We start from the raw sequence: 85213 nt of genomic DNA, 5'->3' as shown, positions 1-85213 counted from the left end.
GAACTCGCGCAGCACCGCCTCTATGTAGTAGCGCTGCCCGGCCTGGAGCATGATCATTCCCGACTGCTGGGTGGGGGTGCTGGTGTAGACGCCGGCTGGCACGGCCGCCCGCAGGAAGGCGATGCGGCGCTTGTTGGCCGGGTTGTCGTCGGTGCTCAGCTGGAGCTCTGCCCGGTCGTCGGCGGACAGGTGGAAGCGGTACATGCCCGTCATCGGCACGCAGAGGTAGCCCCGCACGCGGGCGAAGTAGTTCTCGGCCACATCGGTTGGCGCGGAGAAGGAGGTCAGCGTGCTGGTGCTGGTGGGTGCCAGGTGGGTGGGGATCTGCTCCACCTCCACGCGCCGGTCAGACACATTCGCCCAGTACTCATAGGTGATGGAACCGGAGCCAGGACAAGCCACTTGTGGTGGAGTGTATGGAATGAGGCTGGTGCTAGGGATGGTCTCCATCACGCCGTCAGGCCTGCTCCAGGCGACGGTTAGGTGATCCCTGAACTGGAACTCGCGCAGCACCGCCTCTATGTAGTAGCGCTGCCCGGCCTGGAGCATGATCATTCCCGACTGCTGGGTGGGGGTGCTGGTGTAGACGCCGGCTGGCACGGCCGCCCGCAGGAAGGCGATGCGGCGCTTGTTGGCCGGGTTGTCGTCGGTGCTCAGCTGGAGCTCTGCCCGGTCGTCGGCGGACAGGTGGAAGCGGTACATGCCCGTCATCGGCACGCAGAGGTAGCCCCGCACGCGGGCGAAGTAGTTCTCGGCCACATCGGTTGGCGCGGAGAAGGAGGTCAGCGTGCTGGTGCTGGTGGGTGCCAGGTGGGTGGGGATCTGCTCCACCTCCACGCGCCGGTCAGACACGTTCGCCCAGAACTCATAGGTGATGCCGCCGGTATTTGAGCAAGCAACGGGAGTGTCACTACCTCTTACCATAAATCTTTGGATGACTGGACTGGCTGCCGCATATTCCCCATTACCTGCTTGCATTGCTTGCACAACAACTCCTCCCTCCATTCCGGTTAGCGTTATTGTATTGCCGCTGATGGATGCTGGGCCAGAAAGAATAGTAAAGGTTACTGGTAAACCCGAGTTTGCGGTGGCACTTATTGTAAAAGGCGCATCCCCTACATTCTTGTTCGCGATAGGATCAAAATGAATAGTCTGAATCTTCTTGTTGACCCATGTTATGGAGGCATTAGCAGTAACTGTACCTGATGAAGCCATAATATTATCTGTGCCCGAATTATTTCCGGTGTAACAGAATTGCGCCTGCCCACTAGTATTAGTAGTGGCAAAACCTGTTTGAGCATTAGCACCAGTTATGGCAAAATCTACTCTAACACCAGCTACAGGGTCTCCATTCTGATCGGTTGCGGTAGCCACCATACAATGTTCTGTACCCACAGTGGCGGTAGAGCCTCCTTGTAAGTTGATGGTAATGGTTCTTACCGTAGCAACTGGTGCTAAAGACTGTCCTCCAGGATAGCCATAAGAATCATAAGAGTCAAAACCATACACAAAAGCACCAAATGGTAAGCCACCGCCAGTTAGATTATGAGTACCTGCACTAATGGTTAATTGTGCTCCAGAGAAACCACTGCTTCCAATGGCAGTAAAACTAGAAGCTGGAATAACTGTCCCGTTGTGTTGGATAGAACCAACGGCCGAAGTGGGGGCTACTACGTTAATGAAGTTTGCACTAAAACCAGTTGCTGGAGTTGCAACCGTGTAACTACCCAAAAATTGCTCATAAGGCGGTATAAGCATCATAAACGGATCTGAAGTTACATTGTCAAAGCTTGAACCGTTAGAGTATTGTGCTACCAGTACTGGTTCATTAGCCAAGATGACAGCTGGGCCATCAATTATAAGCTCATGTAATTGTCCTCTATTTATGTTTGCGATTACTGAACCATTCACTGTTACCTGGGTATTATTTACAGAAGCAAGAATTCTAAATGTATCACCGTTGCGCCTAGTGGCTAAAGGTACGGTTACGAACTGTTTACCCCATGCAGTGACTGGCGGCAATTGTTCTACTACATAGTCGCAGGCAAAATAACCAGGTGGAATGTTTGCGCAATTGTGACTTCCAAATACCGCAATGGGATTTGTAGAGCTAATAATCGTACCACTTAAATCATTTGATCCTGAATTGTTTCTGAGAAGATAAGTTTGTCCTTGATTTAAGGTAATCCTATACGGGACTCCAGCCGTTCGAGTCCCTGTAGTAACAGAGGGAGTGATGGTAACCATAGTGCCATTTACAGTTCCAACAATTCCTAATTGGGTGCCGCTACCTTGGTAACCTAAATTAATGTATTCGGTGCCAAGTATATCTGTTGGTAATGCTAAAAGAGCATCAGTTGTGAACTGTATTCTATTTAATCCATATACAGTAATCTCTTGCTGTGCTGTTATATGTATACCTTTATTTTCTATCACATTAGATGTAGCCAATTGTGCATCTGAAGGCAAAACAACAGACGTAATAACACCTGGTGTTACCGAAAAGTTAGTGGAAAAGTTTAGTCCTGGGATGGATACCATCCCAGTTGTAGCCATGTCTCCGGTTATAAATAGAGTGAGTGTGCTTTCTCCTTCATAATTCGCAGGAAAAGTAATCCAAAAGTCACGCCCTTTACTATCTGGGGCGGGAGTTTGGGCATTAGTGGAGATAGAAACTCCTAAAAGCAATATAATTAGGCTTAGCAACCTCAGCCATAAGAATAGTTTTGTAAAATGTTTCATAGTGCTTCTTAAGATTAATGTTTAACATAAATTTAAATGTGTTGATTAAGCTGGATTGAATAATTAAGGAGTAGTGACGTGAATGTCTTTTATTTTGAATTCAGTAATATCAGCTATATAAGTAGGTATAGCTTCATGAGAAAAAGTTATGCACTCTTTTATCCTAACGGCACTGCAATCAGATTGAGATGTTTCTCCCGGAGGTAGCGTGAGTTGCTTGGTTCCTTTATGGCTGTCTTTTTCTTCAGGTACTTGTTTCGTGTAAAAAGCTTCTTTCCATGTTACTGAAACTTTTTTGCTGTTTGTATTATTGAATTTCAAAAACACTACGCTTTGCTTCTCGCAGGTATTAATCTGATAGTAAATCTTTACGCCTTTTACTTCTGAGTGAAAAACCCATTTAGTAGCACTTGGATCTATATTTGCTTTATTAGGATTAAAAGCAAATGCTGATACGAATAGAATAAGAATCAATAAAATGGGTGAGAGACATAGAATGAAGTAATTAATGCGAGATGTGGCTTTTGCTTTATTCATCTTATTTTATTTGGTAATGGTTTTAGATGTTTGCAACAAATTGATAAAATAATCTACTGTGATGTGTAGATTGTGACGGGGTTCATGATAATTGCTTGCCTTAACTATGTTGTTAATTGTCTTTAATAATGTAATATCATTCTTGTAGTAAATGTCGTAAAAGCTTTGTTGTTTAAACTAAATTTTATGATAGTGATGTGTTCTAAGTGCCTAAGTAACGCTGCCTAAAACACTGATAACTTTAGCGTTTATAATTTAGGATATGTATGCTGATTTAAATAAAACTAGTGTCAAGACTTTTAATAGTAGTATATAAGCAATAGTTTATCTAAAATTGTGAATTGATGGCTTTGAGGAAATAAAGGGTTACCTAGCTAAGATCCACGGTATTTATTTTTAATTCTAAGAATAAATACCGTGAAAATCATGTTAGCTGTGACTTACCGAAAGACTATCATGTAAATGGCAACTCAACATTATTTTATGCTTAGTTGCTTGTATGCTCCCCTAAACATCACCTATGAAAATAGAAAGTTGATTAATAATGATTAACCAATATGGTGAAGCTTTTGAAAGATAGACTCATAGGTTTTAATAGAGATCTTAATTTGATGTGCCAGAACGTTTGTTTCCTAATCAAAGGAGCACGAGGGGTATGCTAAAGCATTTGCATGCATTCGAAAAAACAAGTGAATTTAAACTTGTCTATACCATTCTCTGTAGTTAACAACTTTTGGGGGGTAGTGCTGTCAGGTAGGGCAAATGTATAATTTCGTTTAATTATTGCAATAATTATTTATATTTTATTTATGGTATCTTGGTGTTTTCGGTAAAAATACCTATAAGTAGGTAAGAGAAGCAGGCTGATAGCACCTGAAGTTAAGCTTTTTGAAGGAGCACACTTGATGAGGTTATATATGTGGCTCCTCAAAATGATCTGCATTCTGTAGTCTTGATGCTTTATTGAAAAGAAAACAAATCTAGCTTCAATACTAAGCACTGGAGCTGTAGTCTATTCTCAGAGAATGAAATGCACTTTGGAGGATAAGGCTAATCGATCGCAACAATTAAGGACTGCAAACGCCTCTCAATACGATTACAGGGTAATTCCTTATCCTCACTGTTGGTGCACCTAATGAATGCTAACGTTCAATTACAGCCCTCTGCCTCTTCGGATTAAAAAGTCAATCTTAATCTTACACATTGCTATTAGCTTTGGAGTAAGTTGCTTCTTGAACTTACGTAGGGAATATCTATGATAATGATCTTTTAGTTGATTATCATAGATATTGCTTAATCCATATCTATGATGGGGCTTATGCTCACATGTTCAGGGAAGAGATATTCTTTGCCCTTGCTTGTTCCATAGGCTAAAGGATGGCAAACTTAGCTGTGCTTCTCTGGTTTTCGTTCTTATTGGTTTGCTAAGACACAACTATTGTGTTGGTTCTTATTCTAAGAGCTTGTTTAAATTTCAGGTTTGCTGGCGAAAATTGTCAGGAAAAGGCGAACACAGGTTCTTTTTATGGCCGTTTGTAGCGCAAAGATGAAATTTAAACATGCTCTAAAACTGTAATGGCAACAAAAAAGCCGACCTCGTCGAGATCGGCTTTTTCAATACTAAAACTATGGAGTAACTTATTCCAGTTGGTATTAAGTAGGAGGGCAAATTAGACTATCTATTTTGTCATCCTACAAGGATCTTGTGGGCGAACTGGAAATGCTGTAAATAAACGCCATTTCCGTTTGCTACTGAGATCCTTCCAATATGACAAGAAGATAGTGTTATTTTTGTCCAGTCACTTAGCTTCTTTTTTCTTTGATACGGGCGGCTTTACCAGAAAGGCCTCTCAGGTAGAACAGACGGGCTCTTCTTACTTTACCTCTGCGGATAACCTCGATTTTGTCAATGTTTGGAGAAAGAAGCGGGAAAATACGCTCAGTTCCGATTTGGTTAGACACTTTTCTTACAGTGAAAGTCTCGCTGGCACCGGAGTTTCTGCGTTGCAATACCACGCCTTGGAATTGCTGGATACGCTCTTTGTTACCTTCACGGATTTTCACGTGAATATTCACTGTGTCGCCAGCAGCAAAAGTAGGAATTGAGGCACGTTTCTCTGTGTATTCCTGCTCTACTAATTTAATTAAATCGCTCATGACTATAATATAGTGTCTTTTTATCTGCAAAATTCGGAGTGCAAATATAGACGTTATTTTTTGAATTGTAAGTTAAAACTTCTAAATTTTTTCCTCGCGCAACAAATCGGGGCGTAGTTGCTGGGTACGCTGTACGGCTTGCTCAAAGCGCCACTCTTCTACCTTGGGCGTGTTGCCCGAGAGGAGGATGTCTGGCACGGTATGTCCTTCAAAATCAGCGGGACGCGAGTACACGGGCGGTGCCAACAGGTTGTCCTGGAACGAGTCTGAGAGCGCACTGCTCTCGTCATTCAACACGCCCGGAATCAACCTTATGAGCGAGTCTGCCAAGACCGCCGCCGCCAGTTCACCGCCCGACAATACGTAGTCCCCAATGCTGATCTCGTGGGTCACAAACATATCGCGCACGCGCTGATCCACACCTTTGTAGTGGCCACACAGAAGGATGATGTTCTGCAGCATGGACAACCGGTTGGCCATGGGCTGGTTCAGCGTCTGGCCGTCTGGGGTCATGTAAATCACGGCATCATAGCTGCGGGTTGCTTGCAGTTCCCGTATGCATTTGGCAATGGGTTCTACCATGAGCACCATGCCGGCGCCGCCGCCAAAGGCGTAGTCGTCAATCTGGCCGTGCTTGTTGATGGCGTATTTCCGGAGGTCGTGCAGGTGTACTTCTACCAGGCCTTTGTCCTGCGCCCGCTTTAAGATGGAATGGTCAAAAGGGCCGGTGAGCAGGTGGGGCTGGCAGGTGATGATGTCAAACCGTGTCATCGTCCTCGTCCTCCTCGCCGTTCAGGGGCGGTTCCTCTAACTGGCGGTTAGAGGGTTGGGTGTAGACTTCCAGCAGGCCCTCTGGCAGGTTCACGTAGAGTTTGCGCTCGTCTTTGTTCGTGCGTAGAATGATCTCGTCCTGCACCGGAATCAGTACTTCGTGGCCCTGGTAGTCCATGGCCAGCAGATCCTGGTTAGGCAAGTCAAAGAAAGTCTGCACTGTGCCCAATTCGCCAAGTTGTTCATCTACTACCAGGTAGCCAATCACCTCATGGAAGTAGAACTGGTCTTCTTCCAACTCTGGAAGTTGGTTGAGCGGCAAGTAAATGGCAGTGCCTTTGAGTTTCTCGGCATCGGCTACGGTTTTCACGTCCTCAAACTTGAGGATGCTGCGGCCTTTGTCCTGGGGGTTGAGGTCATCAATGAAAAAAGGAACCAGCTTCCCGTTGATTAACAGGAAAACTGATTCCAATTCATCGTACTCTTCCGGAAAGTCCACGTCAAAAAACGCGACTACCTGGCCTTTGGTGCCATGCGTCTTCATTATGTACCCCAGCTGGAAGCAGGCGTCTAACGTCATGGCTTGTGAAATTAAGCTTGAGCTTCTTCAGCAGTGTCAGCAGCCGGAGCATCAGCAGCACCTTCAGTAGCATCACCTTCCGCAGCAGGAGCTTCTTCAGCAACTGGCTCTGGCGTGTTTTTCTTCCGGATAGCCTCTGCGCGAGCAGTGTTTACCTTGGCTTCAGCCTCTAAAGCAGCTTGTCTCTGAGCAGCTTTGTCGCTTCCTAGTTTCTCTACTTTACCAGTTATTTTGGCTTCTTTGGCAGCTTTCCACTCAGCGTAGCGGGCATCTGCCTGCTCTTGCGTCACGGCGCCTTTCAATACACCAATCTGTAAGTGTTTTCTGAACATGACACCGGTGTAAGAAAGCATGGCTTTCACGGTGTCTGTTGGCTGTGCACCTTTCAATACCCACGCCAACGCTTTGTCTTCGTTGAAGTTGATAGTGGCAGGGTTGGTTAATGGGTTGTACGTGCCCAGTTTCTCAATGAAACGACCATCACGTGGTGAACGAGCATCTGCTACTACAATGTCATACATCGCAGCTTTTTTGCGGCCTCTGCGGGCCAGTCTGATTTTAACAGCCATAGTTGAATTTGTTAAAGCGCCGGATCCCGTCCGGCATTGGGGCGCAAAGATACGTGAATAATATTGAATGTGCTAATGGTTTGACGATGAGATTATTTGTGAAAACCTTTTTTGGGTTATTTTAAGGAAAACAGGCGGAAAACGCAGGTGCCAGAAACGGTCATTACCTGGTGCTTTAAGACGTTAATCACTATGAGTTGCCAAAACAGATGAATGGCAGGCTGATGCGCTTTTCTTCCGTCCTGTCGGGGGCAGGCCGGGGAAGCGGTTTGCAGATGCACGGCACACGTATTGTTCTTAAGATAGGAGAATGGGGGTGATTATACTTGAACCGTCCAGAAAGCCGCATGTGTTTTCAGGCTGATTTATGGAAAACAGGTTAAAAATGAGTTTAGAGCCTGTTAGAATTTGAGGTTTGCAGAAGAAGATGACCAGAGAAAGGTTCTGCGGAAGCGTTTTTTGAGTAGCGTAGCAGCGCTATGGTTACAAGAAAAAGATTGCCCGCAGGTTCTTTTTATGGTCGTTTGCAGCGCAAAAATAAATGGCAGTCGTGTAGCATGTATGCTACCGCAAATGTAGAGACGCCATACGTTGCGTCTTGGCTCTATGGAACGCTCGTGCACGCCAGACGCAAGGTATGGCATCTCTACCAAAAGAGATTTCTTAACCATCATGCCTTCTACACCACTGCCTGAATGTTTAAACATGCTCTTAGGCTGATGGAAGAGAGGTTAAGGAAAGGGCACCAGGTTATGCGGGCCCCGGCCAAACAAATCTCCCGCTATAAAAAACCTTTTGGCGGCGGCAGGTGGGAGGCTGTCAAACAAGGAGAATCCATACTGCCGCCGCACCCATGCCGGATCATAGCCCTGCAGCCGGAGTAAAGCAGGAAAGATATGCGCGTGGCCGTAACCCTGTTTCCTTCTTGCCCATGGCTTTAGCCCCGTGACCTGCCCAGGATCCCATACCCACAGCGGCACGGCGGCTTCCTGCAGCGAAGTCTCTTGCACCGAGGCATGAGTCAGGCTGATGCCAGACTGCGACAGATTTTGCCCGTGGTCTGAGGTGTAGAGGATAACGGTGCTGTCTGGGGGCATAATGGTAGCCATTAGGCGGTGCCAGAACTGGTCTACCGTCCAGCGGATAGCGTTGTGGTACGTGTTCAGGGTGCGCTGCGGGTCTTTGTAAATGCTACGAGGCGGGAGTACCGGTTTGAAAAACGCCGAGTCTGCCGGGTAGGTGCGGGCAAAAGGCCAATGGGCGCCCGCTTTCACCACATAGGCAAATACTTTTTCTTTCTTCTTGGACAACTCAGCCAGAAGTTCAGCCACCAGCATGTCGCGGTCATGGTAGGGAACTTGTGGATGAGAAACCGCCGGGCGCACCACATGATCAATGTACTTCAGGTCTTCGGGGCTCATGAAGTTCTGCAGCACGTTTCCGCCTAGTTGCGCGTCTATGTAATACGTGGTGTAACCCGCCCTCTGGGCGAACTGGAAGATATTGGTTCGGGAGAAGGTGCTGTACGCACTGTCTGGGATTTCAGAAGGGCGGGTGCCGCTCATTAAGGCAATATTGGAGCCCGCGCTCTGGTTGGTCATGGAACTGGCTATCCCGAAGTCCAGCAACTCATTCCGTGCCGAATATAGAAAAGGTGTGGTTTGGAGGCGGGGCTGGTGCAGGGTAAGCTCGGTGGCGGTGATGCTTTCATCCACAATCAGGAACAGGTGCTGCACCCCCTTGGTTACCGGAGGTACGGGTACCGGCAACCGGGTGGGCTGGGGCAATTTATCAGTGACGGTGGCCAGCACCGTGAGGGGTACCCGGTACAGCGCCGGGAAGTCATCTACAATACCCGCGGTTCTTTTGATTAGGCCAAACACTGCCATGGCAGCCAAGGGCATCACGCAGGCAGTCATGGCGGCTACGCGCCAGGCGGTTCTTTTCCTTACCCAGATAATGCCCATGATGGTTAAAACAGCCGAAAGAAAAGCCATACCTGCTTGCCATGCATAATTCTGCAAGGCAGTCTGGGCCAGTGCTAAATTGTTCCAGGATAAAACCGCGTCTGAGTACATGAAGTTGTAGCCCGTGATAAACCGGAACGTAAGGCTGATGAGCAGACAGGGCAGGAGCAACGCCAGCGTTAGCCGTGAAATGGCCTTGCTTTGGTTGAAGAGCAATAGGAACAGGCCTGCCAGGGAGAAGGTGAACACCAGCAGGTAGAGCAGCAGATTTGCCAGGCTGTCCTGAAACAGGAGAAAGGTAGTGATAAAATAAAACCGGCCGGGCCGCATCTCCACCGTCAGGACAAACAGGGCCAGCGCACAAAATAGAAGAAAAGGTGTGGGCCTTAAAAAGCGTTGCCTCATGTATTTCCTGTAACTTGCTTTCTCATCTAGAGACCGAAGGTAATGGAACTCGTTCAATCTGCCAATCTGGAAGACAAAGCATCTGGCCGGATAAAGCAGATAGATGTCATGCGCGGCTTCGCCCTACTGGGCATCGGCTTGGAGAATCTTTTTTCCATGCACACGACCAATGTTCTTTTTGCCGAGTACAGCGCCCGGTACCCGCACGGGGTAAATCACTTTTTGCTTCTGGGGTTGATGGTTTTAGTGAGAGGTAAGTTCTACCCCATCTTTTCCTTCGTGTTTGGGGCATCGGCGGCTTTGGGATTGCCTAGCCAGGGGCAACGTTTCTTTCTCCGCAGACTAGGAGGGTTGTTTCTTCTAGGTGCTTTGCAGGTTCTGTTTATTTGGGAAGGCGATGTGCTGATCCAATACGCATGCATGGGCGGCCTTTTGTTGCTGCTTCGGAACCGGAGCCCCAAACTTTTGCTGCTACTTGGGGCTGGATTGCTGCTTTTCAGCTTTGTAGGAAAGTTGTGGGGAGCACCAGGAGAACCAATTCCAGTGCAAAACGTGGCGACTCTTAAGTCAGGGAGCTTTTTAGAACTGATGGCCTTCCGGGTACAGGAGTATCTGCAAAGCATCTTTACCTGGCAGGCGCTGCTTTTCTATGCCCGCATATTTGCCTTTATGTTGCTGGGCTTCGCTTTTGTCAGAAGCAGAAAGTTGCCGTTGTTGGCCTCGCCGGTGCGGCTTAGGAAATGTTTCCTGGGTCACTTGGGGCTTGTGCTCGTACTAGTGGCGGTGGCACAGATAGCGGGTTGGCGCGGAGAGTCAGGAGATGGGTTTTGGTTGAAAGAGGTGAGCTTGGGAGTGTATTTCTATGCGGCAGTCGTTTGCCTGGCTTCTTTGCCGTTGCTGCTGTGGGCAATGCCGCTGTTCCAACGTGTCCTTTCCCCGTTGCAAGTGCTGGGAAGATTAACCCTAACGCATTACCTGGTACAGAACCTGCTGTTCAGCCTTCTGTTTTATGGTTACGGGCTGGGCTTGTTTCTGGAACTGGAGCCGTGGCAATGTGTTCTGCTCTATGGGGCTGTGATCAGCGTGCAACTGTATTTCTCATCCTGGCTCTTGAGACGGTACAAACTAGGCCCTGTGGAGTATTCTCTAAGATGGATAGCCGGTAAAAAGCAGAGAGGCGCCTCCTGAGTTGGAAGCCGCCTCTCTGCTTTTTGTATGACAAGCTGCTGCTTAAGCGCGGGCTTTCTTCAGCTTGATGATCCCTATTTTATCCAACGTCCAGATAACCGGGTAGGTGGGGTCCACTTCCCACCATTTCACCCCGAAGTTCACGCGGTTAGGCAGTTTATGGTGATTGTTCTGGAACAGCTCGCCGCCGGTCAGGAAGTCAAAGAAAAGGGAATTCCTGGACTTGTCATGGTTGTCAAAGTTCTGGTAGCCGTATTTGTGTCCGCTCCAGTTCACAATGGCTCCGTGCAGCGGGCCCATCAAAAAGTGTAGCGGCAACAGCAGGTACATCCACCAGTGCGTGGCGAAGTTGATATAAAATACCACGTAGAATGTACCCCAAACCAAACGGGAAACCCAATGGTCGCCAATGCTTTCTACCAGCCGCCAAACCGGGTAATTGCCTTCAAAACGCATTTCGGGCTCCACACGGTTTTTGAGTACGTCATTGTAGATGTTCTTGGTCTTCCACATCATGGTGAAAGCGTTACTGGAGAAATGCGGAGAATGCGGGTCCCGGGGGGTGTCTGAGAAGGCGTGGTGCATACGGTGCAGAATGGCGTAGGCACGAGGCGACAAGAAAGACGAGCCCTGGCTGACGTAGGTGAAGAGGAAAAAGAACTTCTCCCAGAACGCATTCATGGTGAACATTTTGTGAGCGGCGTAGCGGTGCAGGTAAAACGTCTGCACAAACAGCGACAGGTACCAATGGGCTACAAAAAAGAGGATGATGATCATACGGGATGAATGCAAGTAATACTTTAAGCCAAACATATAGCAGGCACAATCAAAACAGTGCTGCCGTAAATAAGTTCACAAAGCTACAACGCAAGTAGCAAACGCTGCAAAGCCAGACCTGTAAAATGAAGAAAACTGATGAGAATCATTTTTATACTTGGCCCGGCAAGGCGGTATTAAGTTCTGAGTCTGGAGTTCTGAGTCCAGGGTCAAGAGGGGGTGCAAGGCGTTTAGTGGCTGTTTTTCTGAAAACAGCCGCTAAACAGGAAAACTATCCTTCGGCCACGCCGCCGTTTTGCTTTGAACAGAAGGGATGACAGGGAGAACCGTAGAGACAAAGCATGCCTTGGCTCTACCACGCATTGCTTTCGTTCCCCAACCTTAAAGAGATTGACAGAACCAGGCAACACAAAATCAAGGCTGAAAGGGTTGCCAGGCCGAAATGCGTGGGGGAGGGGCCTGAACGGTAACCCAGGTTTTAAGAACGGGGTGCTCAAACCCCAGCTCCCGCGCGTGCAGACAAATGCTTTTGTTGGGCATAGGCTCAGGAGCGCCATATCTAAGGTCTCCCAGGATGGGGCATTTAAGCGAGGCCAACTGTACCCTTATCTGGTGCGGTCTGCCAGTGACCGGTCTTACCTCAACCAGCGATTTCCCCCCGATGCTTTTTAACAAAGAATAGCTGAGTTCGGCGCGTTGGCTGCCGGGCTTTTCTGTGGTGAGGGCTTTGGTGGTGTTGCGTTCGGAGTCTTTGATAAGCCAATGCACCAGGGTTCCGCTTTCAGGCTGGGGAGTCCGTTGCGTGATGGCCCAATAGACTTTCTGCGTTTTGCGGGTTTTGAACTGCTCGTTCAGGCGGCTTAGGGCTTTGGAGGTCTTCGCCAGCAAGACCACGCCGCTCACCGGCCGGTCCAGCCGGTGTACCACGCCCATGAAAACGTTGCCCGGCTTCTGGTGCTTCTGTTTGATGTATTCTTTGGCCAGCTCAGAAAGCGGCACATCGCCCGTCTCATCGCCCTGCACCAACACCCCGCTCGGCTTGTTTACCACCAGAATATGGTTGTCTTCAAAGAGAACGTCAAGGTTTGGCATTGGGCTTATGGGGGTTAGTTGTCCGTTTCTAGTTGTCAGTTTCAATGTTGAAGTTTGCGTTTAGCGGTTCTTTTTCAGAAATAGGCCCCTAAACGGGTGTGCGTTCTGTGCTTTGGGGGTGAGGAGGCTATTAGTTAGTCTACGTCACAGCCCCAGCTCTTCTCAGCAGGAGCTTCTAACAACTGACAACTAACAACTAATACGCTTCTTCTTCGCTGGGGAAATTGAGGGATTTTACGTCCTGGATGTAGTTGCTGACGGCACCGGTGATAATCTCATGGAGTTCGGCGTAGCGGCGCAGGAAGCGGGGCTTGAACTCTTTGGTGATGCCCAGCAGGTCATGGATCACCAGCACCTGGCCGTCTACGTGCGGGCCGGCCCCAATCCCGATGATGGGGATCTCCAACTCATCGGCCACCCGTTTGGCTAGGGTAGACGGAATTTTCTCCAGCACAATGGCAAAGCAACCCAGTTCCTGCAGAAGGCGGGCATCAGAGAGAAGTTTCTCGGCCTCGGCTTCCTCTTTGGCGCGGACAGAGTAGGTGCCAAATTTATAGATAGATTGCGGCGTAAGGCCCAGATGACCCATGACCGGCACGCCGGCGCTCAGGATGCGGGTGACAGATTCCTTGATTTCCTCACCGCCTTCCAACTTCACGCCGTGGGCGCCAGATTCTTTCATAATCCGGATGGCGGAGCGCAGGGCTTCTGAGGAGTTTCCCTGGTAAGAGCCAAAAGGTAAGTCTACCACCACAAACGCGCGCTTTACGCCCCGCACTACCGAGGAAGCGTGATAGATCATCTGATCCAGGGTGATGGGCAGGGTAGTCTCATGCCCGGCCATCACGTTAGAGGCAGAATCCCCTACCAGTAGCACGTCTGTGCCGGCGGCATCCAGTAAGGTAGCCATGGAGAAATCATAGGCGGTGAGCATAGAGATTTTCTCGCCCCTCACTTTCATGCTTTGCAGCTGGTGGGTGGTCACAATTTTTACCTCGCGTTTCTGAACCGACATAATAGAATGGTGTATAGGTCTGGGGCAAAGGTAAGGAGCGGGAAATTAGGAAGCAGGAATTATAGCCTAGAATTTCTTGGCCCCAAACGCCTCTTTCTACTACGGCTAACAAGCGGTAGCCTCGTTTCTGGGCTATTTTCGCGAAAACAGCCCAGAAACAGAACGGCCATCTTTGGGCAGATGGCCGTTCTGATGTTAGCTTAATAAGGCCGTCCGGTGGCGCTGCCGCTGCGCCGGATGCGCAGGTCTTGCAGCAGGGCAGACTTGGCGTTGATGTTGATGGAATAACGCTGCAATACCCCAAACGGAACCCAGTCTATAGACATCTGCCAGCAGTGCAGATCACGGGTAATCCCGAGGTTGGTGTAGCTCAGAATCCGGTTCTTCAGGTCATAACTGGTGGTGTAGTTGACGGCCCATTTATCGGTAAGCGTCACCGAGCCATTGATTCCCGCCGAGGTAGCGTTGTTGATCAGCCGGTCGGTGAGGGCATCTCGGGTGAAGTTGGAGGTCAAGTCCACGGAGAGCGTCCAGGGGATGTTGAATTCCACGTAATCGGCGGCCGTGACGGTACGCTGGAGAGCGGGTAGATTGGTAGTGGGGGCAGCGCCAGATTCGGCTTGCTGCTTGCGGGCCTGCGGGTTGAACTCAAAACCGGTGTTAAAGTTCAGGTTCATCAGGCGTGCCAGCCTGAAGCCGCCTTCTTCTATCAGGTAGGCGTTTCTTCTGGTGCCGTTTACATACTGGTAAGGGTCAAAGCTTCCGGACAGGGTCACGCCCACGTTGTTAAACAGTCTGGTAGACAAGTTGACGTTGATGTTGGAGAGTTTGAAAGAGTCGGCGGCCATGTTGTAGGAGCCCGAGAAGTTGAAGGCGTCAATCAAGCTTACTTTCTTGAAAACACCCGCGCTATCGGTTTTTACTTTCATCTCTACGTTGTTGCTCACCGAGAAAGAGAGGGCGCTGCTTAAACCCGGGCCGGGCACGTTCCCTTCCAAGCCTTGGAACCTAGAAAGCAACTGGGTGTTTCCTAAGCTGTCACGCTGTACGCGCTGGTAAAAACCATATTCGGGCCGACCAAAGTCCGGACGCCAGCTGTAGGAGACGTTGGGGGTGATGGTGTGGCGGATGGCCTCAATCTTCTTGCCTTTGATCTGGGCAATGCCGTACAGGTTGGTGGAAAAGGAAACGCCCCCTTGGTACTGATAGGCGCGGTGCAGCCCTTTGAGCGTGTCTACCGCCAGTAAGTTTGACCCCGGAATGTTGCGGTACGTGTACTTCTTGGTAAACCAGCTCTCACTGTAGCTCACGCCCGGCGTCAGTTTGAAGTGCTTGAAAAGGCTGACCGTTCCCAGCGTGATGGGAATGTCATGGTTGATGCTGGTGCGGGCGTTCCTGAAAATCTGGGACAGGTTAGAACCATTGATGGCGATTATGGTGTCGCGGCCCAGGGCTCTGGAAAAGGGAAAGCCCAGGCCTGATCCGGCCGAGATATTATTGGTCACATATTGCCGCGCGTTCAGGTTATAGCCAATCCTGATGCCTTCAATCCAGCGGCCGGTGAGCGTGCCGCCAAACCACTCAATAGGGCTTTGGCTGGAAACCCCAAAGCTGAAGTCTGGCAAGGTAAAGCTCATTTGCTGCACCGGCACCATTTCTCCGGCTTCGTTGCGCTGGTTTCTGGTGGTCTGGCTCTGGGAGATGGTCACCCCGTAGTTGATAGGAGAGTTAGGGCTGCTTTTGCGGTAAGAAACCGTAGAGTTGAAAGCCGGCGACAACGCGTTCTGGGGGCTGGTGGAGTTGCGTTGGTTGTAAAACTGGCTACCGGCGTTCACGCTGGCCGAGAATTGCCCCTGGCCGGGGCGGGTAACGGGTTGGTGGCTCCAACTCACCCAAATGTCGCGGGAGTCGGTGCCGTAGTTGTACACCGCATCTGTGGTAAGGCCAGCCCCAATGGTTTCGCTGGCTTTAATGTAGGTATGGCTTAAAGAGAAGTTCCCGTTGAATTTGTACCGTTTGGTATAGGTAGACTGCACCCGGGCACCGTAACCTCCCAAAGAGAAGATATCGCCGGTGATGCGCATGTCCATGTACTCGTTCATGGCCCAGTAGAAACCGCCCTCGCGCAGGTAGAAGCCCTGCTGGTTAGACTCGCCAAACGTGGGAATAATGACCCCAGAACCTCTTTTACGCGGCGAAGGGAAAAACCCGAAAGGCAGCCCAATGGGCGTGGGCACATCGGCAAACACCAAGTGGAAGGGCCCGGCAATCACCCGGTCATTGGGAATCACCTTCATTTTGGTGGCTTTGATGTAAAAGTGCGGGTGCTCCAGGTCACAGGTGGTGTAGCGGGCGTGGCGGCCGTAAATACTGCCCAGGGAGTCACGTTTGATGGTCTCGGCGTGAATGTAGCCTTCGCCCTGCGTGGTGACGGCCCCCATGACGCGGCCTTTCTTGGTTTTGTAGTTGTAAGACATCCGCTCGGCCTGGTAGGTTTCGGCACCGTTCTTAAACAAAGGCTTGTTCTGCAGCACCCCGGCCGTATCTAAAATACCTTCGGCGTCAATGATATTGGTTTTCCAGTTGATTTGGATGTAGGCGGCGTCCAGGGCTACCTCGCCGTAGTCAATGTGGGCCTCGCCGTACAGGTGCATGATCTGGCTTACGGCGTCATACCTGATGGAATCTTTGGCCTTATAATTGATGGTGGTCTCAATATCACCGCGGGCCCTGGCGTTAGTAGTATCTGACGGAGCAACGGCAAGGGAATCTGGGCGGGGAGCAGAGTTGGCGCGGGCTGGGCGAACTTGCGCGTTTCCCTCCATCGCAGAAAAAAAGGCAATGCCTTGAAAAAGGGCAATTGCCAAAAACAGGAGGGATCTCTTCTGATTCAAGTAAATTTGTTGTTATTTTGTTAACTAGGACAAAGTTATTAACAATAGCTTTTAACTAACGCATCTTGTGAAAAATATTGTCTCGCTTACCGTTTTTGCTTTTTTACTCTTAAGTTCCTTCACCACCTTTGAGCGGAAGGAGGTGAAGATTAGAACAGTGGTCATTGATGCTGGCCACGGCGGAAAAGACACCGGCTGTAACGGCGCTTCTGCCCGGGAAAAGGATGTGGCCTTGAAAGTTGCCCTTAAGGTGGGGGATCTCATACAGGAAAACATACCAGATGTGAAAGTCATTTACACCCGCAAAGATGACCGCTTTGTAGAGTTGATTGACCGGGCCGGTATTGCCAACAAAAACCACGCAGACCTGTTTATCTCCATCCACTGCAACGCTGGCCCCAGCACCGCCTACGGCACAGAGACCTATACCATGGGGCAGCATAAGTCTAGCGGCAACCTGGCCGTGGCCAAGCGGGAGAACTCTGTTGTCTTGCAAGAGGAGAACTACGAGAAAAAGTACAATGGCTTTAACCCTAACTCCCCACAGAGCCACATTCTTTTCAGTTTATACCAGAGCGCTTACTTAGACAACAGCCTTCGGTTTGCCCAAAAGGTAGAGAAAGAATTCAAGACGAAGGTGGGCCGCTCCAGCCGCGGGGTGAAACAGGCGGGCTTTCTGGTGCTTTGGAAATCGGCCATGCCCAGCACGTTGATAGAGATTGGTTTCCTGACCAACCCCCAGGAAGAGAAGTTCCTCAACGATAAAACCAACCAAACGTATATGGCATCAGGTATCTACCGGGCTTTCAAAGAATACAAGCAAGAGCTTGAAGCCATGAACTAAAAATCTTACCCCTGTGAAATTTTCCAAAGAACTCAAAGTAGCGTTGCTGGGCATTGTGTCTTTGGCAGCACTCTACGTGGGCTTTCTATTCCTGAAAGGAAGTAATGTTTTCTCTACTACCAAAACCTACCATGTTATTTATGACTCAGTAGAAGGCCTGGCGGTCTCCAATCCTGTTATCATCAATGGCTTTAGAGTGGGGTTGGTGAAAAAAATGGTGCTAGACCAGAAGAAAGGCAACAAGATACTGGTCACGCTGGACATTGAGAAAGACATTGAAGTAGGGGACTCAACCGTAGCCATGCTGGTGAGCGCAGACTTCCTGGGCGGCAAGGCCATTGAACTGTACATGGGCCGCAATAACAAACGCTTTGAAGGCGGCGAATTCTTGATCCCGTTCGTTCGTAAAAGCATCACCGATGTGTTTACCCAGAAGGCGATGCCCGTGCTGGGAACCGTTGACTCTACCCTGCAGCGTTTGAACCAGTTTCTGGACAAAGACGCCAAAAACAGTATTCAGGCAATTCTACTCAACGCGCAGGTAACCTCAGAAACCGTGCGGGCCGTTACCCTGGCCAACCAGGGAAACATCAGCGAGATTACCGGCAACCTGGCCCAACTGACGGCCGCTTTACGCGGTACCGAGGCCAAGTTCAGCCGTTTGGCCAGCAACCTGAACAACATCACAGATACCATAGATGTGAATTCCATGAACAGCGCCATCAGAGGCCTGGATAGCACCATCGCGCAGGCGCAACTGACCATGAGCAAGCTGAACGAGAATACCGGCAGCCTGGGTAGACTGATGAACGATGACTCTTTGTACCGCAACCTCAACGGTTCCACCGAGAGCCTGAACGCGCTGCTCATGGACTTGAAAGCCAACCCTAAACGCTATGTGCATTTCTCCCTGCTGCAGATTGGCGGCGGCGGAAAGGCAGACAAAGCCTCTAAAGAGAAGGACGCCGCTAAACCCAACAATGCGGCTAACGCAGGAACTGCCAGTGCTTTAGATAAAAAGTAACCATTGCTTAAACCGCAGAAAAGCGTTTTGGGGCCGTTTTGCAGAAAGCGGGGCCAAAACGCTTTTTTGTTGGGTTCCGTAAAGGAGATGTAAATACCTAACAGGTGTTAGCCTTTTCTGGATTTTGCTATATTTGTACACCCCACTTGGGGCAATAACCCCTATAATCACCCGCTTCACAGATCTATGGATATAGAATTCAACAAGAACGAAGACAGCCTGAAACAGCTTTGCTTCCAGCTAAGATCCAGGCATAACAAAGTAGCCCTGGGCGGCGGCGAGAAAGCCATTGCCAAACAGCATGAGAAAGGCAAACTCACCGCCCGCGAACGCATCAAGTACCTGCTGGACGAGGATTCTGAGTTTCTGGAGATTGGCACCTTTGCCGGCGAAGGCATGTACCAGGAGTACGGCGGTTGCCCGGGTGGTGGTGTAGTGGCTGGCATTGGGTACGTGAAAGGACGGCAGTGCATGGTAGTGGCCAATGACGCCACCGTAAAGGCCGGGGCCTGGTTTCCCATCACGGCCAAGAAGAACCTGCGGGCGCAGGAAATTGCCCTGGAGAACCGTTTGCCGGTGATTTATCTGGTAGACAGCGCGGGCGTTTTCCTGCCCATGCAAGATGAGATTTTCCCCGACAAAGAGCACTTCGGGCGCATGTTCCGCAACAACGCCATCATGAGTTCTGAGGGCATTGTGCAGATCTCGGCCATTATGGGTTCCTGCGTGGCGGGGGGCGCGTACCTGCCCATCATGAGCGACGAGGCCATGATTGTGGAAGGCACCGGTTCCATCTTTCTGGCGGGCTCTTACCTGGTGAAAGCCGCCATTGGCGAGGCCATTGACAATGAAACCTTGGGCGGTGCGTCTACCCATTCTGAGATTTCCGGCGTGACGGATTACAAGTTCGAGACCGATCAGGAATGCCTGGAGCACATCCGGAACATTTTCGATAAAATGGGCGATAATCCCAAGGCGGGTTTCAATCGCGCGCCCTCGGCAGAGCCGAAATTAGACCCGAAGGAAATCTACGGTCTGCTGCCCCAAGACCGCGTGAAGCCCTATGACATGATGGAGATCATTCATAGGCTGGTAGATAATTCTGAGTTTGAGCCTTACAAAGACCTGTACGGGCAGAGCCTCATCTGCGGGCTGGCGCGCATTGATGGTTGGGCCGTGGGCATTGTGGCCAACCAACGCAAGATTGTGAAAAGCAAGAAAGGCGAGATGCAGATGGGCGGCGTGATCTACTCAGACTCTGCAGACAAAGCCGCCCGGTTCATCATGAACTGCAACCAGAAGAAAATCCCATTGGTGTTTCTGCAGGACGTAAGTGGGTTCATGGTGGGCAGCAAGGCTGAGCACGGCGGCATTATTAAAGACGGCGCCAAGTTGGTGAATGCCATGAGTAATTCTGTGGTGCCAAAGTTCACCGTCTTGATTGGCAACAGCTACGGCGCGGGCAATTACGCCATGTGCGGAAAGGCGTATGACCCACGGTTAATTTACGCCTGGCCCACGGCGCAACTGGCGGTAATGTCTGGGGCCTCGGCGGCCAAAACGTTGTTGCAGATTCAGGTCGCTTCCTTAAAAGCGAAAGGCGAGGAGATTACCCCAGAGGCCGAAAAAGAACTGCTGGACAAGATCACGGCCCGTTATAGCGAGCAACTCAGCCCCTACTACGCCGCCGCCCGCCTGTGGGTAGACGGCATTATAGATCCGCTGGAAACCCGCAAAGTCATTTCCATGGGCATTGAGGCCGCCAACCACGCACCCATCACCAAACCCTTCAACGTGGGCGTAATTCAAACTTGATTAGGAATTAGGAATTAGTTTTCACCTGCCCGCCTGAGCACAAAAAAGCAGGGGAGCGTTTCCGGGTTGTTTTTTGGAAAAGCCCCCAGAAACGCTTTTGCCCCGGTTCTCGTTCTTTGAAGGAGGAATCACAAAAGTGTAAGATGCATCGTTTCCTGAAGAGATTCGGCAGATTCCATTCTTAATTCCTAATTTTAAATTCTTAATTGAAAAAGGTTTGACCAATAAAGAAATAAAAGCGCTGATCTCGCTCCTGGACGACCAAGATCCGGAAGTGGTGGCGCACGTACACCAAAAGATTGTAGAGCTGGGCGATACCATCACGCCGTTTCTGGAGGAGGCCTGGGAAGAAAGCCTGGATCCTGAGCACCAGAAAAAGTTAGAGGACTTAATCCATGACCTGCAGTACGCCTCGCTGGAGAGCCGGCTGAAAACCTGGAAAGACGAAGGCGCCACCGATCTGCTGCGCGGCATGTGGCTGGTGAGCACCTACCAATACCCAGACGTCACGCTGGAGCAGTTAAAGCAAACCATTGCCGAACTCTTCTACGAAGCCTGGGTGAACGTGCGGCCCGAGATGCACCCTTTTGACCAGGTGAAAGCCCTCAACCACGTGCTTTTCAAGCTGCACAAGTTTTCGGCCAACACCAAGAACTTCCACGCGCCCGCCAACTCCATGATCAACCAGGTGCTGGAAAGCAAGCGCGGCAATCCGTTAACGCTCTGCGTGATCTACCTGGTTTTGGCGCAGAAACTGGGGCTGCCGGTGTATGGCGTAAACCTGCCCAACCTGTTCATCCTCACCTTTAAGAGTGAAGTGATTCCGCCGTTCTACATCAATGTGTACAACCGCGGCCTCATTCTCACCAAAGCCGATATTGACAATTACCTGCAGCAACTGGGGCTTAGTCCGGTAGAGATTTTCTATGAGCCCTGCGCGCCCATTGACATCGTACGGCGGGCCCTCCGGAACCTGTCGCTCTCCTACGAGAAACTGAACGACCCCGAGAAAGCCACCGAAATTGAGAAACTGATTGACGTGTTAGGCGATGAAACCACTCCCAAAGCCAACCAGGCAGAGGAAGAAGGCCTGGATGAAGGCGATTTTGAGGAGGGCTATGGCGAAGAGGACGAGGACGACCTGTAGCGTTTACGGGCTGTTTTCAGGAAACTGAGCCAGAAACAGAAACATATTTGATGGGAGGCCACTCTGCAATGAGTGGCTTCTTTGCGTGAATGCCTTTCGGTTTTCAGCCTGTTTTTGGGAAAATAGCCTTAGAGCTTGTTTAAAATTTGTCTTTCATGCTGCAAACGGCCATAGCAAGAACCTGCGTTCGCGCTTTTATCGCCTTCGTAGCGCTGCTACGAGGCTCCAAAACCACTTCCGCAGAACCTTACTCTTGCCGTTTTCGCTTACGAAGACCAAAATTTAAACAAGCTCTTAAAACAAGTTTCCACGGCAACGGTATATCCTTACCTTTAAGGCTCATACACAGCAATATGATACAGAAGAGTACCCGCTTAGACAATGTTTTCTATGAAATACGCGGCCCCATCTTTGAAAAAGCGGTAGATCTGGAAAAGCAGGGGTACCGGGTAACCCGCCTGAACATTGGCAATCCGGCCCCCTTCGGGTTTGAAGCCCCCGACGAGCTTGTGCATGACGTGATGGTGAACCTGCGCAACGGCCAGGGCTACACCGATTCTAAAGGACTGTTCGCCGCCCGCAAAGCCATCATGCACTACAGCCAAAGCAAAGGTCTCCAAGGCGTGCATGAAGACGACATAATCATTGGCAACGGAGTGAGCGAGCTTATCATGCTCAGCATGCAGGCGCTCCTGAACAGTGACGACGAAATTCTGATTCCTGCCCCAGATTATCCGCTCTGGACGGCCGCCGTGAACCTGTCTGGGGGCAAAGCCGTGCATTACCTCTGCGACGAAGCCTCCAACTGGTACCCAGACCTAGCCGACATGGAACGCAAAATCACGTCGCGCACCAAAGGCTTGGTCATCATCAACCCCAACAACCCCACCGGGGCCGTGTACCCCGCCCAGGTCTTACAGCAGATTGTGCAACTGGCCGAGCGGCACAAACTCATTGTGTTTTCAGACGAAATCTATGACAAGATCCTGTATGACGGCGTAGAACATTTTTCCACCGCTTCCTTTGCCGAGGATGTCCTCTGCCTCACGTTTAGCGGGCTCTCCAAAAACTACCTGGCCGCCGGTTTCAGGGCCGGTTGGATGGTCGCTTCGGGGAACAAAGCCATTGCCACTTCTTACCTGGAAGGCCTGAACGCCTTGGCCAGCATGCGGCTCTGCAGCAATGTGCCGTCGCAGTTCGCCATCCAGACCGCGTTGGGCGGCTACCAGAACATGACAGACCTAGTCTTACCTACCGGCAGGTTGCACAAGCAGCGCGAGGTATGTTATGAGAAACTCACCTCTATACCGGGCATTACCTGCGTGAAGCCGATGGGGGCTTTCTATATGTTTCCCAGAATAGACACCCAAAAGTTCAACATCCAATCAGACGAGAAACTGGTGCTGGATCTATTGATTGACCAACACGTATTGCTGGTGCAGGGAACCGGTTTCAACTGGCCGCAGCCAGACCATTTCAGGGTGGTGTACCTGCCCATGGTAGAGGAATTGGGCATCACCCTAGACAAACTGGCGCTGTTTCTGAAAGACTATGACGGTTCGGCTATTCTATAACCCCGCCTGCTCTGTAGTTCGTTTTAGCCCTGCTTTTTACTAATTGGATGAAAACCGGCTATTCCGCCTTCGCTCCTGAATTAATGCTCTTATTGATTGGTGCGCTCTGGAAGGAGATGGTGGAACGCCAGAACCCACCCCTACCCCTCCGAGGAGGGAATAAGCTTTTGCAGGAGATAGGAATGCGTGGTTGAGACAAGGCATGCCTGGTCTCAACGGTTCTCATCACCGCTTCCGTTTCTTTCCCCATTTCCAGTCTTCCCCGAGCGCGCCTCGCTTTTGGCCCTAGACAAACCTCCGCTAAGAGAGAAAGACTTCTCAGGCCGAAAGGGCAGTGCGAGAGGGGAAGACGGGGCCTCGCGGCCGTGAGCGCATATCGCCAAAGATGAAACAACACAGCACTTGCACCCACGAAACGAACGGACAAGCCAAGGGAACAGCATATTCCGTGCACCCACCAATCCCTCCTAAGAAGCCAATTCCAGGCAGAAGCCAAAGTGCAGAAAGGAACCAATAGAGATATAAGTTATCCACGCTGTTGGTTTTGTAAACCAAAGCCAGTATATTCTTGTGCAGGTATGATAATTCATAGATGGGAAACACGTTTACCAACACTATTGTCAGCAGACTTCTAGGGAGTATCTTGTTAGTTGGATCAATTCAACTGGTGCAAGGGCAAACTCCGCGCGCCCTTGCTTCAAACCCGGAAACGAGTAAACGGGCTCCTGTCCTGCGACAGCCAGCCCGTGGATTATCTGTCTCTACGGTGCGGGTGCAGGCAAAAGATGCAACCGCTTTCCGAAACTGGCTCAGGCTGGAAGTACCGGAAACAGCTACCGGTACTGGAAACACTCTTCTTCTCTCTAACCTATCTTCCCAAAAGTATGGGCTTTTAGCCCAGTGGCCGTTTGTAACCTTTATAGACGTGGGCGGCAGAGTTCCGCAGGAAGAGGCGCACTTACAGAACGCCGACCTCACGGTAAACAAGGTAGAGGCGGTGCACCTGCGGTACCCGGATTTACACGGGAAGAACCTGGCGGTGTCTGTAAAAGAGAACCCGTTTGATGTAACCGACATTGATTTCAAAGGGCGGGTAGGCGCGTCTTCCCAACCTGTAAAGACAGCTACTCCGCACGCTACCAGTATGGCAACCTTAGTGGCCGGCGGCGGAAATTCATCGCCCAACGGGCGCGGCGTGGCCTGGCAAAGCCAACTCATTACCTCAGATTTTTCCCGTTTGTTACCAGATGAAACTTCTTTGCTGAAGTCCCAGAAAGTCTCGGTGCAGAACCATGCGTATGGGGTAGGAGTAGAGAATTATTACGGTTTGGAAAGCCAGGCTTATGATGCTCAGGTTTTGGACTACCCCGAGCTGCTGCACGTGTTCTCTTCCGGCAATTCGGGAACCCAAACATCCGCTCTAGGTTCTTACGCAGGCATTTCCGGCTTCGCTAACCTCACGGGGCAGTTCAAAGTTTCTAAAAATACGCTCAGCGTTGGGGCCGTAGATACGTCTGGCTTGGTCAGCCCCATGAGTTCCCGGGGGCCCACGTTTGACGGCAGAATCAAACCGGAAGTAGTGGCGTATGGTGAATCCGGTTCCTCTGAGGCCTCGGCGGTGGTGTCTGGGGTGGCGCTGCTTTTGCAGCAGGTGTACCAAGGGCAGCACAATGGCACGCTGCCCTCGGCGGCGTTGGTGAAAGCTGCTCTCATTAACAGTGCCGATGAGAAAGGACGGCCGGAAGTAGACTATGAAGCCGGTTTCGGGAATGTAGATGCGCTGGGGGCAGTGCAGTCATTGGCAGAGAGAAGGTACTTTACCGGAAGCCTCGCCCAAGGCGAAGTGCAGACGTTTCCCATTTCGGTGCCAGTTGGTGCTGCTAAAGTAAAAGTCACGCTGGCCTGGCATGATGTCGCTGCGGAACCCACCAACCCAATAGCATTGGTTAATGACCTGGATTTGTCGCTAGTGAAATCTGCTAACTTGCAGCAATGGTTGCCCTGGGGGCTGAGTGCCTATCCGCATAGAGACTCTTTGTCTCTCCCGGCCCGCCGGAAGGTAGACCGGGTAAATAATGTGGAGCAAGTGAGCCTTGCGCTGCCATCTGCTGGCGACTACCAGATACAGGTTGCGGGGTACAAACTAGCTTCCGCCACTCAGGCTTTCAGTGTAGTATATGAGTTTGAAGAACCGTTCACGTGGGGGTATCCTACCAAAGCGAGTATCTTGAAAAGTGGTCAGGTGAATAGATTGCGCTGGCAGGTTTCTCCGGTTACTAGTACCACAACTGCCCGCCTGGAGTACCGGTGGGCCGGACAGGAGTGGCAACTGCTCAACCAAAACGTGGCACTGCAGGCCCAGAGAGCAGATTGGTTTGCGCCTGACTCTGCAGGAAAGGCGCAGGTGAGATTGGTGACTTCTACCGGTGAGGTGCTGGTGTCTGAGGAGTTCTATGTAAGCCCCGTCCTGTCTTTGCAGGTGGGGTACCACTGCGGAGAAGAAGTGCTGCTGCTCTGGCCCCAGGCAAAAGGCGTGACAGAATATGAGGTTTTCAGGTTAGGGGAAAAGTATCTGGAACCCGTTGCCAGGGTACAGGATACGCTCCTGGTGTTGTCCAAAAGCCAGAACCCGGCCCTCCATTATGCGGTTGCTCCCGTAATAGCCGGGCAGGCGGGCCTCAGAAGCTTCACCGTGAATTATACCGAACAAGACGTGCAGTGTTACATCAGGCAGTTTCTGGCCCGCCAGCAGGTGACAGATTCTGTGCTGCTGGATGTGGAACTGAGCACCCTCTATGGTTTAACCAGTATTGCGTTGGAGAAGCGCGAGAAAGGCTCTTTCCAATTGGTGCAAGCGCTTTGGCCTCAAGCCCAGACCAGTTTTACCGTGGCAGATATAACCCCAACGCCGGGCAGAAATGAGTATAGGTTGAAATTAGAGGCTGAAAATGGAGCAGTATATTACAGTGAAATAGAAGCGGTGTTCTACACTCCGCAAGACTTTGTTCAGGTATTTCCTAATCCAGCTATAGCAGGGGAAGATGTGCAGATTGTTGCGCTGGAAGATAAATTAACGCGCATTCAGATACTGGATCATACCGGTAGGCTTGTGAGGGAAATACAGCAGGACGGTGCTTTAAAATCAATCACAACAGCCGGACTAAAAGCCGGGGTGTATTTTCTGAAACTGTTGGATGATTCTGGATATAAATTCTGTAGGGTAGTGCTATTGTAGCATTCTTTTAAATTTAATTACACAGAAATAGCCGCTGTGAAAACAGCGGCTATTTCTGTGTAATTAAACCCTGCTGGGGAAATTAATAAAGGTATCTAAGCGCCGTGCGGTCGTTTGAGTTAAACGGACGGTTTTGGCCGGTGCCAACGCAAGCCAACATCCAGGAAGTGGCATCGGCGGTAGTTGGCGTACCCGGGATGTGAACGGCGCCTACGGTGCTGGCTCCTTCATTGGTATACGCACCGCCGCAGCTATAGCTTCTGTCCATGTAGTCTGTATGGCGGAAACCAATGCAGTGGCCAATCTCGTGCGCCAGAATAGTCGCCAAGTAGTTGGTGCCCGGGTTAGAGCCTAAGTAGGTAGAGTTGACCAGCACTTTATTGTACGGGTTTCCGCCAGACGGGAAGCCCGCCGAAGCCAAATACGTAGCATTGGTAGGCGATTTGGACAATAAGATGTTATAACCAGAGGAAACCCGTTGGAATTTAATCAACAGGCCTTCGGCGTTATAACGGCGTATTGCCTCATCCAAGGCAGTGACGTAGGCAGTAGGCAGGGTAGAGGAAATGGCTACTTTGATGGTGCGGCCTGTGCCAACGCTAACCAGGTTGTTGGTGCGGTACTGCTCTGTTTCACCTACCCGCAGGAACTTCTGATCGTGCTGGCTGTTCAGTTGTTCGTCGGTCAGGAAGATGTCTCCCTCTACCAGGTAACCACCGTCTACCACCTGCACATCTGTGGTGCCGAAGCCCATTTCATAGATATGCTGTAATGTGTCTTTTGAAATGGCGGCTTTTTCCACCACTTCTTCTTCGTTCACTGAACACGCGGTGCCGCCTAATAATAAAGCGCACACAAAGAGTTTGATGCTGTACTTCTTTTTCATACTGCTTATTGGGGGTTAGTTAATGAATGGGGCTATTCTATGTATAAAAAATAATTGGTGCAAGCAACTTAGCTGTAAATTGTAAAATAAATTTATTTAAAAAGTGTCTTAATAAAGTTCTGAAAAAGGTTTTGTGTTTAAGTAATAAGTTATATAAAACAATTAATTATTTTGCAATTAAATGTATGGACACTAATCACTTGGTGCTGCCTGTTTGATGTTTTTTATTCATGTATATAAAAGGTTTAAATCAGGCTTTGCTCTGGGGTAACATAGCTAAATGCAGAGGGATTTAAGGATTGTTCAACACAGAGACGGAATTACTTTATACTCCATTATCCTCCTGGAAAGATCTTGTGGGGGAACAGGAAAGTAAAACAAACTATTTTGTCTGCAGGCTTATTTGTGAAGCTGTTTAGAGTTTTCATTAACCGGCATTTAAAACAATTCCGTTGGGGCAAGCATCCGTTTAACCTCTTGTTTTGAGCTACTTTTATAAAAACAGGCCAAAAACAAGAGGTTTAGCTGTACACTGCCGCATGCAGATGCTTGTACCGTCGTTTTCAGGCTAGTTTTATAAGAACAGGCCAGAAACTCTAAACAGCTTCTGTTGGTAAATGACAGCAGTACTTGTTTGGGTGTGTTAGTAAAAGAGGTTCTTGGGAAGTAAAAGAGGTTCCTAGATACCTGTTGAAATATGAAGGCGGAACAAGTGCGAGTTGGTTTCAAAGCAACTGCTGAAAGCACTGGTTCTGCTTAAAACCTGAAAGGCTGCCAATGGCAGCCTTTCAGGGGGAAGGAAAAGTGTATCCAGAGAAGAGACCTTCTCATTGGCGGGTGCCCTAGTTAGGCACGTACTGTAAGAAACTCAGGTTCTCTTCGCGCAGCATATCATTGGCCATCTCCAGCAGGTCATTGGCCTGTACTTTCCTGATTTGCCCGAAGATGTCGTTCAAACCTTCTATGGTGTTCATGTCCAGAATGCTTTTGCCCATCATCATCATAAAGCCCATGTTGCTTTCTTCGGCCATGGCCAATTGGCCCATCAGTTGCTCTTTGGCCGTGTGCAGTTGCACCGAGCCCATCGGTTTTTCGCGCAGCAGTTTCAGCTCTTTCAGCACCAGGCCAATAGTCCGTTTCAGTTGCTTTTTCTCCGTTCCGAAGTAAATCCCGAACAAGCCGGTGTCTATGTAGGTAGCGTAGTTCGCGTCAATGGTGTACACCAAACCGTGCTTCTCGCGCACCGCCAGATTCAGCCTTGAGTTCATGCCGGGGCCGCCCAGAATGTTCACCAGCATAAAGAACGTGAGGCGGCGCGGGTCTGAGAGCGGGTAGGCAGGGCAACCAATCACGCAGTGCGCCTGCTGAATGGCTTTCTCCACCACCAACGTTTGCGGCTGGTAGGTGCTGAAAAGGAGCCGCTCACGGGGCTGGGTCTTGCTTTGCAGGTGGCCCAGGTATTTCTCGGCCAGCTTCACCACGCGCTCAAGGGGCCAGTTGCTCACTGAACAGAACACCAACTTATCTGTGCTGAGGTTGCGGTCAATAAAGGCCTGGAAGTTCTCGCGGGTGAAACCGCTCACGCTTTCGCGGGTACCCAGAATGTTGTAGCCCAGCGGGTGGTTCTGGAACACCACGGCGTCAAACTCATCAATGATGGCATCTTCGGGCGTGTCCAGGTACATGGCCATTTCCTCCAGAATCACGCCGCGCTCTTTCTCAATCTCTTTGGCGGGAAAGGTGGAGTTGAAGGTGATATCAGTGAGCAGTTCAAACGCTTTCTCAAAGTGGTTTTCCAGCACCGAGGCGTAAAAGCTGATTTTCTCTTTGGTGGTGTAGGCGTTCAGTTCGCCGCCCACGCTCTCCAGCCGGTTGAGGATGTGGAAGGACTTGCGTTTCTGGGTTCCTTTGAAGGCCATGTGCTCCCAGAAATGGGCCAGGCCTTGCTCGTGGGGCAGTTCGTCGCGCGAGCCGATGTCCATCATAAAGCCGCAGTGCGCGATTTTAGTGTGGGGAACCTGCTTGTGCAGCACTCTTATGCCGTTGGAAAGGGTATGGATATGGTAATCAGGTAATTTTATCAATTTCTGGTGTGCGTTTACAAGTAGAACACTTTTGCGCCGCAAGGCGTGCATTAAAAGTAGATGCAGTCTGCAAAGGTACGGAGGATTGGCGTGAAAAGGTGAAATTTTGAGGTTCCGCGTCCGCAATTTTACCTGCTGGTGCTTCTTCCGGTTTCTCTGCTGTTTTTTGAAAACAAGGCTAAAACGGAAACGCGGTTTCTGGGCAGAATATGGACGAAGGCAGGTGCCGCCCAGCTTTAGGAAAGTAAGTTCTTTTGCCGCATAGGGTAATCCTTGCTTTTAGATGTCTTTTCCAAAAAGACCCCAAAAATGACCAAGACAGATACGCCAGCCTTTTGCCTAAGCAGTGTTTCTCCCGCCGCGTATGCAGAGATCGCAGCCGTATGGGAAGCCTCTGGGCGGGCCACGCACCACTTCATCACCGAAGCCGAGCTCCAGTTCTACCGTCCTTTGCTTCAGCAGGAATACCTGTGGCTCATGGAGTTGACCTGCGCCCGAGATGCCCAAGGAAAGGTGCTAGGCTTTTCCGGCACAGCCGATGGGAAGTTAGAGATGCTGTTCCTGCACCCATCTGCCCGCGGCAGAGGCATAGGCAAAAGTTTGCTGCAACACGCCATCCGGCACCAACGGGTCGCCAAAGTAGACGTCAACGAAGAAAACGAAATGGCCCTGGGTTTTTACCAGCACCTCGGCTTTAAAGTAATCAGCCATTCGCCCTTAGATAGCATGGGAATGCCGCATCCTATCCTGCACCTGGGGTTAGCCAAAGATTGATCCGGCCGCTACTGCTTTTTAGACTAGGCTGTTTTTAGGCTGTTTTTGTAAAAACAGGCAGAAAACCCTACATAGCTTCTCTGGTAATATTATTGTAGCAACACCTGCTCATACACCTGGTGCAAAGCCGGAATAGTAACCTGTGGGCGGAAGGTTTGGGCGTGGTCTAAGCCTTGTTTCACCATCTGTTTCTGGAGGTCTGGGCTGCTTAACACTTCCAGAATAGCCTGGGCCAGGGCATCGGCGTGGGCAGGGGAGACGTAGCGGGTTGCCGGGCCGCCGGCCTCAGAGAAGCAGGAGCCGGTAGACGTGATCACGGGAACGCCGCTGTTCAAGGCTTCCACAATAGGTATCCCGAAGCCCTCAAAAATGGACGGGTACACAAACAGGGTGGCTAACTGATAGATGATGGGCAGTTCCTGAAACGGGATGTACGGCAGAAACAACACCTTTTTCTCCAGCGAATGCTGCTGGATAAAGGCCTGCATCTCTTTATAATACTCGGTTTTGCGGCCAATGAAGACCAGGGGAATAGGCGTTCCGGCGGCATGCCAGCCTTTTAGTAAGTGCAACTGGTTTTTACGGCGCTCCAGCGTGCCCACGCACAGGATAAACTGTTCGGGTAACCCATGCTTCTGCCGAACGGCGTTTTGGGCCTCTTTTCCGGAAATCTGCTGGAAAACAGGGTCACAGTCCTGGTACACCACCTGCACTTTCTCCCGCCCTACGCCGAAGAATTCCTCCAGGTCTTGCGCGGTCTGTTCACTGATGGCAATGATCTGGTGGGCGGCGTCACAGGCATCTTTGAATTTCTTGCGGTAGATGTAGCGATCAATGGTAGGGTACAGTTCCGGAAAGCGCAGGAAAATGAGGTCATGGATGGTGACTACCAGTTTGGTTCGGCTCCGGTCAAGTCCATAGGGCAGTTCATTGCTGAGCCCGTGGTACACCTGTACCCCGTGTCTGGGCAAAGCCGCCCGTAACCCGAAGGTTCGCCACAAAGAGGAAAACCGCTTGCCAATGCCACTGGGCTGTATGGTTTGCGTGGCGGCCACCGATGGGAAAAAAGCCTTAAACAAGTCATTCTGGCGGGGCGTGAACAAGGCATACTGATCCTGGGGGAAATGGGTCATCATGCCCGAGATGACAAAGCGGCTGTAATTGCCTAGGCCCGAGGTATTGGTGAAAGCGCGCTTGGCGTCGTATCCTATCTTCATATCAAGACCGCAATATTAACATTCTCCCGGCACAAGTGTAAGGCGCAGAGAGCGCATGCCCTGAAAAGTATACGCTAAGTTCTTAGAAAGGCATCTGTAGAAGGGAAAAGCACGAAGACAGAGGTGCTATAAAGTTTTAAATAAAGATAAGCTGAGTGTGTCTTTTGGCCTCATGCGGCATCTTTTCACTTCGAGGCTGTTTAGAGTTTATCCTTTTCTCCTGGCGCAAGCGTTCGCACGCATTCCTGATCTGCAATGCGTGCGGACATAAGCGGAGGATATACGTTAAAATAGATTTTGAGAGGAACGCTGGACAGGTTCTTCGTGAACCAGGATTCCTGCAAGGAGGCACTGCTCACCCCAAACCAAATCAATCTTTGAGGGTGAGCTGAATGCTTGAAAAGTAAGTTCTGAGATACTTGAGAAGGGCGGAAATAAATACCAGCACCCCAATCATCTCCAGTGATTCCTCCAGCGTCACGCAAGCCATGTAAGCAAGACTATGCCTGCCATGCTCCACGTGTTCCAGAAAATATCCACCCGGCATCTCCATGCCCACAGAGCCCATGAAAAAGATGCCGCCGGCGGCAAGAAACCTGATGAGAAAGGGGCGGGGCAGGTGCAGTAGGAACCTGTAATAAAGAAGGCCAAGAAAAAGTACGAAGGCGGTGCCCGGCACTATCCAGGCAAACCTGAAAACACCAGAAAACGCATACATGGCTCGCAGCGGATCTATTAGCCTCTCATGAAGGCTCACCGCTTCATCTACTGAAAGCACAAAGAATACGGCTGCCAGCAAAAGCCAATGCAGGGCATATGGGTCTTTCCTACTTCTTTTAAGCGTTGAAATAGCCAACAGAAGCAAAGAGGACACCAGCAGGATGAAAGAGTTGTAATAAGAAGGAAGATTGCTCTCGGTATCAAAATAGAGCATGGTATTGTCATGGAGGTCGCTGCCGGTTTGGTAGCCGTATATTACAATTATATTGAGGGACAATAATGCAAAGAATGCCAATAATAGAGCTATAATAAGCTTAGAAGTTTGTACAAATCCTATATTGCCATACCTGTTCTTGTGGAGGTGGGAGGCCTCGTGAGTTATTCTTCTCAAAGAAAACAAGCGGCGTTTTTCTGTTAAGTTGTTCACTTTCATGTGTTTGTGAATTGGCCAAATGTGGACTTGACTTAACATTAAGGTAACATACAAGGTTGTGAATACAAATTATATCTTGTATGTTATAAAAACTTGTTTGAATTGTGCTAATTTCTAAGCTCTTTACTGGTGAACAATCTGCTATTGACTATAGCTGGTATTCTGTTCTGTGGGCCAGGTGTTTCAAGAGTGATATTCTTTCGTCAGATGGATAGAAACTCCGTTTGTGTCTCTTCAACAGGTGCATCAAAATAGCCACCAATTTGAATCTAGTTAGCTCGTGGTTCAGGCCTTTCCCTATGCAACACACAGCATATCTCGCCCGTCATGAACTTGCCATTGGAACAGGTTCGCTCACCTGTTTTTTGCCTTGTTTTCCCAAACGGCATTGAAAACAGAGAAGGCGCCCCTGAAACAGAGGCGCCTCGCAGAGGAGGGTATTCTTGGTGATTATCTGATGAAACGGAGCGTCTGAGTGAAAACCAAAAAAACACCCCACATTCAGCAGGGGGGATGGAGTCTGTGAAATAAACTAAACCTTTAGTTTTTAAACTAAGTATTTAGTTGTAAGTTTAACGAACCATCCAATCACCCCGCTATGAAAGAGTTAACCAAGGCAGAAGAACAGGTCATGCAGATTCTCTGGAATTTGCGGCAGGGCTTCGTGAAAGACATTCTGGATCAGTTGCCAGAACCGAAGCCCGCCTACAACACCGTGTCCACCATCGTGCGCATTCTGGAGAAGAAAGGCTTTGTGGGCTATAAAGCCTACGGCAAGACCCATGAATATTACCCGCTCATCGCCCGCGACGATTACCGCCATTTTTACCTGAAGAACTTTGTGAGCGGCTACTTTGGGGGCTCGTTTAAACGGCTGGTTTCCTTTTTCGCGAAGGAAGAGAACATGGATCTGCAGGAGTTGGAGGAAATGCTGAAACACGTGAAAGAAGACCTTAACAAAGAGGAAGATGAATGAGGCGCTGTGGCAGTACCTGTTGGAGTCGGGCGCGGGCCTGTTGTTACTCTATCTCTTCTATGCACTGGTGTTAAAGCGGGAGACCTGTTTCCAGTTCAACCGGTTCTACCTCATCACGGCGCTCTTTTTGTCCTTTATGGTGCCATTGTCGCAACTGCCGGGTATCAGTCTTTGGCCACCAGAACCGGTGGAAGCAGAGGCCGTCTTTGAGATAACCGAGGCCATGGTCACCTATGAGGCCGTGGCGGCTCCTGTGGAAGAATCCTTCAACTACTGGAATCTCCTGTATGTAGCCTACGGTATGGGAGCGGTGTTTTTCGCGGGAAGGTTTCTGGGGCAGTTGATGCAGCTGCGGAGGTTTGCCAGGCAAGAAAGGGTCTCTTTTTTTCTGCCCAACCGGGCACCCGTCATCCTCACCAATGGGCAATTCCCCACTTTTTCGTTCTGGCGCTACGTCTTCTTTGATAACAGCCAATCGCTTACCCCAGAAGAAACCGAACGCATTCTCCAGCACGAGCAGGTACACATAGACCAGCGGCATACCCTGGATGTGCTATTGGTATCACTGGCCGGCATCATCTTCTGGTTCAATCCCTTGCTGGTACTCTACAAGAAAGCGCTGGAGCAGACGCACGAGTTCATTGCCGATGCGCAGGTGGCCAAAGTCTCCGGCTCTAACGCTTATTCTTCCCTGTTGGTGAAGCAGGTGTTCAAGAACGCAGATTTTCCTTTAGGCAGTTACTTCTTTCTCCATACATCACTCACTTTAACCAGAATCAAGATGATGAAAAAACTACATCAGTCCCCCAAACTCAGCAGAATGCTGCTGGTAGTACCCGCATGGGCGCTGTTCCTGACGGCCGTAGCCGCCATGCGCCCCGTCCAGGCACCAGAAGAAAAAGTGAGTGACGTGAGCACCGCAAAGCCTGAGAATGGCCCGGCCCAGTTCCCCGGCGGCCGTGAAGCACTGAATACCTATGTAAAGAATAATTTCATTCTGCCGCAAGTGGCCTTTCAGAAAAGAAAGAACCCCAACGATTTCGTGAGTGTAAGGGCGAACATTGAGGTAGAGGTGCAGGAAGACGGCACCGCCGTGTTCCGGAGAACGGTAGATTTGGACGTACAACCCAATGATGCCGCCGTGGTGACTGCCGTGACCCAGCAGTTTGCCGCGTTGGTGCGCCAAATGCCCAAATGGACGGCTGCCCAGAAAGACGGAAAAGCCATTGCGTCAAAAGAAATGATCTCGGTTTCCAGCGTGAGCGGAAATTTCCTGACCCATAACGCGTATTTAGAGGGACGGCAGCAGAAAACGTCTGTCTCTTCCGAAGCCGTGGCCCCTCAAAGTACCCAGACCAAGCCCGCTGAGTTTCCGGGCGGAAGCAATACCATGTACCATTTCTTCAACAGCCGATTTGTCGTACCCCAAGCGGTTTTTGAAGCCAGAGGCACTTCTGACAGCACCATCAAGTTCTTGCGATACATCAAAGCCGAACTTTCCATTGCCACTAACGGCAGCGTGGAACAAGCAAAAGTGATTGAAATTGCCACCAGGCCTTTCCAAACCCAGCAAGTGAGCGCAGCCGTAGAGAAAGAGTTTCTGCGGTTGGTGCGGCAGATGCCCAGATGGACACCAGCCTATGAAAACGGCAAACCCGTTGCCTCAACGGAGAAGATCGTATTTGCCGCTATCACCAAAATCGCCGGAAAAGAAACCTTTGAGCAGGCCAAGAAAGCCCAGGAGAAAAGGGCCGAGGTTCCTCTAACGCCGCAGAAGAACACAACGCCAGACGGAAGCCCAGTTTTTATCGCCGTTGAGCAGATGCCAGAATTCCCGGGCGGAACGGCAGCGATGATGAAATATCTGAAAGAAAACACTGTCTATCCTGAAGATGCCAAACAAGCCAAGGTAGCCGGCACCATGGTCGCTTCATTTGTCATCAACAGCGAAGGGAAGGTGACAGACGTGCAGGTGCTGAAGAAACTGCATCCCAGCCTAGACCACGCGTTTGCGAAGTCACTAGAAAGCATGCCTGCCTGGAAACCGGGCACGCAGAACGGGAAGGCGGTAGCGGTAAAATATACCATCCCCTATAGAGTAGTGGGCGAAGCGGTGGCGAACGGTACCAATGAGCCAAACCATAACCAGGAAGAAAAAATCTACATAGCCGTACAGGAAATGCCGGTTTTTCCGGGTGGGCAGGCAGGTATGTTGCAATATCTGAAGCAAGCGGTAGTCTATCCGGCCAACGCGAAAGCTGCCAAGGCGGAAGGAACTGCAACAGTATCCTTTGTGGTAAACAAAGAAGGAAATGTGACGAAAGCAGAATTGCTTCATGGCATTCACCCAAGCCTAGACCAATCCTTGCTGAAGGCCGTACAGAACATGCCCACTTGGAAGCCCGGAATGCAGAACGGGAAAACAGTGCGCGTGAAATACACCTTGCCCTTTAAGTTTGTGCTGCCCAAGGAGGCAAAATAGAGGCCGTTATTAGGCCGAAAAGCCTGAAGAGCCCGGAACCCGTTTCCGGGCTCTTTTTATGAAAGCAGCTCAGAAACAGCAGTAAACTTTACTGCCAGACCAACTCCAGCACGTTGGAACCTACCTGCAACGTAGTATGAGTTTCGCCGGGCAGGCGTTTCACCACAATTTTCTTGTTACGGCTGGAGAGTTTCTGTTGGGTAATGACCTTCGTTTTTGATTCTTTCCGGAAAAGCATAATGCCGCCGTTCTCGGCAATAGCAGACCCAGATTCTGGCCTGAAGGTAAAACGGGAGCCGGAAACCGGAATAGGAACATTGGCAGAACTAGTGTCAGAGATTCCCTGCGCCAACTCCAGGGCCTTTCCAGCGTTGGGCACGCCGTAGCCCACGTAATTATTCCCGAAGGGATACAAATGACTGCTTTTCTTCAGAATGTCTGTCAACTGCTGTGGTGTAAGCGTGGGGTTGGTTTCCAGCAGGCAGGCGGCTAGTCCGGCAATAACGGGCGCGGAGAAAGAAGTGCCAGAAGAGGCGAAACACACCACATCGGGTTTCAGGTACGGTAAGAACGAAGGGCCAATGCTGCTGTAGCCTTGTTTCGTCCAGGTGGCATAGTCGGTGGCACCCACGGTGAGTACGCCGGCGGCATCGGCGGGGGTGTTCACAATCTGCCACTTTTTGTTTCGGCCGTCGTTTCCGGCGGCTATCACCAGCAGCATGCCTTTCTGTTCCACGGCCAGTTGTACCGCCCGGGCAATGAAACTGGTGCCGTCCATCTGCTCTGGTCTGTAATTCTCTGCGGGGTTGTCAAAGCCGGTACCGTAGCCTAGAGACGAGTTTACCAAGCGTACGCCTAAACTGTCCATCCATTCCAGCGCCCGTACAAAGTTTTCTTCTTCTACCCGGGCCTCGCGGTTCCCGTGGTCGGTGCGGGCCAGGTAGAAGTCGGCGCCGGAGGCGAAACCGCTGAGCACCCGTTCTTTGGGGTCGGCACCGGCCAGGCAAAGGAGTACTTCGGTGCCGTGCGTGTCCAGCATGCTTTCGCGCTGGTCAAAGGTTTGGCTGAGCGCCGGGTTCACGAAATCGCGGTACGCTTTTACCTGTCCTTTGGCAAAAAGAGGCTGTAAACCAGCTTTCTTAGGAGCATCATAAAAACCTGCGTCAATCACGCCCACTTTCACACCCCGTCCCGTGAGGCCCGCCGCTAAGATAGCCTCGGCCTTGAGTTGGGCCATGGCTTTGCTGACGAACTGAGGGTCAAATGGAACCGCGGTGTGGCTGGGAAGAAAGTAACCGGTAATGGGGCGCAACTCCTGAATGAAGGAACTTTGCCTCAGCCTTTCGGCCTGCGTGGGGGTAGCCGAGACCACGGCCGCGTTCAACCACTTGGAAACGGAAGTCACTGTGAAGCCCTTCGCCCTAAGACTGTCCAGATAGGCTGGGGGCACGGGCTGGTCAGAGATTTGGGCGAGGGGAAGGTGCAGGAGGCGGCGTTGCTGCCGGGCGGCTTCGCTTACCAAATGACCAGTGATAACGGCGGGTTTGTCTTTGAAGAGAACCCAGTAGCGTTGCTGCGCCCGCGCCTCCAGAGAAAAGAAACCTCCTGTAAAGAAGGCCCAGAAAAAAAACAGGATAGTGCAAACCCGCACGTTCAAAAGATTAATTGAAGGCTATTTGCCTGCAAATTACGGTTTAAAGTCATACATTTAAGCTTCAAAAACATGGTTTCGGGGCTCTTTTCAGAAAAACGGGCCAGAAACACCCATAGCCAGTAGCGCACCAACCTACTACTACAAAACGTACCGCCATGAAATACGAATCTATCGGGAAAGACCTTTACATCCATAACCGCCAGAAGTTCACGCCTTACCTCAAACCGCAGTCGCTGGCCATTTTCCACTCCAATGACGTGATGCCCACCAACGCCGACGGCACCATGCCGTTCCGGCAGAACAACGACCTGCTGTGGCTGAGCGGTATTGACCAGGAAGAAAGTATCCTTATCCTTTTCCCCGATGCCCGTGAGGAACGCCTGAAGGAAATCCTGTTCGTGCGCGAAACCAATGACCACATCCTTACCTGGGAAGGGTACAAGCTCACCAAAGAACAGGCCCGCGAGGTGTCTGGCATTGAGACCATCTTCTGGACGCATGAGTTTGACAGCATCCTGGGCTCGCTCATGCCGTACGCCGAGAACGTGTACCTCAACTCAAACGAGCACCTGCGCGCGGTGGTGGAAGTGGAAACCCGTGATGCCCGCTTCATCAAGAAGATGAAGGAGAAATACCCGCTCCACAACTATTGCCGCAGCACCCAGCACCTGCATTACCTGCGTTCCCTCAAGCATCCGCGCGAAATTGAGTTGATGCGCACCGCCTGCCACATCACCGAGAAAGCCTTCCGCCGGATTCTCAAATTCGTGAAACCCGGCGTGATGGAATACGAGATTGAGGCCGAGATCAGCCATGAGTTCCTGCGCAACCGCTCCCGTGGGCCGGCCTACGGTTCTATCATCGCCTCGGGCGCCAATGCCTGCATCCTGCACTACGTAGACAACTTCAGGGAATGCCAGGACGGCGACGTGCTGCTCATGGACTTCGGGGCGGAGTACGCCAACTATGCGGCCGACCTTTCCCGCTCTATTCCGGTCAACGGCAAATTCACTTCGCGGCAAGCCGATGTCTATAATGCCGTGTTGCACGTGATGAACACCGCCAAACAAATGCTGGTGCCCGGCAACACGCTGGATCAATACCACAAGTTTGTAGGCAAGGTGATGGAGAACGAACTCATCAAACTGGGCTTACTCACCGAGGCCGACGTGAACAACCAGAACCCCGCCGCGCCGCTCTATAAAAAGTACTTCCCGCACGGCACCTCGCACTTCCTGGGTCTGGATGTGCACGATGTAGGCGACAAATACCGTCCGTTTGAGGAAGGCATGGTGTTCACCTGCGAGCCCGGCATCTACATTAGGGAAGAAGGCTTGGGCATCAGGCTGGAGAATGATTTCCTTATTACCCACAACGGCCCGGTAGACCTCATGGAGAACATTCCGCTGCAACTGGAAGACATTGAGCGCGAAATGCGCGGTTAATCAAAAGGAAATAAACAACCCTGTTTAGCGGCTGTTTTCCCAAAAACAGCCGCTAAACAGAACATGCTTTTACCAAGGGCCCCTGGCCGATTTAGAGTTTCAGAGTGAACGTGAATACTATTAAGCAAGTAGCAAAAGCAGGCCGCGTCCTTACTTGGGTGGGGGTTTTAAGCGGTCTTCTGGTCGTTTTCAATGCGTCTGGCCAAGAGAAACGCGTGCCTCTCTTAGAAGAGACGGAAGACCCTCACACGCGTAGGTTGGATTTAACCGAGGTTATTAAAATGGCCCGGGAACAGTCGCCCAGTTACCAGCAGGCACTCACCCAACTGGAAAACCGTACCTGGCAGTACCAGAACTACAAAAGCAACTATCTGCCGCAGCTAACCCTGCACGCCACGCTGCCGGACTATACCAAGAGCATCAACCCCATTGTGCAGCCTAACGGTAGCATTGAGTTCAGGAAACAGCACATTTCCACTTCGTACACAGAATTGGCCTTGAGCCAGAACATAGGCTTAACCGGCGGGGTGATTTCCATCAACTCCAACCTGAAACGGATTGATGATTTCCTGCTGCCAAGTCACCTGAATGGCCATTCCTATTCTTCCACGCCGGCGGTTATCACGCTAAACCAGCCGCTTTTCAGGCACAACAGCCTTAAATGGGATCGTAAAACCGAGCCGCTCCGGTTTGAGGAGGCCAAACGCAATTTCTGGGAGGAGATGGAGCGCATTGCCATCAGAACCTCTGACCTGTATTTCACCCAGTTGCAGAGCCAGATCAGTTTTGACATTGCCCAGAAGAACGTTGCCAACAATGACACGCTGTTCAAGATTGCCCAGACCCGCTTCTACAATGCCAAAATCAGCGTGAATGAGTTGCTGCAGCTGGAGCTGAGTTTGCTTAATTCCCGCCAAAGCCTGGAGCAAGCCAAACTGGACATTGAAACCAGTACCATCCGCCTGAAATCATATTTGGGGATTACCGATGACCGTCCCATCCGGTTGGCCACCCCAGACGCCATTCCGCAGTTTGAGGTAGATGAAACGTTTGCCCTGAAACAGGCGCATGAAAACCGTTCCCGCATGTTAGGGCTCAAACGGGAGGAAATTGAGGCCGAACGAGGGCTGGATTGGGCCGAGAAAGACACCGGGTTGAACGCGAATCTGTTTCTTCAGTATGGTCTGGTGCAGCAATCCACCGATTTGACCGAGTCTTACCAAGACCCTTCTGAGCAGCAGCGGGTAAGCATTGGCTTAAGTGTGCCCATCATGGACTGGGGCAGAACCAAGTCACGGGTAGGAACCGCCCGGGCTAACTTGAAATATGTCAAAGGCAACCTGGAGCAGCAACGGGCCAGTTTTGACCAAGACGTGTACTTGCAGGTGAAACGCTTCAAAATGCTGCGGGAACAGATGAAACTGGCGCAACAGGCCAACGGTCTGGCAGAACGCCGTTTCCTGGGAGCCAAAGACCGTTACCTGAACGGAAAGATTGGTTTTCTGGATCTGAACCAAGCCTCTACGGAGCGGGACTCGGCGCGCCGAAGCTACGTGAGCTCTCTGCGCAATTTCTGGGACTCTTACTACAACATCAGGTTACAGACCTTGTATGATTTTGAGACAAACCAGCCCCTGATCATGCCGTTGCCGTTTTAGGGGAAACTTTGCTTGGGGTGACCAGGCGTTTTACCGGTATTTCTGGAAAATAGGCCCTAAACAGAGGAGCCCGCTAATCATGTCAGCGGGCTCCTCTGTTTAGGGCCTATGTCTCTGGTATTTATCTGGCGTACACCTCCCTAAGCCACTTACGGGCAGATTCCAGGTCGTTGAAGGATCTGGCTTCAAAGGCTTTGAGTTCACTTAGGAAAATAGACGCCGATGATTCGCCGAAACTTTCTGGGTTGGCCAGCATCGCGAAGCGTTTCAAGCCAGCCTTGGCCGCGCTGGGAGCCCACTCGTTCACCACCCAATCCATGGAATGGCCCCAAGAGCCTATAATGAGCCGCGTATCGTTCAGGACACAGTTATAGCCTGCATCGGCCAGGGCCTGGGTGTATGCTCTGGCTCCGGTTTTCACATTCTCTTCCGTTAAATACCCCATCCAGTTTACATAGATCAACCTGTTTTGGGAATCCTCTTTGATGGTGAGGTAGACTCTTCCGAAAGGGTTAACAAGTTCTTTGGTCATTGTATGATACAGGTTGCTTCTGACTATACTATCTCAAATATACCTATTTTGATTCTAAGAATGTTGCTCAAGTGACTACGGAAAAATGATGAATGAGTAAATTTTTAAGGTTAACAGATTGATCAAAAGCGTATTGTGTGGCGAGGGAGATGCGCTAAAAAATGATGTCCGGAAGTAAAACTCCCGGACACTCGCTTCTCTTTTAGCATATTTTTAGGAAAACAGGCCAGAAACGCCACCTATTTCCTTTGGTTCTCTTTGGGTGGGTGGCTAACTAATCACCCTTTGCTAGCCAGCAAATACAAGACCGCCATTCTGATGGCCACGCCGTTCTCTACCTGATCCAGGATAATGGAGTGGTGCGAATCGGCGGCGTCTGAGGTGAGTTCCACGCCGCGGTTAATGGGGCCGGGGTGCATCAAGACAATCTCCTTGTCCAGTTCGTCCAGCATCTTTTTGTTGATGCCGAAGTACAGGGCGTATTCGCGCAGCGAGGGGAAAAGCTTACCGGTTTGGCGCTCCAACTGAATGCGCAGCACGTTGGCTACATCGCACCATTGTAGGGCCTCGCGCACGTTCCAGAAGATCTTTACCCCTAAGTCACCAATGTGTTTGGGCAACAGCGTGGGCGGGCCGCAAACGGCTACTTCGGCGCCTTGCATCTGCAACGCGAAAATGTTGGAAAGCGCCACGCGCGAGTGGGTAATATCGCCAATGATGGCAATCTTCTTACCGGCCACTTCGCCCAGTCTCTGCCGGATGGAGAAAGAATCTAATAAGGCTTGGGTAGGATGCTCGTGCGTACCGTCGCCGGCGTTGACAATGTTGGCTTGAATTTTACGGGACAGGAAGTGCGGTGCGCCGGGGCTGCTGTGGCGCATCACAATCATGTCTACTTTCATAGACAGAATGTTGTTCACGGTGTCCAGGAGGGTTTCGCCTTTCTTGACGGAGCTGCCCGAGGCCGAGAAGTTGATCACATCCGCCGACAGGCGTTTTTCTGCCAACTCAAAGGAAAGACGCGTACGGGTGGAGTTCTCAAAAAAGACGTTGGCAATGGTGACATCGCGCAGGGACGGCACTTTCTTGATGGGCCGGTTCAGAACCTCCTTAAACTGGTCAGCGGTTTCAAAGATCAACTGGATGTCCTGTGGGGTAATCTCTTTGATTCCCAACAGGTGCCGGACGCTAAGCTGTTGCATGGGGTTCTTCTTGGTCTGGGGTAGGAGTGAGGAGCCAGATGACATCCTCGGGAGAATCTTGGCCTTGCCAGGTCACTTCCACGCGCTGGGAGTGCAGCGAGTCTACGCGCTGGCCGGTATAGGTAGCCTCAATAGGTAAATCGCGGGTGTACTCACGGTCAATGAGCACCAGCAGTTCTACCTGGGCCGGTCTTCCGTAGGAAATCATGGCGTCAATGGCGGCCCGCACGGAGCGGCCGGTGTAGAGTACATCATCCACCAGAATCACGCGCTTGCCCTCTAACGTGAAATCTACTTTGGTAGCGTTAGGCGCCAGGGGAGTGGCGCGGCGGCGGAAGTCATCGCGGTGGAAGGTGATGTCCAGATAGCCCGTCTGGACGGTGATGCCCATGATTTCTTGAAGGGTTTGCTGCAGGCGGTCGGCCGCGTAAATGCCGCGGGGCTGCAGACCCAGAATAACAGAATCAGAAAAATCACGGTGCGTCTCTATGAGCTGGTGCGCCAGGCGCCGGATCATGATCTGAAACAGTGCGTGCGGAACAATGAGGCGTTTGTGCATGGCCGGGTTTTGGGCAAAGATAAAGACTTACGGTCAGCCGTGGGTAAAAGAACCTGTTTTTTCTTAAGGAAGACGGGAAGTCTCAAAGCTGAGCTGTGGATGGGAAAGCGGGATGACTTTACATCTGGAGGAGTTTGGGAGCTTGGAATAAGAGGGGGCTAATACCGCCATTGGTTCATTTCTGCGCGTTGGCCTCTGCCTAGGATTGGCTTCTTTGGGGAGGGGTTTGTGCATGCCTTCCGGTGTTCCCATGGCTTGGCTGCTTTTGCGTGGGCTACTAGGTGCACGCCTTTTGCTGTTCCCTTGGCTTGTGCGCTTACTGCGTGGGTGCAAGTGCAGTATTGTTTCATCTTTGGCGGTATGCGCTCACGGCCGCGAGGCCCCGTCTTCCCCTCTCGCGCTGCCCTTTCGGCCTGAAAAGATATTCGCTCTTAGTTTTGCCTATCTATGGCCAAAAGCGAGGCGCGCTCGGGGAAGACTAGAACTGGGAAAGTAAGTAAGGGCAGCGGTGATGATAACCCGTAGAGACTAGAAACTGCCTTGTCTCTCACGCATTCCTTTCTTCTTGAAAGGCGCATTCCTATCTTCTGTAAAATGGAATTCCCCTCTTGGGAGGGGTAAGGGTGGGTTTTGGCGCTCCACTATCTCCTGCAACGGCGCACCAAACATGCAATTTGGTGTAAGTACCACCACATTCTAGGGTATATTCCCGTAAGATAAGGTTATGGCTAAATTCATCAACCTTAAAGTTTTCCCGGACTTCTTCAAGTCAGCTTCGGCTGGGGGCATACTCCTCATCATTTCCTTGGTTATTTCTTTGCTGATCGCCAATTCACCCTGGGGCGAGCCCTTTGAGAACTTCCTGAATATGGAGTTGGGGTATGAATCTGCCCAGCTTCACCTGAGGTACCCTTTACTGCTGTGGGTCAATGACGGCCTGATGGCTATTTTCTTTCTACTGGTGGGGCTAGAGATTAAGCGCGAGATGCTGGAAGGGGAACTGTCTTCCTTCAGGCAGGCTGCTTTGCCGTTGTTTGCCGCCATAGGAGGAATGGTAGTGCCAGCGGGGATCTATGCCCTCGTGAACTCCGGTACTGATACGGCCAGCGGCTGGGGTATTCCCATGGCGACAGACATAGCGTTTGCCATTGGGCTCTTGTCTCTGCTAGGCAGCCGGGTGCCGGTGGGGCTAAAGATATTTCTAACGGCGTTGGCGATTGTGGATGATCTGGGAGCCATTGTGGTGATTGCCATCTTCTATTCTGCGGGGTTGCAGGTGACCTACCTGCTTTATGCGGGAGGCATCTTCCTGCTGTTGCTGCTGTTCAACCGGCTAGGGGTAAAGTCATTGGTTTTCTATCTGGTGCCGGGGCTGTTCATTTGGTACTTTATCCATCACTCGGGGGTGCATGCCACTGTAGCAGGTGTTCTAACGGCCCTCACCATTCCTACCACGCCAGACGCCAAAGAATCTCCTCTGGAAAACCTGGAGCATTCCCTCACCAAACCCGTCAACTTCCTGATTATGCCTATTTTCGCCTTAGTCAACACAAACATCCGGTTTGAGGCAGGCATGCTGGAAGGCCTGCAAAGTCCTTTAGGCATAGGCATCATCTTAGGGCTCTGTCTGGGCAAACCTGTAGGAATCTTTGTATCAAGCTGGATCGCCGTTAAGCTAAAGGTGAGTACCCTGCCTGCCGGCGTAAATTGGCCAATGGTATTAGGGATGGGTTTGTTAGCGGGCATAGGCTTTACCATGTCCATTTTCATCGCACTGCTTTCCTTCACAGAGCCTCAATACCAGACAGGGGCCAAGTTCTCTATCTTAGTGGCTTCCGTGCTATCAGGTGTTTTAGGGTATTTCATGCTGCGGAGTGTTTCCAGAAAGAAGACCTTAGCTCTATAATGGAACGTTTCAGTTTGGGCCCTCTTTTCAAGAAAAACGCCATTTACGTCTTTGTGGTGTTCACCAACCCCTCACCAAAGAAATCCTACAGGAAACGCCGGGCTAGATTTTAAAAAGAGATGGGTAGGGGCAACCCCTTGAGGTTGCCCTCTGTGCGTTTTTGTTCTCGTGCATGTAGGGGCAACCTCAAGGGGTTGCCCCTACAGAGAGACCTAATTAAAAGAGGAGCCCCGTTGGTGCATTTTAGAGCTGTTTTATGAAAACAGGCAGGAAACCTGTGAGGTCTTACTCAAACGCCATGTTCTGGAGGTAGAAGACCGTGCGGGTATCACCATGGGCGGGTTTGATGCGCTGGAAACCGAAGGCGATGAAATTACCGCCGTACCAATGCACAATTCCCTCATTGTTGCTGGAGACCATTTTCTCTGATTCTTCCTGCAGGCGCACTTCTACTTTCTCTTCATTGGAGAGGGCAACCTTTGGTTTCAGGGTCTTGTGCCAGATGTATTCCTCATCGGGGTAGACCAGGGCAATGTTACCGTTGGGGGTGACCCCTACCTCTACCGTGGGGCCTAATCTTGGGTAAGTCTCGTTCTTTAACCGGTAGGCATTGTCCCAGAGGAGATTTCCTTCTTTATCAAACACACAGACAATGGCATGGGTAAACCGGTAGCCGTCAAAGTTGCTTCTGGGTTGCCGCAGGTCTGGGTACCGGCCGGTCACATGAACGTATTGGTTGAAGCTGTTGCTGCGGTACTGCGGATAATAAATCTCGCCCACCAGGGCATAGCCCAGCGGGTGCGGAATAACCGGGTGCAGGAACATGCGGTACCGTAACACCAGCGGTTTTCCCTTCGCTTCCTGCCGGGCGAATTTCTCCTTCATGCGCCGTTGAGCCCGCGGGCCGAGGTACTCAAAGAAGTAATCCAGCTTACTGAAATCGTAATACTTTAGGTTGCTAAACAGGTCGCTGGCGAACAAACCTTTGGAGAACACCGAGGTACGGTAGCCGTAGGTGCCCAGCAGTACTTTGCTTAAGGTGTCGCCGGGGGTGAGGCGGCCCGCCTGCAGGGTGTTGTCGTTGCGGTCATCCATCTCAGGCTGGATGAAGTACGTGCCAATCACGTCGCCCTTGGTGTTGATGCGTTTGGTCTGCACCCGGGAGCGCCAGCCGTTCGACTCGGCCACCACAAACTCTACGGCATGGGTAAGGGTATCTACCCTAAACTCGCCCAGGTCTTCCTCCATCCCGAACACCGCCGGCAGAAGCTTTATCTCTTCCTGGCTGGGGTTCAGGTGCAGCATGTTCAGGTTATCGCGGTCTAGCCCGTTTAAGAAGACCTGACCGTCTAAGGCGGCCATTTCATTGATGGTGATGTAGGACGAAGGCAGTGTGTGTTCACTAAGCGAGGCAGCCCCCGTGGCAGGGTTTACCCGGTAAAGCACTAACTTCTTGTTGTTGAGCGTGGAAAACAGGAGGTACACCATGTTCCGCTCAGCGGCCACATGCAGCAAAGAATGGTTGTTTTTATGCTCGTGCTTGGTTTGCCAGATCTGTTTTAGCTCCCGGTTGTACTTGGTGAGCACAAAATCGTTCTGGCCAAACCAACTGCTGCGTTTGGTAGAGACTACCAGTATGCTGCTGTCTGGAAGGGCGTGTACCGTATGCTCGTCCTCAAAAGAATCACTTTCCAGCTCTACCCGGTAGGTTTGGGCAGGCGGGGCCGGTTTTTCTTTGTCTTTCTCTTTTTTCTGACGGGCCTGGGCAGAGAAAACCACGCTCCAGCAGAGCAGGAGGAGCAGAGATCGCCAGTAGGTGCTTCCAGTGCAAAGTAACATAAGGTGTTTTTAAGAAATTACAGGTAATCTGGTAAAAACGCCAACGCTCTGCGGGTGATTTTCTTGCCTCTCTATTGGCCCATATGCAGCAGAATATCAAACTCTTCGGGCGTTAACGGCATTACCGACAACCGTGACTGGCGCAGCAGCGCGATGTTCTGGAGCCGCTCCTCTTTTTTGATCTGATCCAGGGTCACTGGTTTGGCCAACGCTTGCTCAGGCACCAGGGTTACCGCTACCCATTGCGCCTCCTGGGTGGTGGGGTCTTGGAACGCCTCGCGGCTTACTTTGGCCACCCCTACAATAGACTTTTCAGACACGCTGTGGTAGTATAAGACCAAATCATTAACCTGCATTTTCTGGAGGTTGTTGCGGGCCTGGAAATTCCGGACTCCGTCCCAGGTAGTTTGTGTATCGCGTTGCAGGTCAGACCAGGCGTATTTTTCAGGTTCCGTTTTAACGAGCCAGTAGTTCATAGGTAAGCTAAAAACAAGGGCTGCCCCTCTCAGGAAAGCACTTGCCGTTCATTTAAGGTAAAAGGTATCTATTCTTGGTTTCTAATCCGGCGAATCTTGATTACTTCGGCAGAAACGGAGACAATCTCCAGTTCTTCCGGTTCATGTTTCGGGTTTTCAAAGGTAATGCGCAGCCGGTTCTTGCCCTGGGCCTCCCACTTGCCGGGTTGTTCTTCCAGGCCATCAGTGGGGGCTATGCCGTACCGTATGAACGTGCCGTCTTCCTGAAGCATAAACCCGGTGCGCCCCCGCGAAGGCGGAAAATCAAAGGTGTTGGGCCGGTACGTTTTCACGTCTACCGTGTCTTCTTCATACGAATTAAGCCAGGTTTTCCCGTATACCCAGGCCGGTAAATCGGGGTTGGTTCCGCATTGGGCAGCCATTAAAATTACGGCCAACAGACTCAGCAAAAAGAAATGTTTCATACGCTAGAAGGTTCGTCCGGCAAGCTGCCCAAGCCAATCCTGCCACAATATAAAAAATAGTCCTGAGTTCTGAGTCCAGAGTTCTGAGTTGGGTGAAGTTTACCTGAAATGAATACCGCCTTCAGCCATCAAGAGCTTACTTCGTTTTGAAGCCGTTTTCCGGAAAACAGGCCAAAATCGGCTTTGCCGAAAACAATCATACATGCCATTCCCAACTCAGGACTCAAGACTCAAGACTCAGAACTCAGAACTCTTTTTCCCTATCTTTGTTCAAACCCCTTTCACAACCTGCCCCGTGGAGAACAAAGAACTCATCCGTATGTTCCGGCTCACGGCTTCCCTGATGGAGCTGCACGACGAGAACCCGTTTAAGATAAAATCATACACCAACGCCGTTATGGTGCTGGAGCGCCTGGAATCGCCCATCCACCAGATGAGCCAGGCCCAACTGGAAAAGCTGGACGGCATTGGCAAAGGCATGGCGGGCAAGATTATGGAGGCCATCCAGACCGGCAGCCACGCCGATTTAGCCCGTTTGCTGGAAACCACCCCCGAAGGCGTGGTGCAGATGCTCAGCATCAAAGGCATCGGCCCGAAGAAGATACGCACCATCTGGAAAGACCTGGGCGTGGAAACCTCTGAGGGACTGCGCCAGGCCTGCGAACGGAACGAACTGTCCAAACTAAAGGGCTTCGGGGCGAAAACCCAGGAAACCATTCTACAGGCGCTGCAATATTCAGAGGCCAGCAAAGGCAAACTGCTCTGGGCCGAGGCCGAACCCCTGGCCCTGGATTTACTCTCTTTTCTGAAAAACAGGCCAGAAACCGTCTCTGCTGAAGTGGTAGGCGACCTGCGCCGGAATCTGGAAACCATAGACACGCTCCACTACCTGATCAGCCTGCAAGACGACAGCACCTGGCCTGGCTTTCTGCAGGAACTCCCCGGAATCTCCCCGCTGGATGCCGTTTCTGGCCCGTTTGTGTGGCGGGGCTTGCTTTCTGATTCAGGGCTGAAGCTGGAAGTACGCCTGGTGCCCGAACGCCGCTTCGCGAACCAAACCCTGCTGTACTCGGCGAACCCTGCCTGGCTGACCCAACCCGTGAACGAGGCCGGCAATACGCTCATGGCCGAGGCCTACGGTGAACCCGCCGCTACGGAAGAAGAGATTTTCCAGCGCGTGCAGTTGCCGTACATTGCGCCCGAGTTACGGGAAAGTGCCCGCGTTTTGCAAATGGCCCGCGAAAACCAACTGCCCGCCCTGCTCCAAGACAGTGACCTGAAAGGCATTCTGCACAACCACAGCACCTACTCAGACGGCGCGCATACGTTAGAGCAAATGGCCGTGCACTGCCAGCAACTGGGTTTTGAATACCTGGGCATGTGCGACCACTCCAAATCGGCGTTCTACGCGAACGGCTTGCAGGAGTTCAGGGTGAAGGAGCAGCAAAAAGAAATTGACCGCCTGAACCAGGAACTGGGCCCGTTCCGCATCTTCAAAGGCATTGAATCTGATATCTTGGCCGATGGTTCGCTGGACTACGACAACGACGTGCTCGCCTCCTTTGACTTTATTGTGGCCTCCATCCACAGCAACCTGAAAATGGACATTGTAAAGGCGACTGATAGGTTGGTGAACGCCATCCAGAACCCCTACACCACCATGCTGGGGCACCCCACCGGCCGCTTGCTTCTGCGCCGTGAAGGCTACCCTATTGACCACAAAACCGTCATTGACGCCTGCGCCGCCAACCAGGTGATTATAGAAATAAACGCCAACCCGTGGCGCTTAGACCTGGACTGGCGCTGGGTAGAATACGCCCTCAGCCAAAACGTGCTCCTCAGCATCAACCCAGACGCCCACAGCATGCGCGGCTACGATGACATGCGCTACGGCGTACTCGTGGGCCGCAAAGGCGGCTTAACGGCAGAGATGACCTTCAACGCGAAAAGCAGAGATGAAGTGGCGGCGTATTTTGAGGAGCGGAAGAAGGCGAAGGAGATTTAGACTAAGGTTCTTGAAGCTATTGGCTTTTTACCTTAGCTAACTTTCTTATGATCTTGCAAATAAACATAGCTGTATATGAATTTTGATTTTGCTGAACGGGTGAATCCTGCCCTGCAGAAACATGCTTACACCAAGGCGATTGCTATTGCAGAAAGTGGTCTGAAAGAAACTCCGTTCTCAAATTTTCATTCAGTACTGGGGCAATCTCTAGTTCATCAAGCCGGCAGTCTAATGAATTGGGTGGACAAATTCTATGAAACGGTATCAAAGGAAATAGCCCTTGGTGCTCTTTACTTTGAGATGAATGAATTTGACATCAACACAGACGTTTGGTACATAGATGGATTTGCCTATACCCAGGACGGGGGATTGGATATTGAAGATATGGAATGGCTTAGTGACGTAAGCGAAGAGACTATGACTTCAGAAGAGTTCGTGTTAACAAGCTATGAAAAGTTGCAGGAAGTATTTGAAGCTGAAGAACTGGATACTCAAGAACTAGAAAGTGCTAGAGACTGGTGTGAGCAGATAATTATCGTAAGGTTCATGGAGTTGATGCGCACAGTCCACCTTAGAGCAAAAGAGAAAGACCTTGCTTGGGCTAAATTGCCCTTGTACTACACCATCCACTCCTATGATTTTGTAGTTAAATCTGAAGTGTAATGTCTAAACCTGTGAGGTCTTCAAGACCTCACAGGTTTCTGGCCCGTTTCCGCAAAACAGCCCTAAAACGCACCAGCGGTTCCCCTTTTGGGAGAGAGGAGTGGAGGTGAAATCCGGGCTTTCTGCGGGAGGTCAGTCAAGTAAGCAACTCCTTCTCGTTTGTCATCCTGGAAAGATCTTGTGCGCGAACTAGGGAGGCTTCGCCTAAATGCCCCTACTGTTGACCCACAAGATTTTTCAGGAAGACAAATTCAAGGGAGCCTGTTTTACTTCTGTTTTCTGAAAAACAGGGCGTAAACAGCAATGAAGTTTATTCATCCCGTCTCTTTTCTGCGCCCTGAACCGTTGCCTTTGAACCAGTTTGGGTTTTGCTACCGGTTGCCCCGCCCGTCCCGTTTTTCAAGGCCGTGCCGCCTTTTACATACGTGAACTCCAGTAGACTGCCACGGTACTGACCATTTTTGGGGTCTTCGCCCGAAGGGCCCGAAGTAACGGAGGAACTGTCCACTACCGCATACAGCTTTTTGCCATCCGGAGAAATAGCCAGGTCACGGTAGCGGGTTTTGGATTTGAAGAAGTAGGAGAGGGTGTCGCCGGTAGTGCCGGTGCCGGAAGCGTTCAGTTTTACCCGTACCACCTTTCCGGTTTTGAGCATGGGAATCAATAACGAGTTCTGCCAACCGGGAATAGCCGAGGAGGTATACACGGCAATGCTGCTGGGCGCGTCAGAAGGCCACTCCGGCGAGGCTTTTTCATCGCTGCGCGATTGCGTCATGATGTTCCGGAGGAAGGCGTTTGAGTGGGGGTATAGACTGAGAATAGGGTCTAGGTACAGTTCTTTCCCTATGGCTGCCGCATTGGCGTTTTCACTTTTGATGGTAGGGTAGGTGGTGTGCCATTCCCCGGGCAGTTGGGTGTGGCTGCTGACGCCCGCCGCCAGCCCGTTGTAGTTGTTGTCATTGTAGCCAATCACCAGGGGGTGGCCGTAGTTCTTGCCTCTTTCAATGAGGTTGATCTCATCGTCAGAAAATGGCCCGTGCTCGCTGGTGTAGATTCTTCCGGCGCCCCCCACTTGGGCGTACGCCAGGCCTTGGGCATTGCGGTGCCCTAAACTCCAAACCGCGTTCTGCTTCTGCGCGCTGGTGAACGGGTTGTCATGGGGAATCCAGCGGTCATAGGGGCCTTTGTCAGTATCTGGTTCCAGGTTGAACCGGAGGACTTTGCCCTCATAGCTGCTGGTGCGTTGAGCGTGGTTGGGCCGCCCCACATTCTTGAACTGCCCCGCGCCCATGTCGCCCACGGTGTAGAACAGGTAGGGTTTGCCTTGTACCGGTGCCACCAGCAAGCGGCCAGAATTGTGGTCGCTGCTGCCGGGTATGCTGTCGCAGAGCACCAGGGGGTTGGTGAGTTTCTGCGCTTTCGGCTCATAGGTATACCGCACTACCCGCATGGTGTAGAAACAGCCCCCGTGATTAGGGTCACAGCCATCGCCGTTTTTGCCTGCCCCGGCAAAATCATAAACGTAGGCCAGGTACACGTACGGTTTGCCGGAAAGAAGCCGCGGGTGGAGGGCCAGGCCCATCAGTCCGCCCTGGGGCCAGGGTTTGCCGCCGTCTACTGAGTCTGGAACCTTGTCATAGCGTGGGAATTTCCGGGCGTTGTTAAGATCAAGAACTACCGTTTGCGACCCGTTCGCGGGGTTTATCCTGCTAACGCGGTACCCTTTGGCTTCCGTCACCCAAAGATGGTTGTCTGGCCCGTAGGTCACTTCCCACGGATCGCTGAGTTTGTCTTTCACCACCCGCACCGTGAAGGTTTCGCCTTTGGGGCCGGTTAGGTTCTGAGCCGAGGTGGAAAAGCAGGAAATAAGCAGAAGAATGCAAAGAAAAAGGAAGCGGCGTAGCATGAGGGGAAACGGTTAAACCAACATGGATTTCCTCCCTTTAAACCGGTGCCGGGGCTAATAGGTTGTTGTAAATGGCTTTGTAAGAAGTATTTCAGTATTTATCCTCTATGCCGAAATTGTTCTGGGGTGACGCCCACCTGCTTTTTGAAAAACCGCCCGAAATAGGAGTTGTCCTCAAAGCCCAGCGCCTGCGCAACCTGCGCAATATTAAGATGAGGCGAGTGGGTGAGCAGCCGTTTGGCCTCCAACACCAATCGCTCCTGCAGAAGGTAGGTGGTGGTTTTGCCCAGGTTGAGTTTGCAGAGTTCGTTCAGGTACTTGGGCGAAAGGTGCAAGGCATTGGCGTAGAAACTGGTGGGTTGGTGCTCCAGGTAATGCTTTTCCACCAGCGTCTCCAATTGGTACAACTGAAAAGGCCAACTGTTTTCTTCCGGCGCAACGGGTGCCGTGGGGTAAAGCCGGGCCAGCTGAATCAGGAGCAACTCCAGATAAGCACGCAAGGCATTGGTTTGAAAGGAAGCTGGGTGGGCGTACTCCTGTTGCAGCTGGTGCAGGAGCTGCTCCACGGGCAATAAGGCATCTGCCGGGGCATATAGCACGGGCGGGTGCTGCCAGGTCTGGAAGTAAGGAAACTGCCGTAAAGTATCTGTCTCGCGGCCGCCGCGGTAAAACTCAGGGGAGAAAAACAAGAGGGTTCCTTCCGTGCCGGGAGAAAGATCCCAGGCGTGCACCTGCCCCGGGGTGAGGAAAAAGACACTGCCGGGCTTGACCGCATACTGGGTGAAATCTATGGTGTGCGTGCCCTGGCCGTTTCTTACAGACAGCAGTAAGTAGAAATCATGCTTGTGCGGGGCCTGTACAAACGCATGCCTCTGCCGGTGCGCCTGCAAATCTGCGACGTGGATGCCGCGGGTGAGGCCTCTGGCAGGGGTGAAATCAGGTATTCTGTAGACAGGAAGCTTTTGGGGCATAGGGCAGGCGGCAAGTAGCCTTGCTGATTCTGCCCCAATTTGCGAAAAATAGCCCTGAAACGAACAGGTTTTAATGCCCCCTGGCCTGCGGGTGCGTGGCCGCCTCTGGATTATAGCTGATGAAGATGTTGATCCAGATGGCGCGGGAAAGTTTAAAGATGGCCGGCAGGAACAGCACCAAAGACAGCAGCAAGGCCCCAACAAACATCCAGAGGGTAATCTCTTCAGAGAACATCATCATCAGGCCCACAATAGCCAGCGTTGGGCCGGTGGTAAGTCCGTAACTCACGAACATGGCACCGTAGTAATAGCCTGGCTCCGGTTCGTACATCTGGTGGCACACGGGGCAGTGCTCCAGCATCTGGGACATTTTCCGGTACCCCAGCAAACTGTTGTTCGCAAACAAGTCGCCCTCGTGGCAGCGTGGGCATTTCAGTTTACAAATGCTGTATAGTTTAGAGCCTTTTCCTAGCATCGCTTTCTTTGTTTTCTCCTTACAAAGGTACGTGCGCAGGAATTTTATGGATAGGACAGAAGGCGGATGTTCCGGTGATTTTTGCCGGGGTTGCGCAAAGTGGAGTGTTTTAAGCCTGTTTTCTGAAAAGTAGACCTGAACATGAAAAGATAAAATTGCTGAGGCCCAAACTGTCTTTGTTGTGCGGAGAGTTAGCGGCAGCGCTCTCCGCACTTAGTGGATCGCCAATCTCCTGATTGGCGAAACGGGTAAGCTGATTCCTTTCTACTCCCAGACTCAGAACTCTGGACTCTCCCTGAGAGGTTTGTCAGGTTGGTGCTTGCTGTTCAACCTAACCAAGCGCGGCGAGTTCATGAAGCTGGTGTCCAGCAACGCAGGCCAGAACAACGCCAACACCTCGCATGACCGTACGTTTTACTATGAAGTGTTCCCCAGCAATCAGTTGAAGCTGGGCTTGTGGCTGGAGAGCGAACGCATGCTGCACCCGGTGATCAATGAGGTGGGTGTGAAGACGCAGAACGAAGTGGTGAAGGAAGAGAAACGCATGCGGATGGACAACCAACCGTACGGCCAGTTCACGGGTGAAATGTTTAAGCGGTTGTTTACCAAGCACCCGTACACCTGGCAGCCCATTGGGTCTATGGCAGATCTGGATGCCGCTACCTTGGCTGAGTTTCAGGCTTTCTTCAAGAAATACTACGTGCCAAACAACGCCGTGCTTTCCATTGCCGGTGACATTGACATCGCGCAAACCAAAGAACTGGTGAACGCTTATCTGGAAGCCATGACTATGTCTATGGACGGAAACCCCGTAATGAAAACCAGATTCAACGGAACGGCCGGTTACCAGGAGCAAATGAGCCAGAAGAAAGCCATGACGCCAGAGGAAATCAAAGAGAAAAACGCTGTTACCAACTTATTTGAGCAATTAGATTACGTCAAAAATCCCGTGTTCAAAGCCGAGGTGAAAGGCGTGGAAAAAGTAAATGGTTCAGATGCCTATAAACTGGTGATCACCTACCCAACCGGTAAAACCAAAACCGAGTTTTATGACGTGGCCAGCAAGCTCCTGGTGAAAACCGAGGAAGCCACCACCGCCAACAACATGACCATCAGCAATACCGTTGAATTTGCTGACTACAAAAGAGTTGGAGCCATTCTGTTCCCGCACACGCAAACCCTAACCGTATCTGCCGGCGGACAGCAGCAGGTAATGGAAATGAAAGCCCAATCTGTAAAAGTAAACGAAGGCGTAACCACCGCTGATTTCAACTAATACCCCTGGTGTATGATAGGTGCGCCTTAGAAGGAAATGGTGGAGCGCCAGAACCCACCCCAGCCCCTCCCAGGAGGGGAATACGCCTTTGCAGGGGGATAGGGGGCATTACAATCAATAACCGCGCCATAGAAAAAGGGTTTTGCTCCTTTCCCAGTTCCAGTCTTCCCCGAGCGCGCCTCGCTTTTGGCCCTGAATGGACAGCTACTAAGAGCAAAGGACTTCTCAGGCCGAAAGGGCAGTGCGAGAGGGGAAGACGGGGCCCCGCGGCCGTGAGCGCATACCGCCAGAGATGAAACAACACAGCACTTGCACCCACGGAACAAACGGCCAAGCCAAGGGAACAGCAAACTGCATTCACAAACTAATATCCACGCACTAAACGGCCAAGCCAAGGGAACAGCAAAAGGCGTGCACCTACCAATCCCTCTACAAAAGCCAATTCCAGGCAGAGGCCGAAGCGCAGAAAGGAACCCATAGAGGCATGAGGAATACGACTGATCCTATGAAAAAGGGAGCAGGCCTCAATGGTCTGCTCCCTTTCTGTTTTGAAGCCATATTCTGAAAATCAGCCCAGAAACGCACCATCCTTTACTGCTGCACAATGAACTTGCGCACTATTTTCCCCTGTGAGGTTCTTAGGTGCAGAAAGTAAAGTCCATCTGGCAGCCCAAGTACGTCAAAGACCCATCCGTCCTTTGATTTGGTAGGAACAGGCAACATTACGGGCGTCCCAATGGAAGTAAACACTCGGGTTTCCCGCAGTTGTAGAAAAGCAGGAACTTTCAACGTCAAAGTAGAAGCGGCCGGGTTAGGGTAAGTAGTAACCTGCTGTTGCCATTCCTCAGAAACTCCGGTAACCACAGGAGGGTTTTCCTGCGCAAAGAAAAGCATGTCCCTGACCACCGTACCAATGAGACGGCCATTGCGCCATTCTTCTACCAGTATGGCCACATTGTAGGTTCCTTGCATACTGGGCGTGTTCCAGGTGAACAGACCAGTGTTTCTGTTCAGGGCCAAACCAGCAGGCCCGGCAGGATCTGGGGCACCCAGGAAATTCTCCAGTCCATTAATGCCTGGGGTGGTCACCCCCATCGGATTTCCGCAGGCAGTAACGCCGCTGGAGGTTTTTGGGAGCAGTAACTTGAAAGAAAGGCTATCTCCGTCTGCGTCAATAGCCCCGGAATTATGCCTGAAAAGATGGTTTCGGGCGGGAACGTCTGTAGGGGCCTGCTGGAAAACCGGGGAGCGGTTGGTGCCCAGAAGCGGGTCAACAGTGATAGTACTCTGCAGAAAGAAGGTGGGCTTTATGGAAGTAGCAATGTTCACCACGCCGCCCTGGGTGCTCTCTCCTATGTACGTAGCGGTGTATGACCCTGGGCCGGCGTAGGTGTGCTCAAACCTATAGATATTCACAAACGTGTTGGCTTGGCCATTTGCAACAAGCACCCTGGATTCCCTGGCCACTTGCTGGCTCGTGCAATCCCCGAAGTGGAGCGTGGCTTCCAAATCTTCAGCGTACGCAGGGGCCGCGCTGTACGTAACCAAAGTGAAAAAGTACTTCAGCGGATTGCGCGCAGCCGTGGTGTCGCTCTTGTAGTAAATATTGCCGGCTCTTATATGGGAGGCTTGCGTGGAGTAGGCAATGAGGAAAAACAAGAGAAGAGGCAGAAATAAGATCTTTGCCGTTTTAACTAGTAGGGGTAGTTTCATACAGAGATATTTTGACTGAAAGGCCTGGGAAGTAGTACTGACTTCAAAGTAAGTAGCGAGACAGATTAAGCTATTTTTTTGTCCTCCTGGAAGGATCTCGGTAGCGAACTAGAAAAGCTGTAAATGAACACCATTGCCGTTCGCTACCGAGATCCTTCCAGGAGGACAAGTAGACAAGAAGAGATAGTTATTTCTGTCCAATTACTTACGTTTAAATTAGAGATAAGTATTTAAAAAACAAGTTATTAAATGAGGTTCTGTGCCAATGCCGGTGGTTCCCGGCGAGTCTGGAGACTCGCTTTATCCCATGTCACGAGACGGGAGTCTCGCGCCAGTAGGTTCTAAACCTGTGAGGTCTCCAAGACCTCACAGGTTTTTGCGTTTCCAGCCTGTTGTCCGCAATACTGCCTGCGCCAAAGACCTCGTAGTGTGCGCAGCTTCTACGAGTGTCTCTGCCAATGCCATTTATAGCCCGTTTTCCGCAAACCAGCCCCAAAACGCCTCAGCGGGGTTCCCTTCTCCTGCGGAAGATCCGTAATTAAATTTAGAACCTATTTAGGGTTTGTCATAGTTTCTGTCGATTCACACGCATGGATGATCCGCAATACGTGCAACTTAGACGGATGCTTTGCGCCAAAGAACCTGCTAAGTAATTGGACAGAAATGACTAGCTCTTCTCCTTGTCCTTCCACAAGATCCTTTCAGGAGGACAGCGTAGATATTTTAATTTATCCTGCTACTTAAAACCGGTGAAGTAGTTATAACTCCATACATGGCCTTTTCCCTAAAAAGGGAAAAGCAAATTACCCGGTGCAGACTGAAAACAGCCGAAATATTTTATCTTGCCCTCTGTTTTGAGCCTGTTTTCCAGAAAACAGGCTCAAAACAGAAAATCGCCTTTCTATGCTTGTCTTCTTCGTTCTGCTGTACCTGGCGCTCAATGTGTTGGTAGGCTTGTGGGCCGCCCGGCGCGTGCACAACACGGCAGATTTCATGCTGGCCGGTAGAGCGTTGCCCTTGCCCATGGCTACGGCCGTGGTGTTTGCCACCTGGTTCGGGTCTGAGACCATTTTAGGGGCCTCCGCCGAAGTAGCCGAGGACGGGCTGATGGGCATGGTGGAAGATCCCTTGGGCGCGGCGCTGTGCCTGGTATTGGTGGGGCTGTTCTTCGCCAAAAAACTGTACCGCATGAACCTGCTCACCTTCGGCGATTTCTACCGCGTGAAGTTTGGGCGCACCACCGAGGTCATCGCCTCGTTCTGCCTTGTGGTATCCTACTTCGGGTGGGTGGCCGCGCAGATGGTGGCCTTGGGCATTTCGTTTAACCTGCTGCTGGGCACCACGCTGGTACAAGGCACTTTGCTCGGGAGTTTTCTGGTGGTGCTGTACACCTACTTTGGCGGCATGTGGAGCGTGAGCGTCACCGATTACCTGCAAACCATCATGATCATTCTGGGCTTACTCATTGTCACCTGGTGGGTCATGCGCGAAAAGCCAATGGCCGAAGTAACCGCCACACTTCCCCCTGACTTTTACCGAATCACCCCAAAAACAGGCACCTCTCTTACCGGCTGGCTCAACTACCTGGCCCTTTGGATGACCATCGGCTTGGGTTCCATTCCGCAGCAGGATGTGTTTCAGCGCGTGATGTCTTCCAAATCCGAAAAAGTAGCGGTGAGGGCCTCGTTGCTGGCGGCACTGCTGTATGTGACCGTGGCGCTGCTGCCCCTGATGCTAGCCGTTTACGCCAAAGCCCTGCACCCTGAGCTGGCCGCCAAAGATGCCCAAATGTTGGTGCCCAGCCTGATATTGGGTTCCAGCCCGATGGTCATCAAAGTGTTGTTCTTCGGCGCATTGATCTCCGCTATCATCAGTACCGCCAGCGGGGCAATTCTGGCCCCGGCCTCCATTCTCAGCGAAAACCTGCTGCGTCCGTTTTTCAAGGACATCACCGATAAAAACCTGCTGGCCTTGTCCAGGGGAAGCGTGGTGGTGGTGGCGGTGATTTCCCTCGGTTTTGCCTTGTCCCGCAACAACATCCATGAACTGGTGAGTGAATCCTCGGCGCTGAGTCTGGTAAGTCTGTTGGTGCCCTTGGTGGCAGGCATCTATTTCAGGAAAACATCGGCGGTAGCCGCTATTCTGTCTATGGTGCTGGGCATGGGCACGTGGCTTTTCTGCCGGATATCAGGCACCGAAGTGGAGCCGCTGTGGTATGGTTTGGCGGGAAGCACAATCGGCTACCTGCTCGGGTCTCTGTGGCCCAAAGAAGGGAAAGAGGTGCAGCGCAGGAGGGAAGAGCAATGCCCTATGCTGTTTTAGGGCCGTTTTAGCAAAAACAGCCCCCAAACAGCTAGCTGACAAAGCTGGCTATCTTAAAAGTAAACCTGCGCCATCGTTGTAAGAATGCTGCTCAAAAGACCTCGTAGCGTCCGGAGGCCCTGCGAGCGTCTGTGCCAGTAGCTCGCCAATCAGGAGATTGGCTGCCCCATGGTGCGTAGAGCGCTGCCGCTACCTCTACGCACCACAAAGGTTATAATCCAGGAAATAAAAGACCTCACAGGTTTTGAAAACCTGTGAGGTCTACGCGTTTAGCGGCTGTTTTTAGAAAAACAGGCCCAAAACGCAAAAGCGGAACTCCCCCCTCCGTGGGAGAGGGGCTGGGGGTGAGGTCTCCTACGCCAGCAATTCCGCAATCGCTTTGTCCACCTTCTCAAACTGGAAGCCACGCAGCACCTCGTCCATCAACCCTTTAATCTCCGCTGTGCACAAATTGCCAATGCTGCCTTCATGCGTGTGGTGCACTTCCTCAGGGCGTTCAAAGGCACCTTTCTCAATGGCGAGGCCCACGTTTTTGTAGGCATCCCGGAACGGCACGCCGCTGAGTACCTGGTTGTTCACCACTTCCACGCTGAAGAGGTACTGGTATTTCTCGTCTTTGAGGATATCTTGGTTCAGCTTGAGGTGCGGCAGCATGAAGGTCATCATCTCCAGGCAATTCCGGATTTCCGCAAAGGCGGGGAAGAAGCTTTCCTTGAGCAACTGCAGCTCGCGGTGGTAGCCCGAGGGCAGGTTGCCCAACAGCATCTGAATCTCGGTAGGCAGCGCTTGTAGGCGGTTGCACTTGCCGCGCATGATTTCAAACACATCGGGGTTTTTCTTGTGCGGCATGATGCTGGAACCGGTGGTCAGCTCGTCGGGCAGGGTCACGAAGGCGAAATTCTGGCTCATGTACAGGCACACGTCCATGGCCATGCGGCCCAGGGTGCTCGCAATGGAAGCCAAACCCATGCTCACGCTGCGCTCGGTTTTGCCCCGGCCCATTTGCGCGTACACCACGTTGTAGTTCAGCGCCTCGAAGCCCAGCAGATCTGTGGTCATCTGGCGGTTGAGGGGGAAGGAACTGCCGTACCCGGCCGCCGAGCCCAACGGATTCTTGTTGCTGATTTTGTAGGCCGCTTGCAAGATTTGCAGGTCATCCACCAGACTCTCGGCGTACGCGCCAAACCACAACCCGAACGACGAGGGCATGGCCACCTGCAAGTGCGTGTAACCGGGCAGCAGGATGTCTTTGTTCTTTTCGCTGAGTTCCTGTAAGGTATTGAACAGCGTGTGCACGGCCTCTACCGTCTCGCGGATATGGTGGCGGATGAACAGTTTCAAATCCACCAGCACCTGGTCGTTACGGGAGCGGCCGCTGTGGATTTTCTTGCCCGCCTCGCCCAGACGGCGCGTCAAAAGCAGTTCCACCATGGAGTGGATGTCTTCCACGCCCGGCTCCATGGCAAATTCGCCGCGGGCAATGGTCTGGTAAATGGCCTTGAGTTCGCGCTGCACGGCGGCCAGGTCTTCCGGCTCCATCAGCCCGATGCTCTCCAGCATGCGCGTGTGCGCCAGGGAGCCCAGCACGTCAAAAGGGGCCAACTGTAAGTCTAGTTGGGCGTCTTTGCCCACAGTGAACTTTTCTACGTTCTGCGCCACGGAGGTTTCTTTCTGCCAGAGTTTCATGCTAAGCGGTAATAACGGGTGTCAATAATTGGATGTAAAGGGCAATGCCTTCCTCTAATTCCGAAAGATAGATAAATTCATCGGCGGTGTGCGACCGTGCCGAGTCGCCGGGGCCAATCTTCACCGACGGAATGTTCAGCAGCGCCTGGTCTGAAGTAGTAGGAGAGCCGTACAGGTTCCTGCCCAACCTGATGCCCGACTGCACAATAGGGTAGTTTCGATCTATGGACGAGGGGCGCAAACGCGTAGACCGTGGTGTCACCTCACTTTTCACGTGCGCTCTTATGATGCGCAACACTTCCTCGGGGGGATAGGCATCGGTCAGGCGCACGTCTACGGTGAATTTGCAGTGGTCGGGAACCACGTTGTGCTGCGAGCCTGCCTGAATTACGGTCACGCTCATCTTTACCGGCCCTAAGAAGCTGCTTTCCCTCGGGAACCGATAGGTGCGGAACCATTCCATATCTGGCAAGGCTTCGTAAATGGCGTTGATGCCTTCCTCGCGGGCGGCGTGTCCGCCCTGGCCGTGGGCTACGCAATCCAGCACCATCAGGCCTTTCTCAGCCACGGCCAAGTGCATCTGGGTGGGCTCGCCTACGATAGCGAATTCTACTGCGCCTAGCTGGGGATAAATTAGCTCAATGCCGTTTTTACCGGAGATTTCTTCCTCGGCGGTAGCCGCCAACACAACATTGTATTTTAAATCCTGCCGGTCATAGAAGTGCAGGAACGTAGCAATCAAAGATACCAGACAACCGCCCGCGTCATTGCTGCCCAGCCCATGGAGTTTACCGTCCTGCACCATTGGCGTGAACGGGTCAAACGTCCAACTGGGGTGCGGCTTCACGGTATCATGGTGCGAGTTCAGCAGCACCGTAGGCAAAGTTGGGTTGTAGTGCTGGCTGAACGCCCAGACGTTGTTTTCCTGTCGGTGAGTCTCCACGCCCCGCGCCTGCAAAAACTGCGCAATCGCCTCCGCCGTTCCCGCCTCCTCTCGGCTGTAGGATTGGATGGAGATGAGCTGCCGCAGCAGGCTGAGGGCATCCTGGTATAAGGTGTTGTTCATGGTGTGAAGAACCTCACCCCCTAGCCCCCTCTCCCACGGAGAGGGGGAACTCCGCTGATGCGTTTTGGGGCTGTTTTTTGGAAATGAGGCTAAAAACGTATTTGTTAAAACTTCCCTCTTCCTGAATCTCCCCTATCCACGGGAGAGGGGCCGGGGGTGAGGTCTCTACTTTTCGTCGGTATACAATTTCTCGGCTTTACCTGCCGAAGTCTTGATGCCTTTGATCATGGCAGAGCTGAAGCCGTTGTGTTCCATTTCGTTGAGGCCGGCAATGGTGCAGCCTTTGGGCGAGGTCACTTTGTCAATCTCGTTTTCTGGATGGCTTCCGAAGTGCAGCAGGAGGGAAGCAGCACCTTTGGCTGTCTGCGCCGCCATGCGCAACGCATCGCTGGCGTGAAAACCAATCTCTGTGCCGCCCTGCGCCGCTGCGCGGATAGAACGAAGAAAGAAAGCAATTCCGCAGGCCACCAACGCAGTAGCAGAAGACATCAGTTCTTCCTCGATTTCCACGGTTTCGCCTACGGCCGAGAAGATTTCCTTCACCAGTTCCATGTTCTGCGGAGAGGCGTTCTTGCTGGCAATACAGGTCATGGACTCCTGAATGGCGATGGCGGTATTGGGCATAGCGCGCACCACTTCCACCACCTTGCCAATGCGCGTGATAATGTCGGTGACGGCCACGCCGGTCACGATGGAGATGAACAGGTGGCGGCTGGGGTCGATGCTCTCCGAGATGGTATCCAGTACGCTGTCCAACTGTTGCGGCAGAATGCTGAGCACAATGATATCGGCCTCGGCCACGGCCAGGGCGTTGTTGCCGGAGGCGCAGTAGCCTTGGGCCACCATGGGTTCCAGCAGTTTGGTGTTGCGGCGGGTGAGGGTAATGTCCTCGGCGCGGTATTTCCCGGAGGCCACCATGCCCTTCGCCAGCGCGATGCCCATGTTGCCGCCGCCCAGAATGGCTATTTTCTTGTACTGTTCACTCATGGTTTTGCTCTTTTAAAGCCGATGTACCGGCTGGTATTCAAGTGTTTTCCCTTGCAAGAAAACTATTTTGTTCATTTCGTAAACCGTTTTGGCTTGTTTTCTGAAAATCAGGCCAAAAACAGTTACGGAACGGAGACACGTGCAGGAGCTACGCACACTACGAGGTCTTTTGAAAAGCGTTTGCTGCGTAGTTGGAGGCCAAACCTGTGCGGTTTCCAAAACCGCACAGGTTTTTGCGTTTTTAGCCTATTTCCTGAAAAACAGTTCAAAAACGCATCTGCGGGTTCCTCCTCTCCGTGGGAGAGGGGGCTAGGGGGTGAGGTGTCTTACCGCGTTATCCTGGTGCCCGCCTTTCCGCCTGCGGCGATGTCCTTAATCTCAGCCGCATCACCAATCATCACGGCTTTCACGCCCTGCTCCAAGGCCGCAAACGCATTATCCAACTTCGGCAGCATGCCCGCAAAAATGGCTCTTTTCTCTTTCAGCTCAGCGTAATAGTTGGGTTGCAGGTGGTGAATCACACTGGTTTCGTCCTCTACATCCAGCAGCACGCCTTTCTTCTCAAAGCAGTAAATCAAGTTCACTTCAAACTGACCGCTAAGCGCTACGGCCAGGGTAGAGGCGATGGTATCGGCGTTGGTGTTGAGCAGGCTGCCCTGCCCGTCATGCGTGAGCGCCGCGAAAACAGGGGTAAGGCCCTGTTCTGCCAAAGAGGCTAAAAACGTGACGTTCACTTGCCTGGGGCTTTCCACATCACCTACAAAGCCGTAGTCAATGTCTTTCACCGGGCGTTTATGGGCAGGAATCACATTGGCATCGGCCCCGGTGAGACCCAGGGAATTGCAGCCTCTGGCCTGTAGTTGCGCCACCAGGTTCTTGTTCAGCAAGCCGCCGTACACCATGGTGACCACCCGCAACGTATCTGCGTCTGTAATGCGGCGGCCGTTCACCATATTAGGTTCAATGCCTAACTGCTTGCTCAGCTCAGAAGCGATTTTACCGCCGCCGTGCACCAGTATTTTGGGGCCTTGAATGGCTGCGAAGTCTGTTAGGAACTGCTCCAACTGGGTTGGGCTGTCCAGGACATTTCCCCCTATTTTGATGACGTTTATTTTAGAAGACACTAGACGTTAGATTTTAACTTTCCCTCACGTTTGCTCTTTCGGATTTCCAATCCGGAAGTTTTTCTGTCGGGGATTTCTAATCCCCTTTCTGGTAAATCTTGCGCGTGGTTCACGGCGGATTGATAAATCTGCGACAGAGTAGTTCGGGATTGGTAAATCCCGAACAGCGGGCGGTTTATTTATCTTTGTCCTCCTGAAAGGAACTTGTGGGCAAACTAGGAAAGCTTTGTGCAAGCGTCACTACCGTTCGCCACCAAGATCTTTGCAAGATGGCAATAAAGGAATTACTGAATGCTTTCCAGCAACCGCTTCAGCACCGCCTGCGCCGCGAATTCCCGGTTGGCGGCTTCGTTTATTACTAAGGAGTTCGGCCCGTCCAGGATTTCATCGCTGAGTTCCACGTTCCGGCGAACGGGCAGGCAGTGCATGACTTTGGCGTTGTTGGTGTGGGCCAAGTGCTGGTTGGTGAGCATCCAGCTGGCGTCTTGGGTGAGTACCTGTCCGTAGGGCTGGTAAGTAGACCAGTTTTTGACGTAGATGAAGTCTGCCCCCTCTAAAGCTTCTTGCTGGTGGTGGCTGATGGTGGCTCCGTTGGTGAACTGCGGGTCTAGTTCGTAGCCTTCTGGGTGCGTAATCACGAAGTCCACGTCAGCGGCGCACATCCACTCGGCGAAGGAGTTGGGCACGGCCTGCGGCAGGGCTTTCACGTGCGGTGCCCACGTCAAGACCACTTTCGGCCGACGGCCTTTGGGGGCATGCTCGGTGATGGTGATTAAGTCGGCAAGACTCTGTAACGGGTGGCGGGTGGCGGATTCCAGGCTCACGAAGGGCACATTGGCGTACTGGATGAACTTCTTCAGTATCTCCTCTGAGTAGTCTTCCTCTACGTTCTGCAGTTTAGGGAAAGAGCGCATGCCCAGCACATCGCAGTACTGGCCCATGACGGCGGCGGCGTCTTTGATGTGCTCTACGGTGGTGCCGTTCATGATGGCGCCGTCCTGCGTTTCCAGTGCCCAGCCTTCCTGTCCCATGTTCATCACCATCACGTTCATGCCCAGACTCTGGGCCGCTTTCTGCGTGCTGAGGCGGGTACGTAGGCTAGGATTCAGGAAAATAAGGCCCAGGGTTTTGCGTTTGCCCAAGGTCTCATAGGCGTATGGGTTCTGCTTCAGGGCAAGGGCTTCCTGCACCAGGGCGTTGAGATCTTCTACGTCGTGAACGGAGGTGAATTGCTTCATTTTTTATGGGGTTTGACCTCAGCCTAAATCCCTCTCCCACGGAGAGGGACTTCCGGCTTCTGGCCTGAATTAACTGTTTCTGTTTTTGGCCTGTTTTTCCAAAAACAAATCAAAAATTCATTTTATTGCTCCCCTCTCCGTGGGAGAGGGGTTGGGGGTGAGGTGTCTATTTTACCATCGCCTCAAACGCCTCTAAGAATCTATCCAACTCAGCCTGCGTTACATTCAAAGCTGGCAGAATACGGATGGTGTTTTTGTTGGACGCTGAGCCGGTAAAGATGCGGTACTCGTCCAGCAGGGCTTTGCGGAGCGGGGCGCAAGGGTTTTCCAGCTCAATGCCCACCATCAGGCCCTGTCCACGGACTTCGCGCACGCCTGGCAAAGCTTTGGCTTTTCCCATGAGGTAGTTGCCCAGTGTGGCGGCGTTCTCTACCAGGTTCTCCTGCTCCATCACTTCCAGCACGGCTAAAGCCGCAGCGCAGGCCAGGTAATTGCCCCCGAAAGTGGTGCCTAGCATACCATGTTTGGCCGGGATTTCAGGTGAAATCAATACGCCTCCTACCGGGAAACCATTGCCCATGCCTTTGGCGATGGTAATTAAATCTGGTCTGATGCCCGCGTGCTGGTGCGCGAAGAATTTTCCGGAGCGGCCGTAGCCCGACTGCACTTCGTCCAGAATCAGTAACGCGCCGTGTTTCCTGGCTAGTTTTTCCAAATCCTGCAAAAACTGGGCCTCTGGAATCACTACCCCGCCTACGCCTTGGATTCCTTCAATGATAATGGCCGCCACTTCATTTGTAGCAAGCGCTTCTTCCACGGCAGCGGAATCATTGAACGGCAGGAACAGGATATTATCGGTCTCGTTTACCGGGGCTACAATGCTAGGGTCATCTGTTGCCGCTACGGCAGCAGACGTCCGTCCGTGGAAAGACTTGCGGAACGAAATTACTTTCTTGCGACCGGTATGGAAGGAGGCCAGCTTAAGGGCGTTCTCGTTGGCCTCGGCCCCGGAGTTCACCAAAAAGAATTGGTAGTCCTCATAACCGCTGAGCTTGCCCAACTTATCGGCCAGTTCCTGCTGCTGCGGAATTTTGACAGAGTTAGAGTAAAAGCCCATGTTGTTCAGCTGCTCGGTTAAGCGCTGCACATAGTGCGGGTGGCTGTGGCCGATGGAAATCACGGCATGGCCGCCGTACAAATCCAGGTACTCAATGCCGTTCTCGTCCCAAAGCGTGGAGCCAAGGGCTTTGACCGGTGTTATATCAAAGAGAGGATAAACGTCGAAGAGATTCATTTTATAGACGTAAGATTCAAGACGTAAGACTTTTTTGTTTTCGGCCTTTTTTCAGAAAAATAGGCCGAAAACGGCTATGGATTAACCTCATCCCCAGCCCCTCTCCCACGGAGAGGGGAGTTCTGGAGGAGATAAGGATTATAAATTTCTACCACTTACTTATACAAGCAACGGTTTATGCTAGCCGTTTATCTAAAGCCTGTGAGGTTTTGAAAACCTCACAGGTTTCCGCGTTTAGAGCCCGTTTTCCGCAAAACAGCCCCAAAACGCATTGGCGGAGTTCCCCCTCTCCGTGGGAGAGGGGCTAGGGGGTGAGGTCTCCTAAAACCCGATGGCTTTCAACTGCAAACCCGCTCTTTCCTCCAGCCCGAACAGCAGGTTCATGTTCTGCACCGCTTGGCCGCTGGCACCTTTCAGCAGGTTGTCAATCAGGCTGGTAATGACCAATTGGTCATCATGCTTCTCTATATATAAGAGGCACTTGTTGGTGTTCACTACCTGTTTCAGGTCTGGGTTCTTAGACGTGATAAGGGTATACGGGTGCCCCTCGTAGAACTGCCTGTACAATTGCTGCGCTTCTTCCAGGCTAAGGTCTGAGCGCAGGTAGGTAGTGCACAGAATGCCCCGGCTGAAGTTACCCCGGTACGGCACAAACCGGATGGCCGTATCTGCCTCTTTTTGCAGGGTTTGCAGGCTTTCCGTTATCTCTAGCAGGTGCTGGTGCCCGAATACCTTGTAGCTGGAGACGTTGTTGTTGCGCCAGCTGAAGTGTGAGGTCTCCGCTAATTTCTGACCGGCACCGGTAGAACCTGTAATGCCGCTTACGTGTACTTCAAGCGGCAAAGAACCATTCTGGGCCAGCGGGAGCAAGGCCAACTGAATAGCCGTCGCAAAGCAACCTGGGTTCGCCACGTTGCTAGCGGTTTTGATTTCCTCACGGTTCAGTTCTGGGAGACCGTACACAAATGGACGGTTGCCAAAAGAAGACTTCGCCGCCAGGCGGAAATCCTGGCTCAGGTCTATAATCTTTACCTCTTCGGGAATAGGATTGGCGTCTAAGAACTTCTTGGCATCGCCGTGGCCTACGCAGAGGAACAGAACGTCTACCTCCATGCTTAGCTCGTTGGTGAACACCAAATCGGTATCACCCAGCAGGTCTGTATGCGTGTCGGTCACTGGCTTGCCGGCCTGGCTGTTGCTGTGCACAAAAGCTATCTGTGCCTGCGGGTGGTGCACCAGCAGCCGAAGCAGTTCGCCACCGGTGTAGCCTGCGCCGCCTATGATGCCCACTTTTATAAGGTTACGCTGCGCCATCTTCGCCGTTGATGAAGCGGTACATCATGGTCTGGTTCCCGAAGATCTTGGAGAAACCTTTCACGTCTTCGCCCGTCCAGGCTTTGTTCATCTCGCCGTACGACCCGAATTTAGAAGACATGAGGTCATGGGCAGACTCTATGCCTTCCACCTGGAAGCGGTACGGGGCCAACAGCACGTGTACTTTTCCGGTTACGGTTTTCTGCGTGTCGGTGAGGAAGGTCTCAATGTTGCGCATGGTGGGGTCTAAGAACTGGCCTTCGTGCAGCCAGTTGCCGTACCAGGTGGCCAGGCTGTCTTTCCAGTACAGCTGCCATTTGGTGAGCGTGTGCTTCTCCAACGCGTGGTGCGCTTTGATGATGACCATCGGCGCCGCCGCCTCAAAGCCTACTCTGCCTTTAATCCCAATGATGGTGTCGCCCACGTGAATGTCACGGCCAATGGCGAAAGCCCCGGCAATTTCCTGCAGCTTCTGGATGACGTGCACCGGGTTCTCGAACATCTCGTCATTCAAGCCCACCGGTTCGCCGTTCCTGAAGTGCAACGTGATGCGCTCTGGTGTTTCTTTGGTCAGTTGCGTGGGGTAGGCAGATTCTGGCAATGCCTGGTATGAAGTCAAGGTCTCCTTACCACCTACCGATGTCCCCCAGATGCCTTTGTTGATAGAGTACTGTGCCTTCTGGAAGTCCATCTCCACGCCCCGCTCTTTCAGGTAGGCAATCTCCTCCTCGCGCGACAGTTTCAGGTCACGGATGGGGGTAATCACCTGCACGTTGGGCACCAGAATGTTGAACACCATGTCAAAACGAACCTGGTCGTTACCAGCACCCGTGCTACCATGCGCTACCGCTTCGGCACCAATTTCCTGGGCGTATTTGGCAATAGCTACCGCCTGAGAGATACGCTCGGCGCTCACGGAAAGTGGGTAGGTGTTGTTTTTGAGCACGTTCCCGAAAATCAGGTATTTCAGGCAAGATTGGTAGTAGTTGTCGGTTTCGTCTAAGGTTACGTGGTGGGCCACACCCAGATTCTCGGCCCTTCGGGCTATTTCTGCCAACTCTTCTTCAGAGAAGCCGCCGGTATTCACAATGGCCGAATAGATGTCATAACCTTGTTCCAGCAGGTACTTCACACAGAAAGATGTGTCTAAGCCGCCACTGAACGCGAGAACTACTTTTTTCATTTTATTGAGTGATTGAATGGTTGAATGAATTTTTAATGAGTGATTGAGAGGTTGAATGAAGGAGAGAGTTCATGATTTTCTATTCTCTCCTTCATTCAATCTCTCAATCACTCATTTCCCTCCTTCGGAGGGACGTACAGCATGGCCGTGCACAGGCAGTTGGTGCGGTTCTTGGCCGTGAGAATGTCAAAGTTCACGCAGCTGCGGCAGCCTTTCCAGAACTCCTCATCGTTGGTGAGTTCTGAATAGGTGACAGGGCGGTAACCCAGGTCTGAGTTAATCTTCATAACCGCCAGTGCCGTCGTCAGCCCGAATATCTTGGCTTCCGGGTACTTGGTGCGCGACAACTCGAAGACTTTCTGCTTGATGCGCTTGGCCAGACCGCTTTTACGAAGGTGCGGCGACACAATGAGGCCGGAGTTGGCCACGTACTCGCCGTGTCCCCAGGTCTCAATGTAGCAGAACCCAGACCAGTTGCCCTCGGCATCAAAGGCAATGACAGCTTTGCCTTCCCGCATCTTCTGGGCCACGTATTCTGGGGAGCGCTTCGCGATACCGGTGCCGCGCGCCTTGGCCGAGGCTTCCATCTCATCACAGATCTGCTGGGCAAAAGGGGTGTGCTCTTCCGTAGCCACCACTACAGTAAAAGCATGATTTGAAGTTTCCATGGAAACAGGTGCAATAGGCTGCAACTCTACAGCCGAAGCGTATGTACGCATCGCTATATGTTTGAAAAAATGAATAAAGAAAAAAGGAGAACTGTTACCAACGTAAGGATTGGTATACAGGGATGCATCCGGTTTAGTTGCCAGGGACAACCTGAGCCGGTGGCCTAGCGCCTCGGTCGGGTGAGGTAAATGGGTTCACAAAAAACTGTTCTGGGCAGAACAGAAAAAAGCGCACTCCCTATAATGGAGCGTTTTACCGTTGCAATGACAACTGATAAAAGCGACTTTTTATTCATTGACTTAGTGGGGTATTGAAATAGTAGTGAGGCTTCTACTTGAAGTCTCTGTGCAAATGTTTCGTATAAAAAATGAAATAAGCAATGTTTTGGTTCAAATTTTATTTAATTAATACTGGATGTGAAAGGGGCTTGGACGTAAACGCAGATAAAAAAAAGCTATCTCTTTTGAGATAGCTTTTTTTTATCTGCGTTTACTGAAATTATGGTCTAGGGCCAATATAAGTGTACGTTTCAGTCCACGTAGTTCTAGGAACCATAGCAGCAGTTTGTGTCATTGTATAAGTTACTTCCATTGTTAGTGGTGTACCATCTGCAGCAAACGTGAATTTGTTGACACCAGTAGGTTCTATCATACCTGCTCTCATGGTTCCTGTGGCAACTGGTTGACCAGCAGCATTGGTTACACTTGCTACTGGATCCACTAAATCAGTAGTGTTTGAGTCATCAAAGTGGAAAACAGCAGTAAAAGTGCCGTAAACGCTTAGCCCAGCGCCAGTATCAAAGATGTGCCCAACATTTTCCTGATCATAATCATAGTACGAATTGCTGTTAAGGTCTTGGGTAACTAATGCAATTGTTTTAGGGTAGTAACCTTTAAACGCAGCGTTAGTTCTGTCGATCATTGTACCTTCGACCTCATAAAGGCCATCATAGCGGTTTTTTGCTCCAACTGAAAACACAGCTGTATTGAAGTTACCACTAACAATACCAGTACTCGCATTAGTTATGGTTAATGGTAGTGCAAAGTTCTTGGTAAGATCAAACTGATTAGTTTTCAGTTTTACGATATAAGTTGCCCTGCGTTCTCCTTTAGGGATTGTCACTGTTGTGGAGGGTAGAGTATATACCGATGCGGGCAGCAATTCATAGTGCGTACCTTCACTTTCATTGTACTCTTCTAAAACACTCTCATTAGCTATTCCAATAGTAACGGTAATGTCTTCAGGTGCAACATCAGCTCCAGAGTAACCTACCACAATAGGAAAGTCAACTTCAGGTACAATTTCAAATGAATTAATAAACAATGGATATGGTGCTGTGGCAGGTGATGCCACATTGCCTGCACTATAGAACTCAATTACATTCTCAACAGCTTCCGGATCAAAAAAAGGATCCTCGTCAAGACAAGAAGTAAGCCCAGTTACACCCAGGAATACTAAACAGAGATTAAATATCTTTTTCATTTTTTTGATTTTAACTGAATTATTCTGCATCCCAGAAAATACGGGTAGTAAACTGGTTGATCCCTGAAGGAGCATTATTAGGATTAAGCGAGTACTCTGAGTTAGGATATAAAATCCGAGTAGGAAGCCTATCCGCTCGTGGTGAAGTTGAACCAACGGAGGCAAAAGTAGAGGTAGCACCAGTTCCAGAAATTGATGGGTATCCAGTTCTTCTGAATTCATTCCAAGCCTCATGTCCATGGATGAAATTCAAGGCTATGTACTTTTGCGTAATAATGGCCTCTACTCGTTTGGCTTGCGTATCTGCTAAATCAAAGTTTACCAAGTGACTTGTTGGGTTGGCTGCAATGTAAGCGGCTGCATCTGCAGTAGGGTTTCCAGTTACAACTCCGTTTACATCTTTGTAGAGATACCGGAAAGAAGCAGTAATACCAGACTCAAATGTTGCTTTCGCATTTCCAACAAGGAATCCTCTTGTAATTGCTTCAGCTTGTAAAAAGTAGCTCTCAGCAGCAAGCATAAGAGGCTGACCCATAGTGCGACCTTTGAAAATGCCAGTTGTATTCTCTGCATCCAATCCTTCCCCTTCTCCTGTATACCAAGCAATACTACCAGTAGGTGCCGTGGGGGCACTATCATCATTGATACCTAATTGGTTAACAGGGGTACTAGGGAAGTTCCTATAAATAGCTTCACCTCTTCCTTCGTCAAGTAGTTTAGTTCCATTATAGAAACTGAAAATAAAGCGGCTAGGAATCCTTGAGCGGCCGGCAGCGGCATTAGCACCAGCAGCAGTAGAATGATAGGTGTTCCACTGAGGGTTCTGCTTACCGGCAGATGCAGTATATCCAGGATTTACAATTGCATCATCCGTCAAGAAAGGGGTAGAAGCAGTAAAAGTAGAGAATCCAGTAGTTACCCACGCCGGAACTGTTGAACCAGGTCTCATTGATGCTCTAACTAACAATCTTAATTTAATAGTGTTAGCAAACCTTTCCCATTCGTCCATGTCACCTCCAAACATTACATCACTGCTTGCGCCAACTGAGTTCGCATTAGGAGAGTTGTTTATCAGCATCACAGCCGAGTCTAACTTCACGATCAGATCCTGATAAATAGCTTCACCAGTATCATAGGTTGGAGTTAAGCTTGCTGCTCCCTGCAATGCACGGGTATAAGGAACATTACCATACGTATCCACCAGCATTTGAAAGTTATAAGCTTTCATGATCTTGGCAATAGCATTATAATAGGCTAGTTCCCCGGAGCCTTTGGATGCATCTTCTACGTATTGATAATCTGTTAAATTATCATAAGTATTAGCCCAAAGGTTTGTATAATCAGCAGTAGTGTATCCATAGGTGAACTCAGTATCCCATCCGCCAAAACCGCCTGCGTTTACAATATAACCAGTTATAAAGGAGCCATAGTCATTGTAAGAAACAACGTTGGCCGCCGTTACTGTTAGGGCATTTGGCAGAACCTGTTGTGGTGAAGAGGACGTGGCCTCATTAGGATTCTCATTTATATCAAGAAGACTATCGCATGACACAGCCGCAAGAGCCATGACACCAAATAAAAAACGTCTATATATTTTTCTCATTTTCATTTAATTAAAAATTGACAGAAAGAGTAGCTCCATAATATCTGGTTGGTGGAGTTTGTCCTAGAGTGGTGATACCAATTGCGTTTGTATCAGTGAAGTTATAGTCTGGATCTGTCCACTGGTTTGACTCTGGTAACCATAAGAACAAATTACGCCCTTGTAAACTAATGGTAGCTCCTTTGATAACTTTAGTTCTTTCTAAGAAAGCCGCAGGAATTTCGTACGCAAGTGAAACCTCACGTAATCTCCAGTACTCTGCACTGGTGACATAGGTGCTGGCGGTATTCATAATCAATCCATTGGCCCAAAAATCAGAACTACCACCTGCAACTGTAATGTTGTTGTTAGGTATAAATGAACCAGGATTTTCAGGATCTTCAAAAGATGAGTTCGGAATCACGAACCGGTCTCTGTTGAAAGCGGCGCTTCTGGCAGATGCACCAGAGAAGTCAAAGGTTGAACCACCACTATGAAACCTGTTGTACCCACCTCTGTATTCAAACAAAGATGTAAATCTGAAGTTCTTTAAGAATCTAACTTCAAAATCAAGACCTAATCTGTGCTTAGGCTCAGTATTTCCCAATACTACTGGTTCTGCCGCTACAGTTGGTAAACCAGTGATACGATCTACTATAATACGGCCTTGTGGATCACGTTCAAAGTCAGTTCCAATCAATACTGGGAACAGGCTGCCAGCTTCAGCGTACACTTGTGCGTTACCTCCGGTTGATAAAGCCAATCTTGGTAAATCTGCTGAGATAGACTCTACTTTGTTTTCATTGTAAGTGTAGTTAGCTCCTACTGTTACTGTAAGGTTCTCAGTTTGGTAAGGGGTTACACGCAGTACTGACTCAATACCTTTGTTAGTTACTTCTCCAGTATTTGTTAAGAAGGAAGAGAAACCAGTCGCAGACGAGACTCCCGCAGGCACTGTTTGATTAGTTGTACTCGTATTATAATAAGTAAATCGGGCTTCAATCATCTCTTTCAAGAGAGTAGCATCAAATCCAAACTCATAAGCTTCTGTGATTTCTGGTTTTAAGCCAGGGGCTACAATTCTGTTGCCTACCGAGTAACCAGAGGTGGTTCCAAAAGGGAAACCCGCTGTGGGCGCAAAAGTTGGCAGTAAAGAATAAGCACCAAAGGGGTTGCCAGAAGTTAAGTTAACCTGTCCTACTTTTGACCAACCGCCACGGAACTTCAGGTTATTTACGTACTGGTTGTCTTGCAATGCAGGAATTGCTTCAGAAGCTGTAAAAGCTACATCTACCGCCGGGTAAAAGAATGAACGATTGTCTTCATCTAGAACAGAAGTCCAGTCATTACGTCCGGTAAGGTGCAGAAATAGATAATCTCTGAAACCGAAGGTTACGTCTCCAAAAACACCAATCAAACGGGCTAAATAATTGCCTTCACTGGCACCAGGTTCTCCAACACGATTACTTACGTTATATAAATCAGGATTTACCAAACCTGTTGCTGAAACCCCAATACTAGTATAACGGTTCTGGCGGATACTATTCCCTAAGATCAACTTTACATTGAAGTCTTCATTGAAATCTTTGTAGAAACCAGCCAATACATCTGAAGTAAGCTGCGTGTTAGAGAAATTGTTGTCGCTAACAGCACCAGCTATGTTGGTTTTACTTGGAGAGATATCAAGAGTGTAATCTGAATAATTAAAGATTCCTGTATAGTTCTTGTTTGTATAGTTTCTGTTTGAGATACCTACACGATAAGTCAAGTCAAACCAATCAACCGGAGCGAATTTAACTTCAACATTACCGATCAAGTAATTATTTCGGCTTTCTTGACGATTATTTTCAATGTGGAAATAGGGGTTAGGATAATACTCGTTGAAGTAACCATTAGGGTTTGCGAACGGGTTATCTCTCCAATTTTTGTAATTCAGTAAGGGGACATGTGCAGGTGTGTTCAATAAATATTCGTAAACTGCCGCAGTACCTGATGTAATATCATAAGCATTCTCCGTGTAATTAGTATTGAAAGAAAATTTCAATTTCTGAGTTACATCAAAAGTTCCGTTTACCCGCAGTGCAATTCTGTTGTATTCGTCATCAGGTGTAGTACCTTGTGAATTGAAACGTTGAGCAGACATGTAGAAACTAGAGTTTTCACGTCCTGCTGAAAGTGAAATATCTGTTTGATTTTGAACACCAGTTTCCCAAAAGTCAAATTTGTCATCTCTTGCAGAGTAAGGCACCGTTTGGATTTCTCCATTTGCTAAAGGTTTGCCAAGTTGGACAATAGAACCATCAAATCTTGGGCCGTACTGTTGGTTTTCATAAGGTACATAAGAGGGAATGCCTGGAGCATACCCAGAACCAAACCCAGTTTGTAGCTCTGGGTAAAAACTAACTTGCTCCAAGGTTGTAGTGTGAGCTAATCTTATTGAGGTAACTCCTTTTTTCCCTTTCTTTGTAGTAATTACCAATGCTCCGTTAGAAGCATCTGAGCCATACAAAGCTGCACCAGAAGCACCATTCAGTACAGATATGGACTCAATGTCTTCAGGGTTTAGGTTACCCAGTATTTCACTAGGAACAATAACATTGTCTAATACAACTAGTGCCTGGTTGTTTCCAAGTAGTGAACGGTTACCTCTTAGTACTACACGTACATTTGGGTTTACCCCACTCCCTACCGCATTGATCTGCAACCCGGCCACTTTGCCAGTAAGGCCAGAAGCAATGTTTGGAGATCTACCTTGCGTTAATTCTTGACTAGTTACTTGAGTAGTACTGTAACCTTGCTCTTTTACCTGGCGCTCAATACCACCTGCACCTACTACCACTACTTCTCCCAACGTCCGGGCATCAGTTGCGAGACGAACGTTGATTGTGCTTTGATTTCCAATGACTATTTCTTGGTTGCCATACCCAATGAAGGAAAACACCAGTGTTCCGCCAGTACCTGGCACAGAGATACTATAGCCTCCATTTACATCTGTTGGAGAAGCAGTTGTAGATCCTTTGAGTTGTACGGTCACCCCAGGCATACCTTCTCCTGTGGCGGCATCAGTCACTCTTCCCGTGATAGTCCTTGTTTGCGCCATGGCTTCATTCAGAAGCACAGACAGCAAGAAAAGACTCAATAGTAAGACTTTCTTCATGTTGGTTGTGGTTTGGTTTGTGATGGTTTGGATTGTTAATGAAAAGTTAATTATAGATTATTTTTACCTATAAAAAAAATCGGAGGGGATGTAGGTGCTAACTTTCCCATATCTATTCTTAGTATTTTCTTAAAACAGAGCACTTGAGGTGCCCTTCGTGCGTCATTCTTCAATCCTCATCCTTACAATTGCAGGTTAGTTGTAGGGTACCGCGGAGGCAAAAAAATAATGGATGGTGATTACGTGTTGTAGCTAGTATGATCACAAAGGCTGGAAAGAGGTAAAGAACCGCTGATTATAAGTTCTTCTCATAAGAGATAAACTTATAATCAACGGTGTTGGCTTTCTTGAAAACAAGGCTGGGTCTTTTATTCCTTTGATAGTCTTGACTCCTTATCAAATAAAGTTGATGGTGGTTAAGTGTTTTGTGTAAGCAACTTATTGTGGGTGTTCTGGGCTGCTTTCAGGTGACCTATAAAATGTATAGCGTAACAAATTAACCGGTTGCAAAAGGTGAAGTTTTATAAGCAGAGAACTCACACGTCTCAGTTTACATTGGGCTGCCTATCCTTAGAACAGTGTAGATGTGAAAGCTTGTTTTTCCGTGCGTAAGCCTAAGAGGTAGAAGGTTTTATGAAGTTGCCTGAATGGTTTGGTGTTCAGTTTACCAAGCCAATTTGTAGCAAAGGATGGTTTCTCCTTTCTGTTTCAGTTAGATTTCATGGGCGGTAATGCCCTTTAAACGGTTAAATTCAGTTAAAGTTACAGTTAAATAGAAGCAGAATCTCAGAGAAATTAGCTAAAGAGGAATAGAAGGGATGATAGAAGCAGATGAGGGAAAGTGTTCTGGTATAATTTGTTGTAAAACGTATATGAGAAAGATTGTTCCAGGTTAGAGTAGTCTCCCTTTTCTGCATATACAAAGGCTCCTATCCGTCTCCGGCTAAAAGGATAGACTTTCTACCTTTAACCAGCAACAGATAGGAGTCTTTGCAGAAGGTATGTGTTAGTACGTATTACCGCACATCAAACTGCAGCCGTAGCAGGTTGGCATAAATACCTGCGGGGTTATGGGCTAACTCGTCATGCGAGCCTTGCTCTACAATCTGGCCTTTGTCTATGACCAGAATCTTATCCACTTTTCTGATGGTAGCCAGCCGGTGGGCAATGATGATGGTGGTGCGGTTCTTCATCAACTCGTCCATGGCTTCCTGCACCAGCATCTCAGACTCAGAGTCCAGGGAGCTGGTGGCTTCATCCAGAATCAGGATGGCCGGGTCTTTGAGAATGGCGCGGGCAATGGCAATGCGCTGGCGTTGGCCTCCCGAAAGCTTGATGCCGCGTTCGCCTACCACCGTGCCAAAGGCCTCGGGGAAAGATTGAATGAACTGCAGGGCGTTGGCTTTCTGGGCCGCCAGGTGCACTTCTTCATCGGTGGCGTCTGGTTTGCCGTAGGCGATGTTTTCCCTGATAGTGCCCCCGAAGAGCAGCACTTCCTGCGGTACAATGCCCAGGTTTCCGCGCAGATCATGCAAGTGGAGATGATTGATGTTCTGGCCGTCTACGTAGATCGCACCCTGGTCAATTCTGTAGAACTTCATGAGCAACTGCGCAATCGTCGATTTTCCGGCCCCGCTGGAACCTACCAGGGCAATCTTCTCACCGGCTTTGATGTCAAAATGGATGTTCTGCAACACTGGCAAATCGGGGCGGGTAGGGTAGGAGAAACCCACGTGCTCATAGCGCACATTTCCGTTGAAGCGCACCGGGGCAGAACCCGGATGCCCCAAATCGGTTTGTTCTACGGGTTGGTCTAAAATCTCCAGAATGCGGTCAGAGGCCCCAACAGATACCTGAATCTTGGCGTACAAATCGCCTAATCCGGCCACCGAAGCCCCAATGAAGGTGGTGTATAAGATAAAGGAGGTGAGGTCGCCAAGAGTGAGTTCCCCGGACTGCATCAGAGTGGCCCCGTACCAAATCACCAGAATGATGCCGCCAAACAGCCCGATGATGACAAACGAGATAAAAGCGCCTCTGTAGAAAGAGGTGGTAATGGCCGTCTTCACCGACCGGCTCAGCGCTTGTTTGTAGCGGTTAATCTCAAACAGCTCGTTCGTGAACGCCTTCACTACCTGAATGGCCTGCAAGGTTTCCTCCACAATCACGTTGGTCACCGCCAGTTCGTCCTGGGTTTTGCGCGACAGCTTTTTGAGCCGTTTCCCGAAAACCATGGCTAAAACGACCAGTACCGGAAACGTGGCCAGCATAAACAGCGAAAGCTTCACCGAGATGAACATGATAAACCCGATGCCCACCAGCAAGGTAGTCACCTGGCGGAACAACTCGGCCAACGTGATAGAGAAACCGTCTTGGATGTAGCTCACGTCTGAGGTGATGCGGCTGGTGATTTCGCCCACGCGGCGCTGCTCAAAAAAGGTAAGTGGCAGCCCCATGAACTGGGTGTACAGGCTGCTCCTGACATCGGCAATCGCCCTTTCACTAACCTGTGCAAAGAAATACACCCTGAAGAAAGAGAAAATACCCTGCAACGCAATCACGGCAAATAGCAGAAGCGCAATGCGGTTAATGTTTTGGCCAATAGCTGTAGGTTTACCTACGGCCGCGTCCAGCAACATGCCTGTCACGGCCGGGAAAGCCATGAACGTTAGGCTGGAGAACAGCAGAAAGCCCAGGCCTATGTAGAACTTGGTTTTGTAGGGAAGAAGAAATCTGAATATCTGAAGACCGCGGCGCAGACTTTCTTTGTTCAGCCTGGGTTTGCCTTCGGTGTCAAGTTCGGCTGCCGCTCCCAGCCCGAATCCTCGTTTTGCCATGTACTGCTTACTGTTAGGTATAGGTTGGGCCACCGGTAAGCAGCCCCAAAAAGCTTTCTACGAAGGGCTTCGCCGTTTTAGGCCCGGTTTCAGAAAAATAGGGCTAAAACCGGAACAAACCCGTCTATTCAGAGAAAGCAACCCGCAAAGGTAGGTATTCTGCCTGACTTCCTAAACGGATAAGTGAGCATCCTCGGTTTTCCGGCCAGCCACCAGCCAGAGCCCCAGAAACATGAGCAGCCCGTTCAGTAGCAGCACCTCAAACCCAAACTGATAGCCCCAGAACCACTCCTGGGAGTTAGCGCTGATGACATACGTGAGCACCGGCGACAGCACCCCAATCAGCGGTACCGCCCTGTCTCTCACCGTTTTTTTGGTCAGTAACCCAAAGCTGTACAAACCCAGCAGCGGGCCATACGTGTAGCCCACCAGCGTGAAGAGCGTAGCAATAATGCTTTCATCATTGTACAGCCTGAACAACAGGATCACCACCATCAGCAGCGCAGAAAAACCCAGGTGCACCCAATTCTTGTAGCGGATGCGTTCGGCCTCTGGCCGATGCCCGAAGTCCAGAAAATCGACGCAGAAAGCGGTGGTAAGCGAGGTGAGCGCCGAGTCGGCGGAGGCGTAGGTGATGGCCGTGATGCCCAGGATAAACGCCAGGCCCGCTATGGCCGGAAAATGGTGCAAGGCCAGCTCGGGAAACACATCATCGCCTTTGGCGGGAAGCAGAATGCCTTTCTGGCTGGCGTAAATATACAGCAGCGCACCCAAACACAGGAACAGCAGGTTCACCACCAACAGGATGACCGTAAACCAGAACATGTTTTTCTGGGCCTCGGGCAGGTTGCGGCAGCTCAGGTTTTTCTGCATCATGTCCTGGTCTAGCCCGGTCATGGCAATGGTGATGAAGGTACCGGCCAACAGTTGCTTCAGCAGGAAGTTAGGCGCTTTGGCGTCCCACTCCCAGATTTGCGCATAGCGGCTCTGGCTAATGGTGTCCACCATGCCCGTAAACGAGAGATTCAGTTCCTCAGAGACCACCCAAATGCAGATGCCTAGGCACAAGAGCATGGCCAGCGTCTGGATGGTATCCGTCCAGATAATGGTTTTCATACCGCCCCTGAACGTGTACACCCAAATGAAAGCAATGGTGATGCCCACCGTGCCCGCAAACGGAATGCCCAACGGCCCGAACACCGCCAACTGCAACACGCCCGCCACCAGGTAGAGCCGCAAGGCCGCGCTCATGGTGCGGGAAAGCAGGAAAAAAGCGCTTCCGGTTTTGTAAGACCAGAACCCGAACCGCTGCTCCAGGTACGTGTAAATGGAAACCAGCCGCAAACGGTAATACAGCGGCAACAGCACCAGCCCAATCACCAGATAGCCCAGCGCGTAGCCCAGCACCATCTGCAGATACGTGAACCCCGTCTTCTCCACCATGCCCGGAATAGACACAAACGTAATGCCCGAAAGCGTGGTGCCAATCATGCCAAACGCCACCACGTACCACGGCGAATCTCTATTGGCCAGGAAAAAGGCCGTGGTAGATTCGCCCTTTTTGCTCGTGACCAGGGAAACCGCCAACAGCAGGCAAAAATAGCCGGCAATGATGCCGAGGATTAAAAGAGGAGACACTATGGAAATTAAGAATTAGGAATTAAGAACTGGTGCATCAGGTGAAAACTGCTTCTGCAAAAGTACACCGATTAAGCTGTTTTGGGCGTAGTTTTGGAAAAACAGCCTGAAAACAGGGTTTTGGAGGCGGACTACAGGCTATAAAAAAGGTAGTCCTAGAAAAGAAGGAATCCCCTCGCTCGCCTCTGGCGAGCGAGGGGATTGTTTTGCTAGCCGTTCCTTTTCCGGAACCGCCCAGAAAAGAAAGCCCCTTCGTTTTTAGCCTGTTTTTGTAAAACGGAGCTAAAAACGAAGGGGCTAAAAAAGAGAGATTCTGTTAATAGCTTTCCGTCACATCCACAAACTCAGTTTTCTTTCTGGAGACGGAGTACAAGCCCATAAAGGTCAGGAAGCCGTTCAGGATCAAGACCTCAAACCCGAACTCGTACCCCCAGAACCAATCCACGGAGTTGAGGCTGATGATGTAGGTAAGGATAGGGGCCAGCACGCAGATCAACGGAACCACGTTGTCGCGCACGGGGCGGTTGGTGAACACCCCGAAGGAGTAAAGCCCCAGCAACGGCCCGTAGGTGTAGCCCGCCACCTTGAACACCGCCTGCACCACACTTTCATCGTTCACAATCTTGAAGATGATGATGACAACAGCCATGATCACCGAGAAGCCCAGGTGCACCCAGTTCTTCAGCCGGATGCGCTCCGTTTCGGGACGGTTTTTGAAATCGAGGAAGTCTACGCAGAAGGAAGTAGTCAACGCGGTCAACGCCGAGTCTGCGGAGGCGTAGGTGATGGCCGTGATGCCCAAAATGAAGACAATGGCCATGAAGGCCGAGAAGTAGTTGAGGGCCAGGAACGGGAACACATCGTCGCCTTTCGTTGGCAGGGTAACGCCTTTGGCCTCGGCATAGAGGTATAAGAGAGCTCCCAGACTCAGGAACAGGATGTTCACAAACAGGATGATGACCGTGAACGAGAACATGTTCTTTTGCGCCTCTTTCAGGTTTTTGCAGCTCAGGTTCTTCTGCATCATGTCTTGGTCTAGCCCCACCATCACAATGGCGATGAAAAACCCGGAGAAGAACTGCTTGAAGAAATAGCGTGGGTCTTTCACGTCCCAGAAAAACACCTGCGAGAACCTGCTTTCGCTGATGGTGTTCACCATGCCGTTAAAGGAAAGGTTCAGGTCCTGCGAGATGGTGATGATGGAAATGCCCACGCAGATGAGCATGGCCAACGTCTGGAAGGTATCTGTCCAGATAATGGTTTTCATGCCGCCCCTGAACGTGTACACCCAGATCAACCCGATGGTGATGACCACCGTCACCTCAAATGGCACGCCCAGGTTGTCGAACACGGCCAATTGCAGCACGCCCGTTACCAGGTAGAGCCGCAGAGCCGCCCCCAGCGTTCTGGAAAGCAGGAAGAAACCCGCGCCGGTTTTATAAGACCAATAGCCAAACCGCTGCTCCAGGTACGTGTAGATGGACACCAGATTAAGCCGGTAATACAAGGGCATGAGCACCAAGGCCACCACAAAGTAGCCCAGCATGTTGCCCAGAATGAGCTGCAGGTAAGAGAACTGCGCGTTTTCCACCATGCCCGGCACTGAGATAAACGTTACCCCAGACAGGGAAGTCCCAATCATCCCGAAGGCCACCACGTACCAGGGCGAGGATCGGTTGGCCAGAAAGAAGCTGTCCGTAGACTCGCCTTTTTTACTGGTTAGAAACGAAATAAGAATCAGGATGCAGAAATAGGCTACAATTATACCCAGAATGAGCGTTGATGACATGAGCGGAAGCGTAGGGTTTTGAGGGTTCTCGGTTTAGGTGCTGGGCAAATATAACCAAAAATCAATATGGGGTATTTGAAAGAATAGAAAGAAAAGGAAGCACCGCGTCTAAAAAAGAAGCCTTTCCAACACCAATTGGAAAGGCTTCTTTATGAAAATAGGAGGAAGCATGAGAATGGGAGTAAGCGGGCCGGTTGGCTAGAATCCCCACGGAGAGTTGAAGCCCGCACCCGGGTAGCCACCGTAGTAGTTGGAGTTCGCACCGTTGCTGTACCGCACGCCACCTGACACCGTAACGTTAGGGGCCACCTGGTACTGGGCCTGAAACTGGAAGCCCTGGCTTGGAAGGCGCCCGTAGGTGAAAGGATTGTTGTTCCAACGGTTGGTGGCCGATGGGTTCAGGTCTTTCCAGACGCTGCCGCTGAGTAAAAGCTTCTCGCTCATGGCATAAGAGCCGCCCACGTGCAACAGGTACTGGCGGTCTGGAACCCCGGTCATTACCGTAGAGGTTCCTTCGCCGGTAGAGGTTCTGAAGGTAGGGCCTCCCCAGGTCTGCAGCATGGTCAAACTGCTGAACACGTGTACCCGCGGCGTTAACCGGTACTGCACCCGTGGCTCTACATAAGAAAACGACCCGAAATTACTGAAGGCCGCGCCCGCGTTCAGCCCGTAGCTCACCCGTGGAACAAACGGCGCCGAGGCTTTCAGCGAATCCAGGGGCGTAGGAGTTTCCGTTAATTCCTGCGCCTGACCCGGTAGCAGGCCTGCCACCCACACCAGTAAAACCAGGAAACTGCGTATAATAAGTTTGTTTGACATCTTGTATATGGAGAAAATATCGCTGAAAAGAGGATGTGCCCTGGCTCTTCAGCTACCCTACTAAGATAAAGGTTATTAATGAGGTAACGCAATTCCTTCCCCCAATAGTTTATGAATATCCGTTTTAGGCCTTGTTTTCCGAAAAGAAGGCCTAAAACGGGTGGATGCTCAACAGTAGATAGTAATAAGCAGTACGTGAAAAGATGCGTCTTTGCTGATTCTAATTCCAGTTCTTCATTATTCCCAAGGATCATTTTAACTTCAAGCAACATTATCACTCCTCTTTGTCATCCTGGAAGGATCTTGTGGGTAAACTAGAAAGACGTTGGCTTTAGCGACATTAGAGCTTGTTTACATTTGAGGTTTGCAGGCGAAAACGGCCAGAGAAAGGTTCTGCGGAAGCGTTTTTGGAGCTGCGTAGCAGCGCTACGGGGCGAGAAAAAGGCGAACGCAGGTTCTTTTTATGGCCGTTTGTAGCGCAAAGATGAAATTTAAACAAGCTCTTACAGTTTGCTAACAAGATCCTTCCAGGATGACAAAGAATGAGGCTCCCAGACGGGAACTTGTTACTACTTGCTTTTCTTGCCCAACCAGGCTTCTCGCCGGGCTTTTGCGTCTTTGGGTACGGTCTGGTTTGCTTTCTCCAGTGGCACCAGTTCTAACTTGGGGTCTTGGGCTAAGGTAAGCGGAACCGTTTTCTTTGTGCCCTGTTGCATTACCTCCAGTTGCACCTGGTCGCCGGGTTTGTGTTGGGTTAAGAGGCTGTCCAGCGTTTTTTGGCTGGACAGTTTCTGTCCGTTCAAGGTTAGCAGCACATCGTCACGATCCAGGCCTGCTTTGTAGAGCGGGCTGTTGGAGAAGGTGCCCTGGGCAATGGTGGCTTGGTCGTTCTGGAACCTAAGGCCTTCCCAACCCAGCACCGCCTCCTTGGACGTTTGTAAAGCCAAACCCATTTGCCGGGCCAGGGCCTCATACGGCATGGTCTCTTTCCCGTAAATGTGCCGTTTAAAGAAATCCTGGGCAAAACCAAGGTCTTTGGTCAAGTCGGCCAGGGCTTTTTCCAGGTCGGGCAGGGTGTAGGGTTTCTCGGGTTTGCCGTGGCGCTGCCAGAGCAGACGCATGTAGTCATCTAAGGTCAGGTTCTTGAACTTGGTGCGCAAGGTGAAGTCCAGGCCAAGGCCAATGGCGTTGCCGTAGGTGTAGTAAGAAATGTAGGTGTTGGTGCGGTTAGTGGGGTCTACGGAGCGCGAGGCATCTACAAACGGGGCCTGCTGGCTCATCTCCACCGGCGAGAAATAGGCTTTCCCCGGTGAAACCGCCACTGCCATAATGGGATAACCCGCATTCTGGAGGTAATCGGCTGGGGTGGTGACACCGGCCCGGGCCAACAGCAAAGTACCGTAGTAGCTGGTGAACCCTTCGGCCAGCCACAGCTCCCCGCTCATGTTGGCATCCGCGAAATTGAAAGGCTCCAGGCTCTTTGGGCGGATGCGCTCCACGTTCCAGGCATGGAAAAACTCGTGCGACAACGTGCTCAGGTTAGGGTTCATGCCGGTTTCCAGCGAACGCGAACTGGTGATGACGGTAGAGTTGCGGTGCTCCATGCCATCGCCGGGCGTGCCGGGCAGGTAACAGGCAATGAACGTGTATTCGCCGTAGTCAAACGCCGGAAGCTCGCCAAACACCGCCTGCGCTTCGGCCACAATCCGTTTCGCTCTCTGGGTGTACTCGTCCAGTTGCTGCTCAGTGCCCTTGTGGTGCAGGCCTATTCTTATCTTCTGGGTACGTCCTTTTTCCTGCACCGTCCATTCGCGCCACTGGAGGTTCGCCAGCTCGGTGGGGCTGTCCATGAGGTACTGGAAGTCTGGGGCCGAAAAGGTGAGTGGAGCGGTTTCGCGCTTCAGTTGGGTGGCGGCCGTCCAGTTCTGTCCGGCCGGAGGCGTAAACGTGACCTGTACGGGTGCTTTCTCCAGGCCGTTGGCGTACATAAAGGTAGCCGGGGCGTTTAAGTGGGCGTGGCTGAGGTTGACGCCGGCGTAGGTGCCATCTGGGTGGTCAGCGAACAAAGTGTATTTCACCGTCACCGTTCCGTCATGACCCGAGACGTTCCACTGGTGCAGATTGGGCCGGTTCACGGCCAGGGTGCGGCCCTGTCCGTCGGTGACCTGCACGTTGTACACGTTTTTGGCGAATTCATGCAAAGCGTACCGGCCGGGGGAGGAGCGCGCCATTCTGACTTCCAGCACCGGGGTGGTCACGCCCTTGAACATAGCGGTGATGGAGGCCTCATGGTGTACGGCGTTTTCAAAGGTGACTTGGTAGGTGACGCTCTGTTGCGCCATGGCCGGTGTAGCGAGTGCCAACGCCGCCAGGGCGA

Annotated in this window: 59 protein-coding genes and 2 pseudogenes (1 of these 61 running past the window's edge); 17 read left to right on the top strand and 44 right to left on the bottom strand. The window is 51.0% G+C overall.

Features of this window, described 5'->3' with window-relative positions; translation table 11 throughout:
- The 8 genes and pseudogenes from HHO50_RS21180 to HHO50_RS02555 all read right to left on the bottom strand — a co-directional run.
- A partial coding sequence (locus tag HHO50_RS21180; protein WP_255478556.1) for a PA14 domain-containing protein occupies positions 1 to 1215 on the bottom strand: 1215 nt, incomplete at its 3' end.
- A gap of 6 nt (positions 1216 to 1221) precedes the next feature.
- Positions 1222 to 2541: pseudogene (locus HHO50_RS21475) on the bottom strand (Ig-like domain-containing protein); the annotation flags it as partial.
- Positions 2542 to 2805: 264 nt separating this feature from the next.
- Complete coding sequence (locus tag HHO50_RS02580) at positions 2806 to 3279, bottom strand: hypothetical protein (RefSeq protein WP_181304439.1); 474 nt, start codon at positions 3277 to 3279, stop codon at positions 2806 to 2808.
- Positions 3280 to 5082: 1803 nt separating this feature from the next.
- Entirely contained in the window at positions 5083 to 5436 is a 354-nt protein-coding gene (gene rplS / locus HHO50_RS02575; protein ID WP_181304438.1) for a 50S ribosomal protein L19, read from the bottom strand.
- An 81-nt stretch (positions 5437 to 5517) separates the two neighbouring features.
- On the bottom strand, positions 5518 to 6207 hold the full coding sequence (trmD, locus tag HHO50_RS02570) for a tRNA (guanosine(37)-N1)-methyltransferase TrmD (protein WP_181304437.1): 690 nt from the start codon (positions 6205 to 6207) through the stop codon (positions 5518 to 5520).
- Positions 6194 to 6787 (bottom strand): ribosome maturation factor RimM, encoded by a 594-nt coding sequence (gene rimM / locus HHO50_RS02565; protein ID WP_181304436.1) that lies wholly within the window; start codon positions 6785 to 6787, stop codon positions 6194 to 6196. Before rimM ends, trmD begins: the two co-directional genes overlap by 14 nt.
- A gap of 11 nt (positions 6788 to 6798) precedes the next feature.
- Positions 6799 to 7356: a 30S ribosomal protein S16 gene (locus tag HHO50_RS02560; RefSeq protein WP_181304435.1), complete on the bottom strand. Its 558-nt coding sequence runs from the start codon at positions 7354 to 7356 to the stop codon at positions 6799 to 6801.
- 731 nt (positions 7357 to 8087) lie between these two features.
- On the bottom strand, positions 8088 to 9728 hold the full coding sequence (locus HHO50_RS02555) for a sulfatase-like hydrolase/transferase (protein ID WP_181304434.1): 1641 nt from the start codon (positions 9726 to 9728) through the stop codon (positions 8088 to 8090).
- 42 nt (positions 9729 to 9770) lie between these two features.
- Here HHO50_RS02555 and HHO50_RS02550 point away from each other — a divergent pair, with 42 nt between their 5' ends.
- Complete coding sequence (locus tag HHO50_RS02550; RefSeq protein ID WP_181304433.1) at positions 9771 to 10916, top strand: DUF418 domain-containing protein; 1146 nt, start codon at positions 9771 to 9773, stop codon at positions 10914 to 10916.
- 42 nt (positions 10917 to 10958) lie between these two features.
- Here the strand turns inward: HHO50_RS02550 and HHO50_RS02545 are convergent, their stop codons facing one another.
- The 4 genes from HHO50_RS02545 to HHO50_RS02530 all read right to left on the bottom strand — a co-directional run bounded on the left by HHO50_RS02545 (position 10959) and on the right by HHO50_RS02530 (position 16625).
- Positions 10959 to 11693, bottom strand: a complete 735-nt coding sequence (locus HHO50_RS02545) for an acyl-CoA desaturase (RefSeq protein WP_181304432.1) — start codon at positions 11691 to 11693, stop codon at positions 10959 to 10961.
- A gap of 414 nt (positions 11694 to 12107) precedes the next feature.
- The gene (locus HHO50_RS02540; RefSeq protein ID WP_181304431.1) at positions 12108 to 12785 is read right to left on the bottom strand and encodes an RluA family pseudouridine synthase; all 678 of its coding nucleotides are present in this window, start codon (positions 12783 to 12785) and stop codon (positions 12108 to 12110) included.
- A 196-nt stretch (positions 12786 to 12981) separates the two neighbouring features.
- On the bottom strand, positions 12982 to 13800 hold the full coding sequence (gene panB / locus HHO50_RS02535; protein ID WP_181304430.1) for a 3-methyl-2-oxobutanoate hydroxymethyltransferase: 819 nt from the start codon (positions 13798 to 13800) through the stop codon (positions 12982 to 12984).
- Positions 13801 to 14000: 200 nt separating this feature from the next.
- The gene (locus tag HHO50_RS02530) at positions 14001 to 16625 is read right to left on the bottom strand and encodes a putative LPS assembly protein LptD (RefSeq protein WP_181304429.1); all 2625 of its coding nucleotides are present in this window, start codon (positions 16623 to 16625) and stop codon (positions 14001 to 14003) included.
- Between the two features lie 136 nt (positions 16626 to 16761).
- Here HHO50_RS02530 and HHO50_RS02525 point away from each other — a divergent pair, with 136 nt between their 5' ends.
- The 6 genes from HHO50_RS02525 (at position 16762) to HHO50_RS02500 (ending at position 26333) form a co-directional block, all read left to right on the top strand.
- On the top strand, positions 16762 to 17538 hold the full coding sequence (locus HHO50_RS02525; protein WP_181304428.1) for an N-acetylmuramoyl-L-alanine amidase: 777 nt from the start codon (positions 16762 to 16764) through the stop codon (positions 17536 to 17538).
- 13 nt (positions 17539 to 17551) lie between these two features.
- On the top strand, positions 17552 to 18562 hold the full coding sequence (locus HHO50_RS02520) for an MlaD family protein (RefSeq protein ID WP_181304427.1): 1011 nt from the start codon (positions 17552 to 17554) through the stop codon (positions 18560 to 18562).
- Positions 18563 to 18748: 186 nt separating this feature from the next.
- Positions 18749 to 20377: an acyl-CoA carboxylase subunit beta gene (locus HHO50_RS02515; protein ID WP_181304426.1), complete on the top strand. Its 1629-nt coding sequence runs from the start codon at positions 18749 to 18751 to the stop codon at positions 20375 to 20377.
- A gap of 217 nt (positions 20378 to 20594) precedes the next feature.
- Positions 20595 to 21524, top strand: a complete 930-nt coding sequence (locus HHO50_RS02510) for a transglutaminase-like domain-containing protein (protein WP_181304425.1) — start codon at positions 20595 to 20597, stop codon at positions 21522 to 21524.
- Positions 21525 to 21877: 353 nt separating this feature from the next.
- A complete protein-coding gene (locus tag HHO50_RS02505; RefSeq protein ID WP_181304424.1) occupies positions 21878 to 23098 on the top strand; it encodes a pyridoxal phosphate-dependent aminotransferase in 1221 nt (406 codons plus the stop codon).
- 643 nt (positions 23099 to 23741) lie between these two features.
- Positions 23742 to 26333, top strand: a complete 2592-nt coding sequence (locus HHO50_RS02500; protein WP_181304423.1) for a S8 family serine peptidase — start codon at positions 23742 to 23744, stop codon at positions 26331 to 26333.
- Between the two features lie 82 nt (positions 26334 to 26415).
- Here the strand turns inward: HHO50_RS02500 and HHO50_RS02495 are convergent, their stop codons facing one another.
- Positions 26416 to 27219, bottom strand: a complete 804-nt coding sequence (locus HHO50_RS02495; RefSeq protein WP_181304422.1) for a M57 family metalloprotease — start codon at positions 27217 to 27219, stop codon at positions 26416 to 26418.
- Between the two features lie 842 nt (positions 27220 to 28061).
- Entirely contained in the window at positions 28062 to 29303 is a 1242-nt protein-coding gene (locus HHO50_RS02490; protein WP_255478555.1) for a pitrilysin family protein, read from the bottom strand.
- A 309-nt stretch (positions 29304 to 29612) separates the two neighbouring features.
- Here HHO50_RS02490 and HHO50_RS02485 point away from each other — a divergent pair, with 309 nt between their 5' ends.
- On the top strand, positions 29613 to 30077 hold the full coding sequence (locus HHO50_RS02485) for a GNAT family N-acetyltransferase (protein ID WP_181304420.1): 465 nt from the start codon (positions 29613 to 29615) through the stop codon (positions 30075 to 30077).
- 89 nt (positions 30078 to 30166) lie between these two features.
- Here HHO50_RS02485 and HHO50_RS02480 read toward each other — a convergent pair whose 3' ends face one another.
- Positions 30167 to 31294: a glycosyltransferase family 1 protein gene (locus HHO50_RS02480; protein WP_181304419.1), complete on the bottom strand. Its 1128-nt coding sequence runs from the start codon at positions 31292 to 31294 to the stop codon at positions 30167 to 30169.
- Positions 31295 to 31664: 370 nt separating this feature from the next.
- Positions 31665 to 32447 (bottom strand): hypothetical protein, encoded by a 783-nt coding sequence (locus tag HHO50_RS02475; RefSeq protein WP_181304418.1) that lies wholly within the window; start codon positions 32445 to 32447, stop codon positions 31665 to 31667.
- Between the two features lie 598 nt (positions 32448 to 33045).
- Between HHO50_RS02475 and HHO50_RS02470 the strand changes: the two genes are divergently transcribed.
- Positions 33046 to 33423: a BlaI/MecI/CopY family transcriptional regulator gene (locus HHO50_RS02470; protein WP_181304417.1), complete on the top strand. Its 378-nt coding sequence runs from the start codon at positions 33046 to 33048 to the stop codon at positions 33421 to 33423.
- Positions 33416 to 35905: a M56 family metallopeptidase gene (locus tag HHO50_RS02465; protein WP_181304416.1), complete on the top strand. Its 2490-nt coding sequence runs from the start codon at positions 33416 to 33418 to the stop codon at positions 35903 to 35905. Before HHO50_RS02470 ends, HHO50_RS02465 begins: the two co-directional genes overlap by 8 nt.
- A gap of 88 nt (positions 35906 to 35993) precedes the next feature.
- Here HHO50_RS02465 and HHO50_RS02460 read toward each other — a convergent pair whose 3' ends face one another.
- Positions 35994 to 37556, bottom strand: coding sequence for a S8 family serine peptidase (locus HHO50_RS02460; RefSeq protein WP_181304415.1), 1563 nt, complete (start codon positions 37554 to 37556; stop codon positions 35994 to 35996).
- Between the two features lie 158 nt (positions 37557 to 37714).
- Here HHO50_RS02460 and HHO50_RS02455 point away from each other — a divergent pair, with 158 nt between their 5' ends.
- Positions 37715 to 39004, top strand: a complete 1290-nt coding sequence (locus tag HHO50_RS02455) for an aminopeptidase P family protein (protein WP_181304414.1) — start codon at positions 37715 to 37717, stop codon at positions 39002 to 39004.
- 215 nt (positions 39005 to 39219) lie between these two features.
- Entirely contained in the window at positions 39220 to 40662 is a 1443-nt protein-coding gene (locus tag HHO50_RS02450) for a TolC family protein (protein WP_181304413.1), read from the top strand.
- A gap of 121 nt (positions 40663 to 40783) precedes the next feature.
- On the opposite strand, the gene HHO50_RS02445 is transcribed toward HHO50_RS02450, so the two are convergent.
- From HHO50_RS02445 to pyrR, 3 genes are all read right to left on the bottom strand, one after another.
- Positions 40784 to 41194, bottom strand: a complete 411-nt coding sequence (locus tag HHO50_RS02445) for an STAS/SEC14 domain-containing protein (protein ID WP_181304412.1) — start codon at positions 41192 to 41194, stop codon at positions 40784 to 40786.
- A 278-nt stretch (positions 41195 to 41472) separates the two neighbouring features.
- Positions 41473 to 42396, bottom strand: coding sequence for an aspartate carbamoyltransferase catalytic subunit (locus HHO50_RS02440; protein WP_181304411.1), 924 nt, complete (start codon positions 42394 to 42396; stop codon positions 41473 to 41475).
- Positions 42383 to 42955: a bifunctional pyr operon transcriptional regulator/uracil phosphoribosyltransferase PyrR gene (gene pyrR, locus HHO50_RS02435; protein ID WP_181304410.1), complete on the bottom strand. Its 573-nt coding sequence runs from the start codon at positions 42953 to 42955 to the stop codon at positions 42383 to 42385. Before pyrR ends, HHO50_RS02440 begins: the two co-directional genes overlap by 14 nt.
- Positions 42956 to 43679: 724 nt before the next feature.
- Here pyrR and nhaA point away from each other — a divergent pair.
- On the top strand, positions 43680 to 44861 hold the full coding sequence (gene nhaA / locus HHO50_RS02430) for a Na+/H+ antiporter NhaA (RefSeq protein ID WP_181304409.1): 1182 nt from the start codon (positions 43680 to 43682) through the stop codon (positions 44859 to 44861).
- Positions 44862 to 45146: 285 nt separating this feature from the next.
- Here nhaA and HHO50_RS02425 read toward each other — a convergent pair whose 3' ends face one another.
- The 3 genes from HHO50_RS02425 to HHO50_RS02415 all read right to left on the bottom strand — a co-directional run bounded on the left by HHO50_RS02425 (position 45147) and on the right by HHO50_RS02415 (position 47640).
- Entirely contained in the window at positions 45147 to 46700 is a 1554-nt protein-coding gene (locus HHO50_RS02425) for a hypothetical protein (RefSeq protein ID WP_181304408.1), read from the bottom strand.
- A gap of 71 nt (positions 46701 to 46771) precedes the next feature.
- Positions 46772 to 47176 (bottom strand): EVE domain-containing protein, encoded by a 405-nt coding sequence (locus tag HHO50_RS02420; RefSeq protein WP_181304407.1) that lies wholly within the window; start codon positions 47174 to 47176, stop codon positions 46772 to 46774.
- Between the two features lie 68 nt (positions 47177 to 47244).
- The gene (locus tag HHO50_RS02415) at positions 47245 to 47640 is read right to left on the bottom strand and encodes a hypothetical protein (protein ID WP_255478554.1); all 396 of its coding nucleotides are present in this window, start codon (positions 47638 to 47640) and stop codon (positions 47245 to 47247) included.
- Positions 47641 to 47935: 295 nt separating this feature from the next.
- Between HHO50_RS02415 and HHO50_RS02410 the strand changes: the two genes are divergently transcribed.
- Both HHO50_RS02410 and HHO50_RS02405 read left to right on the top strand, forming a co-directional pair.
- Positions 47936 to 49645: a helix-hairpin-helix domain-containing protein gene (locus HHO50_RS02410; RefSeq protein WP_181304406.1), complete on the top strand. Its 1710-nt coding sequence runs from the start codon at positions 47936 to 47938 to the stop codon at positions 49643 to 49645.
- A 75-nt stretch (positions 49646 to 49720) separates the two neighbouring features.
- Complete coding sequence (locus HHO50_RS02405; RefSeq protein ID WP_181304405.1) at positions 49721 to 50308, top strand: hypothetical protein; 588 nt, start codon at positions 49721 to 49723, stop codon at positions 50306 to 50308.
- Between the two features lie 310 nt (positions 50309 to 50618).
- Here HHO50_RS02405 and HHO50_RS02400 read toward each other — a convergent pair whose 3' ends face one another.
- The 3 genes from HHO50_RS02400 to HHO50_RS02390 form a co-directional block, all read right to left on the bottom strand.
- On the bottom strand, positions 50619 to 52214 hold the full coding sequence (locus HHO50_RS02400) for a PQQ-dependent sugar dehydrogenase (protein WP_181304404.1): 1596 nt from the start codon (positions 52212 to 52214) through the stop codon (positions 50619 to 50621).
- A 98-nt stretch (positions 52215 to 52312) separates the two neighbouring features.
- Positions 52313 to 53185, bottom strand: a complete 873-nt coding sequence (locus HHO50_RS02395; RefSeq protein WP_181304403.1) for a helix-turn-helix domain-containing protein — start codon at positions 53183 to 53185, stop codon at positions 52313 to 52315.
- Between the two features lie 70 nt (positions 53186 to 53255).
- Entirely contained in the window at positions 53256 to 53660 is a 405-nt protein-coding gene (locus tag HHO50_RS02390) for a DUF983 domain-containing protein (protein ID WP_181304402.1), read from the bottom strand.
- Between the two features lie 304 nt (positions 53661 to 53964).
- Between HHO50_RS02390 and HHO50_RS02385 the strand changes: the two genes are divergently transcribed.
- The gene (locus HHO50_RS02385; protein ID WP_370457515.1) at positions 53965 to 54936 is read left to right on the top strand and encodes an insulinase family protein; all 972 of its coding nucleotides are present in this window, start codon (positions 53965 to 53967) and stop codon (positions 54934 to 54936) included.
- 591 nt (positions 54937 to 55527) lie between these two features.
- On the opposite strand, the gene HHO50_RS02380 is transcribed toward HHO50_RS02385, so the two are convergent.
- A complete protein-coding gene (locus HHO50_RS02380) occupies positions 55528 to 56649 on the bottom strand; it encodes a T9SS type A sorting domain-containing protein (RefSeq protein WP_181304401.1) in 1122 nt (373 codons plus the stop codon).
- 903 nt (positions 56650 to 57552) lie between these two features.
- On the opposite strand from HHO50_RS02380, the gene HHO50_RS02375 reads away from it, so the two are divergent.
- A complete protein-coding gene (locus HHO50_RS02375) occupies positions 57553 to 58971 on the top strand; it encodes a sodium:solute symporter family protein (RefSeq protein WP_181304400.1) in 1419 nt (472 codons plus the stop codon).
- 354 nt (positions 58972 to 59325) lie between these two features.
- Here the strand turns inward: HHO50_RS02375 and argH are convergent, their stop codons facing one another.
- The 17 genes and pseudogenes from argH to HHO50_RS02290 form a co-directional block, all read right to left on the bottom strand.
- Complete coding sequence (gene argH / locus HHO50_RS02370) at positions 59326 to 60657, bottom strand: argininosuccinate lyase (RefSeq protein ID WP_181304399.1); 1332 nt, start codon at positions 60655 to 60657, stop codon at positions 59326 to 59328.
- A 1-nt stretch (position 60658) separates the two neighbouring features.
- Complete coding sequence (locus HHO50_RS02365) at positions 60659 to 61723, bottom strand: M20 family metallo-hydrolase (RefSeq protein WP_181304398.1); 1065 nt, start codon at positions 61721 to 61723, stop codon at positions 60659 to 60661.
- Positions 61724 to 61888: 165 nt separating this feature from the next.
- Entirely contained in the window at positions 61889 to 62710 is an 822-nt protein-coding gene (gene proC, locus HHO50_RS02360) for a pyrroline-5-carboxylate reductase (protein WP_181304397.1), read from the bottom strand.
- Positions 62711 to 63036: 326 nt separating this feature from the next.
- The gene (argB, locus tag HHO50_RS02355) at positions 63037 to 63834 is read right to left on the bottom strand and encodes an acetylglutamate kinase (protein WP_370457514.1); all 798 of its coding nucleotides are present in this window, start codon (positions 63832 to 63834) and stop codon (positions 63037 to 63039) included.
- Positions 63835 to 64118: 284 nt separating this feature from the next.
- The gene (locus tag HHO50_RS02350; protein ID WP_181304396.1) at positions 64119 to 65072 is read right to left on the bottom strand and encodes an N-acetylornithine carbamoyltransferase; all 954 of its coding nucleotides are present in this window, start codon (positions 65070 to 65072) and stop codon (positions 64119 to 64121) included.
- Positions 65073 to 65238: 166 nt separating this feature from the next.
- A complete protein-coding gene (locus HHO50_RS02345) occupies positions 65239 to 66366 on the bottom strand; it encodes an aspartate aminotransferase family protein (protein WP_181304395.1) in 1128 nt (375 codons plus the stop codon).
- A gap of 321 nt (positions 66367 to 66687) precedes the next feature.
- Positions 66688 to 67680: an N-acetyl-gamma-glutamyl-phosphate reductase gene (gene argC / locus HHO50_RS02340; protein WP_181304394.1), complete on the bottom strand. Its 993-nt coding sequence runs from the start codon at positions 67678 to 67680 to the stop codon at positions 66688 to 66690.
- Entirely contained in the window at positions 67667 to 68863 is a 1197-nt protein-coding gene (gene argG / locus HHO50_RS02335; RefSeq protein ID WP_181304393.1) for an argininosuccinate synthase, read from the bottom strand. Before argG ends, argC begins: the two co-directional genes overlap by 14 nt.
- Positions 68864 to 68982: 119 nt before the next feature.
- Positions 68983 to 69531: pseudogene (locus tag HHO50_RS02330) on the bottom strand (GNAT family N-acetyltransferase); the annotation flags it as partial.
- A 499-nt stretch (positions 69532 to 70030) separates the two neighbouring features.
- Positions 70031 to 71044 carry a DUF1735 domain-containing protein gene (locus tag HHO50_RS02325; protein WP_181304392.1) on the bottom strand — a complete coding sequence of 338 codons (1014 nt, stop codon included), beginning with the start codon at positions 71042 to 71044 and terminating at the stop codon, positions 70031 to 70033.
- Positions 71034 to 72617 (bottom strand): SusD/RagB family nutrient-binding outer membrane lipoprotein, encoded by a 1584-nt coding sequence (locus HHO50_RS02320; protein WP_181304391.1) that lies wholly within the window; start codon positions 72615 to 72617, stop codon positions 71034 to 71036. Before HHO50_RS02320 ends, HHO50_RS02325 begins: the two co-directional genes overlap by 11 nt.
- Positions 72618 to 72627: 10 nt before the next feature.
- Entirely contained in the window at positions 72628 to 75753 is a 3126-nt protein-coding gene (locus tag HHO50_RS02315; protein WP_181304390.1) for a SusC/RagA family TonB-linked outer membrane protein, read from the bottom strand.
- Positions 75754 to 76769: 1016 nt separating this feature from the next.
- Complete coding sequence (locus HHO50_RS02310; RefSeq protein ID WP_181304389.1) at positions 76770 to 78590, bottom strand: ABC transporter ATP-binding protein; 1821 nt, start codon at positions 78588 to 78590, stop codon at positions 76770 to 76772.
- A 171-nt stretch (positions 78591 to 78761) separates the two neighbouring features.
- Positions 78762 to 80228, bottom strand: a complete 1467-nt coding sequence (locus HHO50_RS02305) for a sodium:solute symporter (protein WP_181304388.1) — start codon at positions 80226 to 80228, stop codon at positions 78762 to 78764.
- 316 nt (positions 80229 to 80544) lie between these two features.
- Positions 80545 to 82017, bottom strand: coding sequence for a sodium:solute symporter (locus tag HHO50_RS02300; protein ID WP_181304387.1), 1473 nt, complete (start codon positions 82015 to 82017; stop codon positions 80545 to 80547).
- Positions 82018 to 82215: 198 nt separating this feature from the next.
- Positions 82216 to 82836 carry a hypothetical protein gene (locus HHO50_RS02295; RefSeq protein ID WP_181304386.1) on the bottom strand — a complete coding sequence of 207 codons (621 nt, stop codon included), beginning with the start codon at positions 82834 to 82836 and terminating at the stop codon, positions 82216 to 82218.
- A gap of 569 nt (positions 82837 to 83405) precedes the next feature.
- Positions 83406 to 85213 carry the 3' portion of a M61 family metallopeptidase gene (locus HHO50_RS02290; RefSeq protein WP_181304385.1) on the bottom strand. It continues 22 nt past the right edge of the window, so 1808 of the gene's 1830 nt are visible here — the last part of the coding sequence; its start codon lies off the right edge, out of view — the gene reads right to left on this strand; it ends in the stop codon at positions 83406 to 83408.

Origin of the sequence: Rufibacter sp. XAAS-G3-1 (genome assembly GCF_013623775.1) — a bacterium.
Classification (GTDB): Bacteria; Bacteroidota; Bacteroidia; order Cytophagales; family Hymenobacteraceae; genus Nibribacter.
The sequence above is the reverse complement of the archived record's forward strand: the minus strand, read 5'-3'. Positions and strand labels throughout refer to the sequence as shown.

Coding starts and splice junctions, on each gene's coding strand:
- HHO50_RS02295 (WP_181304386.1), bottom strand. CDS start 82,836: ATGTCAAACAAACTTATTATACGCAGTTTCCTGGTTTTACTGGTGTGG.
- HHO50_RS02515 (WP_181304426.1), top strand. CDS start 18,749: ATGGATATAGAATTCAACAAGAACGAAGACAGCCTGAAACAGCTTTGC.
- rimM (WP_181304436.1), bottom strand. CDS start 6,787: ATGACGTTAGACGCCTGCTTCCAGCTGGGGTACATAATGAAGACGCAT.
- HHO50_RS02350 (WP_181304396.1), bottom strand. CDS start 65,072: ATGAAGCAATTCACCTCCGTTCACGACGTAGAAGATCTCAACGCCCTG.
- HHO50_RS02440 (WP_181304411.1), bottom strand. CDS start 42,396: ATGCAACAGCTTAGCGTCCGGCACCTGTTGGGAATCAAAGAGATTACC.
- HHO50_RS02505 (WP_181304424.1), top strand. CDS start 21,878: ATGATACAGAAGAGTACCCGCTTAGACAATGTTTTCTATGAAATACGC.
- HHO50_RS02555 (WP_181304434.1), bottom strand. CDS start 9,728: ATGAGGCAACGCTTTTTAAGGCCCACACCTTTTCTTCTATTTTGTGCG.
- HHO50_RS02480 (WP_181304419.1), bottom strand. CDS start 31,294: ATGAAGATAGGATACGACGCCAAGCGCGCTTTCACCAATACCTCGGGC.
- argG (WP_181304393.1), bottom strand. CDS start 68,863: ATGAAAAAAGTAGTTCTCGCGTTCAGTGGCGGCTTAGACACATCTTTC.
- HHO50_RS02445 (WP_181304412.1), bottom strand. CDS start 41,194: ATGACCAAAGAACTTGTTAACCCTTTCGGAAGAGTCTACCTCACCATC.
- HHO50_RS02545 (WP_181304432.1), bottom strand. CDS start 11,693: ATGATCATCATCCTCTTTTTTGTAGCCCATTGGTACCTGTCGCTGTTT.
- HHO50_RS02415 (WP_255478554.1), bottom strand. CDS start 47,640: ATGAAACATTTCTTTTTGCTGAGTCTGTTGGCCGTAATTTTAATGGCT.
- HHO50_RS02540 (WP_181304431.1), bottom strand. CDS start 12,785: ATGCCAAACCTTGACGTTCTCTTTGAAGACAACCATATTCTGGTGGTA.
- HHO50_RS02390 (WP_181304402.1), bottom strand. CDS start 53,660: ATGCTAGGAAAAGGCTCTAAACTATACAGCATTTGTAAACTGAAATGC.
- HHO50_RS02420 (WP_181304407.1), bottom strand. CDS start 47,176: ATGAACTACTGGCTCGTTAAAACGGAACCTGAAAAATACGCCTGGTCT.
- HHO50_RS02475 (WP_181304418.1), bottom strand. CDS start 32,447: ATGAAAGTGAACAACTTAACAGAAAAACGCCGCTTGTTTTCTTTGAGA.
- HHO50_RS02315 (WP_181304390.1), bottom strand. CDS start 75,753: ATGAAGAAAGTCTTACTATTGAGTCTTTTCTTGCTGTCTGTGCTTCTG.
- panB (WP_181304430.1), bottom strand. CDS start 13,800: ATGTCGGTTCAGAAACGCGAGGTAAAAATTGTGACCACCCACCAGCTG.
- HHO50_RS02380 (WP_181304401.1), bottom strand. CDS start 56,649: ATGAAACTACCCCTACTAGTTAAAACGGCAAAGATCTTATTTCTGCCT.
- rplS (WP_181304438.1), bottom strand. CDS start 5,436: ATGAGCGATTTAATTAAATTAGTAGAGCAGGAATACACAGAGAAACGT.
- HHO50_RS02580 (WP_181304439.1), bottom strand. CDS start 3,279: ATGAATAAAGCAAAAGCCACATCTCGCATTAATTACTTCATTCTATGT.
- HHO50_RS02560 (WP_181304435.1), bottom strand. CDS start 7,356: ATGGCTGTTAAAATCAGACTGGCCCGCAGAGGCCGCAAAAAAGCTGCG.
- nhaA (WP_181304409.1), top strand. CDS start 43,680: ATGGCTAAATTCATCAACCTTAAAGTTTTCCCGGACTTCTTCAAGTCA.
- HHO50_RS02530 (WP_181304429.1), bottom strand. CDS start 16,625: ATGGAGGGAAACGCGCAAGTTCGCCCAGCCCGCGCCAACTCTGCTCCC.
- HHO50_RS02365 (WP_181304398.1), bottom strand. CDS start 61,723: ATGAACAACACCTTATACCAGGATGCCCTCAGCCTGCTGCGGCAGCTC.
- proC (WP_181304397.1), bottom strand. CDS start 62,710: ATGAGTGAACAGTACAAGAAAATAGCCATTCTGGGCGGCGGCAACATG.
- trmD (WP_181304437.1), bottom strand. CDS start 6,207: ATGACACGGTTTGACATCATCACCTGCCAGCCCCACCTGCTCACCGGC.
- pyrR (WP_181304410.1), bottom strand. CDS start 42,955: ATGCACAAACGCCTCATTGTTCCGCACGCACTGTTTCAGATCATGATC.
- HHO50_RS02470 (WP_181304417.1), top strand. CDS start 33,046: ATGAAAGAGTTAACCAAGGCAGAAGAACAGGTCATGCAGATTCTCTGG.
- HHO50_RS02300 (WP_181304387.1), bottom strand. CDS start 82,017: ATGTCATCAACGCTCATTCTGGGTATAATTGTAGCCTATTTCTGCATC.
- HHO50_RS02550 (WP_181304433.1), top strand. CDS start 9,771: ATGGAACTCGTTCAATCTGCCAATCTGGAAGACAAAGCATCTGGCCGG.
- HHO50_RS02465 (WP_181304416.1), top strand. CDS start 33,416: ATGAATGAGGCGCTGTGGCAGTACCTGTTGGAGTCGGGCGCGGGCCTG.
- HHO50_RS02395 (WP_181304403.1), bottom strand. CDS start 53,185: ATGCCCCAAAAGCTTCCTGTCTACAGAATACCTGATTTCACCCCTGCC.
- HHO50_RS02375 (WP_181304400.1), top strand. CDS start 57,553: ATGCTTGTCTTCTTCGTTCTGCTGTACCTGGCGCTCAATGTGTTGGTA.
- argH (WP_181304399.1), bottom strand. CDS start 60,657: ATGAAACTCTGGCAGAAAGAAACCTCCGTGGCGCAGAACGTAGAAAAG.
- HHO50_RS02310 (WP_181304389.1), bottom strand. CDS start 78,590: ATGGCAAAACGAGGATTCGGGCTGGGAGCGGCAGCCGAACTTGACACC.
- HHO50_RS02455 (WP_181304414.1), top strand. CDS start 37,715: ATGAAATACGAATCTATCGGGAAAGACCTTTACATCCATAACCGCCAG.
- HHO50_RS02325 (WP_181304392.1), bottom strand. CDS start 71,044: ATGCAGAATAATTCAGTTAAAATCAAAAAAATGAAAAAGATATTTAAT.
- HHO50_RS02405 (WP_181304405.1), top strand. CDS start 49,721: ATGAATTTTGATTTTGCTGAACGGGTGAATCCTGCCCTGCAGAAACAT.
- HHO50_RS02345 (WP_181304395.1), bottom strand. CDS start 66,366: ATGAATCTCTTCGACGTTTATCCTCTCTTTGATATAACACCGGTCAAA.
- argC (WP_181304394.1), bottom strand. CDS start 67,680: ATGGCGCAGCGTAACCTTATAAAAGTGGGCATCATAGGCGGCGCAGGC.
- HHO50_RS02320 (WP_181304391.1), bottom strand. CDS start 72,617: ATGAGAAAAATATATAGACGTTTTTTATTTGGTGTCATGGCTCTTGCG.
- HHO50_RS02495 (WP_181304422.1), bottom strand. CDS start 27,219: ATGAAAAAGAAGTACAGCATCAAACTCTTTGTGTGCGCTTTATTATTA.
- HHO50_RS02485 (WP_181304420.1), top strand. CDS start 29,613: ATGACCAAGACAGATACGCCAGCCTTTTGCCTAAGCAGTGTTTCTCCC.
- HHO50_RS02400 (WP_181304404.1), bottom strand. CDS start 52,214: ATGCTACGCCGCTTCCTTTTTCTTTGCATTCTTCTGCTTATTTCCTGC.
- HHO50_RS02425 (WP_181304408.1), bottom strand. CDS start 46,700: ATGTTACTTTGCACTGGAAGCACCTACTGGCGATCTCTGCTCCTCCTG.